The sequence below is a fragment of the Enterobacter cloacae complex sp. 302F9 genome (genome assembly GCF_050030335.1).
GTDB classification, from domain to species: Bacteria; Pseudomonadota; Gammaproteobacteria; order Enterobacterales; family Enterobacteriaceae; genus Enterobacter; species Enterobacter hormaechei_C.
Genome location: NZ_JBLGUC010000001.1, coordinates 3315484 through 3429777 on the forward strand (window position 1 = coordinate 3315484; position 114294 = coordinate 3429777).

Sequence of the window (114294 nt, forward strand, 5' to 3'; positions counted from 1 at the left end):
TAATGGACGCATTCTGGCGAAGGTCGAATCTCGTAACCCAAGTTTCAGCGTTAAATGCCGTATCGGTGCGAATATGATTTGGGATGCTGAAAAGCGTGGCGTGCTGAAACCTGGCGTTGAGCTGGTTGAACCCACCAGCGGCAATACCGGTATCGCTCTGGCCTATGTTGCGGCGGCGCGTGGCTACAAGCTGACGCTGACTATGCCTGAAACCATGAGCATTGAGCGTCGTAAGCTGCTGAAAGCGCTGGGTGCGAACCTGGTCCTGACCGAAGGCGCAAAAGGCATGAAGGGCGCGATTCAGAAGGCCGAAGAAATTGTTGCCAGCGATCCGGCAAAATATCTGCTGCTCCAGCAGTTCAGCAACCCGGCCAACCCGGAAATTCATGAGAAAACCACCGGCCCGGAAATCTGGGAAGATACCGACGGTCAGGTTGATGTGTTTATCTCCGGCGTAGGCACCGGCGGTACGCTGACCGGTGTGTCTCGCTATATTAAAGGCACGAAAGGTAAAAAAGATCTGATTACCGTTGCCGTTGAGCCAACCGACTCACCGGTTATCGCTCAGGCGCTGGCAGGCGAAGAGATCAAACCTGGCCCTCACAAAATCCAGGGTATCGGCGCTGGCTTTATTCCAGGCAACCTGGATCTGAAGCTGATCGATAAAGTGGTCGCCATTACCAATGAAGAAGCCATCTCCACGGCGCGTCGCCTGATGGATGAGGAAGGCATTCTGGCGGGTATCTCTTCCGGTGCGGCGGTTGCGGCAGCCCTCAAACTGCTGGAAGATGAAACCTTTACCAATAAGAACATTGTGGTTATCCTACCGTCTTCGGGTGAGCGTTACTTAAGCACAGCACTGTTTGCCGATCTCTTCACTGAGAAAGAACTGCAACAGTGATGCCAGCATGTTAAAAACGCGTAAAAAAGCACCTTTTCAGGTGCTTTTTTGTGGCCTGCTTCAAAGTTTTACCCCTCCTGGCATTGCTTCACCCCGTTGGGTCTGGTATTTAAACCAGCAATTATTTTGATGCGCGAAATTAATCGGTGAACGAAATAGCGCTGCTGAATCGATTTTATGATTTGGTTCAAGTCTTGCTTTCACTGCATAATGTTTAATGACGATTGAAACGTCAGCGCTAACTATACAGGCTAAAGTTAAGTCGCCAGGCTAGACTTTAGTTCCACAACACTAAACCTATAAGTTGGGGAAATACAATGTTCCAGCAAGAAGTTACCATTACCGCTCCGAACGGTCTGCACACCCGCCCTGCTGCTCAGTTTGTTAAAGAAGCGAAAGGCTTCACTTCTGAAATCACTGTGACTTCCAACGGCAAAAGCGCTAGCGCAAAAAGCCTGTTCAAGCTGCAAACTCTGGGCCTGACTCAGGGTACCGTTGTTACCATCTCCGCTGAAGGTGAAGACGAGCAGAAAGCAGTTGAGCATCTGGTTAAGCTGATGGCTGAACTCGAGTAAGTTTACCGGGTTCTTTTCAATATCAGTCACAAGTAAGGTAGGGTTATGATTTCAGGCATTTTAGCATCCCCGGGTATCGCTTTCGGCAAAGCATTGCTGCTGAAAGAAGACGAAATCGTCATTGACCGGAAAAAAATTTCTGCCGACAAGGTTGATCAGGAAGTTGAACGTTTTCTGAGCGGTCGTGCCAAGGCATCTGCGCAACTGGAAGCGATTAAAACTAAAGCTGGCGAAACTTTCGGTGAAGAAAAAGAAGCCATCTTCGAAGGGCACATTATGCTGCTCGAAGATGAGGAGCTGGAGCAGGAAATCATAGCCCTGATTAAAGATAAAGGCATGACGGCCGACGCGGCTGCGCATGAAGTTATCGAAGGTCAGGCATCTGCCCTGGAAGAGCTGGACGATGAATACCTGAAAGAACGTGCGGCTGACGTACGTGACATCGGTAAGCGCCTGCTGCGCAACATCCTGGGTCTGGCCATCATCGATCTGAGCGCGATTCAGGACGAAGTCATCCTGGTTGCCGCTGACCTGACCCCGTCTGAAACCGCACAGCTGAACCTGAACAAGGTGCTGGGTTTCATTACTGATGCAGGTGGACGTACCTCCCACACCTCAATCATGGCGCGTTCTCTGGAGCTGCCAGCCATTGTGGGTACCGGTAGCGTTACCTCCCAGGTGAAAAACGACGACTATCTGATTCTGGATGCCGTAAACAATGTGGTTTACGTCAACCCAACTAACGATGTGATCGAGCAGCTGCGTTCCGTTCAGGAGCAGGTTGCTACCGAGAAAGCGGAACTCGCTAAACTGAAAGATCTGCCAGCTATCACGCTGGACGGCCATCAGGTTGAAGTGTGCGCTAACATCGGTACCGTACGTGACGTTGACGGCGCTGAGCGCAACGGCGCGGAAGGTGTAGGTCTGTATCGTACTGAATTCCTGTTCATGGATCGCGACGCTCTGCCAACGGAAGAAGAGCAGTTTGCAGCGTACAAAGCGGTTGCGGAAGCGTGCGGCTCGCAGGCTGTAATCGTCCGTACCATGGACATCGGTGGCGACAAAGAGCTGCCGTACATGAACTTCCCGAAAGAAGAGAACCCGTTCCTGGGCTGGCGTGCCGTGCGTATCGCCATGGATCGCAAAGAGATCCTGCGTGACCAGGTTCGCGCTATTCTGCGTGCCTCCGCTTTCGGTAAACTGCGCATCATGTTCCCGATGATCATCTCTGTTGAAGAAGTGCGTGCACTGAAGAAAGAGATCGAAATCTACAAACAGGAACTGCGCGACGAAGGTAAAGCATTTGACGAATCCATTGAGATCGGCGTGATGGTGGAAACACCGGCAGCCGCGACCATTGCGCGTCATTTAGCCAAAGAAGTTGATTTCTTTAGTATCGGTACCAATGATTTAACGCAGTACACCCTGGCAGTTGACCGTGGTAATGATATGATTTCACATCTCTACCAGCCAATGTCACCGTCCGTACTGAATTTGATCAAGCAAGTTATTGATGCTTCTCATGCAGAAGGTAAATGGACTGGCATGTGTGGTGAGCTTGCAGGCGACGAACGTGCTACACTTCTGTTGCTGGGTATGGGTCTGGACGAATTCTCTATGAGCGCCATTTCCATCCCGCGCATTAAGAAGATTATCCGTAACACGAACTTCGAAGATGCGAAGGTGTTAGCAGAGCAGGCTCTTGCTCAACCGACAACGGACGAGTTAATGACGCTGGTTAACAAGTTCATTGAAGAAAAAACAATCTGCTAATCCACGAGATGCGGCCCAATTTACTGCTTAGGAGAAGATCATGGGTTTGTTCGATAAACTGAAATCTCTGGTTTCTGATGACAAGAAAGACTCCGGAACTATTGAGATTGTTGCTCCGCTCTCCGGCGAGATCGTCAACATCGAAGACGTGCCGGATGTAGTGTTTGCTGAGAAAATCGTTGGTGATGGCATTGCTATCAAACCAACTGGCAACAAAATGGTTGCTCCAGTTGACGGCACCATCGGTAAAATTTTTGAAACCAACCATGCGTTCTCTATCGAATCCGATAGCGGTATCGAACTGTTCGTTCACTTCGGTATCGACACCGTTGAACTGAAAGGCGAAGGCTTCAAACGTATCGCAGAAGAAGGCCAGCGTGTTAAAGTTGGCGACCCGGTAATTGAATTCGATCTGCCGCTGCTGGAAGAAAAAGCGAAGTCTACCCTGACTCCGGTTGTTATCTCCAACATGGACGAAATCAAAGAACTGATCAAACTGTCTGGCAGCGTCACCGTGGGTGAAACCCCGGTTATCCGCATCAAGAAGTAATTCTTGCCGCACAGAAAAATGGCGCCTTCGGGCGCCATTTTTGTTTATGCCGGCAGGATAAGCTCGTCATAGCCTTTCGACTGCGTATAGATCATAACGTCAGTCACCCGATCACCCGCCATGCGAATGGCATCGGCAACGGTTTTCCCTCCCACAATGCCGCTGACCAGCTCCGAACAGAACAGATCGCCCGTTCCTTTCAGATCCGTCTCTACGCGCGGGTGCGCGCTTACGGTAACACCTTCTTCGCTCACCAGCACAACGTGGATATTCTGCGGATCGTCAGACACTGGCGCACTGGTGATCGCTACCCATTTCAGCGAGTCGGACAGCAGCCCCTGCGCGGCGGCAATGGCGCTCTCCGGCGTACGGCACGGTTTGCCGCTCAGCACTTCCAGTTCATACACGTTGGGCGTAATGCCCTGGGCCAGCGGGAGCAGATGCTCACGGTAGGCTTCAGGAATATCCGGCTTCACGTACATCCCGCTATCGATATCCCCAATTACCGGGTCGACCAGCACCAGCAGATCGGGATGTTGCACTTTGATTGCCTTCAGCCACTGCGCCAGCAGCGCGATCTGGCTGGCGCTGCCCATATAGCCGGTGGTGACCGCTTTAAGCTCGCGCAGGATCTCGCGCTCTTCCAGCGCCTTAAGGTAGCCGCTGAACCACTCGTCCGGGATCACCCCGCCGTAGAAGGTGTCGTAGTGCGGCGTATTGCTGAACAGCACCGTTGGCACGGCGGTAACGTTCAGCCGGTGGGTGCGAATATTCGGCACCGCGATGCTGTTTCCCACGCTGCCGTACACCACCTGCGACTGTACGGCGACAATATCGGTTTGCTGCGCCCGGGTGTTATCCCGGAATAAAATCATCTCCATGACGCTTAAATCCCCGCCCCCTGCGAATAACTCTCTTCACCAAAGACGCCGGTAGACAGGTAACGGTCGCCGCGATCGCAAATAATCGCTACGACCACCGCTCCCGGCGTGGACTCGGCCACCCGGATCGCGCCCGCTACGGCACCGCCAGAGCTGACGCCGCAGAAGATACCTTCACGCACGGCCAGCTCACGCATGGTATTTTCCGCCTCGCGCTGATGAATATCCAGCACCTGGTCCACAAGCTGCGCATTAAAGATGCCCGGCATATACTCCGCCGGCCAGCGGCGGATGCCCGGAATACTGCTCCCCTCTTCCGGTTGCAGGCCGACAATCGTCACCGGCTTCTCCTGTTCGCGCAGAAAGCGTGACACACCGGTGATCGTGCCCGTGGTCCCCATGCTGGAGACAAAGTGGGTGATGCGCTCGTCGGTTTGCTGCCAGATTTCCGGGCCAGTGGTGGTGTAGTGCGCGTACGGGTTGTCCGGGTTGTTGAACTGGTCGAGCAGCTTGCCTTCCCCGCGCTCCGCCATCGCTAACGCTAAATCTCGCGCCCCTTCCATCCCCTGCTCTTTGCTCACCAGAATCAGCTCCGCTCCATAGGCGCGCATGGCGGCGCGGCGCTCCTGGCTCATGTTGTCCGGCATCAGCAGCTTCATGCGGTAGCCTTTCAGGGCGGCAATCATCGCCAGCGCGATACCGGTGTTACCGCTGGTGGCTTCGATCAGCACGTCACCGGGCTTAATTTCACCGCGCTTTTCAGCCTGGACAATCATCGACAGCGCCGCCCGGTCTTTTACCGACCCCGCCGGGTTATTGCCTTCGAGTTTGACCCAGATTTCGCTGCCGTTATCAGGCCCCATGCGCTGAAGTTTGACCAGAGGGGTGTTGCCGATGGTGTGTTCGAGTGTATTCACGATTTTTACTCAATAAAAAAGCCGGGTGGCGCTTAGCTTACCCGGCCTACAAGACGCAGTGATAACTGTAGGCCCGGTCAGCGCAGCGCCACCGGGCGATAAACATACTAATAACCTATCAGGCTGACTCCGCCAGAGCAATATCCTCGCGCGTCTCAATGCGCTCGTTGCCATGATAAATGCGCGCGTGTTGCAGCCCGACAAACAGGCGCTCCCCCCGGTACGGCGGCACGTCGTCACGCATAACCACGGTCAACGGCTCGGTGTACCAGCCCAGGGGCTGTACCACTAATTGGGTGTAGTGCCCTTTAGGGCTAGCTTCCAGCACCTGCACCGGAAGCGGTGAATCCAGGCTGGTTCGGCGGCTGACGTCCACTTCCCACGGACGCAGGAACAGATCCACCGGCCCCTGATGCGCGGAGGTATACCCCAGCGGCCAGCGGTGCGCGCCAACGTGGAACTGACCGCCGCGAATGGTGCCCTGAAGGCGGTTTACTTCCCCCATAAACTCCAGCACAAAGCGGGTCGCCGGTTCACGCCAGAGCTGCTCTGGCTCGTCAACCTGCTCAATGTTGCCCTGACTCATTACCACCACGCGATCGGCCACTTCCATCGCCTCTTCCTGATCGTGGGTCACGAAAACGCTGGTGAACTGGAGTTCCTCATGCAGCTGACGCAGCCAGCGGCGCAGCTCTTTTCGCACCTGTGCATCCAGCGCGCCAAACGGTTCGTCCAGCAGCAGGATTTGCGGTTCAACGGCTAACGCACGCGCCAGCGCCACGCGCTGCTTCTGCCCGCCGGAAAGTTGAGCCGGGAAGCGGTCCGCCAGATGCGCAAGCTGCACCATCTCCAGCAGTTTGGTCACTTTCGCTTTGATGGCGGCGGCATCTGGACGTTCACGACGCGGCAGCACGGTCAGGCCAAACGCGATGTTGTCGAATACCGTCATGTGGCGGAACAGCGCATAATGCTGAAATACAAAGCCCACTTTACGGTCGCGGGCGTGCAGGCGGCTAACGTCCGTACCGTGGAAGCGAATATGTCCGCTGGTCTGGTGTTCAAGCCCGGCGATAATACGCAGCAGCGTGGTTTTACCGGAGCCAGACGGCCCCAGCAGCGCCACCATTTGTCCGGAAGGGATATCCAGCGAGATATCATTCAGCACCTGGGTGCGACCAAAAGACTTCTTAATATTGGCAATCTCAATGCTCATGATTTCCCTCCTGATGCTGACGTTTTTCCTGATTCTCTAAACGCCACTGCACCACACTCTTCAAAAACAGGGTCAAAATCGCCATCAGCGTCAGCAACGCTGCGGCAGTAAAGGAACCGACGGTGTTGTAGTCCTGTTCCAGTAATTCAATCTGTAACGGCAGCGACAGGGTTTCGCCGCGAATCGAGCCGGATACCACCGACACCGCGCCAAACTCACCGATCGCACGGGCGTTGGTCAGCACCACGCCGTAAAGCAGTGCCCAGCGGATATTCGGCAGCGTGACGCGGCGGAACATCTGCCAGCCGGAAGCGCCGAGCAGCACCGCGGCTTCATCTTCATGGCTGCCCTGGCTGAGCATCACCGGCACCAGCTCGCGCACCACGAACGGACAGGTGACAAAGACGGTCACCAGCACCATCCCCGGCCAGGCGAACATGATTTGCAGGTCGTGTTCATCCAGCCAGCCGCCCAGCGGGCCATTGGAGCCGTAGAAGAGCAGATAAACCAGACCCGCCACCACCGGAGACACCGCAAACGGGATATCCAGCAGGGTCAGCAGCAGCTGACGCCCCGGGAAGTTAAAGCGCGTTACCAGCCAGGCCAGCAATACGCCAAACACCAGATTCACCGGGACGGTGATCAGGGCAATCATCACCGTCAGCCAGATGGCGTGGAGCATGTCCGGATCGGCCAGGTTTTGCAGCGCGGGCATAATCCCTTTGCTGAAGGCCTGCACGAAGATGTACACCATCGGCACGACGAGAATGAATGCGGAGACCAGCACGCCGGTACCAATCAGAAACCATTTGCCCCAGTTGATGCGGGGCGCGTCATAGCGCTTCAATTGCGTAACTTCCGCCATCAGTGACCTACCACACGTCGACCAAAGCGACTTTGCAGAGTGTTAATCGAGAACAGCAGCAGCAGCGACGCGGCAAGGATCACCGAGGCAATCGCGCTCGCGGCCGGATAATCAAACTCCTGCAAACGGACAAAAATCATCAGCGAGGTCACTTCGGTTTTCCACGCGATGTTCCCGGCGATAAAAATGACCGCGCCAAATTCACCGAGGCTGCGGGTAAAGGAGAGCGATACCCCCGCCAGCAAGGCCGGAGAAAGTTCCGGCAGCACAACCTTACGGAAACTCTGCCAGCGCGTGGCGCCCAGGGTTTCCGCGGCCTCTTCGTATTCGGGGCCTAACTCTTCCAGCACCGGCTGTACGGTACGCACCACAAACGGGATGCTGGTGAAGGCCATCGCCACCGCGATACCGATCCAGGTATAGGTTACTTTGATATCAAACTTCGCCAGCCATTCGCCGTAAAAGCCGTTCACGGAGAACAGCGACGCCAGCGTCAAACCGGCCACCGCCGTCGGCAGGGCAAACGGCAGATCCATCAGGGCGTCGAGCAGCGTGCGGCCCGGGAAGCGATAGCGGGTTAAGATCCACGCCATCAGCAGGCCAAACACGCCGTTAAAAATCGAGGCCACGAACGCAGACAGCAGCGTGACCTTGTAGGCCGCCACCACCTGCGGGTTGGTGACCACTTCCCAGTACTGGGACCAGCTCATCTCAGCGAGCTGCATCACCAGAGCGCTGAGCGGTAACAATAAAATCAGACAGACGAACAGCAGGCTGGTCCCGAGGCTTAAGGTAAAACCCGGCAGCACACGTCTTGTTGATCCTGCAAACATTACTTACGCCCCGCCGCCAGCAATTTGTCTAACTCACCGCCGCTGGCAAAATGCGTTTTCATCACCTCAGGCCAGGCGCCGAAATGATCTTCCACGCGGAACAGCTCGGTCTGCGGGAATTTGTCTTTCAGCTTGTCCATCACGTCCGGATTATTAACGCGGTAGTAATAGTCAGTAATCACCGTCTGCGCCTGCGGGCTGTACAGATAGTTGAGATAGGCTTTTGCCGCTTTCTCAGTGCCGTTGGCTTTGACGTTTTTATCCACCCAGGCCACCGGGAACTCGGCCAGAATGTTGGTTTTCGGGATAACCACTTCGAAGCCCTGCGCTTCGTACTGTTTACGAATATTGTTTACTTCGGATTCAAAGCTGATCAGCACGTCGCCCAGCCCGCGCTCGGCGAAGGTGGTGGTTGCGCCCCGGCCGCCGGTATCAAACACTTCGACGTTTTTCAGGAACTGGGTCATAAACTGTTCGGTTTTCGCTTTATCGTTACCGTCAGCTTTGTCCGCCGCGCCCCACGCCGCCAGATAGGTATAACGCGCGTTGCCGGAGGTTTTCGGATTCGGGAAAATCAGCTTGACGTCAGAACGCACCAAATCATTCCAGTCGTGAATGTTTTTCGGGTTGCCCTTGCGCACCAGGAAGCCCATGGTGGAGTAGAACGGTGAGCTGTTGTTCGGCAGGCGGCTCTGCCAGTCCGCCGGGATCAGCTTGCCTTTGTCGTGCAGGATCTGCACGTCCGTGACCTGGTTGTAAGTCACCACATCCGCTTTCAGCCCCTGCAAAATGGCCAGCGCCTGCTTGGATGAACCGGCGTGAGACTGCTTGATGGTCAGCTTGTCGCCGTTGTTCTCTTTCGCCCACTGCTGTTCAAATGCGGGATTAAGGGCGGCAAACAGCTCGCGCGAAACATCATAAGAACTGTTCAGCAACTCGGTTGCCTGCGCCTGCGCCACCAGCAGTAAACCTGCCAGTGCCAGCGATCCTTTTTTCAGTACAGTAACGGCCATTGCGCACCCTTATAAATGTGATGACTATCTTATAGTCATAATATTTATAACGGAGTCTAAAGGAGTAACGGTTTTATATACCGTTTGGTGATTTAGAAGCAGAAAAGGGAATAAGGGTGCGGTAGAAATTGCCGGGTGGCGCTAACGCTTACCCGGCCTGCGAATGGAGAGCGATTTACAGCGCCAGCAGGCGCTCAACGGACGGCGCGAAGTAGTAGCCGCCGGTCACCGGACGGGTGAAGCGCAGCATGGCGTCACGCTTGCCGTCGGTTTCGCCAAACATGCTCAGCAGCTGCTGTTCGATGTTGTAAAGGCGCGCACAGTAAGCGCAGAAGTACAGGCCGTGCGTACCGCTCGCGGTGCCGTACGGCAGGCTCTGGCGAACAATCTTCAGCCCCTTACCGTCTTCTTTAAGATCAACGCGGGACAGGTGGGACGTGACCGGACGCGCATCGCCGTCAATCTCTTCATTGGCGTCTTTGGTGCGGCCAATCATCATCTCCTGGTCATGCACGCTCATGCGGTTGAGCTGCCTGAGGTTATGCTCCCAGCGCTGGACGAACACGTAGCTGCCGCCCGCGTCCACGCCATCCTTGATTACAGCCACCTCGCGACGCGTCTCTTCCCCGGCCGGGTTTTCGGTGCCGTCGACGAAGCCGCTCAAATCGCGCTCTTCCACCCAGCGGAAACCGTGGATCTCTTCCTGCACGTCGATGCTGTCACCAAAGGCCTCAATCGCTGCCTGAGCGACGGAGAAATTCACGTCATGGCGCAGGGAGAGGATATGGATCAGGACGTCATACTGGGTGGCGGGCGCAAGACCTTTGCCATAAGGAATAAAGTCTTTCAGCTCTTCTGCGCCTTCGCCGCCGCTCAGCTGACGCCAGACGGTATTGCCAAAGGCAACCACCGCGCCCAGATGGGCTTCGGGGAATTTGGCCTGAAAGGTGGCCAGTTTATCAACGAAAATTTTGCTGGCCGCGCGCAGGGCATCCACGTCCCTTTTGACGTTGGCTTCAATCCAAATCGCCGCGCGGCAATGTTCTGGCAAAATGCCACTCTGAACCTGAGACATCGCTCCTCCTGAAAAAAAGATGCCACGACAGCGTGGCATTGATGGCGGCTATTATACCTGGATTTCAGCGAGGCGGCTTGCTCAGGCGCAAATTACTGCTTCCAGATAATTTTGCTCACTTTCCACTTTTTCAGGGTGTCGTCAGACGGCATTAACCCTTCCGGACCGTTCCAGGCGCCGCTGAATACATAGCTAATGTGCTGGCTGCCGTCGGCCTTACACTCGACCGCCACGCTGTCATCCGACGGCACACTGGCGCAGTGGCCAAACGCTTTCTGGTAGAGCTCGCCAAACGGCGTACCTACCTTCACGCCACCTGAGGTCGGGATCTCTTCATCCATCACCGCAATGCGGTTGACCGTACCTTTATCGCCGTTGATGACCATCGCCACCTTGTCGTCTTTCAATGCTTCGAAATAGCGCACGATGTTGCCGTTCTCGGTTTTCATCCCGCTGCGCAGGCGATAATCACTGCCGATGGCCTCCTGAATGGCATCCTGATCCAGCGCCGTCGAGGCGGTGATTTTGCCCACGCCCTGCTCGGTCACTTCCGTTGAAGAGCCAAACCAGTTCCACGGATAGGCCGCAGACCAGTTGATGGATGAGAGCGTGGAACAGCCGGTTAACGCCAGCGGGAGAGCGCATAAAAGTAAACGCAGCGATTTCATTGAGACGTCCTTACGTAGTAAATCAACGCTTGTTGGAGTGCAGTATCGGCAAAAAGTGCCGTTTTAATCTGACTCTTGCGTAAAACAGGCGCGTAAACGGGGATTCGTGACCAGCCACAGCAGCGCGACAATATCCGCCACCACCAGCGCAATCCCGATACCGGAAAGCGGCTCGCCGTACAGCCAGAGTACGGGTTGCCAGGCCAGAAGCACAACCTGCGCCAGAATCAACAGCCAGCGAAGCGCGCGCCAGATGCGCGGGAGGAACTGCCGCCGACCGCTGCACAGGAACGCCAGCACCGCCGGTACACCGGGCAGTAACCCCAGCCAGAACGCATCGTGATCGGGATAAAAGAGATTCAGTAGCGTATCGCCCTGCCCGCGTGACGCGCCAGCCATCACGAACAGCACCCAGGTGCGGGCCTGCAACAGCAGAACGCACCAGAATAAAAAAGGCAGACGCAGACGACCGTGAACATCATAGTCGCCAGGGTGGAACTCAGTACTCTTCATCTTCGATCAGGCGCTTACCCAGCGTCAGTACATCCGCGTGCTCGTAGCCCAGACGTTCATACATGCCCAGCACCACGTCGTTATCTTCCCGCACCATAATCTGGATTTTCGGGCAGCCACGGGCGATCAGTTTCTTTTCCAGACGGTTAAGCAGCGCGTTGGCGATGCCGCGCGCGCGATATTCCGGGTGCACGCCCAGATAGTAGGCCGACCCGCGGTGGCCGTCGTACCCGCCCATTACCGTCCCGACCACCTCGCCGTTGACCTCAGCGACCAGAAACAGACTGACGTCGTGGTTCACCTTCCGTTCGATGTCCATTTCCGGATCGTTCCACGGACGCAGCAGATCGCAGCGCTCCCAAAGGGTGATCACCTCTTCGAAATCTTCCTGGCGAAAAACGCGTATCTCCATGGTATTAACCGCCTTTTCGGGTTTAAAAACAGTGATTATGGCGTGAACAGGGCATTTAGCCAATAACCGGGGAAAAACTCGCCAAAATTTGGCATAATGTCACTTTGTCACGTATTGAAATGAAAAGTAAAACAATTCTCAATAAGGAATGTCGTCACGCAAAACGCGATACGATATAACACCAGGACCCCAATTTTTACAATTCAGGCCGCATGAGCACATTCAAACCATTAAAAGCACTCACATCGCGTCGTCAGGTTCTCAAAGCGGGGCTGGCGGCCTTAACGTTAACAGGCATCGCAAAGCAGGCTCAGGCAAAAGAAGAGAGCTCGCTTAAAACCAGTAACGGACACAGCAAGCCGAAAACCAAAAAAGCCGGCACAAAGCGTCTGGTCATGCTCGATCCGGGCCACGGCGGGATCGACACCGGCGCCATTGGCCGAAACGGGTCGAAAGAAAAACACGTCGTGCTGGCAATTGCAAAAAATGTGCGCGCAATTTTACGCAGCAACGGCATTGACGCCCGCCTGACGCGCACGGGCGACACGTTTATCCCGCTGTACGATCGCGTGGAAATTGCCCATAAGCACGGCGCCGACCTGTTTATGTCCATTCACGCGGATGGCTTCACAAACCCTTCCGCCGCAGGCGCATCGGTGTTCGCCCTCTCCAACCGTGGCGCCAGTAGCGCCATGGCGAAATACCTCTCCGATCGCGAAAACCGGGCGGATGAAGTGGCCGGGAAAAAAGCCACCGACAAAGACCATCTGTTGCAGCAGGTTCTGTTTGATCTCGTGCAGACCGATACCATCAAAAACAGCCTGACGCTCGGCTCGCATATCCTTAAACGGATTAAGCCCGTGCACCGTCTGCACAGTAAAAGCACCGAGCAGGCCGCGTTTGTGGTGCTGAAGTCCCCGTCCATTCCGTCCGTGCTGGTTGAAACCTCGTTCATTACCAACCCGGAAGAGGAGCGTTTACTCGGCACCACGGCGTTTCGTCAGAAGATCGCGAACGCTATCGCCTCCGGGGTCATCAGTTATTTCAACTGGTTCGATAATCAAAAAGCGCACTCCAGGAAACGTTGATGAAACCGAATGCACAGCTGGTCAAAACTTTCCTGATGCAGTTACAGGACGCGATTTGCCAGAAACTGGCCGCCGCAGACGGCGGTGAATTCCAGGAAGACACCTGGCAGCGCGAAGCGGGCGGCGGCGGGCGCAGCCGCGTGCTGCGTAACGGTGGCATTTTTGAACAGGCCGGGGTCAACTTCTCCCACGTCCACGGTGATGCAATGCCGGCGTCCGCCACGGCGCATCGGCATGAACTGGCGGGCCGCAGCTTCGAGGCGATGGGCGTCTCGCTGGTGGTGCATCCGCATAACCCGTTTGTGCCAACCAGCCACGCCAACGTGCGCTTTTTCATCGCGGAAAAACCGGGGGCCGATCCGGTCTGGTGGTTTGGCGGCGGTTTCGACTTAACGCCTTACTATGGCTTCGAAGAGGACGCCGTGCACTGGCACACCACCGCGCGCGACCTCTGCCTGCCGTTTGGCGAAGACGTTTACCCGAAATACAAAAAGTGGTGCGATGATTATTTCTATCTGAAGCATCGCGACGAGCAACGCGGCATCGGCGGGCTGTTCTTTGACGATCTCAACACGCCGGATTTTGATACCGCGTTCAGCTTTATGCGCGCAGTGGGTGAAGGCTTTACCGATGCCTATCTACCGATTGTCGAACGCCGCAAAAACACCGACTACGGCGTTCGCGAGCGTGAGTTCCAGCTGTACCGCCGCGGGCGTTACGTGGAGTTTAACCTGGTATGGGATCGCGGGACGCTGTTTGGCCTGCAAACCGGTGGGCGCACGGAGTCCATTCTGATGTCGATGCCGCCGCTGGTGCGCTGGGAATACAGCTTTGAACCCAAAGAAGGCAGTCCGGAGGCTGCCTTGCGTGATTTTATTCGGGTTCGGGACTGGGTGTAACCCCCTCACCCCTGCCCTCTCCCAAAGGGAGAGGGAGTATAAATTCCCTCTCCCTTTGGGAGAGGGTTAGGGTGAGGGTAAAAATTACAGCGGCTGCGTCTGTGCCTCAACCACCGCCAGCGCCACCATGTTGACGATACGACGCACGGAGGCAATCGGCGTTAACACATGTACCGGTTTTGACACCCCCATCAGCACTGGCCCTACGGTCACCCCTTCAGAACTCGACACGCGCAGCAGGTTATAGCTGATACGCGCCGCTTCTACGTTCGGCATAATCAGCACGTTCGCGGAGCCTTTCAGCGGGCTGTCCGGCATACGTTCATTACGAATGCTCTCCACCAGCGCGGCGTCGCCGTGCATCTCGCCGTCGATCATCAGTTCCGGCGCACGCTCGCGCACCAGGTCCAGCGTCTGGCGCATTTTGCACGCCGCCGCGGATTTGGATGACCCGAAGTTAGAATGCGACAGCAGCGCCACTTTCGGCTCGATACCAAAGCGGCGCACGGTTTCCGCCGCCATCACGGTGATTTCCGCCAGTTCGTCCGGGGAAGGATCGTCGTTGACGTAGGTATCGGCGATAAAGGTGTTACCGCTTGGCAGCAGCAGCGCGTTCATTGCGCCGGCAGTATGAACACCCTCGCGATAGCCGAAGATCTCCTGCACCACGCTGAAATGCTCATGGTACTCGCCGATGGTCCCGCAGATCAGCGCATCCGCCTCACCGCGGTGAACCATGATCGCGCCGATCACCGTGGTGTTGCTGATCACCGCCCGCTGCGCCTGCTCCTGGGTGATCCCCCGACGCTTCATAATCGAATAGTATTCGTTCCAGTACTCTTTGAAGCGCGGATCGGATTCGTTATTGACGATCTCAAAGTCGACGCCCGGCTTAATTTGCAGGCCCAGCTTCTGAATACGCATCTCGATCACGCTCGGACGACCAATCAGGATCGGTTTCGCCAGCCCTAAGGTGATCAGCTCCTGCGTGGCGTGCAGCACGCGCGCCTCTTCCCCTTCCGCCAGCACCACGCGCTTCGCGTCAGCGCGCGCCTGGGAGAAGATCGGCTTCATAAACAGGTTGGTTTTGTAGACGAACTCGGTGAGTTTATCGACGTAGGCATCGAAATCTTCAATCGGCCGCGTCGCCACGCCAGAGTCCATCGCCGCTTTGGCCACCGCTGGCGCGATCTTCACGATCAGACGCGGGTCAAATGGTTTAGGGATAATGTAGTCCGGGCCGAAGCTCAGATCCTGATCGCCGTAGGCGGAGGCCACCACTTCGCTCTGCTCGGCGTGCGCCAGCTCTGCGATAGCATGAACGGCGGCAAGCTTCATCTCTTCGTTGATTGCCGTAGCGCCAACGTCCAGCGCACCGCGGAAGATGAACGGGAAGCAGAGCACGTTGTTCACCTGGTTCGGGTAGTCCGAACGTCCGGTACAGATGATCGCGTCTTCACGCACTGCCTTCGCCAGCGGCGGCAGAATTTCCGGCTCCGGGTTCGCCAGGGCCAGGATCATTGGCGCGCGCGCCATCTTCTGCACCATTTCCTGGGTCAGTACTTTCGGGCCTGAACAGCCGAGGAAAATGTCGGCACCTTCAATGACGTCTTCTAGCGTGCGCTTGCCGTCGTCTTCCACCGCATAGGCCGCCTTGGTTTCCGCCATGTTTGGCTCGCGGTCTTTGTAAATCACGCCTTTGGAGTCGCAGACCACGATGTTGTGTTTCTGCATGCCCAGCGCCACCAGCAGGTTCATACAGGCGATGGCCGCGGCGCCAGCGCCGGAGACCACCATGCGCACGTCGGAGAGGTTTTTCTCGACCACGCGCAGGCCGTTCAGAATGGCGGCGGTACTGATAATCGCCGTGCCGTGCTGGTCGTCATGGAACACGGGAATGTTCATACGCTCGCGCAGCTTCTGCTCGATATAGAAACATTCCGGCGCTTTGATGTCTTCCAGGTTGATGCCGCCGAAGGTCGGCTCCAGCGCCGCCACCACGTTGATGAATTTATCCGGGTCCAGTTCGTCCACTTCGATATCAAAGACGTCGATACCGGCAAATTTCTTAAACAGAACGCCCTTCCCTTCCATCACCGGCTTACCGGCCAGCGCGCCAATGTTCCCTAACCCCAGTACCGCCGTACCGTTAGAGATAACGGCCACCAGGTTGCCACGGGCGGTGTATTTGTACGCTGCCAGCGGATCTTTTTCGATTTCAAGGCACGGGGCAGCTACGCCTGGCGAGTAGGCCAGCGCCAGATCGCGCTGGGTCGCCAGCGGTTTGGTCGGGGATACCTGGATTTTACCCGGAACAGGAAACTCGTGAAAATCGAGAGCGCTTTGTTTTAACTGATCATCCATCTTGTTATTCCTTTCACGTTTCGGTCAAAAAGGGTGATGTTGACGTTCCTATGCACACCCTGGTGTGCCGCATAGTATCGCCGCAGGCAGGCTCCTAAACTTTGAAGGCTGCCAAACTCTCACCATTGCAGAATAAAAATTGTTATCAATTTATAACAGCCATGTTACCCGTCTCAGACAGCAATGCCTCCCCCGTCTGCTATGCTTTTTTGTTAAGTCCATCATGATTTTCTCAGAAGTGTGACCTGACGCACTCGACTAACTCTTTTATTTCCAAGGAGTAATTATGAACCAGCTAGACGGCATCAAACAATTTACCACCGTGGTTGCAGACAGCGGCGACATCGAATCGATTCGTCACTACCAGCCGGAAGACGCGACCACCAACCCCTCGCTGCTGCTCAAGGCGGCCGGTCTTGCGCACTTTAGTCATCTGATTGATGACGCCCTTGCCTACGGCAAACAGCGCGGTAAAACGCAGGAGCAGCAGGTCGCCGAAGCCAGTGACAAGCTGGCGGTCAATATCGGTGCGGAAATTCTTAAAAGCATACCGGGACGCGTCTCCACCGAAGTGGATGCCCGCCTCTCATTCGACCAGGAAAAGAGCATTAGCAAGGCTCGCCGCCTGGTGGAACTCTACCAGGAGCAGGGGATCGATAAATCACGCATCCTGATCAAGCTTGCCTCCACCTGGGAAGGCATCCGCACGGCGGAAGTGCTGGAGAAAGAGGGGATCAACTGTAACCTGACGCTGCTGTTCTCCTTCGCCCAGGCGCGTGCCTGCGCCGAAGCGGGCGTGTTCCTGATTTCACCGTTTGTCGGACGTATCTACGACTGGTATCAGGCGAAACAGCCGATGGATCCGTATGTGGTGGACGAAGATCCCGGCGTGAAATCGGTGCGTAATATCTACGATTATTACAAGCAGCACCGCTACGAGACCATCGTGATGGGGGCCAGCTTCCGCCGCACCGAGCAGATCCTCGCGCTCGCGGGCTGCGACCGGCTGACCATCTCCCCAGACCTGCTGAAGAAGCTTCAGGAGAGTGAAGAGACGGTGATCCGCAAGCTGGTGCCAACCTCTACCGTTCTGCCAAAACCAAAACCCATGACCGAAGCGGAATTCCGCTGGGAGCACAATCAGGATCCAATGGCCGTGGAAAAACTGGCAGACGGCATCCGTCAGTTCGCCGTCGACCAGCGCAAACTCGAAGATCTTCTCGCCGCCAAACTTTAACCTTGCCACGGAGTGAACTATGTCCCGTAAAGAGCTCGCCAACGCCATTCGCGCCCTTAGCATGGATGCCGTACAAAAAGCCACTTCCGGCCACCCTGGCGCCCCCATGGGTATGGCTGATATCGCCGAAGTGCTGTGGAACGACTTCCTGAAGCACAACCCTACCGATCCGACCTGGTACGACCGCGACCGTTTTATTCTTTCCAACGGGCACGCCTCGATGCTGCTCTACAGCCTGCTGCACCTTTCCGGCTACGATCTGCCGCTTGAGGAATTAAAAAACTTCCGCCAGCTGCACTCCAAAACGCCGGGCCACCCGGAGATCGGCTATACGCCGGGCGTTGAAACCACTACCGGCCCGCTGGGCCAGGGGCTGGCGAATGCGGTTGGCCTGGCGATTGCCGAACGTACGCTGGCCGCGCAGTTCAACCAGCCCGACCACGAGATTGTCGATCACTATACCTATGTCTTTATGGGCGACGGCTGTCTGATGGAGGGGATCTCTCACGAGGTCTGTTCTCTGGCGGGCACCCTGGGGCTGGGCAAGCTGATTGGCTTCTACGATCACAACGGTATCTCCATTGACGGGGAAACCGAGGGCTGGTTTACCGACGATACGGCGAAACGCTTTGAAGCCTATCACTGGCACGTGGTGCACGAGATCGACGGTCACGATCCAGAGGCGGTGAAAAAAGCGATTCAGGAAGCGCAGAGCGTGAAGGACAAACCGTCCCTGATCATCTGCCGCACCACCATCGGCTTCGGCTCGCCGAACAAAGCGGGCAAAGAGGAGGCGCACGGCGCGGCGCTGGGTGAAGAGGAAGTGGCGCTGACCCGCCAGAAACTGGGCTGGAAACACCCGGCCTTTGAGATCCCAAAAGAGATCTACAAGGCCTGGGATGCTCGCGAAACAGGTGAAAAAGCGCAGCAGGCCTGGAACGAGAAGTTTGCCGCCTACAAAAAAGCGTATCCGGAGCTGGCGGCTGAGTTTACCCGCCGCATGAGCGGCGGCCTGCCGGAAGACTGGGAAGAGAAAACTCATGCGCTGATTGAGAACCTGCAATCCAACCCGGCGAAAATTGCCACCCGTAAGGCATCACAAAACACCCTGAACGCGATTGGCCCAATCCTGCCCGAACTGCTGGGCGGCTCGGCGGATCTGGCGCCAAGTAACCTTACCATCTGGTCCGGCTCTAAATCCCTGAAGGAGGACATTGCCGGGAACTACATCCACTACGGCGTGCGCGAGTTTGGGATGACCGCCATTGCCAACGGCATCGCCCACCATGGCGGCTTCGTGCCGTACACCGCCACCTTCCTGATGTTTGTCGAATATGCCCGTAACGCGGCGCGTATGGCGGCCCTGATGAAGGCGCGGCAAATCATGGTGTACACCCACGACTCTATCGGGCTGGGTGAAGATGGGCCGACGCACCAGGCGGTAGAGCAGCTGGCGAGCCTGCGCTTAACGCCAAACTTCAGCACCTGGCGTCCTTGCGATCAGGTGGAAGCGGCAGTGGGCTGGAAGCTGGCCGTAGAGCGTCATAACGGACCCACGGCGCTGATCCTGTCGCGCCAGAACCTGGCGCAGATCGAGCGCACGCCGGAGCAGGTGAAAAATATCGCCCGCGGCGGGTACATCCTGAAAGACAGCGGCGGCAAGCCAGACGTGATCCTGATCGCCTCCGGTTCCGAGGTGGAAATCACTATAAAAGCGGCGGAGAAACTGACCGCCGAGGGTCACGCGGTGCGCGTGGTTTCCCTCCCTTCAACGGATATCTTTGATGCTCAGGATGAGGCGTACCGCGAATCGGTGCTGCCTTCAAACGTCGCGGCGCGCGTGGCGGTTGAAGCTGGCATTGCCGACTACTGGTACAAATACGTGGGCCTGAAAGGGGCAATTGTCGGGATGCATGGTTACGGTGAATCCGCCCCGGCCGACAAGCTGTTCCCATATTTCGGCTTTACCGTTGAGAACGTGGTGGAGAAGGCGCTAAGCGTGCTGTAGTGCTTTTGCCGGGTGACGCTGTCGTTTACCCGGCCTGCGGTTCGAGGCTTTGTAGGCCGGGTAAGGCGTAGCCGCCACCCGGCTTTTTCACACCACTCTTACCCCTGCCGCCATCACCCGCTCCGGCGTTAATAACACACTTTCTCGGGCGTCATCGGTTTCCGCGCAGAGCAACATGCATTCAGATGTTTCACCGCGCATTTTAGCCTTTGCCAGGTTACACAACACCACCACCGTTTTGCCCATCAGCTCCTCTTCCCGGTAATACGGCACCAGGCTGGTGACGGTTTGCAACGTTCTGCCTCCCACCTCTATCTGCGCAATATAGAGCTTGTCCGCATTGGCGTGACGTTTAACGTCAACAATCTTTCCCACGCGGATCTCGAGCTTTGCAAAATTATCGTACGCTACCGTTTCCACTTTTGCCTCCTTGGTAAAATTTTACTAAATACTAGCACGATAACTGGCGAGGGCAACAGGGATGTTATTTACTAAAAATTAATGCATGTCCGAACGCATCCTTTACAATAAGCTATCTCGTGGGGAATAAGGACAAACATGGCAACGCTGAAAGACATCGCGACGGAAGCTGGCGTCTCGCTGGCAACGGTATCCCGGGTTTTAAACGATGACCCGACGCTGAATGTGAAAGAAGAGACGAAACACCGCATTCTGGAGATTGCCGAGAAGCTGGAATACAAAAGCACGACCTCCCGTAAAATGCAGTCTGTCGCTGCCGGTCAGCAACATATTCTGGCGCTCTACAGCTACCAGCAGGAACTGGAGATCAACGACCCTTACTATCTTGCCATTCGCCACGGCATTGAGACGCAGTGCGAAAAACTGGGGGTCGAACTGAGTAACTGCTACGCTAATGCCACCCTGCCGGAGCTGAAAAAGCTCACCGGGGTGTTGATTGTAGGCAAACCCTCCCCTGCGCTTCGACGTGCGGCAATGTCGTTGACCGACAACGTCTGTTTTATCGACTTTCACGAGCCAGGCAGCGAGTACGATTCTGTCGATATTGACCTTTCGCGCATCAGCAAGCAGATCGTGGATTTCTTTATTGCTCAGGGAGTTAAGCGGATTGGCTTTATCGGCGGCGAAGATGAGCCAGGCAAGGCTGATATTCGGGAAGCCGCCTTCGTGGAGTACGGGCTCCTGAAAGGGGTGGTATCGGAACAGGACATCTGGCGCGGCGGTTTTTCCAGCTCGTCCGGTTATGAACTGGCAAAAATCATGCTGGCACAACAGTGCTGGCCTTCCGCCTTGTTCGTGGCCTCCGATTCCATCGCCATCGGGGTGTTACGCGCCATCCACGAAAAAGGGCTGGCGATCCCGGAAGATATTTCACTGATCAGCGTGAACGACATTCCAACCGCCCGCTTTACCTTCCCGCCTCTTTCCACCGTGCGCATTCACTCTGAAATGATGGGCAGCCAGGGCGTTAATCTGCTGCTGGAAAAGGCCCGCGATGGCCGCGCGCTACCGCTTCAGGTCTTTGTCCCGAGCGTACTGAAGCTGCGCGGCACCACCCGCTGATTTCCACCTGTTAACTCTCCCGCCGGGCACGCCCGGCTTTTTTAATTTCGTGATCGAGTTAAAGCAAATCGGTTTTACTGATTTTATTTAGTAATATATTTACTAAAATCTCCAGCAATGATGTTTTACCCCTACAGGGAGATCACATGAATCGCTGGGAAAATATTCAACTCACGCATGAAAACCGGCTCCCGCCGCGTGCGTACTTCTTCTCTTATGACACCGTTTCCCGGGCGCGCACGTTTGCGCGTGAAGCCAGCAGCCACTTTCTGTCGCTAAGCGGAAAGTGGAACTTTCGCTTCTTCACGAACCCGCTGCTTGTCCCGGAAAACTTTACCTCAGAATACATGGCCAACTGGGGCGATATTACCGTGCCGGGCATGTGGCAGATGGAAGGTCACGGCCAGTTGCAGTACACCGACGAAGGCTTTCCTTTCCCGGTGGACGTACCATGGGTGCCGTCAGACAACCCGACCGGGGCATACCAGCGCTGGTTTACGCTTTCTGAAAGCTGGCAAGAGAAACAGACCCTTATCAAGTTTGACGGCGTCGAAACCTATTTCGAAGTCTACGTGAATGGCCGCTATATAGGCTTTAGCAAAGGCAGCCGACTGTCTGCCGAGTTTGATATCAGCGATGCGGTACACAGCGGGCAAAACCTGTTGTGCGTGCGGGTTATGCAGTGGGCAGATTCCACCTACATTGAGGATCAGGACATGTGGTGGACGGCGGGGATATTCCGCGACGTCTACCTGCTGGGAAAATCACTCACGCATGTCCGCGATTTCACGGTTAAAACCACCTTTGACGAGGCATACCGGGACGCCACCCTCTTCTGTCAGCTTGAGCTGGAAAACCTTGCTGCACGCCCTGGCTGTGTTCAACTGGATTATACCCTGTACGACGGCGGGACAATGCTGCACCAGGGAACAACCGACAACCTGACCGTCAGCGAGCGTGCGGAAACCGCCTTCAGCATTGAGGTGAGGCATCCCCGCCAGTGGTCCGCTGAATCGCCGGATCTTTATCATCTGGTCATGACTTTAAAAGATAACCATGGCCAGACGCTGGAAATCATCCCGCAGCGCATCGGGTTTCGGGATATCAAGGTGAAAGACGGCCTGTTCTACGTTAACAACCGTTATCTGAAGCTGCACGGCGTCAATCGTCATGACAACGATCATCTGAGGGGCCGCGCGGTGGGGATGGATCGCGTGGAGCGCGACCTGATCCTGATGAAGCAGCACAATATCAACTCGGTACGTACCGCCCACTACCCGAACGACCCGCGCTTTTACGAGCTTTGCGACCTGTACGGCCTGTTTGTGATGGCTGAAACGGATGTGGAATCTCACGGCTTCGCCAACGTCGGCGACCTGAGCCGCATTACGGACGATCCGGTGTGGGAGCCGGTCTACGTTGAGCGTATCGAACGCCATATTCACGCGCAGAAAAATCATCCGTCGATCATCATCTGGTCGCTCGGAAATGAGTCCGGCTACGGCTGTAACATCCGCGCGATGGCCCGTGCGGCAAAAGCGCTGGATGATACTCGCCTGCTTCACTACGAAGAAGATCGCGACGCCGAGGTGGTGGACATTATCTCCACCATGTATACCCGCGTACCGCTGATGAATCTGTTTGGCGAATACCCGCACGCCAAACCGCGCATTATCTGCGAATACGCCCATGCGATGGGCAACGGTCCCGGCGGGTTGACCGAGTATCAGAACGTGTTCGATCGCCACGACTGCATTCAGGGGCATTATGTCTGGGAGTGGTGCGACCACGGTATTCAGAAAACAGACGCCAGCGGCAACATCTGGTACGCCTATGGCGGCGACTTCGGTGATTACCCCAATAATTACAACTTCTGCCTCGACGGGCTGATCTACTCCGATCAAACGCCCGGGCCAGGTTTGCGTGAGTACAAGCAGGTGATCGCCCCGGTCAAACTGCGCTGGCAAAACGGTGAGCTGCACGTTGATAACCGCTTATGGTTCACCAGCCTGGATGATTACACCCTGCTCACGGAGGTGCGTGCGGAAGGTGAAACGCTGCACAGCGAGCCACTGAACATCACCGGGTTGGCCCCCAACAGCTCCCGCAGCGTCAGCCTGCACGTGCCGGAACTGGACGAGCGCGAAGCATTTCTGACTGTACGTATTATCAAAAACAGTCCCACGCGCTACAGCGAGGTCGGGCACGAGATCGCGGTGTATCAGTTCCCGTTAAAAGGCCGCACGGCACGCCCGACACCGTTTATCAACACCAGTGCCACTCCGCTGCGTCTGGAGGAAGATCGCCTGAGCTGCACCGTGACCGGGCATAACTTCCGCGCGAGCTTCTCTAAAGTATCGGGAAAACTCAGCGCCTGGCAGGTGAACGGTGAGGAATACCTTACCCGTGAGCCGAAGATTAACTTCTTCAAGCCCATGATTGATAACCATAAGCAGGAGTATGAAGGGCTGTGGCAGCCGTATCATTTCCAGATCATGCAGGAGCACCTGCGCGGTTTCGAGGTTGAGCAGCATGACGATGCGATCATCGTCACCACCCGTACCCTGATTGCCCCGCCAGTGTTTGATTTTGGCATGCGCTGTACCTATCGCTGGCGCATCGCCGCCGACGGGCAGATCAACGTTGAGCTATGCGGTGAGCGCTACGGCGAGTACCCACACATTATTCCGTGCATCGGCTTTACGCTTGGCATCAACGGCGGTTTCGATCAGGTGAGCTACTACGGGCGAGGGCCGGGTGAAAACTATCCGGACAGCCAGCAGGCCAGCACCATCGACCTGTGGCACACCACGGTTGATAAGATGTTTGAAAATTATCCGTTCCCGCAAAACAACGGCAACCGTCAGCAGGTGCGCTGGGCCTCCCTCGCGGATCGTCATGGCAGCGGCGTGCTGGTCGTACCGCAACAGCCTCTCCACTTCAGCGCCTGGCACTACACGGCTGAGAACATTCACGCCGCACAGCACTGCAACGAACTGCGCCGCTGCGATGACATTACGCTTAATCTTGACCACCAGGTGCTGGGCTTAGGCTCCAATTCCTGGGGAAGTGAGGTACTGGAGAGCTGGCGCGTCTGGTTCAGTCCGTTCCGCTACGGCTTCACATTGCTCCCGCTCAATGGCGGCCGCATCGCCTCGATGGCGCTGGCACGCCAGCAATTCGGCACCGGTTTCTTCTCCATGGATTTGCACAGCGAGGCAGACAAATGATCGTTCTTGAGAGCCTGGAACAGTTTCAACAGCATTACCGTACGGGTCGCAAATGGCAGCGCTGCTCAGAAGCCATTAACAATATCGATAATATCTCGCCCGGCGTAGCCCATTCGATTGGCGATTCGCTGGCCTACCGTGTGACCAATGATGCCAGCACCGACGCGCTGTTTGTCGGGCATCGCCGCTATTTCGAGGTGCATTACTACCTTCAGGGCGCGCAGAAAATTGAATATGCCGCCAAAGATGCGCTTCAGACAGTGGAGTGTTACCGCGATGAGACCGATCGAGAATACCTGAAAGGCGTGGGTACCACCGAACAGGTGCGCGAGGGGCAGATCGTAATTTGTGAGAACCATGAGGCGTATCGCTTTATCAGCGAGGAGCCGGTCAAAAAAGTCATTCTCAATGTGACCATCGAAGACGGTTATTTCCATAACAAATAAAAAAACGAGCGGTGCCAATGAAGCACCGCTAGCCTCTTACCCGGAGAAACGTTATGTCTGAAACCACCAAACGCAATACCATCGGCAAATTCGGCCTGCTGTCGCTGACCTTTGCCGCCGTGTTTAGTTTTAACAACGTGATCAATAATAATATCGAACTCGGACTTGCCTCCGCGCCGATGTTCTTTTTAGCAACCCTGTTCTATTTTATCCCGTTCTGCTTAATTATCGCTGAGTTTGTCTCGTTGAATAAAAACTCAGAAGCTGGAGTTTATGCCTGGGTAAAAAGTTCACTCGGCGGGCGCTGGGCATTTATTACCGCTTATACATACTGGTTCGTGAATTTATTCTTCTTCACCTCGTTATTACCGCGCGTCATTGCCTATGCCTCTTATGCCTTTCTTGGCTATGAGTACATTCTCACACCATTTGCCACAACGGTGCTAAGTATGGTGCTGTTCGCCTTCTCAACGTGGGTCTCCACCAACGGGGCGAAGATGCTGGGGCCAATTACGTCTGTAACCTCCACGCTGATGCTGCTGCTGACGCTCTCTTACATTCTGCTGGCGGGCGCGGCGCTAATGGGTGGGGTGCAGCCCGCTGATCCGATTACCGTCGACGCGATGATCCCGCATTTTAACTGGGCATTCCTCGGCATTACCACCTGGATATTTATGGCTGCCGGGGGCGCGGAATCCGTCGCGGTGTACGTAAACGATGTGAAAGGCGGTTCGAAATCTTTCGTTAAAGTGATCATCCTGGCGGGGATCTTTATCGGCGTGCTGTACTCCATCTCCTCGGTACTGATCAACGTCTTTATCAGCAGCAAAGCGTTGAAGTTTACCGGGGGTTCGGTGCAGGTGTTCCACGGTCTGGCGGTGTGGTTTGGCCTGCCGGAAGTGTTGATGAACCGTTTCGTCGGTCTGGTTTCCTTTACCGCCATGTTCGGCTCCCTGCTGATGTGGACGGCGACGCCGGTCAAAATCTTTTTCTCGGAGATCCCGACCGGCATTTTTGGTCCGAAAACCGTGGCGCTGAACGAAAACGGCGTACCGGCGCGGGCGGCCTGGATCCAGTATTTGATTGTGATCCCACTGATGATTATCCCGACCATGGGCTCCAGTACCGCGCAGGAGCTGATGAACACCGTCATCAATATGACCGCAGCAGCCTCAATGTTACCGCCGCTGTTTATTATGCTGGCCTACCTCAACCTGCGTCGTAAGCTCGATCACCTGCCGCGCGATTTCAGGATGGGTTCACGAACCACGGGTATAACCATAGTGTCGATGCTGATTGTTATTTTCGCCATTGGTTTTGTGGCATCCACTTTCCCTACCGGTGCCAATATTCTGACGATTATTTTCTATAACGTCGGTGGCATTGTTTTATTCCTCGGATTTGCCTGGTGGAAATACAGCAAATACGTAAACGGATTATCAAAAGAACAACAAAAAATTGAAGCATCACCTGCCTCGAATATTAACTGAAATAAAAGGCATGGATTTTATCTCATTGGGATGAGTTTATGAAAATTAAACAAAAAACATTTTGGGCACTCGCTGCCCTCTCTTTCTGCTGCCCTGCTATTGCCGCAGAAGATGCCCGGCCCGCTGAACATGACGATACCAAAACACCGGCAATAACCTCCCCGTCATTTCGTTTTTATGGCGAGATGGGCGTCGGTGGGTATATGGATTTAGAAGGTCAGGATAAACATAAATACAGCGACGGCACTTATATTGAGGGCGGTCTGGAGATAAAACAGGGGAACTGGTTCGGCCTGATTTACGGCGAAGGCTGGACCGTACAGGCGGATCATCAGGGCAACGCTTGGGTGCCCGATCACAGCTGGGGCGGGTTTGAAGGTGGGATTAACCGCTTCTACGGCGGTTACAAAACCGATAACAGCACCGAGATCATGCTCAGCCTGCGCCAGGACTCGTCTCTCGATGACCTGCAATGGTGGGGCGATTTTACGCCGGATCTGGGTTATGTGATCCCCAACACCCGCGACATCTTGTACGCACTAAAGGTGCAAAACCTCTCCGGCAACCTGCGCTACAGCGTCACCGCCACGCCAGCGGGTCACCATGACGAAAGCAAGGCCTGGCTACACTTCGGCAAATACGATCGTTATGACGACAAATATACCTATCCGGCAATGGCGAATGGCTATATTCAGTACGACATCCTGAAAGATGTCACCTGGATGAACGGTCTTGAAATTACCGACGGTACAGGCCAGCTCTTTTTAACAGGCGTTTTGACACCCAACCTGGCGGCACGCGCGTGGCATCATACCGGACGGGCAGATGGACAGAACGTCTCCGGCACTGAGAGCGGATTTATGGTCAGCGCCATGGTGGAAGCCCTGAAAGGCGTTTATCTCTCCACTGCTTACAGCTACGCGAAACATCGTCCGGACGATGCGGCTGAAAAAACTACCTCGTTTATGCAGTTCGGGATTTGGTACGAGTACGGCGGCGGGCGTTTTGCCACCGCTGCCGACAGCCGCTTCTATATGAAAAATGCCTCCGGCGACCCGAGCGATCAGGTCTTCCTGATGCAATACTTCTACTGGTAAAAAGGATCTACCACCATGAAATACGTCCTCACGCCGCTGGCCTGCGCGCTGGCGCTCAGTTTTTCGGCTCACGCCGCCACCGCAACTGACTTCAAAAACGTCATCAACCGTACCGGCGCGCCGCTCTTCATGCAGGATTTCGACAACGACGACCACCAGCGGTTTAATCCCTTTTTTGATATGGGTGCCTGGCATGGGCATTTGCTGCCGGACGGGCCGCAGACCCAGGGCGGATTTCCCGGCGTAGCGCTGCTCACCGAAGAGTACATCAACTTTATGGCGACGAATTTTGATCGCCTGTCCGTTTACCAGAACGGTAAAAAAGTGGATTTCACCCTTGAAGCCTACAGCCTCCCTGGCGCGTTGGTGCAGAAACTGAGCGCCAGGGATGTTCAGATCGTGATGACGCTGCGCTTTGCTTCTGCGCGTACTTCGCTGCTTGAAACCCGTATTACCAGCAAAACGCCGCTGGAGCTGGTGTGGGACGGCGAGCTGCTGGAAAAACTGGAGGCCAAAGAGGGCAAGCCGCGTTCGGATAAAACCATCGACAGCGCATATCCTGATTATCAGCGTAAAATTGTAGCCACGCGCGACGGCCTGAAGGTGACCTTCGGCAAGGTACGCTCCACCTGGGATCTGCTCACCTCCGGCAGTTCCGAATATCAGTTACACCGCTCTCTTCCTGCCGAGACCACCGTTGACGGACATCGCTTTACCAGCCGGGCACAGATTTCCGGCAGCACCACGCTGTACACTACCTACTCCCATCTGCTGAACGCCGATGACGTCGCGCGTGAACAGCCGCAGATCCGCGACATTCTGGCGCGTCCGGCCTACTTTATGGCCGCCTCGCAAGCGCGCTGGGAGAGGTATTTACAACAAGGGTTAACCAACCCGCACGCGACTCCAGAACAAACGCGCGTGGCGGTGAAAGCCATCGAGACGTTGAACGGTAACTGGCGTTCGCCAGGCGGCGCGGTGCGTTTTAACACGGTGACGCCCTCCGTAACCGGACGCTGGTTCTCCGGCAACCAGACCTGGCCGTGGGACACCTGGAAACAGGCATTTGCCATGGCGCATTTCAACCCGGAGATCGCCAAAGAGAACATCCGCGCGGTCTTCTCCTGGCAGATCAAACCCGACGATCCGGTGCGCCCGCAGGATACCGGATTTGTGCCGGATTTAATCGCCTGGAACCTGAGCCCGGAACGAGGCGGCGACGGCGGTAACTGGAACGAGCGTAACACCAAGCCGAGCCTGGCGGCATGGTCGGTGATGGAGGTGTATAACACCACGCAGGATAAAGCCTGGCTTGCCGAGATGTATCCAAAACTGGTTGCCTATCACGACTGGTGGCTGCGTAACCGCGATCATAACGGCAACGGCGTGCCGGAGTACGGTGCGACGCGTGATAAGGCCCATAACACCGCTACCGGCGAGATGCTGTTCACGGTGAAAAAAGGTGATAAAGAAGAGTCGCTTTCCGGCCTGAATAACTACGCACGGATAATTGATAACGGCCAGTACGACAGCCTGGAGATCCCCGCGCAGGTGGCCGCCTCGTGGGAGTCCGGGCGCGATGATGCCGCCGTATTCGGATTTATCGATAAAGCGCAGCTGGATAAGTACGTTGAAAACGGCGGGAAACGCAGCGACTGGACGGTTAAATTTGCCGAAAACAGGAGTAAAAAAGGCGATCTGTTAGGGTATTCCTTATTACAGGAGTCCGTTGACCAGGCAAGCTATATGTACAGCGACAATCACTATCTGGCGCAGATGGCGAGCCTGCTGGGTAAAGAGCAGGAGGCCAGCCACTATCGCCAGCTGGCAGATAAGCTCGCAACCTATATCAACACCTGCATGTTCGATGCGAAAAGCGGGTTTTACTATGACCTTCGTATCGAGGATAAGCCGCTGGCGAACGGCTGTGCGGGCAAACCTATCGTCGAGCGTGGTAAAGGGCCGGAAGGCTGGTCTCCGCTGTTTAACGGTGCCGCGACGCAGGAACATGCGGATGCCGTGGTCAAGGTGATGCTGGATCCGAAGGAGTTCAATACCTGGGTACCGCTCGGCACCGCCGCGCTGACAAACCCGGCGTTCGGCGCAGACATATACTGGCGCGGCCGGATCTGGGTCGATCAGTTCTGGTTTGGACTAAAAGGCATGGAACGTTACGGCTATCGTGAGCAGGCGCAAACCCTCGCCGAAACCTTCTTTAAGCATGCGAAAGGGTTAACCTCGGACGGCCCGATTCAGGAGAACTATAACCCCCTGACCGGAGCACAGCAGGGCGCACCTAACTTCTCCTGGAGCGCGGCGCATTTGTATATGCTGTATAACGACTTTTTCCGTAAGAGCGATCGGTGATGCCCTCGTGCCCGGTGGCGGCTACGCCTTACCGGGCCTACGGTTCTAAAAAGTAGGCCGGGTAAGCGACAGCGCCACCCGGCAAAACCCTACCTTGTGATCCACAGCGTGGGCCAGGCATCTGGTCCATTCCAGTTATCACAGCTTGGCTCTTCCGCGTAGCGTACCAGGCGGAAGCGCTGGCCGTTAAAACGCCAGCGGGTCTGGATCCCACAGTCGCCAATCCCGCGTCCCAGCGCCAGCGTGGTCAGCTCGCGCGTTTTTTCGTCGAAGCTGGCATTCATCAGCTCCATGTCGCTACTCTGGCTGGAAGGGGTAAACGGCAGGCGCAATCTCACGCTCCTGGCCGAAAATGGTTTTTTACGCGACACCAGCCACGCCAGGTCGACGGTGTTGTACGCCCCCGCCTCACAGCTGATGATCATCAGCGCTTTGTCATCGGTCAGCGCGGTCACGCGCACTTCACGCCGGTTCGGATCGAGAGAGCACTGGCTGTGGTTCATGCGCCAGGTACCGTAATCCAGCAGATCGTTGAGTTCGTTATGCGTCAGCGGCGTTGGCGTGGGGTTCACCACCGCCACCTTTTTTAATGCCGGCGCAGGCGGCACGCTCAGCGGTGGACTATCCCCTTTTTTAATCCACGCCGTTTCACTTCCGACGCGTTTTTGCTGGGCATCGATAAACAGCAGCGCCGCTTTCAGACCGGCCAGAGAAATTGTCTGCTTCCCCCCGCGCAGGGTCAGCGCCTGCCCTTCCTGAATGGTTTTCAGAAACGTGGTGATGGTGGCCGTATCGTCTGTTTTAAGATGCCAGGGGGCTAACTGCCAGTGTTGCGACGTGAGTTTAAGCGGCACATTGTCGAGCAGCAGGCGCGGGGCGATGTCAGGCTCTTTCACCGGTGGCGCCGAAAGCCCGCCGAGATCGATGCGCAGGCTGGCGTCCGTTTTTGCCCCCGCACTGCGGCTCAGCGTCATGACCAGACCGCGATGCTCGCCGGTATTGCGCGCTACGCAGAAGTTCTGGTTATTGCAGGTCACCTGCCAGTCTGAAAAAGACTGCTGCGCAGGCGCAGCCCACACCAAAGGCGCGGGAAGCACGCAAATGAAGAAGAGAAGATAAACGCAGTAGCGCATGAACGGCACAGCCCCGGAAACGAATAGGTCAATCTGGGGCGTATCTTCGTGCCCTGGGCGGGCTGGCTCAATCGGATTTATCGGATAGATTTATCTGAAATACAACTTATCGCGCTTCCGCCGCCGCATTCATCAGCCCGCTGGTTTGCAGATACTGCAACAGGATCACCGCTTTACCGTCGCGGATCTCGCCGCGTTTCACCATGTCGACAGCCTGAGCGAAAGGCATTTCCAGCACTTCAATGTCTTCATCGTCCACGCCGCCGCCCCGGTGCGTGCGCTGAGCATCGGTATATTCCGCAATGAAGAAGTGAACCAGCTCGGTAACCCCGCCAGGGGACATAAACAGCTCAAAGACTTTCTGCACCGCACCCACTTCAAAACCCGTCTCCTCAATGGCTTCTTTGCGGATACACACTTCCGGCTCATCGTCATCAAGCAGACCTGCACAGGTTTCAATCAGACGTCCGTCCGCGTTGCCATTGACCCATGTCGCGATGCGAAACTGGCGGATCAGCACCACGCTTTGCTTTTCACGGTTATACAGCACGATGGTTGCACCATTGCCCCGGTCGTAGACTTCGCGTTTATGGCGAATGACGTCCCCGTTCTTACGGGTGAGATCGTAAGTGATGTTACGCAGGACAAAGTAATTTTCAGAAAGGATTTTGTCTTTAATAACGGTAATGTTCAGGGACATACGGGCTCCACGGCAAAATGAGTCTGTTTATACTACGCCGTGAAGCCCGCTTTGTCGCCCGTCTGCATTAATGCATGTTGCGCGGCGGCACGCCAAGCCAGTCCATGATCCCCTGCGCGGCATGACGCCCTTCCGCCATCGCGGTGACCACCAGATCCGCACCGCGTACCGCATCACCGCCAGCAAAAATCTGCGGATTCGAGGTCTGGTAGCGATAACGGCTCTCCACGGAGGCCCTGATGCGCCCCCAGTCGTCGGTGTCGACGCCCTGCGCCTGAAGCCACGGCATGGCGTGCGGATTAAAACCAAACGCCATGATCACCGCATCCGCTGGCATGACAAACTCACTGCCCGCCACCGGGACTGGACGACGCCGCCCCTGCGCATCCGGCTCGCCCAGCCTGGTGCGCAGCATCCGGATACCGTTAACCTTCCCGTCGGTATCCAGCGTGAGCTCAACCGGCTGGACATTAAATTCAAACGCTGCGCCCTCTTCTTTCGCGTTTTTAACCTCTTTCTTTGAGCCCGGCATGTTGGCCTCGTCCCGCCGATAGGCGCAGGTGACTTTCGCCGCGCCATGCCGCAGCGCGGTGCGCACGCAGTCCATCGCCGTATCGCCCCCGCCGAGCACCACCACGTTTAAACCCTGTGTGTCGATAAACGGTTCGTCTGCGGCAGGATCAAGGCCCATCACGTTCCGCGTGTTTGCCACTAAAAACGGCAGCGCGTCGTACACGCCCGGCGCGTCTTCGTGAGGGATACCCGCTTTCATGGAACGATAGGTCCCTACGCCGATGAACAGGGCATCGTAGTCGTTTTGCAGTTGGGCCATCGACACGTCTTTTCCCACCTCGCAGTTCAGCTCGAAGCGGATGCCCATCGCGCTGAATATCTCTCTGCGCCGCGCTAACAGGGATTTATCCAGCTTGAAGGCCGGAATACCAAAGGTCAGCAATCCGCCGATTTCCGGATGGCGGTCGTAGACCGTCACACCGACGCCGCTGCGCACCAGTACGTCGGCGCAGGCCAGCCCTACCGGACCGGCACCGATGATGGCGACGCGCTTACCGACCGGCTTAACGTGGCTGACGTCCGGCGTCCAGCCCATCGCCAGCGCCCGATCCGAGATATACCGTTCGATATTCCCGATGGTTACTGCACCTGACGCATCCCGCAGGGTGCAGGCGCCTTCACATAATCGATCCTGTGGGCAGACGCGGCCGGTAATTTCCGGTAAACAGTTAGTCTGGTGAGAAAGCTCAGCCGCACCGACGATATCCCCCGCCCTGATCCGCTCAATCCACTGCGGAATGTGGTTATGCAGCGGGCAGGTCCACTCGCAAATGCTGTGCTCGCCACATTTCAGGCACCGGGATGCCTCGCGCTGCGCCTGTTCCGGGCGAAACGGCAGGTAGATCTCGTTAAAATGGCCCGTGCGCGCGTCGGGGCTGAGCTTATCCGGCTCACCGCGCGCCGGGGTGTTTTGCATCTGTTGCCATTTGGTTTGCGAAGGGACTGACTGAACCGCCTCGCTGTGCCACGGCAGTGCGTCCAGCCTTGCGCTGCGCTGTCGGCGCTGCTTAACCAGCTTATCCAGCACGGCTGGGGTGGCGAGCGTAAGCACCTCCGCCGGACAGTTTTCAACGCAGGCCGGGCCTTGCGGCCTTTCCAGACAGAGGTCGCATTTGTGTGCCGAGGCCTTTACGCTGTCGTTTTCCAGGGGGGCGATCAGCATGTCCATCGTGCCAAACGGACAGGCCACCACGCAGGCTTTACAGCCAATGCATTTTTGTTGATTGACCTGTACGCTGTCGCTGTGTTGCGTGATGGCTCCGTTCGGGCAGCTTTGCGCGCAGGGCGCGTTTTCACAGTGGTGGCAGGTCACGGGGCTTTTTCGCAATCCTGAGGTAAGGACCGTAATGCGGGGATGAAAATGGCGCTCACTCAGCGCGTGCTGCTCCCCGTTGTGCGCCATCACACAGGCAACTTCGCAGGCGCGACAACCGATACACTGTTGAGCGTTGGCCATAATAAAACGATTCATAACAACACCTGTTTTTGGTTCAATAACCTTATTTTTTCTATTGTTATCGTATTTACCCACAGCGGCATGGCGACGCAATGTTCAAATGCCCAGGAAGGCGAACTATTTCCAGTGAACCTGTGGCAGATCAATTTAATTCAGGAAGCTGATGAGTGACCGTTAAACGCCCCGTATCGGGAAGCCTGGCTCGGGCTTTCTTTTCGATGATTGTCTTGTCCGTTCTGATCAGCGCCATTGCGCTGGTTACACTCGCCAGCAGCCAGCGCGACGCCGAGGCGATTAATATCGCCGGTTCGCTGCGTATGCAGAGCTACCGCCTGGGCTACGAAATGCAGCGCGCCGGCCCATCGCTGGCAGAGCACCGCGCGGTCTGGCAAAAAACGCTGAGCGCGCCTGCGTTGCAGAAGCTAAACCGCTGGTATGTGCCAGAGGACGTCAAACAGCGTTACCAGCAGTTGCACCTTGGCTGGCAGGAGATGGACACGCGCATCGCCAGCGGCGATACCGGGTGGTATCAGAACCACATTGAGGATTTCGTGGGCCGGATAGATTCCTTTGTGCTGGCGCTACAGCACTACACCGAACATAAAATTCAGCTGGTGATTTTCATGTCGCTGACGGGTGGCCTGGGCATCCTGCTGCTGGCGGTGGTGACCCTGCGGCGCATCCGCCGTCAGGTTGTGCTGCCGCTGAATAATCTGGTGGCGGCGAGCGAGCGTATCGAACAGGGGCAATTCGACACTCCCGCGCCGGATACTACGCTTCCCAACGAGCTGGGCCAGCTTTCCCGCGCCTTCAACCATATGTCGGCGGAATTACACACCCTGTACCGTTCACTTGAGCGCTCCGTTGCTGAAAAAACCCGCCACCTGAATGAAGCGCATCAGCAGCTCGAAATGCTGTTCAAATGCTCACAGGCGTTGAATACCGGGCAGATAGACAGCCACTGCTTCCGGCATATTTTGCAGATTGTGCATGACTATACGCAGATGAATTACCTGCAATTGCGCACCAGTGACGACTGGCAGCTTTACGAAGGACAGGAGTCCCCGGGCGAGAAAATGCACAATTTACCGGTGTTAATGCAGGACACCCTGTACGGCGAACTGCGCTGGCAAAGCGCGACCGGGGATGTTCCGCTGCCGCTCATGGAAAGCGTGGCGACGATGCTGGGCCGGGGGCTCTATTTCAATCAGGCGCAGAAACATTATCAGCAGCTGCTGCTGATGGAGGAGCGCGCCACCATCGCGCGCGAGCTGCATGATTCGCTGGCGCAGGTGCTCTCCTATTTGCGTATTCAGCTTACGCTGCTGAAGCATGCCGTGCCGGGCGACAATGCCCCGGCGCAGGCTATCATCACGGACTTCTCCCGCGAGCTGAATAACGCCTGGCATCAGCTACGCGAGCTGCTCACCACCTTCCGCCTGACGCTCAATCACGCCAATCTTCCTGCCGCGCTACAGGAGTCTCTCGACGGGTTGCAAAGCCAGACCCGCGCGAAGCTGGTGCTCGACTGCCGTCTCTCATCGCTGGCGCTGGACGCACAAAAACAGGTGCACCTCTTACAGATTGTGCGTGAGGCAGTGCTGAATGCGATTAAACATGCCGACGCGAGCGAGATTGTGGTCAGCTGCGTCACCACCGCGGACGGCACTCACACGGTCACGATCCGCGACAACGGCATTGGTATCGGCGACGCCAGCGAACCGCCGGGGCATTACGGGCTGAATATCATGCGCGAACGCGCGGGACGGCTCGGCGGGACATTACACTTTTCTCAGCCGCCACAGGGCGGGACACAGGTCAGCGTAACGTTCCAGACGCCTGCGGCCCAGGCTGAAAAATAGCGAGAAAGAAGGCGCGCTGAAAAAAGCGCATGATAATTTACATTATCTCCTTTATTTCTCCACGTTTGACCTGGGCCTTACCGCTAAAGTTAGGCGGGCAATAAACAATAATGACGTGCAGCAAAACGAGGTCACACTTTAATGGCGAATTTTTTCATCGATCGCCCCATTTTTGCCTGGGTGCTTGCAATCCTGTTGTGTCTGACGGGTGTCCTGGCGATTACGTCCCTTCCTGTTGAGCAATACCCTGACCTCGCGCCCCCCAACGTGCGTATCACGGCGAACTACCCTGGCGCCTCGGCACAGACGCTGGAAAATACCGTCACCCAGGTTATCGAGCAGAACATGACGGGTCTCGATAACCTGATGTACATGTCCTCACAGAGCAGCGCCACGGGCCAGGCGACGGTAACCCTGAGCTTTACGGCGGGCACGGATCCGGATGAAGCGGTGCAGCAGGTGCAAAACCAGCTGCAATCGGCCCTGCGTAAACTGCCTCAGGCGGTGCAGAACCAGGGGGTGACCGTGCGTAAAACCGGTGACACCAATATTTTGACCATCGCGTTTGTTTCAACCGATGGCTCGATGGATAAGCAGGACATCGCGGACTACGTCGCCAGTAATATTCAGGACCCGCTCAGCCGTATCAACGGCGTGGGTGATATCGACGCCTACGGCTCGCAGTACTCCATGCGTATCTGGCTGGATCCCAACAAGCTGAACAGCGTGCAGATGACCGCCAAAGATGTCACCGACGCTATCGAATCGCAGAACGCCCAGATTGCCGTGGGGCAGCTCGGCGGTACCCCGTCCGTGGATAACCAGGCGCTTAACGCCACCATCAACTCCCAGTCGCTGCTCCAGACACCTGAACAGTTCCGCAATATCACGCTACGCGTGAATCAGGACGGTTCGGAAGTGCGTCTGGGGGATGTCGCCACCGTGGAAATGGGGGCGGAAAAATATGACTACCTGAGCCGCTTCAACGGCAATGCCGCGTCCGGGCTGGGGGTGAAACTGGCCTCCGGCGCCAACGAAATGGCGACCGCGCAGCGGGTGCTAGAGCGTCTGGATGAGCTGTCGCATTTCTTCCCGCACGGACTGGAGTACAAAGTCGCCTACGAAACCACCTCGTTCGTAAAAGCCTCCATCGAAGATGTGGTGAAAACCCTGCTCGAAGCTATCGCGCTGGTGTTCCTCGTGATGTACCTGTTCCTGCAAAACTTCCGCGCTACGCTGATCCCCACGATTGCGGTGCCGGTGGTGCTGCTGGGTACCTTTGCGGTGCTGTATGCCTTCGGTTACAGCATCAACACCCTGACCATGTTCGCCATGGTGCTGGCCATCGGTCTGCTGGTGGATGATGCCATCGTGGTGGTGGAAAACGTTGAGCGCATCATGAGCGAGGAAGGGCTTTCGCCCCGCGAGGCCACGCGCAAATCGATGGGACAGATTCAGGGCGCGCTGGTCGGTATCGCCATGGTGCTGTCGGCGGTATTTATCCCGATGGCGTTTTTTGGCGGCACCACGGGCGCGATTTATCGCCAGTTCTCGATCACCATCGTCTCTGCAATGGTGCTCTCCGTACTGGTGGCGATGATCCTTACCCCTGCCCTGTGCGCGACGCTGCTGAAACCGCTGCATAAGGGCGAACACCACGGTCAAAAAGGCTTCTTCGGCTGGTTTAACCGCATGTTTAACCGCAATGCGGCGCGCTATGAAGCGGGCGTGGGTCAAGTACTGCACCGCAGCGTGCGCTGGATGGTGGTTTATGTCCTGCTGCTCGGCGGCATGGTCTTTCTGTTCCTGCGGCTGCCAACCTCGTTCCTGCCGCTGGAAGATCGCGGCATGTTTATCACCTCCGTACAGTTACCCAGCGGCTCGACCCAGCAGCAGACCCTGAAAGTGGTGCAGAAGGTTGAGAACTACTTCCATACTCAGGAGAAAGACAACGTGGTCTCCGTCTTCTCCACCGTCGGCTCTGGCCCTGGCGGTAACGGGCAGAACGTGGCGCGTATGTTTGTGCGCCTGAAAGACTGGGACCAGCGCGACAGCGATACCGGCTCCTCCTTTGCCATCATTGAACGTGCAACCAAAGCGTTCAACAAAATCAAGGAAGCGCGCGTTTTCGCCAGCAGCCCGCCCGCCATCAGCGGCCTGGGCAGCTCAGCCGGGTTTGATATGGAGCTTCAGGATCACGCGGGTGCCGGGCATGACGCGTTGATGGCTGCTCGCGACAAGCTGCTGGAGCTGGCCGGGAAAGATCCGCAGCTTACCCGCGTTCGTCATAACGGTCTGGATGACAGCCCTCAGCTACAGGTGGATATTGACCAGCGTAAAGCGCAGGCGCTGGGCGTCTCCATCGACGACATTAACGACACCCTGCAAACGGCATGGGGCTCAAGCTACGTGAATGACTTTATGGATCGCGGCCGCGTGAAGAAGGTCTACGTTCAGTCTGCCGCCAAATACCGCATGCTGCCGGACGATATCAACCGCTGGTATGTGCGCAATAACACCGGCGGCATGGTGCCGTTCTCGGCGTTTGCGACGTCACGCTGGGAGACCGGTTCACCGCGTCTGGAGCGTTACAACGGCTATTCGGCGCTGGAGATTGTCGGTGAAGCCGCGCCGGGCGTCAGTACCGGTACCGCATTGGATATAATGGAAAAACTGGTTCAGCAGTTGCCGACCGGCTTTGGCCTGGAGTGGACGGCGATGTCCTACCAGGAACGGCTTTCCGGCGCTCAGGCGCCTGCCTTGTATGCCCTTTCGCTGCTGGTGGTGTTCCTCTGTCTGGCGGCGCTGTATGAAAGCTGGTCAGTGCCGTTCTCGGTGATGCTGGTGGTGCCTCTCGGGGTCATCGGAGCGCTGCTGGCAACCTGGATGCGCGGCCTGGAAAATGATGTCTATTTCCAGGTCGGACTCCTCACCGTAATCGGATTGTCGGCGAAAAACGCCATTCTGATCGTCGAATTTGCCAATGAGATGAATGCCAAAGGTCACGAACTGATGGCCGCCACGCTGCACGCCTGTCGTCAGCGCCTGCGCCCGATCCTGATGACTTCTCTGGCGTTTGTGTTTGGCGTCCTGCCGATGGCCACCAGCTCCGGCGCAGGCTCCAGCAGCCAGCACGCGGTGGGAACGGGCGTTATGGGGGGAATGATTTCGGCGACGATTCTGGCTATCTATTTCGTACCGCTGTTCTTTGTGCTGGTACGCCGTCGTTTCCCGCTGAAGGATAAGCCGGAATAACACGTTGAAATAAAAAAGGCGGCTTTACAGGCCGCCTTTTTATTGTGTGATTCTTTCACACTATGGTTATTTTAGTTAATTAAGTGCTCTTGCATTTCTTACCGGAAATTCATTTACGAAGCATGCCTTCGATAAAATCTTTCCAGTTCCCCAGTTCACGTTCAATCATAACAACCTCTCTTATTATTATGCGCATTCTACGAAAACGTATCATCATTGTGAAGCCACTTTAACCGATTGCTGTGATTGAGCCCCGCTGTGCTGGTAGGTTTAGGATCACTATGAGCGTTGTCGGGTAAATTTTATGTGACCTACAGCAATATTTTGAAATAGTCGGAAAAATGACAGCATTTTTAATTTCCCCCTGAGTTTATTGGCAATTTAAACAGGGTGGACAACTATGCTTAAAAGATGAAAGACTATTCAGCTTACAGCTGTTCGTTGAATTATGGAGAATTGTAAATCCCGAAAAATTCCGAATGTGTTATATTCCACTTAAGGATATATCTTCGAAAATATTGAACATTTAATCCACAAAAGAACAAAAGGATTCACTATGGTTGTGATGTACGGCATTAAGAATTGCGACACGATTAAAAAAGCCCGCCGCTGGCTGGAAGCACACAACATCGACTATCGCTTCCACGATTACCGTGCCGACGGGCTTGACCCCGCGTTTCTCCATTCCGCCATCAACGAACTGGGGTGGGAAGCGCTACTGAATACCCGCGGGACCACCTGGCGAAAACTGGATGAATCTCTCCGGACCACGATCAACGACGCCGACAGCGCAGCCAAACTGATGCTTGAAATGCCGGCAATCATCAAACGCCCATTGCTCTGCAAGCCAGGTGAGCCTATGCTGCTGGGTTTCAGTGAAACCCTTTATTCAGATTTATTCGTTGAGGTGTAGTCTATGTCATGCCCGGTCATTGAGCTGACTCAGCAGCTTATTCGCCGTCCTTCCCTTAGCCCGGACGACGCAGGTTGTCAGGCATTAATGATTGAGCGCCTGCGTGCCATCGGTTTTACCGTGGAGCACATGGATTTTGGCGATACGCAGAACTTCTGGGCATGGCGCGGTCAGGGAGAGACGCTGGCGTTTGCCGGACATACTGACGTAGTTCCCGCAGGCGACGCAGACCGCTGGATCAACCCGCCTTTTGAGCCGACCATCCGCGACGGCATGCTTTTCGGACGCGGCGCTGCGGACATGAAAGGTTCTCTGGCTGCGATGGTCGTGGCGGCAGAGCGTTTCGTCGCCCAGCATCCGAACCATAAAAACCGTCTTGCGTTTTTGATTACCTCCGATGAAGAAGCCAGCGCCCACAACGGCACCGTGAAGGTCGTTGAGGCGCTGATGGCGCGCAATGAACGTCTGGACTACTGTCTGGTGGGCGAACCGTCCAGCACCGAAGTGGTGGGTGATGTGGTGAAAAATGGCCGCCGTGGATCCCTGACCTGTAATTTGACTATTCATGGCGTGCAGGGCCACGTTGCCTATCCGCACCTGGCGGATAACCCGGTACACCGCGCCGCGCCGATGCTGAACGAACTGGTGGGCATTGAATGGGATAAAGGCAACGAATTTTTCCCGCCAACCAGCATGCAGATAGCCAACATCAAGGCTGGCACCGGCAGCAACAACGTCATTCCCGGCGATCTCTTCGTCCAGTTTAACTTCCGCTTCAGCACCGAACTGACCGACGAGATGATCAAAGCGCGCGTGATTGCGCTGCTCGAGAAATATCAGCTGCGCTATACCCTCGACTGGTGGCTGTCTGGCCAGCCGTTCCTGACCCAGCGCGGTAAACTGGTGGATGCAGTCGTTAACGCCATTGCGCACTATAATGAAATTAAGCCACAGCTGCTGACAACGGGCGGCACGTCTGACGGACGCTTTATCGCCCGCATGGGCGCACAGGTTGTCGAACTGGGTCCGGTTAACGCGACGATTCACAAAATCAATGAATGCGTGAACGCTGCCGATTTACAACTGCTGGCCCGCATGTATCAACGTATTATGGAGCAGCTCGTCGCCTGACGGGTGCTTAAAGAGGATTAGCGAATGGACTGGCTTTCAAAGTACTGGTGGATTCTGGTGTTGGTATTTCTGGTAGGCGTGCTACTTAACGTGATTAAAGATCTCAAGCGCGTTGACCATAAAAAGTTCCTTGCCAACAAACCGGATCTTCCGCCGCACCGTGATTTTAACGACAAGTGGGACGATGAAGACGACTGGCCGAAGAAGGACCAGAAGAAGTAATCGCTCTGTTTCCCCTCTCCCTAAAGAGAGGGGGACACCTCACATAAACTCGACGATATCATCGTCATTCGGCTTACCGCCGCTGAGCGCTTCATCAAAGTAGTGCTTCGGTACGGTATAACGCAGATGATCGAGCGCGAACTGCATGCTGCGATCGTCAATGGCATGCCCCAGATCGTCTACGATATCCAGCGTCACATCTCCGCCCTCGCGCATCAGCGTCTCCTGGGCAGCCACCGCATGCGAAAGCTCAATTACCCGGTCTTCCCCCCCATGAATGAGATGGATCGTGGTCTGCGTGGTCGCGCTTTGCGGTAACGTCGCAAAACGCCCGTTAAAGGCAATCACGCGGGACACCAGTCCGGGCTGCGCTTTTACGCTTTCCAGCGACATGATTGAGCCCTGAGAGAAGCCAATCAGCGCCGTTGCGTCGGCGCCTACGCCGCTCTGCTGCTGCCAGTAACACACGGTATCGATAAAGGCTGGCATAGCGGCATCAATACGCGCCTGACGATTCTCCTCCGTCACGCCCTCGACGGAAAACCACTGCCGCCCGTCCGGACCGCACGGCTCCACGCCGCCGATGCTGACGATCAGCGCGTGTGGGAAAACGGGTGCAAACCAGCTGCCAATCTGTCCCATATTGACGGCATTGTCGCCCACGCCATGAAACAGAAGCAGGAGCTGTTTAGCAGGTGTACCCGGGCTTTGCACAACAAAATGGTCATGTTTCATGGCGATCTCCTTAATTGATAAGCAGGATTTTACGCCTCTGCGGGGTAATGACCATGCCACTTTACTGAAGAACTCATTGAAAAAATTGCCATTGCAAAATGTCGGCTTTCAGCTGCTGGCTACGGGAGTAATCAAGCCTTTCAAGCGCGTGAGCGGTTTCCTCGCGTAGCTTCGCCAGCAACGCTTTGCGCCCGAAATCGTGCGTATTCCCTTCCATTTTCCCCCGCAGCGCCGGAAGTGGCATGTCCACGGCTAACAACAACCGCGTCAGCGCCGCAACCGAAGTTGAAAACGCCCGGTGAGCAAAGGCAAACCCCGCCAGCTCCAGCCAGTCGTCACTATTAAGGGTAGCTTCCCATGCATCCGTCACCGGGATCTTTTCGCCATTCCAGGCCGACAGGACGCGCATATCACGACATAACCGCTGATGCGCCTGTTCGCAGAGCTGATGCCCCGCCTCGCTCAGCGGCAGCAACGCCATCGCCGTATAGCACCCGCTGCTGGCTTCCCGGTGGCTGCCCATTCGCACCAGCACAAACCCGCACTGCCGCCAGAAACGCCACAGCTCGTCGGTATAGCCAAAGCTGACCGAGAGATAATCTTCTCCGCTGGCACTGCGGATCAGCCGCTGGCCGATGCCTTCCCGCTGGCGATGGGGATGAACCGCAATGCGGCTGACGCGTCGGCCTTTCAGCGTCGCCGCGAGCGGCGAGCCGCCGTGCGCTGCCAGCGACTGCGCCACCAGATTTCCACGCGGCCGACGAAAGCCCGCCCAGACTGCGCGGCTAAGTTCAGGGGGTAATCCCCCCTCCTCCACCAGCCAGAGCGCGCCCGCGATCTCCGCGCCCGCCTGAGCAACAGCAAAGTGCTGGCCGGGGGCGTCCATCATCCGGCGTAAATCGAGGGGTGACGTCCGGTAGTGCGCGGCGCAAAGCAGTTCATACACGCCTGCCCCGCGCGTCGGATCGCTCTCCCACATCCCGGGCTCCAGCGACGTTAAACGTACCTCGCCTTCCGGTTTGCGATCGATAAGCGCATCGTCGAACAGCAGCGCGTTCGCCAATATCCGCTCAAGGGGGCATCCGGCAGCCCAGCGAACTGGCGTGGATAAGGTATAACGCCGCAGCCCGCTGAACCGGGCGCAGAACTTCAGCAGGAATCCCCTGCCCGTGCCTTCATAACCCTGCACCGTGGTGGTCAGCAACACGCGGGGAAAGCGCGACGCCAGCTTCTCCAGCAGCGGGCCGGGAATGGCGGCCGCCTCATCGACAATCAGCCAGTCAGCTTCCGTGGTGGAGGCCAGCAGCGCATCCGGGGCCATAAAGTGGAAATGTTCCCCTGCGAAACGCGCGATGACATCCGTCGCCCCTTTTGCCGGTGCCGTCACGACTGCACTCCCCTGAATGCCGCTCAGCAACATGCCCGCCAGGGCGGACTTCCCGCGTCCGCGCGGCGCCGTCACGGCGGCCACGCCAGCAGGCATGGTCAGAAGAGCGTCGAGGATCTCAGCCTGCTCGCGCTGCGGTTCACCGTTAGCGGGCTGCCAGGCGGGTAAATCTGGCGCAACGGGAAGGCACAGAGGACGATGTTGATGCCAGACGATGGCATCTGAATCGGCGGCAAGCGTCCGGCAAAAGTGGTGAACAAAGTGCGGGGTGGCGATCGGCTCGGCACTGTCGCTCCAGCGCAGAGAATCCGCGTCGGGCCTGTTAGCCCAGACGGAGAACGGCGGCACCAGCAGCACCAGAAGGCTTCCGGCGCGCAGGGTCCCGCTGAGGGCGGCGAAGGCCGAGACGTCAAACCCGCGACGCGCGTCAAAAACGGCGTGCAGGTATTCACGTCCCAGCAGGCCGCTGATGGCCTTAGAGGGGTTTTCTTCCAGCCACAGCCAGTCTCCTGGTAACGTATCGCGCAGAATGGTCGCCTGGCTCAACGTCCACGCTTCATCGCCGCTAAGCACCACCAGCCGGCGGTGCCCGGTACGCTGAAGCTGGTTGACCAGCTGTTCAAACCCCAACATCACATAGCTTTGCCGAAGGTATTACACTGCGACGGGTTGCCGCTGTCGAAGCCACGCTTAAACCAGCTGTAGCGCTGCTCCGAGGTGCCATGGGTAAAGCTGTCCGGCACAACGCGCCCCTGGCTCTGCTGCTGCAAGCGATCGTCACCAATCGCCTGTGCGGCATTCAGGGCCTCTTCCAGATCGCCTGTTTCCAGCACGCCCTGCTGCTGCATGCTGTGTCCCCAGACGCCAGCGAAGCAGTCGGCCTGAAGCTCCATGCGTACGGACAGACGATTCACCTCCGCCTGAGAAGCATTCTGCTGCATCTGACGCACTTTAGGCTCAATGCCGAGGAGCTTCTGCACGTGGTGGCCGACTTCATGCGCGATCACGTAGCCCTGGGCAAAATCGCCGTCGGCGCCCAGCTTGCTTTTCATGTCGTCATAGAAGGAGAGATCGATATAGACGGTGCTGTCCGCCGGGCAGTAGAACGGCCCCATAACGGACTGCCCGGTGCCGCAGCCGGTGCGGGTTGCGCCCCGGTACATCACCAGTTTTGGCGGCTGATAAGTCCGCCCCATTTTCTCGAACTGCTGACCCCAGGTATCTTCGGTCGTCGCGAGAATAACGGAAGTAAATTTCGCCGCTTCATCTTCATTCGGGCTGATGGAGCGCTGAGAATACTGCTGCTGTTGCCCGGTTTCACCGGTCATCAAACCGGTCAGGTCGACGCCGTAGTAGCCCGCCACCAGCACAACGACCAGCAGAATAATGCCGCCCTTGCCGCTGGGTAACCGGAAACCTGGCCCGCCCATAGACGGACCACCGCCACCACTGCTGCGTCTGTCTTCTACGTTGTCACTTTCACGACGCCCTTGCCAGCGCATAAACACCTCGAACTATTCCATTTATAATAGCTATGATCGTAGGCGGTTAATGAAAGGATTACCATATTAACAAGGATAAGACGCCAAAGGATGCCAACATCCTTTGGCAAATGCGCAGTTTAGTCGAGCTTAACGCCTAAACGGTGAGCAACCGCTTCGTACGCTTCGACCACGCCACCCAGACTCTGGCGGAAACGGTCTTTGTCCATTTTATCCAGCGTCTCTTTGTCCCACAGGCGGCTGCCGTCCGGCGAGAATTCGTCGCCCAGCACCACTTCGCCCTTGTACAGACCGAACTCCAGCTTGAAGTCGACCAGGATCAGGCCCGCGTCATCAAACAGCTTTTTCAGCACGTCATTGGCTTTGTAGGTCAGTTCCTGCATGCGCGCCAGGTTCTCTTTGCTTACCCAGCCGAAGGTTTCGCAGTAGGATTCGTTGACCATCGGGTCGTGCATGGCGTCGTTTTTCAGGAACAGATCGAACAGCGGTGGATTCAGTTCGATACCCTCTTCAATGCCCAGACGCTTCACCAGTGAGCCTGCGGCACGGTTACGGATCACGCACTCAACCGGCACCATATCCAGTTTTTTTACCAGACATTCCGTATCGGACAGCAACGCTTCCATCTGAGTCGGGATACCGGCTTCGGCCAGTTTGGTCATAATGAAGTGGTTGAACTTGTTGTTCACCATGCCCTTACGATCGAACTGCTCAATGCGTGCGCCGTCTCCTGCTGACGTATCATTGCGGAATTCGAGCACCAACAGATCCGGGTTTTCCGTGCTGTATACGGTTTTCGCTTTGCCACGATACAACTCAGCTTGCTTCTGCATCTTCATTACTCCTGGTGTGATGATTTGTATTCAAAACTGGCCATATTATGCCACGCACACGTTTGCGTAGCACGAAAATAAAAAGGGCTGGATTAACCAGCCCTCACTATTATTTGCTGAATGCGGCCTGGAAGGCAGCGACCAGCGCATCGTTCTGCGCCTGGGTCAGCGTGTGTCCTTTCGGATCGATAAATTGCAGGCTGCTGCGGTTATCGAGGTCGCCAACCTGGATTTTGTAGTCACCGGAAGGCAGCTGTGGATCGCTTGCCCCCAGCTCCTGCCAGGCGCTATCAGACAGCGGCTTATAGGTCGCTGTGATGCTGCCCGTTGAACGGGTGCTGTCGGTCACCTTCATGCCCACTTTTTCAAGCGTTGCTGGCAGGCGCTGCCAGGTCTGATTAAACGGCGCACGCACCACCAGCATTGGCAGGCCGGTATCGTCTGCACCGCTCTGCACATCAAACGTTGAACCGTTACGGTTCTGCGCGGCGTTTGCGGCATCGGTAGCGTTTTTATCCAGACCTGCGGCAATCACGTTCAGCATTTCAGTGCTGTAGCGCTGCATGGCGGCCGGATCGGCAACCGGTTTACCTGCCTGCTCAAGATTCAACAGCTTAACGGTAACCGCCTGCTGATAACCCTGCGGCTTAACGGAGACTTGATAACGACCACGATACTGCTGGTCTTCATCGAGACGGTTCCACTCAATCCAGTCGGTGGTTAAAGTCTGGCTGGCGTCGTCGCGTTTATCAATCGTATAGTTTTTCGACTGAATAACGCTCACAACCTGCGGCCACAGCGTGGTACCGCGTGCGCTTTCCACCAGCAGAGAGGCCGTATCACCGGTAAACTGCGTGCGCGCGCCACTCACCAGCGCCAGAGGCTGAGCCGGCGGACGAATATCAAGCGCTTTACCCACCAGGCCACTGCCGTTGGTAACCGGAATATTATAATCACCGTTCTGGATCGGCAGGATCATGCCGGCAGGCGCGTGAAGTTCAGCAAGCGGCGGCGCATCCAGATAGGATTCATCACCGCTCACCTGGCGCTTGTAGCGCGAGTCTGAACTACAGGCAGCGAGGAGCATAACAAGCGAAACACCCGCAACCTTCGCCAGGCGCGACTTCTGTACTGAATAAGCCATCAAATCTCCCTAAACTTTACAGCAAACCGGCATGCTTCAGCGCGCCAGCGACAATTTCACGACCGTGGTCGGTAATCGGTGTCATTGGCAGACGCAGCGTGTCGGTTGCTACAAGCCCCAACTCCTTACATGCCCATTTCACTGGGATCGGATTGGGTTCGACAAATAATTTATTGTGCAACGGCATCAGACGCTGATTAATCACGCGAGCTTCATCAAAGTGACCGGCTGCGGCCAGTTTGCACATGTCAGCCATATCACGCGCCGCCACGTTCGCCGTAACGGAAATCACGCCGTTACCACCGAGCTGCATAAAGTCCAGCGCGGTCGCATCATCACCGCTTAACAGGATAAAGTCGTCTGAAACCAGCTCTTTGATCTGATGAACGCGGCTTAAGTTCCCTGTCGCCTCTTTAATCCCGATAATATTTTTTACTTTCGAGAGACGGCCAACGGTTTCCGGCAGCATATCGCAACCGGTACGGGACGGCACATTATACAGAATTTGTGGCAAGTCAGTATGTTCAGCGATGGCTTTGAAATGCTGGAACAAACCTTCCTGAGTAGGACGGTTGTAATAAGGGGTCACCGTCAGGCAGCCGACAATGCCGCTGTCGTTAAAACGCTGAGTCAGGCTAATCGCTTCTGCCGTTGCGTTTGCGCCCGTCCCCGCGATGACCGGAATACGCCCGTCCGCCAGTTCCAGGGTCAGCATCACAACGTCGCCGTGCTCTTCGTGGCTCAGCGTAGCGGATTCACCGGTAGTCCCTACCGAAACGATCGCCGAGGTTCCATTGGCGACATGGTAATCAATGAGCTTCTTCATGCTTGACCGGCAGACATTACCTTTTTCATCCATCGGTGTAACAAGCGCGACAATACTTCCCGTGAACATGAGCCATCCTCTGTGCGAACAAGAGCCTCAATGTTACGTTTGGAACTGTAATAAAAGCAAGCGACCTGAGGCTCTCAGGCGGTTGTATGCATGTTTTTTTTATGCTTTCCTTAGGAAGACTTAACCACGCAAAGGAAGAACAGGTTTGACAACCTCATCACAACATTACCTGGTTATCACTGCGCTGGGTGCTGACAGGCCGGGTATCGTGAATACCATCACTCGCCACGTGAGCAGCTGCGGCTGCAACATCGAAGATAGCCGGCTGGCTATGCTTGGCGAAGAGTTCACGTTCATCATGCTGCTTTCCGGAACATGGAATGCCATTACCCTCATCGAATCTACCTTGCCGCTGAAAGGCGCAGAGCTGGATTTACTGATTGTGATGAAGCGCACCACCGCGCGCCCGCGTCCGGCTCTGCCTGCCACGGTCTGGGTACAGGTTGAAGTGCCTGATTCACCTCATCTGATTGAACGTTTCACGGCGCTGTTTGACAGCCATCAGATGAACATTGCCGAACTGGTTTCCCGCACGCAGCCGGGCGATGAAAACGCAATCCCGACGCTGTTTATTCAAATTACCGCACACAGCCCTGCCTCGCAGGATGCGTCAAATATCGAGCAAGCGTTCAAAGCCCTCTGTACAGAATTACATGCGCAAGGCAGTATAAGCGTCGTCGATTATTCGCAGCACGAACAGGATGGAGTTGAGTAATGAACCCACTGAAAGCCGGTGATATCGCACCGAAATTTAGCTTACCGGATCAAGACGGCGAGCAAGTAAATTTGACCGACTTCCAGGGACAGCGTGTTCTGGTCTATTTCTACCCGAAAGCCATGACCCCGGGCTGTACCGTACAGGCCTGCGGTCTACGCGACAACATGGATGAGTTGAAGAAGGTCGGTGTGGAAGTGCTGGGCATCAGCACCGATAAGCCAGAGAAGCTGTCACGTTTTGCGGAAAAAGAGCTGCTGAACTTCACGCTGCTTTCCGATGAAGACCACCAGGTTTGCGAGCAGTTTGGCGTCTGGGGTGAGAAGTCCTTTATGGGCAAAACGTACGACGGTATTCACCGTATCAGCTTCCTGATTGACGCTGACGGTAAAGTTGAGCACGTGTTTGATGATTTCAAAACCAGCAACCACCACGACGTGGTGTTGAAGTGGCTGAAAGAGAACGCGTGATCATTTTAGTGCCGGGTGGCGCTGCGCTTACCCGGCCTACAAGGTAAATGCAAAACGGTAGCATGCGCTACCGTTTTTAGTGTTTGCCCCCTCTCCCCGCGGGAGAGGGTTGGGGTGAGGGCATCAGCCCGCACTAAATCTACTTCTCTTCCACCGCTGGCACATCCGGCCAAGCGTGGACCACGGCTTTAATCAGCGTCGCCAGCGGAATGGCGAAGAATACCCCCCAGAATCCCCACAGCCCGCCGAAAATCACCACTGACAGGATAATGACCAGCGGATGCAGGTTAACTGCTTCTGAGAACAGCACCGGTACCAGCAGGTTCCCGTCCAGTCCCTGAATAATCAGGTATACGGCGAAACAGCTCCAGAACTCCGTACCCAGACCAAACTGGAACAGCGCCACACCGACTACCGGAATGGTCACCACAAACGCGCCGATATACGGGATCAGAACCGAGAATCCGACCAGCACCGCCAGCAGCAGCGAGTAGTTCAGTCCGAAGATCACGAAGCCAATCCAGGTCGCCACGCCCACCACAATCATCTCCAGCACTTTGCCGCGAATGTAGTTGGTGATCTGCTGGTTCATCTCCTGCCAGACCTGACCGGCGAGACCGCGATTGCGCGGCAGCACGCGGCGCACCGCGTTCAGCATCTGCTCTTTATCTTTGACCAGGAAGAACACCATTAGCGGCACGAGAACAAGGTAAACCGCCAGCGTCAGCAGGCCTACCAGCGAGGCCAGAGAGTATTTGACCACCGAGTCACCCATGGTCATGATGCGGGCGCGCATGTTTTCGGCCATCGCATCGATGATCCCGGCGTCCATCAGCGCAGGATAGCGGCGCGGCAGCGTGGCGGCAAAATCAGACAGTTTATTCAGCATGCCGGGCATATCGCGGATCAGGTAGATCCCCTGTTGCCAGGCGATGGGCATCACCACGAAGGACATCAGCAGCAGAATGCCGACAAACAGCACCAGAACAATGCTGGTCGCCCAGCGGCGGGAACAGCCGATATGTTCCAGACGTGCGGTGGGCCACTCCAGCAGATACGCCAGCACAATCGCCACCAGTAGCGGCGCCAGCAGGCCACTAAAGAAGAACAGGATACCGAATCCGGCAACCAGAATGACCAGCAAAGCAATGGCTTCCGGGTCGCTAAACCGACGCCGATACCACTGCATTAACATTTCGAGCATACAACCCTTCCCTGAATCGAATGGCGGGAGTGAGACGGTGAATTGTATCTAACTGTCACAAAAAAGACTTTCCTTTTTGTTTCACTGTCAGGTTTCGCAAAACCCTGATGAATGGGATTTTCTTCATCTCTTAACACGGCTACACTCGCAGAGCAGCGGAGATGAACGTTATGCGGGTTCATCGGTCAAATTAGCACATCCAACATACAGGACAGTGGTTATGTTCAGGCAGTTGAGAAAAACACTGGTTGCGACACTGATTGCCGCCGTGACGGTGGGTCAGGTGTTGCCCGCTTTCGCTGACTCGTCCGATTCATTGCCGGACATGGGCACCACGGCAGGAAGCACGCTCTCCATCGGGCAGGAGATGCAGATGGGTGATTATTACGTACGCCAGTTGCGCGGCAGTGCTCCGCTGATTAACGACCCTTTGCTGGTGCAATACATTAACGGCCTGGGGATGCGTCTGGTGGCGCACGCCGACTCGGTAAAAACGCCCTTCCACTTCTATTTAATCAATAACGACGAAATCAACGCCTTCGCCTTCTTTGGCGGGAACGTGGTACTGCATTCGGCGTTGTTCCGTTATTCCGATAACGAAAGCCAGCTGGCGTCCGTCATGGCGCACGAAATTTCGCACGTCACCCAGCGCCATCTGGCGCGTGCGATGGAAGATCAGAAGCGTAACGCCCCGCTAACCTGGGTGGGCGCGCTGGGCTCTATTCTGCTGGCGATGGCCAGCCCGCAGGCCGGGATGGCGGCGCTTACCGGGACGCTGGCGGGGACGCGTCAGGGGATGATCAGCTTTACCCAGCAGAATGAGCAGGAAGCAGACCGCATCGGCATTCAGGTTTTACAGCGTTCCGGCTTTGACCCGCAGGCCATGCCGAGCTTCCTGGAAAAACTGCTCGACCAGGCACGCTACTCGTCGCGCCCGCCTGAAATTCTGTTGACCCACCCGCTGCCGGAAAGCCGCCTCTCGGATGCGCGTAACCGAGCCAACCAGATGCGTCCGGTCGTGGTGCAGTCTTCGCAGGATTTCTACATGGCCAAAGTGAGAACGCTTGGCATGTACAACTCCGGACGTAATCAGCTCACCAGCGATCTGCTGGACGCGCTGGCGAAAGGCAACGTGCGCGAGAAAAACGCGGCGCAGTATGGTCAGGCGCTCCAGGCGATGGAGGCCAGCAAATACGATGAAGCGCGAAAAGCGCTACAGCCGCTGCTGGCGGCGGCGCCTGACAATCCGTGGTATCTCGACCTCGCCACCGATATCGATCTGGGGCAGAAAAAAGCGACCGATGCGATTAATCGCCTGAAAGGGGCGAAAGATCTTCGTAATAATCCAGTATTGCAGCTTAACCTGGCGAACGCCTACCTACAGGGCGGCCAGCCCGGCGAGGCGGTGACCATTCTGAACCGCTACACCTTTAACAATAAAGATGACCAGAACGGCTGGGAGCTGCTCGCCCAGGCCCAGGGGCAGCTGGGTAACCGCGATCAGGAGCTGGCCGCGCGTGCGGAAGGTCTGGCGCTGGCGGGTCGTCTCGATCAGGCCATTTCCCTGCTGAGCAGCGCCAGCTCGCAGGTGAAGCTTGGCAGCCTGCAACAGGCCCGCTACGATGCGCGAATCGACCAGCTGCGCGGCCTGCAACAACGCTTTAAGCCGTACGAGAAGATGTAATAAAGGAGAAGTCATGACAGACGCGGTAAAAATTTACCATAACCCTCGCTGCTCCAAGAGCCGAGACACCCTCAGCCTGCTGAAGTCTAACGGCATCGAACCGGAAGTGGTGCTGTACCTGGAGACGCCGCCGGACGCGCAGACTATCCGCCAGCTGCTGAAGATGCTGAACATGGGCAGCGCACGCGACCTGATGCGTCAGAAAGAAGATCTGTATAAGTCGCTCAATCTGAACGATACCAGTCTCACTGAAGATCGGCTGATTCAGGCGATGGTCGACAATCCAAAGCTGATTGAGCGCCCGATTGTAGTGGCAAATGGCAAGGCGCGTATCGGCCGTCCGCCGGAAGACGTGCTCGAGATCGTCTAATCGTTACGCCGCAGCGCTTCCAGAAACGCCTGCGGCGTACGCTCTCCCAGCTTTTTCTGCGCTTTTCCCCGGTTGTAAAACTCACACAGTTGGATCAACAGCTCTCCCATCGGTTCACTGTTCACCCGCGGAATGATTTCGCGTAACGGCACGGTGACCTGAAGAGCGAGATAATACTGTGAATGCACTTTTACGGTGACGTTATGCTCTGGCAAGTTCACTTCTAGCCCAAAAGTCTCAACAGATTGAATATCAGCCGGACAGGCAGCCAGCACCTCGTTCGTCCAGCGGGTCAGCAACTGCGGCGATACGCCAGCATAAAGCCGGGCGTAACACCAGCCGCTGACGGGTTCACGCGCCCAGAGCAGGTGTTGCTCGCCACCGTCGTCCATATGCAGCGACAGCGGCTGATGATGCAGGAGTAGCTTCTGCGGCATGATCCCGGCCTTCAGCGCCTTTTTGCCCTGCAACGACGCCCCCTTTTGTTTTAGCGAGGCTGGTTTGAGGTAGCGGTTCAGGGTCGCGCGGGAAACGGCGATCCCGAGTCCGTCATTCACCAGCAGCAGCAGTTCATCCAGCGGTGCCCCTGTGATATCCCGCAGGGCATTTATCAGTGCCGCCTGCTCTTGTCTCAGCGCTTTGTGTATCACTTTTGGCGTTGTGTGGTTATCCGAAACCTGGTCGCGGTTGCGCCAGCGCCTGACGGTGGTGACCGAGATCCCCAGCTCAACGGCAAGTTCCCTGTCGCTTTTATCTGACTGCTGAAGATAACGACGGATACGCGGTGTGGTGGTGGCGTTGGCATGCAGTTTGATTTCCATCGCGTCTCTCTCCGGAACTAATCTTATGAGATTTATATCAGAGCAGCGAATGCTTTGTGACCGATTTCACCTTTCGCTCGCCACGCTTCACTGATAATCCACAGACATAACATAAACAACACCTCTCAATCTTGTACGGAGTTCACAATGAACAATGTTCTGGGATTTCTTGAAGCAAAACTGATGCCGCTGGCGGCGAAAACGGCCCAGCAGCGTCATCTTGGGGCCATTCGCGGCGCCTACGTGTCATTCATGCCGTTTATTATCGTCGGCTCCATTCTGCTGGTGATCTCCTCCTTCCCGAATCAGGCCTATCAGCAGTTTATGTCTCAGGCCTTTGGTGAGAGCTGGAGTGCAATTATAGAGATCCCGTTTAACGCGGTGTTCTCAACCATGTCGCTGTTTATCAGCTTCCTGGTGGCCTACCGCCTGGCTGAGCATTATGGCGAGGACCGCATCTCCTGCGGCATCCTGGCGCTGGTCGCGTTTCTGATCCTGACGCCCTTTATCAAAGTGGCGGAAAACGGCGGCATTACCGTGATGCCGGTGGAGTGGATTGGCAGCAAAGGGCTGTTCGTGGCGATGATCGGTTCCCTGCTGTGGACGGAACTGTTCTGCTGGCTGAAGCGCAAAAAGCTGGTCATCAAAATGCCGGACGGCGTGCCTCCGGCGGTGCAGGAGTCATTCGCGGCCCTGATCCCGGCCCTGCTGGTAATGATTCTGGTGCTGCTTATCCGCATCATCTTTGAAAACACCCACTACCACACCATCCACCAGTTTATTTATGAAGTGGTTGCCACCCCGGTACGCCACTACGGCACCTCTTATTTCGGGGCGCTGATGACCGTATTCAGCATCACCATTCTGTGGTCAGTGGGCATTAACTCCGGTTCGATGATCAACGGGATTATTCGCCCGCTGTGGATGGAGAACCAGACCGACAACATCGCCGCGATCCAGGCGGGAACGACGCCGCCGCACATCATCACCGAACAGTTTTTTGACATGATCTGGATGGGTGGCGCGGGCGCCACGCTGTCGCTGGTGATTGCGATGCTGATTTTCGCCCGCAGCAAAAACATGCGCGAAGTAGCGCGCCTCGGTGCGGGCGCGTCGGTGTTTAACATCAACGAACCGATCCTGTTTGGCCTGCCGGTGATCATGAACCCGATCATGCTCATCCCGTTCAATCTGGTGCCGCTGGTGCTGGTCACCGTGCAGTATGCGGCGATGAAAATTGGTGCGGTCGCCGTCACCACCGGGGTGTTTATCCCCTGGACGCTGCCGCCGGTTATCAGCGGCTTTATCGTCACCGGGCACCTGAGCGGCAGCGTGATGCAGCTGATCAACCTGCTGATTGGCGCCATGCTGTACCTGCCTTTCATGCGTATCGTGGATAAACAGTACCGCGCCGCGGAGCTGACTACCGCTACGCAAACCGACACCACCCTTGCAAAACAGGAGTAAAGCATGTGGGGAATTATCGCAACCTGGCGAATGGCGCTTGAAGGCGTCACGGAATCTGCGTCTGCGCTGGCTGCGGGCAAACCTGTCGCTCCGGCGGTGGTGGATGCCGTCGCCGCCGTCGAGGACTTTCCGTTTTATAAATCCGTCGGCTACGGCGGGCTGCCGACCGAGAACGGCGAGGTGGAGCTGGACGCGGCCTATATGGACGGCGACACGCTGGCGTTCGGCGCCGTGGGCAATCTGGTGGATATCGCCAACCCGGTACGCGTGGCGCACGCGCTCAGCCGCCAGCGCTATAACAGCCTGCTGGTCGGCCAGGGCGCGCGCGAATGGGCGCTGAGCCAGGGCTTTGCCGACAAAACCATGCTCACGGATCGCGCCATGCAACACTACCGTAAGCGCTGCCGCGAAACGCTGGACAAGGGGTTAAGCCCCTACGACGGACATGACACCGTCGGTATCATCGGCCTCGATAAACAGGGATCGATGAGCGTCGCCACTTCCACCAGCGGCCTGTTTATGAAAAAACGCGGTCGCCTCGGTGACTCACCCATCATCGGCTCCGGCTTTTACTGCGACAGCGAAACCGGCGCGGCCACCGCCACGGGCGTCGGTGAAGATCTGATGAAGGGCTGTACCAGCTACGAAATCGTTCGCCGGATGGCGCAAGGGATGACGCCGCAGCAGGCGGCGGATTCGGTGGTGTTCGAACTGGAAGACAAGCTGATGTCGCGCTTCGGTCGCGCGGGCGATCTCTCCGTGGTGTGCATGAACAGCAAAGGAGAATTTGGCGCCGCAACCAACATCAAAACCTTCTCGTTTGTGGTGGCGACGGCTCGCCAGCCCCTCACCGTTTTCCGTACTGAACGCCTGCGGGAGAAAACGCACTATCACGCGGTAGATGAGGAGTGGATGCAGGCCTATGCCGCGCGGATCCGCGCACCGATTGAGGAGTCATGATGATCACATACCAGTTTATCAACGCGCTTTCAGACGCGAAGCCGCAAAGCCATTTGATTGCGCGCGCTGACAGTTCCCTGATACCGGAAAGCGCTCTTGTCGCTGAAATGCGCCAGCAGAGCACCGTCGCGGATGCGCGCTTTGGCTGCGCGCCGTTTGCCCGCATCACCCTGTTTCCGGATGCGCTCTGGCATGACGCCCTGACCGAAGGGTTGCTCACCGCCCTGCGACCGCTGCTTGCCGCCCCCGCCAGCGCCGAACTCGTGCTGGACGTGACGGATATTGACGATGTGGTGCTGGCGCAGGTACTGCGTTTTCTCTTTAATCAGGCGCACAGGCTCAGTGACCTGAAGCTGAAGAAGACGGACGAAGCGCTGCGTCTTACCTGCATCACTGCCCTTTGCCTGCCGGAACAGCAGGCGAAGCTGGAGACGACCTTCCGCCAGCAGCAGACCATTGCGCTCGGCATGGTTGCGGCGCGACGTCTGGCGGATATGCCGTCCGACCGCTGCACGCCGCAGTTTGTGGTGGAAGAGGCGCAAAAACTGTGTGCCGCCAGCCCTGCCCTGCGCTGCGAGGTGTTGGATGAAAAGCAAATTGTTAAGCAGGGGCTGGGGCTACTGCACGCCGTTGGCAAAGGGGCGACCTGCCCACCGCGTCTGCTCGCTATTCACTATAACGGCGTGTCTGATGGCCCGGTGCGCTGCTACGTGGGAAAAGGCATTACCTTCGACACCGGCGGCCTGTGGCTGAAGGAAGGCGCGGGCATGTACACCATGAAATATGACATGTGCGGCGCGGCTAACGTGCTCGGGCTGATGCTGACCGTTGCGGAGCTGAAATTACCCGTGCGCATCATGGGCGTGCTGGCGCTGGCGGAAAACGCCATCGGCCCCGACGCCATGCAGCCCGGCACGGTGGCGATGGCCTGCAACGGCACCACCGTTGAAATCAACAATACCGATGCCGAAGGCCGGCTGGTGCTGGCAGACGCTATCGCCTGGGCGAGTCAGCGCCATCCGCAGGCGCACTATATCATTGATATGGCGACCTTAACCGGAGCGGTGGTGAAAGCGCTGGGCTATGAATTGAGCGGATTAATGACGCAAGATGAACCGCTGCGCGCGGCGCTGACGCTGGCGGGTAAGCGCAGTGGTGACGAAGTGTGGTCCCTGCCGCTGGACGCCCGGCTGAAAAAACAGACCGACAGCGCCATCGCCGACCTGTGCAACACGCCGACCAACAATGCGGCAATCAGCGCCTCGGCGGCGTGGTTGCTGCATCACTTCTGCCCGCCGACCATTCCGTGGGCCCATCTGGACATCAGCGGTACGGCACTGTGGCGTGAAAGCGGACGAAGCGTGGCGTCGGGAAGGCCGATTCCGCTGCTGGTGGAGCACTTGTTGGGGGATCTTTAGCCGGGTGGCGGCTGCGCCTTACCCTGCCTACAAGGTATGACGGGTTTTCGTAGGCCCGGTAAGCGCAGCGCCACCGGGCAAAAAACTCAAAGCTTAAGAATATCTTTCACAAACGGAATGGTTAGCTTGCGCTGCGCGGTAATAGACGCGCGATCGAGCTGATCGAGCGTGTCAAACAGCGTGCGCATTTCCCTGTCCAGGCGTTTAAGCAGGAACCGACCCACGTCCTCCGGCAGCTCAAACCCACGCTGCTTAGCGCGCAGCTGAAGCGCCTGGAGTTTGTCTTCATCCGACAGCGGTTGCAGTTTGTAGATTTGCCCCCAGTCCAGACGAGACGCCAGATCCGGCAGCCCCAGATTGAGCTGGCGCGGCGGACGATCGCCGGTGATCAGCAGCCGGGTTTTGCCCGACTCCAGAATGCGGTTGTAGAGGTTAAAGATCGCCATTTCCCACGGTTCGTCCCCCGCCACGCATTCGATATTATCGATGCAGACCAGGGAAAGATGTTCCATGCCCTCCAGCACCTCAGGCACAAACCAGGTGCGTTTATCCAGCGGCACATAGCCTACCGCGTCACCGCGCGCCGAAAGCTCCGCACAGGCGGCATGCAGCAGGTGGCTGCGTCCCGCGCCTTCGCGTGACCAGATATAGATGTATCCGCTGTGTTCCTGGCGCAGCACGTTTTGCAGTGCAGCCAGTAAAGAGGGGTTATCACCCGGCCAGAAACTCGCGAAAGTTTCGTCGTCAGGGAGATAAAGTGGCAGAGAGAGCTGTGCCGGTCCGTTCAGAAATACCTCAACCAGAGATCTTACATAAAATCGGAATGGAGTTTAACACGGAACCTGCAAGGAGAGAACCGGGCGATCCTTCGCCCGGCATGACGATCAATGTGGCGCTTTTTCGCTTTCGTCTGCGTCCAGCACCACCTCTTCCGGGCGGATCACCGAGATCAGCTTGAAAATCAGGCTCAGGCCGACGCCGACGATGGTCGCCAGCGCCATACCCTTCAGCTCTGCCGCGCCGATGTGCACCTTCGCGCCGCTCACGCCGATAATCAGGATAACGGAGGTCAGGATCAGGTTCTGCGCCTTGCTGTAATCCACTTTGGATTCAATCAGCACGCGAATACCGGAGGCACCGATCACCCCGTACAGCAGCAGGGAAACGCCGCCCATCACCGGAACCGGGATAATCTGGATCGCCGCCGCCAGTTTACCAACGCAGGAGAGCAGAATGGCGATGATCGCCGCGCCGCCGATAACCCAGGTGCTGTAGACGCGGGTGATCGCCATTACGCCGATATTCTCACCGTAAGTCGTGTTTGGCGTGGAGCCGAAGAAACCAGAGATGATGGTGGAGAAACCGTTGGCAAACATGGAGCGATGCAGGCCCGGGTCGCGGATCAGGTCGCGCTTCACGATGTTCGCCGTCACCACCAGGTGGCCGACGTGCTCAGCAATCACCACCAGCGCGGCAGGCAGAATAGTGAAAATGGCGAACCATTCAAAGCGCGGGGTGTAGAAGGTTGGCAGCGCGAACCAGTGCGCCTCGGCAATCGGGGTGGTATCCACAACGCCCATCACGAAGGAGAGCGCGTAACCCGCCAGCACGCCGATCAGGATCGGGATAATCGCCATAAAGCCGCGGAAGAGGACGGAACCGAAAACCGTCACGCCCAGCGTCACCAGCGAAATAATAATGGTTGTAGAATCCGGTGACTGACCGTCCGCAGGCAGCAGCCCGGCCATGTTCGCCGCCACGCCCGCCAGCTCCAGGCCGATGACGGCAACGATGGCCCCCATTGCCGCAGGCGGGAACATCACGTCCAGCCAGCCGGTACCGGCTTTCTTCACGATGAAGGAGACCAGGCAGAACAGCACGCCGCACATGATAAAGCCGCCCAGCGCGACCTCATAACCCAGCGGCAGCAACAGCAGAACCGGGGAGATAAACGCGAAGCTCGACCCGAGATAGGCCGGGATTTTGCCTTTACAGATGAAGAGGTAAAGTAGCGTACCGATGCCGTTAAACAGCAGCACGGTAGCCGGGTTAATGTGAAACAGGATTGGCACCAGCACGGTTGCGCCAAACATGGCGAACAGGTGCTGCAAACTAAGCGGGATTGTCTGTAAAAGCGGCGGTCTTTCACTCACCCCGATAGCACGGCGCGTCATAGTGTTTTCCTCTGAGTGTCATTGTTGGTTTTTATTCAAAAAAAAGCCGACTATCAAAGTCGGCTTCTTTATCGTTATTCGATTATTTAGTACCAAAAATCTTATCGCCGGCATCGCCGAGCCCCGGGATGATGTACCCGTGCTCGTTCAGTCCCTGGTCGACAGACGCGGTATAGAGTTCAACGTCCGGGTGCGCTTTTTCCAGCGCCGCGATACCTTCCGGCGCCGCAACCAGCACCAGCACTTTGATGCTGCTGCATCCCGCTTTTTTCAGCAGGTCGATGGTGGCGATCATCGAACCGCCGGTCGCCAGCATCGGGTCAACCACCAGCGCCATACGCTCGTCGATGTTAGAGACCAGCTTCTGGAAGTACGGGACCGGCTCAAGCGTCTCTTCGTTACGGTAGATACCCACCACGCTGATACGCGCGCTTGGGACGTGCTCCAGTACGCCTTCCATCATGCCCAGACCCGCACGCAGGATTGGCACCACGGTAATTTTTTTACCTTTGATCTGCTCAACCTGTACCGGACCGTTCCAGCCTTCGATGGTCACTTTTTCCGTTTCCAGATCAGAGGTCGCTTCGTAGGTCAGCAGGCTACCCACTTCAGAAGCCAGTTCGCGAAAACGCTTCGTGCTGATGTCATGCTCACGCATCAGGCCCAACTTGTGTTTAACGAGTGGGTGTTTCACTTCCACAATCTTCATTCTCTTTCTCCTCTGAGGTGGCATCCGCAAAAAAATCGCGGGATTATACCGCTTTTTTCGGATTGCGCCATACCCATCTTGCTTGACGTATATCAATCAAAAACAAAAAAGCCGGAGGCTGGGCTCCGGCTTGGGGGCGGGATTATGCCGGGTGGCGCTAACGCTTACCCGGCCTACACATCCCGTAGGCCCGGTAAGCGCAGCGCCACCGGGCAATTATAGCTGCTCTCCGTTGCTGGCAATCACCTGCTTATACCAGTCGAACGATTTCTTCTTGCTGCGGTTCAGCGTGCCGTTACCTTCGTTATCTTTATCGACAAAGATAAAGCCGTAGCGTTTTTTCATCTCGCCGGTGCCGGCAGAGACCAGGTCGATACAGCCCCACGGGGTATAGCCCATCAGATCTACGCCATCCTCCACCACCGCTTTTTTCATCTCGCGGATATGCGCGGAAAGGTAGTCGATGCGGTACTGGTCGTTCACCGTGCCGTCGCTCTCCTGCACGTCGATCGCGCCAAAGCCGTTCTCAACGATAAACAGCGGCAGCTGGTAGTGATCCCAGAACCAGTTGAGGGAGTAGCGAAGCCCCACCGGGTCAATCTGCCAGCCCCAGTCCGATTTCTGCACGTACGGGTTAGAGACCAGGCTCTTGCTCTCGTCGTAGTCCAGCTGCGGGTTGTCCGCCGTCGCTTTGGTGGCGAAAGACATGTAGTAGCTGAACCCGATGTAATCCACGCAGCCCTGCGTCAGCGCCACTTTATCTTCTTCGGTGATATCCAGCGCGAAGCCGCGACGTTCAAAGTAGTTGAGCAGATGCTGCGGATACTTGCCGCGCACGTGAACGTCGGTGAACCAGTAGCGACGATGCATGGCGTTCATCGCCATCATCATATCGTCCGGGGCACAGGTCAGCGGATAGATGGGGCACATGGCAATCATGCAGCCGATTTGCAGTGACGGGTTGATCTCGCGCCCCGCCTTCACCGCCAGGGCACTGGCCACCAGCTCATAGTGCGCCGCCTGGAACATCACCGGCTCGCGATCTTCTCCCGGCGCATATTTCAGCCCGGAGTTGGTAAACGGCGCAAAGTCTTCGTGGAAGTTGGCCTGGTTATTGATCTCGTTAAAGGTCATCCAGTACTTCACTTTATGCTGGTAGCGCTCAAAAACGACCTTCGCGAAGCGAACAAAGAAGTCGATCAGCTTACGGTTGCGCCAGCCGCCGTATTCCGTCACCAGGTGGAAAGGCATCTCGAAGTGGGAAAGCGTGATCACCGGCTCGATGCCGTGCTTCAGGCACTCGTCAAAAAGATCGTCATAGAATTTGAGTCCCGCTTCGTTCGGCTCCAGCTCGTCGCCTTTCGGGAAGATACGCGTCCAGGCGATGGAGGTGCGGAAGCATTTGAACCCCATCTCGGCAAAGAGTTTGATGTCTTCTTTATAGCGGTGATAGAAGTCGATGGCTTCGTGGTTTGGGTAATTTTTCCCCTCCAGCACGCCGTTGGTGATTTCACGCGGTACCCCGTGGGCGCCTGCCGTCATGACATCGGCAACGCTCACGCCCTTGCCGCCCTCTTTCCAGCCGCCTTCAAGCTGGTGCGCCGCAACGGCCCCACCCCACAGAAAACCTGCTTTAAATCCTGACATTCGCTATCCCTCATTCTGCGTTATTTTCTGCAAAAACAGCTACAGAAACCGGTTTCAGTTTGATGATGTGCAAAGGGGATAGCCGTTGCAAGCAGATCGCCGAAACCGGTTTCATTTTCGTGAACAGAGTCAAGTTTGTTGCCCTGGACAGCCCGCACAGAAAAAAAGATCCCCGCGCCGAGAATAGGCTCGCAAACGTTTGCCTGGACTGTTAGAATTGCGCCGATTTTTCTTACTAGCTATGCAATTGCGTGGGGATTTAAGCCGTGACCAACAAAACTTCTCTCAGCTACAAAGATGCCGGTGTTGATATTGACGCAGGTAATGCGCTGGTTGACCGAATCAAAGGTGTGGTGAAAAAAACCCGCCGCCCGGAAGTGATGGGTGGCCTGGGTGGATTCGGCGCACTGTGCGCGCTGCCGCAAAAATATCGTGAACCTGTGCTGGTCTCGGGTACGGATGGTGTCGGTACAAAACTGCGCCTGGCGATGGATCTTAAGCGTCACGATACGATTGGTATCGATCTGGTGGCGATGTGCGTCAACGACCTGGTGGTACAGGGCGCCGAGCCGCTGTTCTTCCTCGATTACTACGCGACCGGCAAGCTGGACGTGGATACCGCAGCCAGCGTCATTAACGGTATCGCCGAAGGCTGCCTGCAATCCGGCTGTGCGCTGGTCGGCGGTGAAACCGCGGAAATGCCTGGCATGTATCACGGGGAAGATTATGACGTCGCAGGCTTCTGCGTCGGCGTGGTAGAAAAATCAGAAATTATCGACGGCAGCAAAGTGGCTGACGGCGATGTGCTGGTTGCGCTGGCCTCCAGCGGTCCGCACTCCAACGGCTACTCTCTGGTGCGTAAAATCCTCGAAGTGAGCGGTTGCGACCCGCTGACCACCGAGCTGGACGGCAAACCGCTGGCCGATCACCTGCTGGCCCCGACGCGCATCTACGTGAAAAACGTGCTGGAGCTGATTGAGAACGTTGACGTGCACGCCATCGCTCACCTCACTGGCGGCGGCTTCTGGGAAAACATTCCGCGCGTGCTGCCGGACAATACCCAGGCGGTGATCGACGCATCCTCATGGCAGTGGCCGTCCGTCTTCAACTGGCTGCAAACCGCAGGCAACGTGAGCTCTCACGAAATGTACCGCACCTTTAACTGCGGCGTGGGCATGGTTATCGCCCTGCCCGCCAGCGAAGCGGATAAAGCGGTTAAGCTGCTGACAGAAAAAGGTGAAAACGCGTGGAAAATCGGTACGATTAAAGCTTCCGATTCCGAACAGCGTGTGGTCATTGAATGAAAAACATCGTGGTGCTCATTTCCGGCAACGGAAGCAATTTGCAGGCAATCATAGACGCCTGCAAACAGAAGAAAATCAATGGCACCATTCGGGCAGTATTCAGCAACAAGGCCGATGCGTTCGGCCTTGAGCGCGCGCGGGAAGCGAACATTCCTGCGCACGCGCTGGAAGCCAGCCAGTTCGCCGGGCGTGAAGCCTTTGACCGTGAGCTGGTGCAGGAGATTGACGCCTACGCGCCTGACGTGGTGGTGCTGGCAGGCTACATGCGCATCCTGAGCCCGGCTTTTGTTGCACACTACGCCGGACGACTGCTCAATATCCACCCTTCCCTGCTGCCAAAATACCCCGGTCTGCACACCCATCGTCAGGTGCTGGAAAACGGCGATGAGGAGCATGGTACCTCCGTGCATTTCGTCACCGACGAGCTGGACGGCGGTCCGGTCATTTTGCAGGCAAAAGTACCGGTCTTTGACGGCGACAACGAAGACGACGTGACCGAACGTGTGCAGACGCAGGAACACGCCATTTATCCGCTGGTGGTAAGCTGGTTTGTCGATGGACGTCTGGAGATGCGCAACGGCGCAGCCTGGCTGGACGGCGTGAAGTTGCCCCCGCAGGGTTATGCGGCTGAAGAGTAGTCTGTTTGAATTGCCCGGCGGCGCTTCGCTTGCACGGGCCTACGGTCCCGTAGGTCGTGGTAAGCGCAGCGCCACCCGACACCCCCTCCCCCAACCCTCTAAATTCCCCAACAAAAAAATAACTGTCATACTTTTCTGGCACTGTTGGACATATCGTGGAAATGCTCGCCATAATAAGGACGAGACGGATTTACCACGTCCTGTGATTGAACTGGAGTGTGAGCTGTAATGGGTCAGGAAAAGTTATACATCGAGAAAGAGCTAAGCTGGTTAGCATTCAACGAACGTGTACTTCAGGAAGCGGCCGATAAAAGCAACCCGCTGATTGAACGTATGCGTTTTTTAGGCATCTATTCCAACAATCTGGATGAGTTCTACAAGGTTCGCTTCGCCGAACTGAAACGCCGAATCATCATCAGCGAAGAGCAGGGCTTGAACTCCCACTCCCGGCATCTGCTTGGAAAAATCCAGTCTCGCGTCATGAAAGCCGATCAGGAATTTGATGGCCTCTATAACGAGCTGCTGCTGGAAATGGCACGCAACCAAATCTTTCTGATCAACGAACGCCAGCTCTCCGCGAATCAGCAAAACTGGCTGCGCCACTATTTCAAACATTATCTGCGCCAGCATATCACCCCGATTCTGATCAACCGTGAAACCGATCTGGTGCAGTTCCTGAAAGATGATTACACCTATCTGGCGGTAGAAATCATTCGGGGTGAGACCATTAACTACGCGCTGCTGGAAATACCGTCTGATAAAGTCCCACGCTTTGTTAACCTGCCGCCGGAAACTCCGCGCCGACGGAAACCGATGATCCTGCTGGATAACATCCTGCGCTACTGCCTGGACGATATCTTCAAAGGCTTCTTCGATTACGACGCGCTCAACGCCTACTCGATGAAGATGACCCGTGACGCCGAGTACGATCTGGTGCATGAGATGGAGGCCAGCATGATGGAGCTGATGTCTTCCAGCCTCAAGCAGCGCCTGACGGCGGAACCGGTGCGGTTTGTCTATCAGCGCGATATGCCGGACGCGATGGTGGAGATGCTGCGCGATAAGCTGACCATCTCCCGCTACGACTCCATTATTCCCGGCGGGCGTTACCACAACTTTAAAGATTTCATTGGCTTCCCGAACGTCGGCAAAGCCAATCTGGTGAACAAACCGCTGCCGCGCCTGCGCCATATCTGGTTCGATAAGTTCCGCAACGGGTTCGACGCCATCCGCGAACGGGATGTGCTGCTCTACTATCCGTATCACACCTTTGAACACGTGCTGGAATTGCTGCGTCAGGCCTCGTTCGATCCAAACGTGCTGGCGATTAAAATCAACATTTATCGCGTGGCGAAAGATTCCCGCATCATCGATGCGATGATCCACGCGGCGCACAACGGCAAGAAAGTGACCGTGGTGGTTGAGCTTCAGGCTCGCTTCGACGAAGAGGCCAACATCCACTGGGCGCGCCGACTGACGGAAGCGGGCGTGCACGTCATCTTCTCCGCGCCGGGGCTGAAAATTCACGCCAAGCTGTTCCTGATCTCCCGTAAAGAGGGCGACGACGTGGTGCGCTACGCCCATATCGGTACCGGGAACTTTAACGAGAAAACCGCGCGAATTTACACCGACTATTCGCTGCTGACTGCCGATGCGCGCATCACTAACGAAGTGCGTCGGGTGTTCAACTTCATTGAGAACCCGTACCGCCCGGTGAGCTTCGATTATCTGCTGGTGTCACCGCAGAACTCACGGCGCCTGCTGTACGATATGATCGATAAAGAGATTGCCAATGCGCAGAACGGCTTGTCGTCCGGCATTACGCTGAAACTCAACAATCTGGTGGACAAAGGGCTGGTGGACCGCCTGTACGCGGCTTCCAGCTCCGGCGTTCCGGTAAATCTGCTCATTCGCGGCATGTGCTCGCTCATTCCGGAACTGGAAGGCATCAGCGACAATATCCGTGTGATCAGCATTGTGGACCGCTATCTTGAACACGATCGCGTCTATATTTTCGATAACGCCGGTGATAAGCGCGTATACCTCTCGTCCGCCGACTGGATGACGCGTAACATTGATTACCGTATTGAAGTGGCGGCACCGCTGCTGGATCCTCGCCTGAAGCAGCGTATCCTGGACATTATCGAGATCCTGTTCAGCGATACGGTGAAAGCACGTTATATCGACAAAGAACTCAGTAATCGCTATGTACCGCGCGGCAATCGCCGTAAAGTGCGGTCGCAGCTGGCGATTTACGATTACATCAAATCACTTGAGCAACCCGATTAACCTATGCCAATAAACGATAATACCCCACGCCCGCAGGAGTTCGCTGCGGTCGATCTTGGCTCAAACAGTTTCCATATGGTCATCGCCCGCGAGGTGGATGGCGCGATGCAGATCATCGGTCGTCTGAAGCAGCGTGTGCATCTGGCCGATGGACTCGACGCGCGTAACATGCTGAGCGAAGAGGCCATGGAGCGCGGGCTGAACTGTCTGTCGCTGTTCGCAGAACGTTTGCAAGGCTTTTCGCCGTCCAGCGTCTGCATCGTCGGGACGCATACGCTACGCCAGGCGCTGAACGCGCCGGAGTTTCTTAAGCGCGCGGAAAAGGTTATCCCCTACCCGATTGAGATCATCTCCGGTAACGAAGAAGCGCGCCTGATTTTTATGGGCGTGGAGCATACGCAGCCGGAAAAAGGCCGCAAGCTGGTGATTGATATCGGCGGTGGTTCCACGGAACTGGTGATTGGCGAAGACTTCGAGCCGCGTCTGGTGGAAAGCCGCCGTATGGGCTGCGTCAGCTTCGCGCAGATGTATTTCCCGGGCGGCGTCATCACCCGCGAAAACTTCCAGCGCGCGCGCATGGCCGCCGTACAAAAACTGGAAAATCTGGCCTGGCAATACCGTATTCAGGGCTGGAACGTGGCGCTGGGCGCATCGGGTTCGATTAAAGCGGCCCATGAAGTGCTGCTGGCAATGGGTGAAAAAGACGGCTTTATTACGCCTGAGCGCCTGGTGAAACTCACCGAAGAGGTGCTTAAGCATAAGAGCTTCGACGCCCTGAGTCTGCCGGGTCTGTCCGACGAACGTAAAGCCGTGTTCGTACCGGGGCTGGCGATCCTCTGCGGCGTGTTTGACGCGCTGGCGATCAAAGAGCTGCGCCTCTCTGACGGCGCCCTGCGTGAAGGCGTGCTGTATGAGATGGAAGGCCGTTTCCGTCATCAGGATATTCGCAGCCGCACCGCGCAGAGCCTGGCCAACCAGTACAACATTGACCGCGAACAGGCGAAACGGGTGCTCGAAACCACGGTTCAGATGTACGAGCAGTGGGAGGAGCAGAATCCGAAGCTGGCGCATCCGCAGCTGGCCGCGCTGTTGAAATGGGCCGCCATGTTGCACGAGGTGGGGCTGAACATTAACCACAGCGGAATGCATCGCCATTCAGCCTATATTCTGCAAAACAGCGATCTGCCTGGTTTCAACCAGGAGCAGCAAACCATGATGGCGACGCTGGTGCGCTATCACCGCAAAGCCATCAAGCTCGACGATCTGCCGCGCTTTACGTTATTTAAGAAAAAGCAGTTCCTGCCGCTCATTCAGCTGTTGCGCCTGGGCGTGTTGCTCAATAATCAGCGACAGGCAACCACCACGCCGCCGACGCTGAAGCTAAAAACGGATGACTATCACTGGACGCTGAGCTTCCCGCACGACTGGTTTAGCCAGAACGCGCTGGTGCTGCTGGATCTGGAAAAAGAGCAGCAGTACTGGGAAGCGGTCACCGGCTGGCTGTTGAAGATTGAAGAAGAGAGTTCTGAGGCGGCAGCGTAACGGCTCAGGCGGTCTCCTGAGAAGGCTGCGTGTTGAGCAACGTATCAAGCTCAGCCGGCAACCCAATCAAATAGCCCTGCACATAATCGATACCTAGCGCGTGCACCGCGCTACGTATCTCTTCCGTTTCCACATATTCCGCCACCACCAGCATTTTCTTCATCCGGGCCAGATGGCAAATGGAAGCCACAATCTGGTAATCCAGGCTGTTGCTGACAATATTGCGAATAAAACCGCCATCGATTTTGAGAATGTCTGCGTCCACGCTTTTTAACCGCGCATAGCTGGCGTAGCCCGTGCCAAAATCATCAATGGCGATCCGGATGCCCATTTTTTGTAATTTCCTGAGGGTCGATGCCGCCAGATCCGCATGACCAAAGGCGCTGCTTTCGGTCACTTCAAAGATCAGCTGCCACGCTTCAACGGCGTATTTGGCTAACAGGCGGCTCACTTCAAGCGGGAACTGCGCCCTGTAGGCGGTAGAAGGTGCGAGGTTGATCGCAAAGCGCTGGCCCGGCAAACGCTGGCGGTGCTGTGCCAGAAAACTCAACGTACGCTCCAGTACCCATAAATCAACACGCGACGATAAACCAAACTCCTGTGCAATGGGCAGGAACTGCTCGGGAAAGATCAGCGCCCCGTTATCATCACGCATTCGCAGCAGCACCTCGTGATAACAATCACCGCGCAGCCCGCGAACGGGCTGAACCAGCAGGGTAAAAGCGTCCTGCTCCAGCGCGGCCTGCAAACGACTCATCATCGCGACCTTATCTTTCAGGCTACGCTGCAAATGAACAGCCCCGCGCTGCTGAAGATTTTCCGGGTGGTTGGTAGAAAGGGAGAGATCGGCCACGATGCCCAGTTCCCCCAGCACCAGATAGAGATGATTGACGGGTGAGCGTACATAGCAATAGCTCACGCCGACCTGAGGCTGTACCGGCATACCATCCCAGATAAAAACAAACTGCTTGATATGCTCGTCCAGCGTTTCAATGCGCTGTTGATGCGACTCCGCCTCCAGACGCACCGCCATGTCATACCCGGTGAGGTGATAGACTCGCTCATTGGGCTGAAGGGTGCCGTTTATCCATTGCGCCAGCTGCTGTTTATACTGGATCCGCAGCATCACGCCGTAATTGCGTCCCAGCACCTCCAGCTCGGGCACGCGCAGTAAACAGAGCGCTGACCACGGATGACTGGCCAGCTCGCGCGACAGCGCCCGCAGGTTGGGCATATGCACCACCGGATCGAGAAAAGCCTGACTGCGGGAGCGAATATTGATGGCCCGCTGGCGTGTCGCCAGCATCGACATGTACGTCACAACGAAGGAAAAGACCAGATAGCTGGATGAGGTGATCGCCAGCTGAATGCCATACCCCTCTTGCACCGGAATGTAGTGATAAAAAAAGTGAATCGACACCAGCAGGACCGGCGTTTAGATGAGTGACATCAGCTTGTAGCCAAAGCGCATCGCACCCCAGAGCATCACCGGCATCAGCAGGGACAAGGTGTAGTTGGTACTGAAAATGGAACTGTTTGCATTCATGGGCAACAGCAGCATGACCAGCAACCCGCCCAGGGCTAAAAACCACACCACAAACTCAACGGCCGTCACCTTTTTGTCTATTTGCGCGCGGAGCTGGGACATCAGTCCCTTAATATAGCGCGGATGACGTATCAGGCGGATCAGCAGGTAGCTTAGCGGCACGCCCGTCAGCCCGCTTACCAGCAGCCCCTGATAGTTAATAAGGGTCCGAATATTGAGGGGATTCAGTCCTGCGAGGCTCTGGCGGCTCTCATAGACGCCGAGATAGACCGCAAACTGAAACAGCAGCAGAAATAGCGTTGCCGGGCAAAACACCTGCCAGAAAATACGCTGCCCCATCAGGCGTATGTCACCGTAAGCGGTCATATTGCGCCGGGGCGCAAACACGCGATAACCGCCCCAGCTGAGCACCAGAGGAACGATAAAATGCAGAATGCCGGCCATGGCTTCAAATAACCCAACGGAGGGGTAATAACGTAAAAACAGCGACACCACCACCCCGGGGAGGGCTTCCAGGCCAAAGAATAACATCAGCGTCAGCAAAAAGGAGAGCGGGAGATAATAGAGCGCAACGATACCGTCGCCCAACTGCGTTAAGGTATTAGCCACACTAAGCACCGGGAGTAACACGACGGGTAAAATAAGAGGAAGTGCCCACCAGCGGTCTTTATTTTGCTTCAGGATGTGGTGAATATTCATAGATGCTCGTTTACAACCCTTGCGCTCCAGAGGGTAAATGAAGACAGGCATCCAACCTGACGTACACGTTGCCTGGAAAATTCCTGGCAAGCACAGTGGAGGAGGGATTTTAAATATCAACGACGGGATGCGGTTGACCTAAATCAAATTAATTTATCTGAATAAACCTTTCTTACGTTTTTTTTGAATATTTTTCCTGTAATTATCAATGCGATAAATAAAATCGTTGTTTTTAATAACATAAATTAATGTAAGCATTGACGCTATTTTACATTTCGCCGAATTGACCCTGACTTGCGGCTGTGCCTTAATAGCCGTATCGCCCAAAAGGGTATACTCAGGAAAAGAAAGTGAGTCAGGCTACGCGTATGCGAAAACGACATCGATTTAACACCCGGATGACCCGCATCATACTGCTTATCAGTTTCCTGTTTTTCTTTGGCCGCTTTGTTTATTCCTCCATTGGAGCCTGGTATCACCATCAGGACAAAATTCAGTCGCAGCAATCAGGTCTTGTGGTGGATTCGCCCGAGCGCTAAAGCGTGTTCGCTCCCGGAAGACAAACTGTATCGCACTGTATCCCGAGCGCTACGCTGACAAACCGGTACAAAACGCCCGCAAAAGCAAACATCCCCGATACATAAAAATGGTCTTCTGTCTCCCTCGCCATAATAAACTGATGAGGAGAGACACAGATGATTCGTCGATATTTCCTGCTTCCTGTATTTGCGCTGACGTCCTTTGCTGGCGCAATGGCCGCACCGTTGGATGGCCTGAGCGCCGCTGATGTCAACGGTCCAGCCGCCGTCGCCCCGCCTGAACACCCCCAGCCGCCAGCAAAACTGATTGTCGATCCGCCGCTGGCGGGACCGCTAAGTAAAGGTGCGGTCTTTATTCAGTACCGTGTCGAAAACCTGCGCATTGAACCTGTATTTGGACCCGACGCGCTGAAAGTCACTCCGCGTATCGGCCATATTCACGTTGTGGTGGATGACGCCCCCTGGCACTGGGCTGATACCAGCGGCGAGCCGGTGATCCTGGTCGGGCTGCCCGCAGGAAAGCACAAGGTGACGATCGTCGTTGCCGACCCGACGCATAAACCCATCGACCATAAAACCGTTGAATTCACCGTGCCGCCACACGCCGCGGTTCATCACTTTTAAGGAGCCTGTTATGAAAGCATTGTCTGTATTAACAGCGATGGTGCTGGCGGTTTCCACCAGCGCGCTGGCAGAGACGAAAGCCAGCGTGGTGCTGGTGCACGGGGCGTTTGCCGACGGCAGCAGCTGGAATAAGGTGATTACCCGGCTGCAAAAACACCATACCGAGGTCATTGCGGTACAACTTCCGCTCACGTCTCTGAAAGATGATGTCGCCGCCACGCAGCGTGCTATCGCCCGGGCTCATGGGGATGTGGTGCTGGTCGGTCACTCCTGGGGCGGGACGGTAATCAGCGAGGCGGGAAACAATGCCCGCGTGAAGTCACTGGTTTACGTTGCCGCTTTTGCGCCGGATTCCGGCCAGTCGACGGCAGCTCTGGCAAATAGCTTCCCTGCTCCGCCAGGGAGCGCCAGCCTCGCTAAAACCACAGAGGGGTATTTATATCTGCCGACAAAAGCGGTCAGCGAGAATTTTGCCCCTGACGTAAAGGACGTTGAGCGCAGCGTGATTGCCGCGACGCAGGGCCCCATTAAGGCCGATGCGTTTGGGGAGAAAATCGCGCATGCCGCCTGGCATGACAAACCGAGCTGGTATGTGGTCAGCAAAAATGACCGGATGATCAATCCTGAGCTAGAGCGCGCAATGGCGAAGAAAATCAACGCCAACACCACGGAGGTAGCGGCAAGCCATGTATCGATGGTCAGCCAGCCGGACGTCATTACCCGTACGATTGAACAGGCGTTATCGGGTCAACAGTGATAAAAAAGCCCGCATGATGAACGGTCCGACTTCGGGCCACGCCATCCTGCGGGCTTTATGCACTTCCGGCTCCTGCAACGGGGTTATGTGCGGTTTTGTCACAAACGCGCCTTCCCCCTCGCTGAACCATCAGAAGCTGTACGTCACCTTCAAACTTCCCACAGGAGACGTTTTTCGCTGAACAATGGGGCTATCGCCAGCCTCTCCCGTCAGCTGCGTAACGCCAGCTGCGGCAAGCAGGCTCCAGCGGGAGGTAAGCTTATGGGTCCAGTCCAGGTTCAGCGAATACGCATATATTCCCGATCCGGCATCGTGTCGGGCAAAACCCGATGCGGCCGACTGGGCGGCATTCACCCCGTAGTAGGTTTGCACATACTTACTGGATCCCCAGCTACCGGTCAGCGCCAGCGTTAACACATTTTTCGGAGATGTATAGAGCGGGCTGGCAATGCCGAAATGCACAGCTTCACCATTGTCTCTCTCAGAAACCGGGACCTCTGCCTGCAACTGCACGGTCAGCCAGTCAGTCACCCTGTATCCCAGCCCTGGCACAACGATAGCTGAACCTTTAATGTCACCCATTCCTCGCAGGTCGTCGCTGCCGGAGGCGATCGAATCGCTGCTTACGTCGCGATCCTTACGTCCAGCGCGATAGCTCAGCGCTGCGTTGTAGTCCAGGTTACCAAAGCTGTTGCCGTAGCCGATCCCCCGCGTGGTGCTGACAAAAAAACCATTGGCCATCGCGTAATCAACCACCTGAGCCGCAGAGACCCGGCTCTTGTCCGAACCGGAATAGCGTGGCGCAACATCCACGCCGCCTCCTAGGGTTAACACGTTGCCCTGAGGCTGATCTGCCGCCAGGGTCGGGGTAGCCAGTAACGCCAGGACGGCCCCCGGCAAGATGCTTTTCATGCTGCGACCGATGCGTGAACGGGGGAAACTATTACGCAGTGTGATGTTTCTCATTAAAGAAGCCCTTTGGATTCAGATGATTGCGATACAAGCGGTGTTAAACGCCAGAGCGCTCATTCTGAATACTTACCCTAAGGTTCTTATGAGCCGTAAATGAAGAAATGCTGAAGCACGTGAAGGTTCTGTAAACCCTGTAGAATTCCTGTTACCGTTTTTTCTTCAGTTGTTCTTCATGCACTGTTGATACAGTTACCAATGTGAAAATTCTACTAATTGAAGACGACCTGGATCTCGGCAATGGCGTGCGTATCGCCCTTGCAGATCAAGGATTTGATGTCATATGGGTACGCCGCAAAGAGGATGCGCTGCATCAGCTTGGGATCTGCGTGCCGGAACTTATTTTGCTCGACCTGGGGCTGCCCGATGGCGATGGCATGAGCCTGATGACGCGCCTGCGTCAACAGCTTAAGGGCGTCCCCGTCATCATCCTGACGGCGCGAGGCACGCTACAGGACCGCCTGTGCGGGCTGGATGCAGGTGCAGACGATTATCTGGTCAAACCTTTTGTTCTCGCCGAACTGCTGGCGCGCGTGAGAGCCCTTGCGCGGCGCAGTTACGGTTTTGAAAATGAGGCAATAGAAATTCGCGGTTTGTCGCTTCATATTCCGACGCGTCGCGTAACGGTGAGCGCACGCCACGTTGAGCTGACGGCAAGCGAATATGCGCTGCTTGAAACGTTACTGCTACGCGCCGATCGCGTGCTTACGCGACGGTATCTGGAAGAAAGGATATTTGGCACGAAAGAAAACCTCAGCAACGCGCTTGACGTGCATATGGGTAACCTGCGGCGAAAAATTGGCGATGGCTTTGTGCGAACGGTAAGAGGCGTTGGGTATGTCATCGATACCGTACCCGTTCAGAAGGCGGCAGGTTGATGCGTAATTTTTGGCACCACCTCCGGCTTCCCACGCTGGTCAGGCGAATGCTGGTCGCCCAGATGCTGCTGCTTACGTTGCTCTGGTGTCTCTTTTTAACCTTCATTTTGCTGGAAGACCTGCGTAGCCCTCCCATACTGACGGGCAGTGAGACTTATGAAACCGTTTTTTCCCTGGTGGAGAGTATGGACGATCGTCCGCAGGCGCGTGATGCTGTGCTGGCAGCGTTCAGCAAGGCTCTGCGGGAGGGCTATGGCGGCGGCGAAGATCCGGAGCTGTCCATCAACCTCATTGTTCGCAAGAATAACGAGATTATTTTTTCTTCGGATGGTGCGCCGACGGGGGTAAAAAATAGCCGTCTGGGGGTCATGCAGCATGTCCAGAGTGAGGACCATACATGGACGAGCCGTACCCTCAAATCCGCGCACTCCGACGTGGAAGTCACCCTTTTTACCCCTGCCGGTAGCTGGAATTTCTTTATCTATCTGAACTCGCGCGGCTACTACGTCATGCCGCTGATGATATGCATCCCTTTTCTTCTGTTCCCCGCGTGGCTGTCCATCCGCATCGCGATGCGCCCCTGGAACAAGGTGGTGAATGAAATTTCATTGCGCACGCCGGACGATCTCTCGCCTTTAAAAGCCGTCCCCAGACACAGGGAGCTTCGCCAGACGGTCGACGCGATTAATGACTTTCTGGCCAGGGTGCGGGAAAGCGCCGAAAGGGAAAGAATGTTTATTGCCGATGCCGCACACGAACTGCGTACGCCTCTGGCCGCGATGCGGATCAACGTCGAGGCGTTGCAGTCCTGGGTCATCAGCGAAAGCCAGCAGGAGCTGCTTGCGGGCATTGTTCGCAGCAATAGCCGTGCTGCGCGTCTCGTCAATCAGCTTCTGCTGATGATGCACAGCGAAGCGCACATCAGCACGGTGATGTCGCCTGTGCCGCTGACGACGCTTATTCAGGAGCGAATGGCTGCCCTGGAACCGCTGGCGTCCGGGCGCAGAATTGAGTTTGAATTCATCGCCGATGATGAAATCCATATCACAGGCATTCGGGAACGTCTGGTATCGCTGATCGACAATTTAATTGAGAATGCCGTGAAGTACAGCCCTGAGGGTGGACGCATTGAGGTACAACTGCAATCGCGTGACAAGTCCGCTCAGCTGCGCGTCTTAGACGCGGGTCCCGGCATTCCGGTTGAATTGCGGGAGCGCGTGTTCGACAGATTTTTCCGCGATCCTAATCAGACCCAAAGCGGGAGTGGACTGGGGCTTGCTATCGTTAAAGCCGTTACGCAGCAACACAACGGCAGGGTCAATCTGAGTACGTCAGCCGAAGGCGGTCTTATGGTGACCGTTGATTTCCCGAATCCGGCGTTCGCATGAACGTAAACGCGGCGCTACACGTCCTGACATGTGTCAGCGCAGCGTTACTTCACGTATGCCGCAGATTGCTTCAATAAAATTACCGTATTTGTTATATTGTTACTTACTGATTATTCACCTCTGCGGTGCCAAAAAGAACAAGATTCACCGCAACCCAGGACAGAAAAATGTTAGATTACCGCTTCCCGACAGCTTTGCAGATGGTTCTCAGCGTAGCGATGGCGGAGCAATCGGGTGAACGTTCGACGAGTGCAATCCTGGCTTACGGCCTGGAAGCGAATCCGAGCTTTATCCGCAAATTAATGGTTCCTCTCGCCCGCGACGGCATTATCGTCTCCACGCTTGGCCGCAACGGCTCTATTCACCTTGGCCGCCCGGCGGAAGAGATTACCCTGCGTGATATCTACCTTTCCGTCACTGAAGATAAAAAGCTGTGGGCGTCCCGTCCTGACGTCCCGGCCCGCTGCGTGGTCAGCGCCAACGCCTGCTGGTACTTCAAATCAATCGCTGATGAAGCGGAGCAGGCTTCGTTAGCGGTTTTAGCGCGCCATACCGTCGCCAGCGCGCTGGAAGAGGTGAAAAAAGCCGATACCAGCGGGTGCGATCCGGTGCCGGAACTCTGCACACAGCATAAAAAAGCGCCCTAATCCTGACAGACTGCGAAAAAAAAGCCGCCTTCATTGTGAAGGCGGCTTTTTGCTATCTGCTACGTCCTACGCAGGCAACACCTCTCTTTCCGCTTTACCGCGCGTCACGAACTTACGCAGCGTCACGTAAAAGACCGGCGTCAGGAACAGACCAAACAGCGTCACACCCAGCATCCCGGCGAACACGGTGATCCCGGTGACGCCGCGCACTTCTGCCCCTGCCCCGTGACCAAGGATCAGTGGAATGGTCCCGGCAATAAAGGCGATAGAGGTCATTACAATCGGGCGTAGACGCAGGCGGCACGCTTCCAGCGCGGCCTCCATAATGCCTTTGCCCTGAATTTCCAGCTCGCGGGCAAACTCCACGATAAGAATCGCGTTTTTACAGGCCAGCCCCATCAGTACCACCAGCCCTACCTGCACGAAGACGTTGTTATCGCCCCCGGTCAGCCAGACGCCGAACAGCGCGGAGAGCATCGTCATCGGCACGATGAGGATCACCGCCAGCGGCAGCGTCCAGCTTTCATACAGCGCCGCCAGCACCAGGAACGCCAGCAGCACCGCGACCGGGAAGACGATCAGCGCCGTGTTGCCCTGGGTGGCCTGCTGGAAGCTCAGGTCCGTCCATTCAATATTCATCCCGTTCGGCAGGATCTGCTTAGACATACCGTCCAGTTGCGTCATCGCCTGCGCGGAAGAGAGCACGCGCGGGTCGGCATCGCCAATCAGATCCGCCGCCGGGTAGCCGTTGTAGCGGATCACCGGGTCCGGACCGTAGGTGGTCGTGATTTTCACCATACTGCCAATCGGCACCATTTCACCCTGGCTATTACGGGTGCGTAAATTCGCGATATCTTCCACGCTGTCGCGGAACTGCCCGTCGGCCTGTGCCATTACGCGCCAGGTGCGACCGAACTGGTTGAAGTCATTCACATAAGACGAGCCCAGATAGGTTTGCAGCGTCCCGAAGAGATCGGTGAGCGACACGCCCTGCGCTTTCGCCTTATCACGGTCAACCTGTACATCCAGCTGCGGAACGTTTGCCTGGTAGGTTGAGATAGGGAAATGCATCCCCGGCGTCTGCATAATCGCCCCGGACATGGTGTTCACCGCGTTTTGCAGCGCGCCATAGCCCAGACCAGCACGATCCTGAATGTACAGCGAATAGCCCGATCCCTGGCCCAGACCTAAAATCGGCGGCGGCAGAATCGAGAAGCCAAAGCCCTGCTGGATTTGCGCGATTTTCGCGTTGATCTCCGCGTTTATTTCCGCCGCAGTATGTTTACGCTGGTCGAACGGCTTCAGGCCAAAGAAGACCGTCCCGGTGTTCGGCGTATTGGTGAACTGGAGCGCATTCAGGCCAGGAAACGCGACCGCATAATCCACGCCTTCGGTATTCATCCCGATTTCGCTCATTTTGCGGATCACCGCATCGGTGCGCGCCAGCGACGAGCCTTCCGGCATTTTCACGCCGCCGATCAGGTACAGCTTATCCTGCGTCGGAATAAACCCGCCGGGAACGGCTTTAAACATCACGCCCGCAGCGCAAAGCAGCAGCAAATAAACCACGAACACTGCCCCGCGTCGGCCGAGCGTTTTGCCCACCAGCCCCTGATAGCCAGTCGAGCTGCGGTGGAAAAAGCGGTTAAACGGACGGAAAATCCAGCCGAACAGACGATCGATAAGCCGGGTCGGGAAATCTTTCGGGGCGCCATGCGGCTTCAACAGCAGCGCGGCCAGCGCTGGCGAGAGCGTCAGCGAGTTGATCGCGGAAATCACCGTGGAAATGGCTATCGTTACCGCAAACTGCTTGTAGAACTGACCGGTCACGCCGGAGAGGAACGCCATCGGAACGAATACCGCACACAGCACCAGCGCAATGGCAATAATCGGTCCGGACACTTCACGCATCGCCTGATGCGCTGCCGCAAGTGGGGCGAGCCCCTCTTCGATATTTCGTTCGACGTTTTCCACCACCACGATGGCATCGTCCACCACGATACCAATCGCCAGCACCAGCCCGAACAGGCTCAGGGTATTCAGCGAAAAGCCCAGCAGGTAGAGAATACTGAACGTGCCCACTACCGATACCGGCACCGCAATCAGCGGGATTATCGACGCGCGCCAGGTTTGCAGGAACAGGATCACCACCAGCACGACCAGCACCACCGCTTCCAGCAGCGTTTGCACCACAGCGCGGATCGAGTCGCGTACAAACACCGTCGGGTCGTAAGGCGCCGCCCATTTCATATCGTCCGGGAATCGTGTGGACAGTTCGTCCATTTTGGCGCGTACCGCGTTAGACAGATCGATGGCGTTTGCCCCCGGCGACTGGAAGATACCAATCCCGACCGCGTCTTTATTGTTCAACTGGGAGCGCAGCGCGTAGCTGCCGGACCCCATCTCGACACGCGCCACGTCGCGCAGTCGGACGACCGTACCATCCTGCGTGGTTTTCAGGACAATGTTGCCGAACTCGTCTTCGGTATGCAGGCGGCCCTGGGCGTTAATGGAGATCAGGAAATCGCTCTCTTTCGGCAGCGGCTCGGCGCCAAGCTGCCCGGCGGACACCTGCACGTTCTGCTCCTGCATCGCCGTGACCACGTCCGAAGCGGTCAGCCCGCGGGCCGCGACCTTGTTCGGGTCCAGCCAGACGCGCATCGCGTATTCACCCGAGCCGAAAATCTGAATCTGCCCCACACCGGGCAGACGCGCCAGCTCGTCCTTCACCTTCAGCGTGGCGTAGTTACGCATATACAGTGAATCGTACTTACCGCCAGGCGAAAACAGATGCACCACCAGCGTCAGCGTTGGCGACTGTTTCTGAGTCGTGATGCCCAGACGCCGCACGTCTTCCGGCAGACGCGCTTCGGCCTGCGCGACGCGGTTTTGCACCTGAACCTGCGCCTGATCCGGGTCGGTGCCCGGACGGAAGGTGACGGTAGTCACCAGCACGCCGTCGGAACCCGCGACGGATTTCATGTACATCATGTTCTCAACGCCGTTGATCGCCTCTTCCAGCGGGGTTGCCACGGTCTCGGCAATCACTTTCGGGTTGGCGCCCGGGTACTCGGCGCGCACCTGCACGCTTGGCGGCACGACGTCAGGGTATTCGCTCACCGGCAGCAGCGGGATGGCGATTAATCCTGTGATAAAAATCAGAATCGACAGTACGGCGGCAAAAATCGGCCTGTCGATGAAAAAACGGGAAAAGTCCATGGATTGGATTCTCAGGTAAGGGATCAGTTGAGGGCGGCGCTGGCGGTCATGGCAACGGTTTTCGCGTTAACCGGCATACCCGGCATAAACACTTTTTGTAAACCATCGACGATGACTTTATCCCCGGGATTCAGCCCCTGCTGTACGATACGTAAACCGTCGGCCAGACGCCCGGGCGTAATGTCGCGGCGCTGCGCTTTCCCGTCTTTATCCACGATATAGACATATTTACGATCCTGATCGGTCAGCACCGCCTTATCGTCAACAAGCGTGGCTTTAAATTCCGCACTGCCCGGCAGACGCACGCGGGCAAAGAGTCCAGGCGTGAACTGACGCTGTGAGTTATCCAGCAGCGCGCGCATGCGGATCGTTCCGGTACCCGGCGTGAGCTGGTTATCCAGGAAATCCACTTTGCCCTGATGGGGATAGCCCTCCTCGCCCGTCAGGCCAATCTCCACCGGCAGCGCCGCATGATCGCCGGACACCCGCTGCCCGCTGCGGGCCAGGTTCTGATAGTGAAGGTAGGTTGACTCGTCCACGTCGAAGTAGACATAAACCGTTTTCTGCGAGACCAGGGTGGTGAGCACGCTGGCGCTGTCGCCCGCCGTCACCAGGTTACCGCTGGTGATCAGCGCCCGGCTGGCGCGACCGTCGATAGGCGCGGTCACTTTGGTGAAGTCGAGGTTAAGTTGCGCAGCATCTACCGCCGCCTGCGCGGCGCGAATATCGGCCTGCGCCTGGGTAGCGGCGGAACGGCGCTGCTCCCACTCTTCGCGGGACACCACGTTGGTATTGACTAATTTATCGGTACGGTTAGCCTCGCTTCGCGCCAGACTGGCCTGCGTTTTGGCCCTCGCCAGGTTCGCCTGCGCCTGTTCCAGCGCGGCGCGATAGGTTCGGTCATCAATCGTGAACAGCACCTCGCCCTTTTTCACCTCCTGGCCGTCGGTGTAATTCACTTTCTCAATGTAGCCGGAGACGCGCGGACGCAGCTGAACGCTTTCCACCGCTTCAATGCGACCGTTAAAGCTGTCCCACTGGCTAATGGATTTCACCACCACGTCAGCAGCGCTGACAACGGGCGCTTGCGGCGCGGCATTTTGCGCGACGCTGTCATCGCACCCGACGAGAAGCGCGGAGAGTAAAACCACCCCCATCGCGCTCAGATGAAAGTTACCCCAGGTTTTTTGCAGGCTCATTATTTTTATTCCGGTTATTGTAGCTGCCGGGCAAGACGCAGCGGGAGGCGCCGCGCCACTTCCTTTGTCCGGTAGCTGGCTGAAGGCCATTTGTGTCGTTCATCGCCACAAAACTGTAACAGTTGCGAATACACTATCGCGGCGATTGTAGGAAGGCGCTTAATTAAGTGCAAGAATAATTGTTGCACTTTATGTGCTATTTGCGGCGAAGATAAATCACGCGTTTTGAGAAGGGATTTAAATGCAACAATAAAACTTGCAATTAATGTAAAAACGGGTCACCTTTAAGTGCAACAAACAAAGATGCTTTTTAATGCGTGGCGTAGGGGGAAGCAAAATGAACACGGGTGCATTCATTCACGATTTACTCGACTGGATCGACAACAACCTCGATAGCCGTCTGGACATTGAAACCGTCTCCAGGCGAGCCGGCTATTCGAAATGGCACCTCCAGCGGCTTTTCAAAGAACATACCGGCTCCCCTCTCGCCGAATATATTCGCGCGCAAAAGCTGCAAAAATCGGTTGAGCGCCTGGCCCACAGCGATGAACCGATTCTGAACGTGGCGATCGCGCTGGGCTTTGACTCTCAGCAGTCCTTCAACCGCAGCTTTAAGCGTCAGTATGGTCAGGCACCCGGCGCATGGCGACGCAGTATCGGCTGCCGTGAATCGCGGCAGATGAGCCAGTAGTTCACCGCCGGGCCGGATATCGGCCAAAAAGAAAAACCCTCTGTAATCAGAGGGTTTTATCAGTCTTACCTGCTTATAACTTCGCAGGAAAGGTTATGGGCTTACTCCCACTCGATTGTTTACGGCACGCATAACCAATTGACTGGTAATAAGTTTTTGAAAACCAATCTCCACCGTACCGTTTTATATACCGTCACCGGAAATCAGTACCCTGAAAAATGGCAAGTCACCGGGTCAGCGAATCGTACTGCTTTTCACAGACTCGTCCGGCTTCTGCGGCCCGGTCAGCGTACTCCGCCAGTTGTCGGTTTCGCTCGAGAGATTTGCTGAGCACGTCGGCAAGCAAAACTCCGGTGTCTGCGGCTGACGTCCCAGCGCCGACAGTGGCGTTATACTGCCTGAGCTGCTCCCGGATGGCAACGAGCTGTTGCTGCAACCGGCCAGCGCGAGCGGAAGCATCAAGAGCATCATTGCGCGCCTGGTCGATCCTCTGCTGCGCTTCACGTTCATTGGTCGCTTTCTCCTGTTCTTTCAGCAAACGCAATTTTGCGTCGGCCTCTTTCTGGTCTGCCTTGGCCTGCGCATACCCGGCATCGTACTGGCGGTCACCGTGTTCATTCCAGGCAACCCTGCCGCCGACCACCAGAGCAGCAAGCATCGCCACGATAAGCAACTGTTTCCAGTACGCTTTGATGAATGCCCAGATCATACCGCCAGCACCTTACTGGCAGTGATGTACCGCGCGCGCCGGTCATCGATGCCGTTCTGCCCGCCATTGATGATCTGCGTGACGCGCACCAGGTCGCCGGTGTACTTCATGCAGCCTTTGGTGGCGAAGAACCACGCCGCGCTGCGGGCCGCGTATTCGTCCTGCGCCAGCAATTCCGGCTTCTGCACCAGATCCACCTTCAGGCCGTTGCCGCAGTCCCGGTAGTTGTTCAGACCAGTGATCTGGATAAGCCCGCGACCGCGGTAGAACCAGCCGTCGGTCGGCCCGTTGTTCCCCATGCGTTTGCTGTACACCAGATTGGCGATCGCACGCTGGCGCTCCAGTGGTAACGACGGTTCACCAGCACGGCGGCCCAGAGCGTTGGCCTGTCCCTGGGTGAGTCGCCCGGTGCGGACGAATCCCGCCAGCCCGGTAACGCTGTAGTTGAAGTTCTCCTGCAGCCGGGCGAATCCGCCAGACTCATGCCCCACCTGCGCGATAAACATCGCCTGGTGCAGAGGATGCTCGATGCCAAACTCTTTCATGGCTATAGTAATATGCGGGAACCAGCGAGCGGCCAGCACCTCACTGATACCAGCTGCACGCTGGAATTGTTTAATGTCCATGCTGGGACCTCGTTATCTTGAAAATTTGTACCACGTTCCCTTTTGTCTTGATGAGCGCAGCCAGGAACACGGCTTTGATGATGACTTCTGACCAGTCGGCGCTGACGTAGTACCCGTAGAAAGTCCGGATAGGCACGCTGGCGGCCACGACGATCAGCAGATAGGCGAGCCATCCACCCCACCAGCGATGGCGTGAACCGTCACGGCGGAACAGCAGGACTCGGATTGCAATGCCGCCGCAGATAGCGGCGTTCAGGATGAGAAGCAGTTCAGGACTGGTCATCGTCTTTTCTCCCCGGGATCAGGTCGCGCGGATTTTCAGAACGGTGATACAGCCAAATGCCAATGCGGACAGCGACGATAGCCGACACGAATGCCCCCGCAGAAAACACAATCCCCTTTTCAAAGGAGTCCTGTGTAATCGTGGGGATCATGCTGGCAATACCGATAAGAATGGATGCTGTCGCTTTGTAGAAGAGAAGTCCGCAGAAGAAGCTGAGGAACGCCAGAAGTAACCGTCGCTTTATGGGATACTCCACTGCCGAGGTAACAAAAATTACCGCACCAGCAAGCGCCCCTAAAGCAACCTCAGGCGGCACACCCGCGACCACAGACATAAGCGCGCTCAGGCTAAGCCCCTGATTCAGCGTTTCCGTGGTTAACGTGTGCGACATAGTGACCACCGTTTAATGTGCATAAGAACCCCCTTAGTTGGTGAGTTCATCATACACAATAAACCATATGTGGATTAAAAAACCTCAGATTACTCCTACCAAAATTACCTTAAAGGTGATTTAATGTCCCAGCTACATCATGAGTGGCAATTGAAAAGATAAATAAAATAGGAATGAAAGTGGGAAAAATATACTCGATACAGTATTTGCGTGGCATTGCTGCACTTCTTGTTGTGTTCTTGCACATAAGAACCATTCTCCCTGATTTTTTGAAGCCATTCGTTCTAAACGGTGGAATTGGTGTCGACATCTTCTTTATTATAAGTGGTTTCATCATATACTTTGCAACCCATAAGGAGGTTGAAGCAACTCCGAGAGTATATTTAACGAAGAGAGCATTCAGAATCTGGCCTTTATTTATCGTTGTTTGGTTTATAACATCAATATTTGCTTTTCAGGAGCAGCCTTTTTATAAGGTAATTAAGGCAGTATTCTTTATTCATAATGACTATGCACAAGGTGCGCCAGGTTTCGGGTTTAATATGATAGGGCCGGCCTGGACGCTTACATTTGAGATTGTTTTTTACGCAATATTTATGGTTGCTTGTGCAATTAGTCATAAATACCGTGGAATTATATGCATACTTTTGTTGATTACTATCCCATCGGCACTGCAATTATATTTTAATGGCTCCATAAGTTTCAGTGCTTATACTACTGCGAATGTTGAAAGTGGTCATTTTGCGTATGGTATAATCAGGGTTCTAGGTTGCAATATATATAGCGAGTTCGGTGTTGGAGTATTGCTATCAATGATAGTTAGCAAAATAAATAACATCAAAAACAGCTTCCCTGCCACTATTATATCGACTCTAATATTTATTGCATGCATTTATTTAATACTGAATATAAAGGTAAGTGAGGCCGAGAGGTTCATTCTGGCTTTAATTACATTCCTATCGGCTCTTATGTTTGGATTTGGGTTTGTTAAGGAGATCAGGGCGTTATCATTTCTTGGGGATATCTCATACTCAATATACCTTTGTCATTGGATGGTAATAAGATTGTTTATGGAGTTTTTCCCAAGTCAATGGACAATGGAAGGATGGGGGGTAAAGGTTCCAGTCATTTTACTCACAACGCTTATAATTTCATGGTTGATGAATAAATTTATAGAAAAGCCATGCATTAGTTTTGCAAGACGTCTATTGTCAAATTCTTATAAAGTAAGCCCCGCATAACGGGGCTTGCCTACTTAGGCACCAATATTTCCTAATGTCTTCCATGTGCCTGGAGTTCCTGTAGAAACACATATCCACCCCTCCGTGCCTGATGCGACAGGGAGGGTAGACCTTATTATATCTCCCCTTTTCCAATTCCCAGAGGTTGGTATTGCAGAATCCTCCCCTACAAATCTTGTTCCAATGTATGTTCCTGCCGGCACTCCTGTGCTTAGCGTCGTTCCTGATGATGCATAGTTATCATAGTTTCTAAACATGTTATAAGCTGATGCTACTGCACTAGTAGCCACACTCATTCCGGCTGTAGAAAACACACCAAAGTCCGATCCTGATACGGAGCAACCTGAGTTATTTGTCGTAGGGAAGTAAACCCCAGCCGTAACGATAGTAATGGGTGAAACTTCAAACTTACAAGCCCTAAACGTTATAGATCTAAGAATATCAGAATTTGAGCAGGTGGCATCATATGGTTCAACACCATCATTAGCCATATTTGCCCCTGTAAACCTGCACCCATCAAATGAAATATTCCTACAATCTCCTGATAAATATACATGACAACGCTGTGAGTTGGCTAAATTCATATCACGAAAACCAAGACCTCTGGCATTAACTAACTGTATAGACCTCATAAAACCAGAAACGGAACCATTAAATGTCGTCTCTTCTTCTTCTAAACTGAAGAATACACCTAGACCCACTCCTAAAGATGATGTTAATGGAGTAGTTTGTAATACAGTTATATTTGATGACCCTGAGGGTATTCGTGTTGTTTTTATAAGGCGCCCTATCGCTCCACCTCCAGCATTTCTGACTATAGATCCACACATCACAACAGCTTCCGCCGAGCCCCCCCTGACGTTGATAGATGTTGACCCAACGGCAGAAGAACTGTCAGTAGTAAAATTACCAGATATGAATGATTGAGCCAAAATGCCATAGTCATCAGATGAGTACCCATACGAACGATCTCTATTTACGTCTAAAGTAAATGCTGTTTTCTGCGAACCTCGATCTCGATGAAATGCCTTTACTGCTGTAGGACATGAGACCTCAATATTACAGTTCCTATTGTAGTCAGTCTGCAAAGGCCAAACAGAGGATCTACCACCGCCGATTATCGTCCCATGAAGAGTAACATTTGAACAATATTGCACTTGAATTAATGCTAGAGAGAAAACCACATCAGAAGCTTTAATAGTGCAATTAACAGTTACATCGAATTTTGCATTGTAGTCATTTCCATAATACTTAACTTGGTTTGTTCGGGTGTTTTGCGGATTTCCTGAAACCCTAATACAAGAAATTCCTGTATTTGTAGGGTTTGGTGAATCTGCATATGCATCCATGTAAATACCTGTACATGGTTTATCTTTATCTCTACTTACAGCAACCTCGTTAAAAACATCACCTGGGGTGATATCAAGAAGTCTATCCATGGACGTTCCATAGATATCACCAATAACGTCATAGCAGGCAGAAAGTATCATCCCGGTAGTTGGGAAAAGTCCTGAAGGGTCTTTTTCACATCTGAAATTATTAAATCTGAGACCATGCGGATGAAATGAATACGTTACATTGGCGCTATCACCATTTGCGCCGACATCACCACCCCAGTGCGCAATAATAGCAGCACCAATAGGACCAATCGCTTTGCAGTTGGTAAGAGTCACATCCCATACGTCACCAAGAATTTCCATCCCTTGATTGGTAAATGGTGTTTGTACTGCTGACATTACAACGCTATCAAGTTTTACCCCACTTACTGGTGTTGAGCCATCAGCGGGCTGTTCGTAATTACCAATTCTGATACAGTTTCCATAATTACCATTTAGAGCCCATGCTGTTTGCTTTTTCTTGACCTCAATATTTGTCATTTCCAGGCCAGACTTTGCAATGACGACATTGTCAAGCGAGTCTATTTCACCATAAAAAATTGAGCCTTCATCGCCTAGATATCTCCCGCCTATAGCAGCATTGAGAATTTTATAAACACCAGATGTTACGATTACATTTTTACCAGTAGCCACGCTCCAGGCATCAGCCAGCAAAAGAGCGGCAGTATCGTTAGCTGCACCATCACCAACGGCGCCAAATGACTTTAGTGTCCTGCTGACCGAGTTCGTCAGGATGTCGCTGCCATAGCCAATCAGGTTTGTACCCGTAGGCTTTGCCAGTTCAATAAGGACATCTGATGCAGAACCAGATGGAGGCAACGTTACAATTGGATCCCCGGCGTTATCGAAGGCAACGATTTTGTTCGCCCTGGTTGCGGCTCCAGGAAGTGATGGAATGTTTTCAGGAGTACGAAGCGTGCGGCTCAGATTGCTACTGGCAAGCGTATCGACGTAGTTTTTGGTTGCCGCATCCTGCGGGTCTCGCGGGTCGCGCAGATTGCGGATGTAGTTGTTCAGCGCGTCATACCAGTTGGCGATGCTTGACGGTTTGCGCAGGGCCAGACGATATGCGCTATATGCCTGCTGGATCAGCATCGTCAGTTTATCGAATGCATCTTCATGCACCTCAGCGAAGAACTTCCCCTGGTTGCGCAGGTCGGTTTCCTGTGTTGGCTCCAGCTCACGGGCAATAGAGATCTGCCAGCCATTCGCCAGCGGCGTGGTGAGAACCACGTTACCACCGTTGTAACCACCGGCATTCGTCACCGTGTAGTCCGTGTCCAGCACCAGAACTGTGATGTTTTCGTCAAGGTCGACAACCGAAACGGCCAGATCCGTTTTCTTGAAGATGCGGAAGGTGTACGGGAAGGATGTCGTAACGCCGTTCCCGGTGTAATCGTTATGGTCAACTACGGTTGATACCGTCATGGCCTGTCTCCTGTAAAGCAGCGCCCGGCGCGCGTGCATCATCAGGACAGTTTATTACCTGGCAAACCTTATATGAATTGAATGAATAACAATCAGGAAAGTTATTACCTTTTGGGTAAATAGCAATTCGTGCTGGATAGTCTTAAGGACTTTTGCTACTGTACATATATGGGTCTTCCCTTGTTGTGGTGGCTGAAGGCATGATAATGGTGTATTTAATCGCCAGAGGTCACCGCCATGGATGAAAAGTCCCTCTACGCTCATATTCTCAACCTGTCCGATCCGTGGCAGGTAAAGTCCCTTTCTCTCGATGAAAATGCCGGTTCTGTTACTGTCACTATTGAGATCGCTGAAAACACCCGGCTAGCCTGTCCGACCTGCGGTAAATCCTGTTCTGTTCACGATCACCGTCATCGTAAATGGCGCCATCTTGATACCTGCCAGTTCACCACTATTGTTGAAGCCGATGTTCCACGAATTATGTGTCCGGAGCATGGCTGCCTGACGTTGCCTGTTCCGTGGGCTGGCCCCGGAAGCCGGTATACGTTGCTATTCGAATCGTTCGTTCTCTCATGGCTGAAAATCAGCACCGTTGATGCTGTCAGGAAGCAACTTAAGCTCAGTTGGAATGCGGTTGACGGCATTATGACCCGGGCAGTTAAGCGAGGTCTTGCCCGGATAAAAAAGCCATTATCCGCCCGTCATATGAATGTGGATGAGGTCGCCTTTAAAAAAGGACATCGTTACATAACGGTGATCTCCGATCGCGATGGTCGGGCGCTGGCCTTAACGGATGATCGCGGCACAGAGAGTCTTGCCGGCTATCTTCGCACGCTCACTGATGGGCAGTTGCTGGCTATCAAAACGCTCTCAATGGACATGAACGCGGGCTATATAAGAGCAGCGCGTATCCACTTACCCAGTGCGGTTGAGAAAATCGCCTTTGACCGCTTCCATGTGGCGAAGCAACTGGGCGAGGTAGTTGATAAAACCCGTCAGAATGAACATCCGCACCTCCCTGTTGAAAGCCGACACCAGGCAAAAGGAACCCGCTTCCTGTGGCAGTACAGCGATAAGTGGATGACCGAATCCCGGCAGGAAAAGCTGATGTGGCTGCGTGCACAGATGAAGCTGACGAGCCAGTGCTGGGCGCTGAAAGAGCTGGCAAAGGATATCTGGAACAGGCCATGGAGCGAGGAAAGACGGAGTGACTGGCAGAGATGGTTGGCGCTGGCGGCTAACAGTGACGTTCCCATGATGAAAAATGCCGCGAAAACGATAGGAAAAAGGCTGTACGGGATCCTGAATGCGATGCGACACAGTGTCTCAAACGGAAATGCGGAGGCACTTAACAGCAAGATCAGGCTGCTGAGGATAAAAGCCAGGGGATACCGAAACCGGGAGCGCTTTAAACTGGGGGTGATGTTCCACTACGGAAAGCTGAATATGGCGTTCTGAGCCTTCCCACCATGATCGGGGAAGACCCACATATATACAGTGAATGCATGGAGATTATCAGATGCAACGTCAGTATCATCACCCGCTGGAAAAAGGATTTGCCGAACGAATACACACGCCGGGAGGCGTCCGCTCCCTTGTTGAAGATTCTCACCTGATGACTTTGCTGCGCCAGCTTGGTGAGGATGGTTTTAACGTTGATGGTCCGATGGCTGAGCTGACTGCTCTGGTTAACTATGTCACCAGCTCGCAGATGTCCATGAAGGATCTGCAAATGCATCTCGATTACTGCGTGGAAAAACTGAAGCAGGAAACGACATAAAGCAAAGGCCGCATGCGCGGCCTCGTGACATGTCACAGTAAAGGAAGTTTAAAGATTATTGCGGCAATGATGACGAAGGTCGAGAAGTAAACGACCTTCGCCGACCACTCTCCTAACCACTTTTTCCTGATGGCAATTACAATCACCCACAAATAGGCAGTACCGCATACAACTACGGCAGCAAACCAGAACAACATCAATCCAATACTGACTAAGATGTCCATCATTGGCCCACCGCCTTCCCGAGATCTGGAGCGCGCCGCGGCGCTGTTTCGCCAGGCTCCCACCAGCTCGTTGTGTTAAATTCCCGCTGCGCGCGGTCCCTTACCCGATCGTTGTACCCAGGGTTCGCCATCTCTTGAAGCTGTTGCAGGATAAGGTGATTGGTAATGGCTTTTGCATACCAGAGATTTGCGAAAGGGGTGATCATTCGTGCCGTCTTAAGCGCGTCGGCACCGAAAGAAGTTTCTTCCCCCTGTAATGCCTTCTGCGGGTTCGTGATCAGCAGCTTGGTTAACTGTTCAGCAAAGCTGAGAACCGGCCCGCCGATGGTGGCCGCGATACTTGAGCCATATTGCGTATGGTCCTGGAACAGGAAATCGCCGTAGATACCGAATGATCCGCCTTTCAGTAGAGCCTGTACCCATGTAGTTGGCTTTGTCATATCCAGTGGGTCATTGCCGGTCAACAGGCTATTCATCTGGTTTGCAAACATCCCGGCCAGTGTCGTGCCTGCAATGTATGAAGCGAGGAATTTAAGCGCCGGCACCGTGTCCAGATCATTAGCCCGGTTTACCAGCTGGCGGAACCCGGCGAATGGCGTGGTTTTGAAAAGCATGAAGCTCTTAATCAGCTGCCCGGCGTCGTCGCGGGCGTAAGTGTCAAGCCCGGTGGCGGTCGTTACAGCGCTGGTCATCTCGCCGTGTGTGATACCCAGCAATTTCTGAGCGGCTTCGGCGCGGGCATTGCGAACCATACGATTGATGGTCTGCTCTGATTCTGCATCAAATGCTTCTTTCATCCGCTTCAGACGTTCAGGAGGTAGATCTCCAAGCGCCGCCAGTGCTGCTTCGCTACCGGCGCGCACCTGTGCAATACGGTCCGACATGATGCCGGTGATCACGTCATCGGGAACGGCATAGATCGCATCAGGAGTCATACCCATGTGACCGGAGGTAGTCATTGGCTGTAGGTCTGCCGCTGCCATGATCGCCCAGTCTTCATTGCTCCAGCCTTTGTTAGCCAGGATGGTTTTATCTGACCCTTTAACGTCTTCCAGTGTCTTGAATTTGCGGGTCAGCTCACCAATATTTTTATACATCAGCAGCCCGAACGCCGCTTTGTTGGCGCGGTCCATGGCGATCAGCCCTGACCACTTCAGTGTCTTCTCTGCGAACCAGCCAGTTATGCCACGTGACAGATCAAAGCCGCCCATCTTCGAGACTACAGCAGCGTGCGAATCCACCAGCAGGCCCAGCTCAGCATTCGCCATTTTCGCGTCACCACTAAATAGGTTCTTAATAGTGTTGGCTGATAGGCGCATGCCGTCGCGGGTGAATCCGAGCGCCTGGGCATTAGCGCGCATAATTGCCTGGTCGCTGGTTGCGGTCAGTACGCTGGTACCGAGCATCGCGCTCGTCATCAGGTTACGTAGACCCCCAACAGCAGAAGTGAACACGCTCGATGTGGCCACACCGTTAAGCCCGGCCATAGAGTTAAACATCCGCTCGACCATCTTGCGTTCTTCGTTCATGTGCCCCACGGGCTTTCCACCAGTTACAGCACGCTGATACACTCGATCAAGCACCAGGGAAAAGTTGCGCGCAGCATCCGGGCCGAATGCTTTAACGACACCTAGATCGCGGGAAGAGGATTGCAGGTGCGACATCATTACGCCCGCCACCGGCTGCTGCGTATAACGCTCCATGTAGGCGAAGTGCGACTGCGCATCCTTGAACGCCATAACCCTGCTCTGGGAACCACGGTTCTTTATCCCGCCGGTGCCCATGAACGCGCCCGGGTCGATTTTGTTGGCGCCGTCGGTGGCCTTCGTTTCAAAGATCGCTTCCAGCGCCTGGCGATACTCGATGTCATTCATCGGGCTGCCGTCCGGATTAACGTAGTTGCTGCGATCCTGCGTGTTGTAAACGTCGTCCACCCATGCCTGGCGGGCAAACTCTATCGGCGGCTGACGGCCTGACAGTCGCGCTTTGGCCTGTTCTGCCACCGGTAATGATGCCAGCCATTCATCTCGCCCGGCGTTGCGAATAAAATCAGCGTCGTCCACATAGGGCAGATGCCAGTCGTCTCGCAGGCCGATATCAAACCCGTTGTCGTTCATTTCCTGCCGGGCCCGGCTGGTGACGTCATTCCATACCTGGGCGATTTTTTTCGCCTGAGGATTCCCGGTGTCCTCGCCATATAACTCTTTCAGGATCTGGAACTGTGCTGACTTCGCAGCCTGCTGGTCGAACAGGCTGCGGAATCGCTGCTCGCCGAGCGCTTTGCTCTGCTCGAAGAATTTGCGTACATCATCACCGGCTTTGAGCAGTTCAGCGCTGAGCTGGCGTGACCAGTCCTGATATGCTCCGGTTGCCAGTTCCTCTGCCGAGGTCACGGCAATATCCTTACCATCAGTTGTGCGCCGACCTGCGAAGATAAACTGCTGCAAATTGGCGGGTGTTTGCTGCTCTGGCGGGATATTGGCGTCGAGGGTGTCAGTCACACTGCTAATGGCGATCGCGTTCTGAGCGACGCGCTGGCGCTTCTTATAAACGTCATGCACAACGCGCTGGCGCACAAGATCAGCGGCCTCTATGTACGTCTGAGCATCAGGGATGCCAGTCTTGCCTTCCCTGGCATTTTTTTTATGCACCTGGCGCACGGCCTCTTTGATACTGTCCTCAATACCTTTCAGCTCGTCAGCCTTTGGCTGGCGGCCCAGTGTCTGCGCAATGGCTTCAACACATGCCTGTTTCATTATGGATTCCTCAGGAAGCACGCGGCGGCGACTGAATAAACTTTCGATTCGTTCTGCACGGTCTGGATTTGTTCATCAAATTCAGCCAGAACATCGGAGAGTTTCGCCGGTTGCCCGGTGTCGGGGTGCGTAATTGTCAGATCCGGATTAGTGGTCGCCATATCGCGCGCCGCCATCAGGTCGTAACTGTTGGATGAAATAGCCTGTCCAGTGTCGGGATCCACACTGACCTGTCCGCCTGCTTCATCTGCCGCAACAAAGGCGCTTTCTGCTCGCGGCGCCGGAGCTTCTCCAGCCAGATCTGACGGCGTTTCATACCTGACACCATTCTCTTCGAAAACCTGCTGCATTGCATGGTACTGCTCGTTTGCAGATTCCAGCATGCCAGGCCGGGCCGGACCATCCAGCCCGCGCGCCATCATCCCGACGTTAACAGGCTGGCCGTCATTAAGTTGCCGGTACGCTTCATCCATGGCTGCCACATGGCTGTTAATACTCTCATTGCTGGCGTGCAGAACGGGGGAGGATTCCAGGTCGTAATACAGGCCTTCATTCAGCGTGTGAGCTGCATCGATGTCGCTCGGCTTAATGGCAGGAATATCTGGCGCGGCAACAGGCTCTGTCACTGGCGACTGGGCATCAGATCGCAACGGTGCACCAGGTGCATCCGTTACTGGCGTAGCTTCGCCCATAGGTGATGGCTCTGCGGTTGCGTCAGGTATGCTCTGCACTTCCGCCGCCGGGATCGGTGCTTCAGCATCAGGCGGTGGCGGTACGTCAGCATTTCGCGCGGCAAGGTGATGGGCACCACCAAAGGCGCCACCCAGCACTGCATCCACCAGCATCGCCTGGCCGTCGAATACCCGGTACTGTTTCGCCATTTCGGTGTAGCCTTTCTCCTCCAGTGTTTCGCCGACGGAGTAACGGTTCAGGCCACCGAACCCAGTGTTGATTGCCACACCTGAGGCGATGCGCGTTGCCAGTGTGGTCCCAATGGCAGCAGGTAAGGCCATGCCCGCTGCGTTGAAAAGGCTCTGCTGAGTTGCCAGGTTGCGCGCCGTCGACTCGTCTACACCCTTCCCTTTGAAATCCTGATAGGACTGCTCATACGTCGAGCTGAATGCTGTAGCTGCGCCGACTGCCGGACCGCCGACAATGGTCGCACCAATGGCCGGCACGAACTGACCGAGTCCATAAAGAACCTCGGCAGCGGTGCCCTGGCTACCCGCATCCGGCTTCACATACCCGCGCGCATCCTGCAACTGCTTGCCGATCGTGTCGTATGTTTCATTCAGCGCTTTGTCGGCATCAGGAAACATCACGCGGAAAATATTAACCGTTGGCGCCACGTCTGCGGTGAATGCCGGATCGCTGATCAGGCGTTTACTGAATCCGACGGCAGACTGAGCCAGGCCGATCGTGCCTTCCGCCACACCGCGCACCGGTGCGGCAATAGAACCCTGAAAGAATGTCGGCTCATAGTCTTCTGGTCGTGCCGGATTGGCTGCTGCTTTATCGTCGGTCCACGCCTGACCTTCCGGAGACAGAGAAAATACATCAGACATTATTCGACCCTCACGACAATAGCTTCATTGGTTTTCGGATCCGTAGCCCAGCGCCCGCTGCCGCTTACCAGCCGATACTGGTTGTTGCCAATGTTGACTGGCGTGAAGTTTGATGCGGCGTTTACGTTGAGACCGGCATCTTTCAACGCCTGCTGTGCGGATGCGGTGTAGCGGTCCTTGAAGGTGGACTTATCCATGCCGAACGGCATTACCACATCGCCACCATTAAAGCCCTTGTACACGCCGCCTGTGGCGTATTGCGCCGCCTTTTCCACTACGTCGGAGTTGGCTGCATCAGTGCGCGTCATGGAGGCATCACCTGACTGATAAGCGATCCCGGCGTAAGCTGCCTTGAAAAGGTTGTAACTGAGCTGGCGCGCCTGCGCGTTATTGGCGAATGCATTCCCCACCTGATCGTCGAATGCGCGTTTCAGCTTATCTTCGCTCGGCAACTGCACCGGAGTTATACCAGCGTCTTTCATTGCCTTCGTTGGATTGAGCAACTGATCACCTGCAAGGATCACCTTCGATACGTCGTATTTATTCATGGTCGGCTTGTAGCCAATGAACTGACTGTATGCGATGGATGGTTTTTTGTTGTCGTACTGGTTGTCCGGAGTGCCCAGCAGCAGCGCGGAATATGCAGTTGCTGCGTTGTTAGGTGCAATGGCAGAGGCGACCTGGCGCATTGCCGGAGCTGACAGCGTTTCACCCATGCTCTGTAACAGGCTGATTGTCTGGTTTACGTCTTTGGTACCGCGCACCTGTTCGGACAGTGCAGCAGCCTCCTCACTGGACAGAATAGGCGCATTGATGCCCAGTGCGCGCAGGCTTTCCTGTGAAGAAAAACGGTTAGCCACCTCAGCTGTGATGTCGTTAGGGTTGTTGCTGACGATCGGCTTATAGGCGCCAATCTCCACCGCAGCATTGAACGGATTATTCTGGCGCTGGCTGATCACCTTCGTGGCCGCCGCCGATACCTGATCGAATAATTCAGCGCGGGATGCATATCCCTCGCCTGTTTCTTCGGTTCCTGGCTTCAGCTGATTGACGTAGGCTGTGATGCTGCTCGTCGGCATGTTGCGGAATGAGCCAATGTACTGACCGGCGATCTGCGTATTCCGAAACTCGGTATAGCGGAGATTGCCTTCACGCACCCCATAGGCAGCCAGGAAGTCAGTCTGAGTTGGAGCGTTCGGGAAATCTACGCCGCGCATGTATGCCGCGCTGGCATCGCGAACCCGGCTGTCGATACTGGCGCGATACTCCGCCTGCTGCTGCTTGCGGATTTGGTCAGCCTGTCGGAGGAAGGTCGCCTGCGCTTCAGGGGAGGCAGCATCGAATGCAGCATTGCCGGTGTACCGTTTGGTGCTGGTCGGCAGCTGAGACAGGCCAATAGCCGCGCTGACGCCGGTGGCTAGCTGCTGGTCACTGTATGGCTGGCTACCGTTCTCATGCTGGATTATTGCAGCGCACAGAGCCTTCAGCGTGTCAGGGTTTGATGCGTCAAGCTGCTGATCCGCAGTTACGCCGAGCTGAGCACATACTGCCTGAATGTAAGCATCGGTGTTGTTATTGTCAGACGGCGGTGCCCAGCGGTTGATAATGTCACTGACGGTATCGATACCCTGGCGCTGGTAAGACAGCAGGTTACGGCCCAGCGCGCGGATGCCATGCTCCGGAGTTTCGAATTTAGCAAATCGCCCATCATCACCGGTCTGGCCAACCCATGGATTTGTTTTGCTGTATTCGAGGTTTCCGGGGTTGTTATTGCGAATGCCGCGAGCGCTATCGCCTGAACCACCTTCAGATACCGCACGGCGTGATCCAACAGCCGTGTCGCTCAACTCGCCATTGCTCTGGATGAACTCGATAGAGTTGTTAGCCGACCACTGAGAGAGAGCCGTATCAGCGACCTTCTCTTTAAATTCGGTCTTTTTCGCCTGAATCTGCTCAGCGCTCCAGCCATGCGCGGCGCCATAGGTTTCGATCTGCTGAAAGGTCTGCTGGTTGTACAGCACGTAGTTGGCGTTATCGCCGTACGCAGATGCTGCCAGTTTCCCGTTGTTCGCCAGCGTCGCCTGGAACTGCCCCTCTTCGTAGGCGTTGAGCTGGTTGATCTCATGGCGTCCGGCCTGCGTCGTGAACTGAATGCGCTGCTGCTGCACCTGCTGCATGAAACCAGCGCGGGCCCCTTCAGGCAGGGTCATGGCGATCTGTTCTGCCTGAGAATCAAACTGCTGGGTGTACTCCTGCCCCTTGCCCAGCGCATTCTTTCCCTGAAGGTTCAGCAGGCCGGTATCAGGGTTCGTCAGCAGATCACTCGATACCTGACTCAGTTGCAGCGATGCATCCTGCGCCTGGGCGACATCCGCCCGCTGCTTGGCCTGCGCGAACATGTCGATCGCCTTTGGCGCGACCTGAGAAATGACGTCGCCGACATTCGGCTGTTCGAACGCCTGAAATCCTGGAGACTGGAATCCGCGGCTTTCAACCTGGCGCCCGCTGACTGTTGGTACTGTTGGCATTTCGATATCTCCTTATCGACCTGTTGGCGTGCCGACGGCGGCGCTGATAGGTGCAGCCTTCTGGGAGAATGGCGACCACGTCCCGCCAGCCATTTGATAGGCTCCGTAAGCCTGTAGCGGCGTTGTGAGCAGAGTAGTCATCGCCCCCATATTCCCCTGCTTACGGGCGGATACTGCCTGGGCGTCATAGTTGGCCGACTGCACCTGATAGCCGTAAGCCTCGCGCTGGGCATTGTTCACCGTAGTCAGCGCATCCAGCGTGCCAAACTGCGCGGTATCGCCGAAGATATCCAGTGCGCCTCCGGTGGAAAGGTCAGCACCGGTAGCGCCCATCGTAGCCGCCTGCGTCCCGGCGGCCTGACGATTACGGCGGCGGACTTCATCGGCCTGAGCATTACCACGGTTAACCGCGTCCTGCGCCTGCGCCTCCGCCACATCAGCATTTTGCTCGGCTACAGCAGAGGTATATTTCCCGGTCTGGTACTGGTTGTAAGCTGACAGCGCGCCTGCCGCGATAGTCGCACCGGCTAAGATTGTGGTGGGTTCACACATTATTTTCTCTCCATGTGGAAGCGGTGAAACAGAAGACCGTGAGCGCCGTATGGCTGTGGTTCTTCAATGGTGAATCCAAGCCAGTGCAGCCAGATACGCGCGGTGTGGTTGCGGGCATCAACATAGTTTTCAAGATACGGATAAACAGCCAGCATTGCATTGACCACTTTCCCGCAGCGGCGCAGGAATGTACGCTGGTATTTCTCCAGCGCATCGGTGCCCACCAGCCAGGGGATACCGTTACCGCCGATCATCGATGCCGGTGCCACACCGAAGATGGTCACCACTTCACCATTAATCAGCCCGGCGCAGGCGAAGGTTGACGTGCGTAGCCCAGTTTCCAGAACGCGGCGCGGGCTCCATCCATTTGTCGCCAGGAATTCATCAACGTCAGCCTGGCGTACATGCGGGAGCATGGCTTCGATATGCTCTGCGGTGGCAGGTACGATCTGAGCTTTAATCATCAGAAATCTCCGAGCGTCATGCGTGGCAGAACCGCCAGGACTGAAAGCGGCAGCGGGTCGAGCTGGCGCACCTTAACGCGCCCGTTCTTATCCCAGTTGCTGTCGAGCTTCACTTCCACTTTGCCGGTGGCGTCATCAACTGGGTCGTCGTAGAACTCAAATTCTCGCTGCGGATACTCGTACCACTCACCACCTGGTGTGGTTGCCCAGATTCCTCGGCTGGCGTTGACTACCATCGTGACAGTGGGGATCACCTGCTTTTTATCCAGCAACGTTTCCTGCCCGTTGATATTGATGTCCAGCGTTTCGAATTCAGCGGTGATAGGCAGCCCGATATGCACCACCGCGCCAGGTGACTCCAGCGTGACAGCGCCACCAGTTACGGTTTTCTGTGGCTCAACGCTGGCGTCTGAGAGGATGTTGACTGTCTGGCCTTCGAGGTGTGACAGACCGCTGAAAGTCTGGCGGGCCATCTGCCAGTTAGTTGTGGCCACAGTGCGCAGTACCGCGGGAACGTTACGGTTGAATCGCACAACCACGGCGGTATTACTCGTTACGGAGAGAATGTCACCACGCAATTCTTTCGCCACCACCTCGCCGGTATCAGGATCCGTTTCTGAGTATGGGAACTGGATCTGAGCGCCAACGTCAGTTCCCACGAAATACGCCCCGCCGCTTATCGTCACCGGGTAGTCAACCTGATAGCTCCAGTCACCACTGCCGCCGCTGATGGTCATAGTACGTGTTGAGGTATTGCGTCCGTCATAGCTCAGTCCGCAATCGACAAAGAAAGCATCTTCATCACTGGTAAACAGGCGGCTGGACAGGCGCTCTATGTAACGTTTCGTCTGGCCGTTGATGGTGCGGTTAACCACGAAGTAAACAGCGTCCTCGCTTCCTTCGCTGATGGAGCAGGTGCTTTCGTACTTTCCAGTGCTGGACTGCGGTGCCCAGGAAAATACCTGCTGATCGCGCAGATAGGTCAGCACCAGCAGTTTCCCGTCGTCGCGGATGCAGAACGCGCTGCTGTACGGCACGATGCAGAATGACCAGTCGACAATGCTGCGCTTCTGGAACAGGTGGTTTGCCAGTATGGTCAGGTCAGTACCCTGGTATCCGTCGACGTCGAAGGAATAGGCCAGATCGCGCACCACGCTCCCCTTTTCCTGGATGAACAGTGCGATGTTTGCCACCGCGATCGGCGGCACATTGCTGGAACCGTTGTTTCCCTGCGAACTGAATGAAAACGCCGACGGCGTGAGGACCTTATTCTGGTCTCCGGATATCGTATATTCCCCGCCGGATGTCAGCGCGACCAGGTTGCCGACGTCGATAAGATGGCGGATCTCATTCACCTGTCGCCCGGCGTAGGTGTAGATGATGCGATCGTCATCCTGAATAGGGTTATTCTTGCCGAAGTCCTTATAGTCGCCGGTCCGGCTCGCCCAGATCGTTTGTGGGTACGCGGTGGACGCGGCGAAGTACAGGCGCTGCTGATAGTAAACAACCGTGCTCGGGTAGCCGTTGACACTGTTCCATGCGTACCGTGCCCACTTGTAGCTGCCATTCGCCGATCCGACAACCTGGGACGGGATGTAGCTAACCACCGTAGCAGTGGCGGTCAGGCCGTCGCTGGATACCGCAGTGATGCGCGCAATGCCGAAACCGCTGTGCAGGTATTCCCACTGGATTCCGGTATCACTATCACCGGTTCCGCCCCACCCATCCCACGACATCCCTTCTGTGTGAGACGGGCGCAGGGTCCCGGTCTTGCCGGAAGTATTGGCACGGTAGTAGTTGCTGTCGGCGCGGCGCACATCGTTGATAGCGGTGGTCTTGCTGGTCTCCCATACGGGAACGGAATCAACCGCCGGCTGTTCGAGATAAAACAGCTTACCGACTTGCTCAGCGCCAAAGATGGCAGAGCTGGCCGTCAGCGTAATGGTCCCGGTACTGGCGCTGGCGTATACCTTCACTGACTCGTCAACGTTGATATCTTCGAACGGTCCGTTTTTTGTGGTGACATCAACGATCTGCCAGTTGTCGTGCGCGTAACGGCGCAGCTCCTTCGGCGGGTAGGCCGGGTGAACCAGCGTAAGCACGTCGGCGCTCTGCGTGAATTTAATGCGGAACAGGTCGGCCTCTGCATACGGAATAGCCAGTTCGTAGATCACATTGCTGCTGTTCAGCACATACGCACCATCTTTGATAACGCGCATATAGTTGTGCCCGAACTCCAGCGCATAAGTCTGGACGGTTGAGAACTGGAAAGGGATAAGGCGGCATTTTCGCGTCGGATATTTGGCTTCGCCGACGAAGCGCGTTCCCGGGCGATTCTCCACCCCGCCATACTGGCGGACAATAAAGTTGTCGCACTTGCGCAGCGCCACCTGATACTTCGACATATCGATGCGCCCGTACAGCGATGGGCCAATCTCGCCACCGGCAAAGCTCGGCTGGATCCAACTGAAAGCCATTATGACAACCTCGCTGCGGTGAACTCATCAACTGGCGGCTGCGGCTCCTGGGATTCGTTCTGGCTGTGCGAGCCAGCGCTCAGGATGACGCTGCGGTACATAGTCAGTGCGTTGTTACCGAGATCTGCGCTGCCGGTCAGCGGCATATTGATTGCGGCGGCCAAACGCCAGGACAGCGCTTCCATGAAGATTGCATCGAACATGTTCACGTCGGTGACGCGCGCGATGTACTTCAGCCATGCCTGAGGCTGATCGGTGTAGATCAGCTTTCCGGTGCCGTCGGAATCAGCTCCAACCTCATAGTTGATTCGCATGGCGGCCGTCGGATTACGGATTCCGGGCACCATAATTTCGGTGATACGCAGGCAGTCAGTCGGATACTGGTAGGAATAAGCCCAGTCCGGCGGCGGATTGTTGGTATCGGCCAGCGCCAGGCGTTTGGTGGCAAAGTTCCAGTCGAAGTCCGCCAGCGCAGCATCGCGGCAGGAATCGAAATGCAGGGAGCACTGCCCGGCTTCTTTGCTGGCCTCGGTCAGGCTGTTAATGCTGCGGCTGTTCCCGATATTGCTCAGCGCGCGGTTGCAGATCTCGATAACGGAGGCCATTAATCATCCTCCCCGCCGTAGAGAGTCTGGGCGGCAGTTTTTGGCTTCTCACCTGACACAGGCGAGATCGCCATGTCTGTGATTTGCAGGCTGGCATCGTGCCGGACACCCTCACCATCTTCGCGAGTCGACATGCTTTTGATGATAGCTTTGGCGGAGATCATCACTTCAGTACCGACAGGCTGCGGAGTTGCACCGAGTTTCTTTAGTGTTTCATTGTCAAGGTTGATGCATAGACCCCATGGATAATCGTCACGGGTTTTTGTTTCACCAGATTCATCCTGGTAACTGTCGGTGCCGGTTTTAAGGTTTACCAGTTCCATAGCGGACTCCTGCAATAAAGGGGCCGAAGCCCCTTGTTTTATTAGCGAGGCTTAGACGCCCAGTTTTTGCCGTTCTTCAGCGATACGTTCTTTGATCGTTTCAACATTCATGTTGCCAGGTTTCTTGTTGAAAAGTTCTTCGTACTGCTGGCGGAGCGCGGCTTCATCTTCACTGAAGGTGTTGGCATCGTTACTGCCGGTCTCTTCAGTGCCCTCATCTTCAACCTTTGATTCAGGCTGAGAATCAACGGGCACGATTCCACGCTTCTGGTCTGCCTTTTTCTTTGCCGCCTTCGCCGCTGCGTTAATCGGCTCCAGCGCCGATCCTGGCTCACCGTCATATTCAATCTCTGAGCCTTCAGGCCAGAGGTTGTTATGAATATGGGATAAGCGCAGGACGCGGTATTTTGCTTTTTCCATTGCCATCACCTTAGCCAGTCACTTTGGAACGGATCGGGTAATAAGGAGTGTTGTTGTCAACATCCAGATTAATGCCCGAGGTGAACGCGCCAGCAGTCAGCGGACCTGTGCCGACAGAATAGTTGACGCGCAGATAGCGCTGGACGCCCGCCGGAACTTTGGTAGAGAACAGGCGTTTACCAACTGTCAGGGCAGAAAGCGCCAGAGCACCGCTGTCGTAGATAGTGGTCCAGGTAGAGTTGTCCGGGCTGGTCTGCAACTGAACGTTGAGGGTCGCGGCACCACCAGCGGTTGCCGTGGTGTCAACGGTTGCCCAGAACTCCAGCGGATAACCAACGCCGATATCGCGACGGGTTCCGTCGATAGGGCCGAGGTCAATCACGTCCGTAGAAGCAGCGGAAGCTGTAACCGCCTGCTTCTCGGAGAACATCAACAGTTTGTCGAGGATCATTTTCTTTCTCCATTTATGGGCCGGTTAAGGCCCATCAGTTAATGACAGGCGTTAAACAACGCGCGCTTCTGTTTCGAGAATCGCATCGGTTTCACGGATTGGGATGCCACGGAACGTGGTCCAGAATTCGCCTTCAGTCTCTTTTACGGACAGAGCCAGAGAGGCTTTATCCAGAGATTGCAGATCCAGCGCCTGGGCAACGGTACGGTTCATGTAGAACACCGCGCGGCCCATTTTCAGGTTAGGGACGCGGTGCAGCGCTTTAACCATCAGGCTGACGATATTTGCAGCTGAACCTGGTACTGACAGATCGCTCACATCGATGTTGGCGATGCGCACAACGTAGCGCCAGTCACGGAGAGCCAGGCCGTTATCCCATTTATAATGGGTGCGGTAACCCTGGTATTTGCCGCCATTGGCATCGGTAAGAGTCTGCTCGCCGAGGTTCTGAGTCTGCAAACCAGCCTTCTGCCCTTTAGGGAAGATGCCGTGCACAGTGTTTTCACCCCAGACCACCAGCCAGATAGAGGTGTTATCTGTACCGGTGCCGCCAGCATCAATAATGTTCTGGCCGTTGCCCGCGGATTTGCTGGAGTAGCGTGATGACAGGCCCATGAACTGCTGCGGATTCACACTGGTGTCGCCGTAGAACAGGGTCTGAGCCATCTGTTGGTTCATGCCTTCAAGGAATGCACGATCTTCAGACAGGCGGAATTCAGCAGTGTTACCGTTAAGATCTGCCAGTGACTTATCTACTTCCGCATAAGCCTCCAGCATGCCGACAGTGTCAGTGACCTGTACGGTAGTTGATTTGGTCGGTTGCACACCGTAGTTCAGTAAACGCCAGGTAGGCTGCGGTAGCCCCGAGCGAACGGTGGTACGGTGACCAGTTGGAAGGTTACCCTCTACGAACATCATATCCGTCAGGATTTCGTTGGTCTGGGAAAGAAGCTCGACAATCTTATCGACCTTTCCGTTTGGATCAGTACGCTTAGCCCAGTCAGCCAGCGTCAGCGCATTTACGCCTTTAACAGCCATGGTTATATCCTCTCTTATTAGCCATAAAGCACTTCGGCCGCACTACGCTGGCCTTGATTACTGCCATCGACCATGCCGTCTTCCGACATGGCTTTACCGATTTTCACGAACGTTTTAACCAGGTCTGGATGGTTACCAAGCCCGGTAGCGTTCAGATATTCTTTCAGTTCCGGCGTGCCGAACTGGTCGAGTGCACGCTGCGCAGCGCTGAGGTTTGCGGTCAGTTTGTCACCGCCGATCTCCTTGTCTGCCTTCACGGTCTCTGCCCAGCCTTCTGTCTGCTTCTGCCAGGCTTCTGCCTGACGCTGCTGCACACCGGCCAGAATTTTTGGATATGCGTCCACCAGCTTCTGCGCCTGCTCGTTGGTCAGGTTCAGATCACGGGCTACTGGCTCGAAGTCCTTCAGCGCTTCGGAATCCAGCTCAACGCCTTCTCCAGCCTTGAACTCGTATTTCTCCGGTGCGCCTTCTGCCTTCTGCTCTTTGTCATCAGGCTTGACTGCTGGCTTATCACCATCAGCGGGTTTGTTTTCCTGAGGATTGTCACCTTCAGTGCCGGGCTGTGGCTTATCGCCTTCTGGTTTTGCCGGGTCAGCAGCAGGTGCAGGAGCATCAGCAGCTGGTGCGGATGGCTCAGACGATGCCGGCGCAGCGCCACCATCAGCAGGCTGCTCATTGCAAAGACGGCGATGCAGCAAACGTTCAAATAAATTCATGGTTACTCCTGTTCACTGGCCTCTGCGGCCATCTTCAGATACTGATCGGGGCAGTGCGTCATGACGCGCTGAAACAGAACCAGAGCCAGGTTGCGCTGCCCTTCGTTGAATGCTGTGATGTTCGGGTCAACGTTGAAGCAGGTACCGAACACCTGACCTTTCTCCAGCAGCCCCCACACGACGCGGCGACCCTGCTCGCTATCCATGACGAACTTGATGTCGTCCTTCTCGCGCTGCTCCAGATCGTGTTTCTTACGCTCGTTCTGAATGCGCATTTCTTCTTCATCGAAATCCGTCATTGCTGCGCCGCTCCCACTGCGTTAGTGATTGCTGTCAGTGCGCTTGGATCTGCGGTTTGCGTATCGCTGAGCGTCTTCGCGCCCTGCGCTACGGCCTGACCCATTGCCAGCGCCTGAGCTGCCTGCTGCTGTTTGGCGCGGTCTTCTCGAATCTGCTGCACCTGCTCCTGCGGAACGATGACTGTTGGCGATACGCCGGACATTTCGGAGAACGCGTCGATAGCCTGATCCGCGTCGAGCTTGTCGAGCGCTTCCGTTTTACCGACTGATGCCAGTTGAGCGATAAAGCCCACGGTCTGCGACAGGCTGGTGAGGCCAATAGATTTCTGCGCCTGCGCCATAACGGAGATGTACTCAATGCGCAGCGGCATTCCCTGCATAACGTCAGGCGGTGGCGGCAGCATGTTCTTGCGCGCCATGATGGAGAAAACGCGGTCAATTAGCGGGTTTAGCGCTTCGTCGTTCAGACGTTCCAGCACCGGGCCGAGCATCAGCAGCTTCTCTTCCTTCATCTCGATCACCGCTTCCACCGGCATTGAGCGGGTGTTGATGTTTTGCAGCATCATGAAGAGGTCGACAAAGTAGGCGCTGTTGATGGTCTGGCGGGTGTCCTGAATGTCAGCCAGCAGGTCGGCGGTATTCGGGTTTACCAGGTACGCAGGCTTGAAGCCGTCCTGCCCGCTCAGCACGTCGAGATACGTCACATCGCCAGGTAGCAGGGAAACGCGCTGATTCTTCAGCGACGTCGGAGCGACCATCGGCGGGTTAGTGGCTTTGTCGATGAGCTGAGCTTTACGTTTCTGCTCAACCTGAAGCGCTTTGACCTGCCCGAGCGCCAGCATGCCGGGGCAGGAAGACGCGTATACGTCCTCGCCGTTAACTTCCCAGCGCGGCGCCAGAATCGGGAATTCATCGAAACCAGATTCACGCAGCAATTTGTCGGAGTCGCCGCCTGTCTCGAAATAGACAGAGCGATACGGCTTGTTCTTGCTGTCCATCTTCCCGCTGTCGCGGTTGATGTTTGGTGTGATGCAGTGGTTTACCTCGATCCAGTTTTCATACGATCCGCTTTCCCACTGGCTCTTCACGGACGCGCTGACATTGTCCAGGCCAAACTCTTGCACGAGCTGGCGCACGGTCATTGAGAACTGACGGAAGGAGGTGTCGACGCTGCCGCGCGGGCTGTTAGCCAGGTAGTAGCTGCCAATCGGGAATGGCATTGTGCGGATCACGTCCTGGTCATCTTCCAGCACAGCCATGGCGGCAGTGCCGAAAGTGCCCAGGCTGGCGTACATGACAGGCAGAGACTGATACAGGTTCGACTTGTTGAACACTTCGTTCATGCGGCGCTGCACGACTTCCAGCCAGACCTTCACCGGGCCGTAATCCATCATGTCAGGGTCAGGCGTTGCCAGTTTGAACCACGGACGGGCCGGGCTGGTGATACCTGACATCATGCCGCTGGCGAGAATGCGCTGAGCGAGTGAACCGGTAGGGTCAACAATTTTGGTGTTGCGGCGATCGTCACGGTTAACGTCAGACGTCAGGAAGCGGGAACCGCGCGGATTGATAAAGTCGCTCAGGTCGCGCCAGTGCGGCTCGAACGATGTGCGCTCATTCTTCAGCTGTGCAAGCTGCTTCAGCAGCCGCTCTTTTTCGGTTTCCACCATCTCTGCGCGCTCCGTTACTGACCGAGCAGCGTTTTACCGCTGGTATTGGCGGCGGAAGTGTCGCCCTGGGCACCGGTGAGCATGGTCGAGTTACGACCAGCGGCAGCACGGCGTCGGCGTTCTTCGTCATCGCGCGCACTGACCACAGCGGCGTCCTGCTCCTGAGGCGCGGCCTGAACTTCTGGTGCCGCTGGCACTGATGGCTTGCTGCCGATACACATAGCGATAACCTCACACACGATTAAATTATTACCAATTTAACCATATACGGATTATTTTACGTAGTGTATTGACATAATGGACTGCAATTATTACCCTTCAGGTAACACAACATGAAAGCGCACTTTGATATCGGTTCTGTGAGGTCTTGTCGCTAAATCAAACTGGTTAGTGCGCTTCCAGGTGTGAGCAGTACGGTATATGGCACATGTGCCGCAGCGGTCCGGAGGGGTTCCTTGGTTTCCTTACCCCCGAGCGGGTAGCCGGAATGTGCAAGTCAGTGTTATCGGTATGCACGACATGACGACTCACCATCGTGGCGATACGGTGTGACGCCTCGGAAGAGACGAGGCCATAACAGGTAAGAGCATTGAGATTGATCGTCGTTCCTGGGCCCAAGGTCTGCTCGAAGTCAGTGCTCTTTCCGTTGTGGTGAAAGTTGCTATTAGCACGCGACAAACGCTATCGCCGGCGCACCGGCCACCACAACCCAATCACGCCTTAGGACCGTGATACGGCAGTACCAGGCAATGCGTGTAGCTTTGGCGGTGGCAGTTGCTCCCACTTCTGACCGCCGCCCTTTTTACAGCAGAGCGCCATTCCGATGACGTTGCGCTGTAAACCCGTAACTGCCAAGGAAGGCACTCCGTTGATTATTCGCCCGGTTCGTCCGGGCATTTTTTTAAGGTGAAAATCATGGTATCAACTGCATCTCCAGCACCATCCTGCATGGCTATCGAGCAGGAAATTCAGGCCAAAGGCTTAACCGCGCCGCGCGTTACGCGAGACGACATGATCGCAAACATTGCTCACACTGAAATCGTTAAACACGTTTCTGTTACCGGGCAGGTTCTTCGCTGGGCGATCATTACGACAAAGAATGGCTTCGCGGTAACCGGAAAGCCATCATGTGCAGTCTCAGCTGAAAACGACAATGAGGCGATCGGTAAACAGATTGCTCTGACGAACGCAGAGAACGAGCTGTGGCCGCTAATGGGTTACGCTTTGAAAGAGAAGTTGAGCCAACAGTGAAAGACGAATTCGACGGCTTTTAATGCCGTGACATGTCACAATCAGCCCGCCGATGCGCGGGCTTTGTTTTATCGGTTATTGCCAAAGGACAATTTTGTCCTTTGCCCAGGCGCAATTATGCGCCCATTGATTTTATTAGCTACTTCCACGGGTCATATTCTGTGACAGCCTTACCCTGCTGGCTCTCCTGTCCGTAGTTAAACTGCTTTTTGGTTACCGGCGCAGCGTAAGTCAGGACGTATGCATCTGCGTCGTTCGGGGATCTGCCAAGCAACTCTTTCACCTCTTCCTTGTCCTGCAAAATCTTCCTGCTGTCCTTAAGCCTCACCTTGTACTCTGGCGCGCTCAGTTCATCGGCAAGGTTCTGGCTGTCAAGTTGGGCGCCAAGCTTCAGCGCGTCACGGGCGGATTTGTACATCTCCCCACGCTTATTTCCCATCTCAGGATCTGCGGTTCCGCTGCCGAACTGTATCAGCGTCCAGTTGCGCCCCCAGTTATCCCCTACTGATTTAAGCCCGGTTCCGTAGCCGTAATCGATAAACACCGCGTCGGCCTGATACTGGTCCTCAAAGTCAGCGATGATCTTCGCAAACAGTACATCGTCTGTTGTGCGCTGCCACTCGCCGAGTTTTTTGCAGTGCAGCCCCTGCCTGAGGTAGATCACTGCCGGGTCTTTACCCTGGTGAGACGGGTCAACGCCGAGAACTACCGCGGCGTGCTGCACCTGTGCAGGAGTAATCACTCTGCCGACAGCTGGCTGAGTCAGGCCAGATGGAATGAACTGGTTTTCAGACGCGTCAGGGAAGATCCCCCGCACACGGACTTTCACGAAGTCGCTGTCCTCGCCGTAGTCATCCACCCATTTCTGGAGTTGCTGTTTGTTCGTGCCTTCCACGGTGCGTGAATCAATCTGCGCGCACTTCCAGCGGTGCTTGTACTTGCGGAAGCATTCGCGGAAACGCCCGGTGTTACGCGTCGGGTTCCCGAACGCCACCCAGATGATTTCAGTGTCTTCGTCCGTCAGCGCACCTTCGGCAACCTCCCAGACCAGATCTGCAATGTTTGAGGCTTCGTCGAATACCACGATGATGCGCTTCCGCTCGTTGTGCAGCCCGGCGAACGCCTCGGTGTTGTGTTCAGACCACGGGATTGCGTCAGCGCGCCAGCGTTTGTCGTGACCAGGATCGTTGCTGTACATCGCCGTGGCGGTGCAGGTGAACCACTCTTTTGTGATAGCCAGGTTCGACCATTTGATGATTTCCGGCCAGGTCTTGGTGCGCAGCTGGTTGTCGGTGTTGGCGGTAACCACCACTTTGCAGTCCTCGCAGGTGGACATGCCCCAGTTGATGAGCATCGAGATGAAAGCGGATTTGCCGATACCGTGGCCGGATGCGCGGGCCAGCATCAGCGGCTGGTGACGCGTCGCGGGGTTCTGGAGGTGATCGCGTATCTCGCGGAATGCGTCAGCCTGCCAATTTCTCGGCCCGGTGGCGTGTGCCAGTTCTGTGCCTTCCTCGCCCCATGGGAACGCATAAAGCGCATAGCCCAGAGGGTCATACGTGAACGAAGCAATATCCTCAACGAGCTGCTCTTCCGGTGACATGGCTGCGGCTGTCATTCTTCACCACCAGCCTGCTCTTTGACGCGGCGGCGCGCGGCTGCCATGCGGTCTGCAATGGTGACGGTGCCGGAAACCTCCAGGCGCTCTTTGAACGCGTTGACGTCGACGTGCTTACCAATCAACTCGAGGTTCTTCACTTTGTCCGGCCATTTTATTTTTTTGAGGATGGTCTCTATCGAATCCTCGTTCATGTTCATGATGGTCGAGGACAGGTCGAACCCGCTGAGCGTGGTACGCCAGATTTTCGGCCACTCGCGGATAGACTTCAGGCTGCCGTCATCGTTCAGGATATCCAGCACATCCATCTGGTCGATCTCTACCAGGCGCATGAGGACGTAGTCAGCGCTGACGCGGTTTCGCTTGTTGCGCTCCTCCATCAATTCAGCGATTCGTTTCTGGATTCTTTCGTCTCGCATCATCACGCTGGCTTTGACTGCCGCCGTATTAGGCGAAAATCCTGCGTCTATCGCTGCCTGAGACTGGTTTTCGGGTGTCTTAATGTAGGACTGGCAGTAAGCCTCCTGCATCGCTGTAAGAGGCTTATATTGCGTTGATTTGCGTTTGTGGGTTTTTGGTGTCGCGGGCATCATTACCACCTGAGTAATTTTATTACCATGCAGGTAATACTATCACGCCCGCGCAGATGTTACATGACTGGTGTCGGATCGTCTTCCTGGCTGCCGGCACGGTTGAGAAAATGGGTAACCACACCCAGCACTGTCGTATCGTCCAGCGCATCGCCTTCGATGGACTCACCATCAGGAACGATAAGCGCCCGCCCCTGCACGATGGCGAACTCCGTGCGGCCGCAATAGGAAATCAGCACGGTATCACCCGGATGTGGTTTATTTGCGACGTTGATGATTGCGTACCCAGCCGACGTCTCAACGGTTCGACAGTTGCCGTCGTAGCCGCACATGCTGGTGATGGTAAGGCGGGATTCTGCGTAGTCTTTTGCCGGAGATGGAAAGCCCATAATGGAACCTCACATAAAAATACTGTACATTTAAACAGTATAATCATGTGAGGATTTAGTCAACATGCCGTGACCTGTCACACTGCAAGTTTCGTTTCGTGCCAGCCCTGGGTAACCCAGCACGCCGAATCACCGGCACACGGGCAGGACTTCACAGGCAGGTTGTCGCCACACTTGCCGCACCGGTTAGCACTGATAGCTTTGATGCGGCCGCGCACCCGCGCATCGTCCTGACGGATCAGCAGAGCAATGTACTCGCTCAGTTCGTATGGGTCACGGCCTGGTCGGCGCCCGGCGCAGTTCCTCGCCAGCATCTCCATTTCCTGCTCGTCGAGCACCAGCTCCAGCTTGCGCTCACCGGCTTCCGCCTGGCGGGCACGCTGTGCTGCTTTACGTTCTGCTGCGGTCTTAGCCATTATCCACCACCGTAATTTTAGGAGCCTGCAATAGTGGCCAGAATGCAGAGCAGATGAAAGTATTGATGGCTCGATAAATAAAATTGTTATTCCGCTGTAGCTGCCAGTGGTAAGGCATACAAGCGATAATTCCGCCAATATACACAGCAATAATGCTATCCATTATCATTCTCCATTCTCGCTTCAACTGTGCCATCAAGAAACTTGAGGAGCATGCGATACGCTGCGAGTTGATATTCCTCGTTCAGGGTTAACCCTAATGCGTATTCAGCGTTGCCGCGTGACTCCAGGCGCTTAATCTTTTCGGCCAGTGATTCCTGGGTTACCGTGACCATTTCAGCACCTCCCCGTTTTCTATTTCGATTACCGCTGTTTGGTCCACGCCACCGGCAAGGTCAATTCCGATAAATGCCGCTGACTGAGCAGGAACCATCACCGGCATCGGCACGCGGATGACCAGCCTGCGGAGTTCGGCTATCTCGTCGGCCTGCTCCATGACTCTGGCGTACAGGTCCGATGCTTCGCCTTTCCACCAGGCCACATCGGCTTTAAGGCGGCGCAGGCGCCGCTGTTTAAGTTTGCTCACCATGGCAGCCACCCATAAATCACTGCCATACATAGCAGAACCAACATCACGATGTAGAATGGGTTAGGCATCATCCACCACCTGAGCGCAGAAACCTGCGCCACCACATGGAATGAAAATCCAATAGAACAATTCATCATCAAACATAAACAGAATGGTAATCACGGCTTCACCTCCTGCTGCGGTGCTGCTGCCCACTGCTTACATGCCTCAATCTGCTCTTCTGTGAAGTATGAAAATGCTCCCTCATCACTCCATCCGACACTACGAAAGTTGTCAGGTAACGGCCCTTTTTTCTTACGCTCACAACAATAAAACTCAACAGAGTCGGCTATCGGAACAGGCCTGGAAAACTTCCATGTAAACCCCGCCTTCGTCATTAACTCTTTTGGCTCCCCATTGAAGTAGCTAATGATTATTCTCTTGAATTTTGGCATCTAATTACTCCTGCTGCGGTGCTGCTGGCAGTGGCATCCAGTGGGTTACATTGCAAGATATGACGTTATCAATCGGCTCATCACTTACGCTCCAGGAAATATCTTGCAGCCATACCTGTCCGTTGTAGGTGGCATGTATCGGTTCATCATTGACTGGGAAGCACAGAACTTTAACGCCAACCTCAGGCATCCGCTCACTGCAAGCCACCCAACCATCCGGAATCACCGGAGACTCGCCGCAGCGCGACTCGGCATTTTTGGGTGAAGAATCCAGTGCTGGCGCGGTCTGGATGGCGCAGCGCGACTCGACGTTTTCGGCACCCTGAAGCATGGCGGCGCGGCAGGCGTTCCAGCCGAACTTATAGGCCACATTTATCGAATCGCATGGTTCGTGATTTTCCATTTTTGCTATAGCCTGACGTGTGCTGATAGCATCAGGCACATATACCGGCGCTGGCGGGGCGACACTCAGCAGCACGTAACCAGGCATCCACTGACCAAGATCAGCAACGTGCGTAACGGTGACGCTGATGAAATCACCCGTGAAGGCTTCTTGATTCGGATCCCACTCACAAAGGTCGAGAATGTCGCCTGCCTGATACTCACGGTCATTCCAACGCAGTTCTGCGCGCTTAAGCCCGTCCCGGACAGCTGAGAAGTATTCAGGCCAAATCTTGAGATTGTGCGTCACAGGTTCTCTGGTAATAGTGCTCATGGCTACTTAACCTCAATCTCAACGTTTCGCAACTTAAGCTCTGCCGGCAGGTCTGATTTGCCAGTTAATGCCAGAGCAAGGTTTTCTGGAGTCATCAGAGCGGTGATTGTTTTCCCCATCGCCAGACGAATGATTAGCCTGATTTCTTTATCATCAGCAGCACCAGGCCGAACTATTGATATCTGCGCTTGCATGCTCACTCTCCTTTACCGGCTGCGGCGGGTGCGTCGATGCCAGCAGCAGACAAAGCGATTCGGAACGCTTCCTTCAAATCTGCAATCTGCTTGTCTTTGGCTTCCAGCTCATCCAGCAGCGCCAGAACTGTGGCGGGGTTGGCTGCGGCGATGAAGCGCTTATTGGATCGATTATCTGGTCCTGAGCATGATGCAATGTAGTAATTAGCGTTCAGACCGGCATCAGCAATTACCCCATGGTAGTCATCAGTACACCACTCTCCCGGCGTTGCGTTTTCTGCTGCCGTACGCAGCGACTGTTTGTCGATGATGCTCATTGGTCTGCTCCTTCGATAACATCTTCCCCACAGTGCATCTGCCCATTACGGTAGCTTGGATGCTGAACGGTGTAGATCAAGTAAGCACTGCCAAATGTGGTCCATTTTCCCTCGATATGACGCACTTTCCCGCTTTGCTTTCTGCCCTGACGGTCGGTGTAATTAACAATATCGCCGACGTTGAATTTTGGCTGTAATGCTTTTGCTTTGCTCATGACTGCACTCCTTTGCGAAGCTGGGCGGCGAACTCGCGGGCATCATCACCGCTGATATCTGCATGCATCTCTTTGGCGAACATCTCCACCCCCTGCGCCATTACATCAGCCAGGATAACTTCGGTTGCTGGGGTTTTAACGTCGACCAGCATTCGAACGCTTTCGACATTCTCCGGATCGGTTGATTGCTGCCATCTGATAGTTGCGTCAATCGCAGCTTTAATCCCCGCATTCTCCGCCGCCAGCGCATTACTACGAGCCAGTTGCACATCCAACTGCGTTGCCAGATCGCTAATCAGTTGTGCCACGTCTCGCACATCGACGGCGCCGCATGATGCCTTCAGCTCTGCGGACTGATCATGTGCGCGCTTTACCAGTTCACTCACATTGCATTCCATCTTTACCCCCGCTTACCCGTATAAGTTATTGATTACGTTGATATCAAAAAGGATCGTTATTTAACGCCGATCCCGAACCTTGCGATTAACAGCGCATCCGCGATGGCCTGGCCTTTCGCTTTGGCATCCAGCGCCCTGAGTTCCGGGTAAAGCTGAATCGCCCTGCTGCGCGCTGCGTCCTTGTCGCTGCCGATAAGCCCGACTGACTTCTTCCAGGCCTGAGGCGTTATCAGCGTGTACGGAATGCTGAGCCCCTGGAGGATCCCCTCCGCTACACCAGCTGCATGCCCGAACGTGAACATGCTTGCCGTTCCCTGTCCTGGCATTGCACCGACCTGCTCGAGATATGCATGAGTGATTCCGTACTGCCGAACCCATGCAGCTACCGCTGCGCCGTTCACCCTGGACTTTGTGCCGACCTTGATGGTTGGCATTGCCAGATGGTCGATGTAGCCGCCCTGTTCAGTGACGAGAACCAGTGCCCCGCTGCATCCCGGGTCAATCCCTAAAATTGCTGTCATGCCTTACCTCTCAGGTAATTTAAATCCACATTAGAGTTAAAATAAATAGCTATGCGCATATTTTGTTACCTGCAAGGTAATTATGCTGGCGTAAAAAAATGCGCTGCCGCGCCGTTGCTGCTATGAGGGCTGGTATCCCCTGAATCCCTGCGGTATGGCTTTGTCCGGCTCCGGAACGTCGTTGATATCCCTTCGCTGCTGCTGGGCGACTGGCCTTGCCCTGGACTGCTGCACGCTTCTCGCCAGCTTCTGTTGCCACTGGTCGTGGTGGAATGCCTTGCCCTCCGCTTTCCAGTACGTGATGAAGTCTGCCAGCTCGAACGGTGTTATCTCCGTCTTCAGAGCTATGCCCCACAGCGCAGCGCGCTGGATGAACTGTGGATCTGGCTTCCAGTTGTCATGCATCTGGAATTTTCCAAACTCACCCATTCCGCCAGGCGCAATGTAGCCATTCAGCATCGCGTTGTTCGCATCCGGATCTGGTTCACCGCCACCAGCAGAGTTATCCACAGGTGAATTTTGCTCGTCCCCTATGTGGGGTTTATCTTTTATATCTTCTCTTCTCTTCTCTTCTCTGGTCCGCTTTTTGTCCGCTTCTGATGCGGACGCTTTGCGGACATTTCTCTTCCTGTCTGCGTCCTGTGCTCGACGCTTGGCAGACTGCCCGTTATGGGCTTCAAAGCGCGGCATTACTAGGCTTTCGCCATTTTCTTCGAGCCATCCGACAGCCATCATTGCCCGAGAAAAACCAGGGAAGCCGATCAGGTCGTCTAGAGTGTCCGCACTGTATCCGTCAAGCAAACCGTCAACGGAGTGGACATCGAAAAGACACCATGCGGAATGTAGTCCGCCAACTATCCGCAATCTGTCCGCTTTCAATGCGGACGCCATGCGGACAACTTTTGGGTGCGTGTGCAGGTCGGCACGCATCTTGATCCAGTCACCGGCCATAGCTAACCCCCATATAAGCCCGGATGAATTCAGCGGCAGCCTGTGCGTTTATGGCGTTACCGTAGCCTTTGAGTCGGCCGATGCGGTTGCTGCTTGCCACTCTTGCCACCCCGGGCTCGACTCGTCCCAGGCGCGCGGCAGCCCCATCAACCAGCGGGAATGTGCCGGGTTCAACTGGCCGCCATTTGCCATCTCGACATAAGAGCCAGTCCGCATCTCGCCAAAAACCGTTAACCTCAAGGGGCCGCATGTGTACGCCTGCCTCGGTAGCTGGTCCAGCCTGTCCTTCCCTTCCCGCTGCGCTGTCATTCCTGCCGAGTCCTTCCAGTCGCGTGAAGTTGGTGTCACCCATGCCGCCAGCACTGCAAAGTCCTGTAGATTTGGCTGGCGACCAGCATCCTTCCTCGCCATTACCTTTTTCCAGTCCTGGTAACAATTTTTGATGTTGCTCGCCAGCGGACTCGGCCACCCAATAAGCTCGTTCTCTGATGTGCGGCGCACCGACGCCCGCTGCCGCAAACGGCACAAGCCCGAAGGCGTATCCCATTCCTTCCAGGTCAGCTTGTACAAGGTCGAACCATGCATTTGCGTTACCAGCTGCAACCTGTTCGCCAAAGACATGCTCAGGTCTGCGCTCGCTGATGAGGTGGAAGAAGTGGGGCCAAAGGTGCCGCTCGTCAGCAAACCCATCTCCTTTGCCTGCCGCGCTGAAAGGCTGGCACGGACAGGAACCGGTCCAGACTGGTTTATCGTCAGGCCATCCTGCGAGGCGCAGGGAATGAGACCAGACGCCAATTCCGGCGAAGAAGTGGCATTGCGTGAAGCCTCGCAGGTCGTCAGGTGTGACATCTTCAATACTCCTTTCATCAACTTCGCCCGGTGCGATATGACCGCCGGCGATCAGGTTACGCAGCCACTGCGCTGCAAATGGGTCGATTTCGTTGTAATACGCTGCGGGTTTCATGCTTCACCCCGTGCGGATTTGAGAGCGGATGAGAACTCGCTGCGGTGACGGTTTGCGCTCTGAAGTGCGCACTCAACACAGGTGCCATTCAGTACGTAGCGCTCCGCCTTATGGCCATTCCGGCAGGCTTTGCCGGTGTAGAATCTGTTCAGGCCAGCCTTAGCGGCCTCCATTCTGGTGACGATTTTCACGAAAACGGCCCCTCGTTTGGTTATTGTTATCGGTAATTTTGTGCGATGGCCGAAAAAAGATCAACCATATTCGGATCATTATTACCTGAGAGGACTGAATAGATATGAAAAGACCGCCAGAAGGCGGCCTGATGGGGGTTTGATAGAGGTTTTATTCGTAGAAGAAGATAGCCAGTTCCGGCTTCGTTCTGACCCACCCGCGTTGTTTGCATGCCTTAAACAGCCCATTCATCAATGTCTTACCGGGCATTTTTCGGCGCCCAGTCAGATGCGTCTGGATGTAGTGGCTGGTCGTTCCGGCCTCGTCAGCAAAGGCATTTCGCTCATCAGGA

Annotated in this window: 109 protein-coding genes and 2 pseudogenes (2 of these 111 cut by a window edge); 41 read left to right on the top strand and 70 right to left on the bottom strand. The window is 55.6% G+C overall.

Annotated features, from left to right (window positions below; all coding sequences use genetic code 11):
- From cysK to crr, 4 genes are all read left to right on the top strand, one after another.
- On the top strand, positions 1-901 hold the 3' portion of the coding sequence (cysK, locus tag ACQG0T_RS16010) for a cysteine synthase A (RefSeq protein WP_006811453.1). Its footprint begins 71 nt before the window's first position; 901 of the gene's 972 nt are visible here — the last part of the coding sequence; its start codon lies off the left edge, out of view; it ends in the stop codon at positions 899-901.
- 317 nt (positions 902-1218) lie between these two features.
- Positions 1219-1476, top strand: coding sequence for a phosphocarrier protein Hpr (gene ptsH / locus ACQG0T_RS16015; RefSeq protein ID WP_000487600.1), 258 nt, complete (start codon positions 1219-1221; stop codon positions 1474-1476).
- A gap of 45 nt (positions 1477-1521) precedes the next feature.
- Positions 1522-3249, top strand: coding sequence for a phosphoenolpyruvate-protein phosphotransferase PtsI (gene ptsI / locus ACQG0T_RS16020; RefSeq protein WP_006811455.1), 1728 nt, complete (start codon positions 1522-1524; stop codon positions 3247-3249).
- Between the two features lie 40 nt (positions 3250-3289).
- The gene (gene crr / locus ACQG0T_RS16025; protein WP_003861316.1) at positions 3290-3799 is read left to right on the top strand and encodes a PTS glucose transporter subunit IIA; all 510 of its coding nucleotides are present in this window, start codon (positions 3290-3292) and stop codon (positions 3797-3799) included.
- Positions 3800-3843: 44 nt separating this feature from the next.
- On the opposite strand, the gene pdxK is transcribed toward crr, so the two are convergent.
- From pdxK to ACQG0T_RS16075, 10 genes are all read right to left on the bottom strand, one after another.
- On the bottom strand, positions 3844-4680 hold the full coding sequence (pdxK, locus tag ACQG0T_RS16030) for a pyridoxine/pyridoxal/pyridoxamine kinase (RefSeq protein WP_015572224.1): 837 nt from the start codon (positions 4678-4680) through the stop codon (positions 3844-3846).
- A 5-nt stretch (positions 4681-4685) separates the two neighbouring features.
- Entirely contained in the window at positions 4686-5597 is a 912-nt protein-coding gene (gene cysM, locus ACQG0T_RS16035; RefSeq protein WP_023295110.1) for a cysteine synthase CysM, read from the bottom strand.
- 118 nt (positions 5598-5715) lie between these two features.
- Positions 5716-6810, bottom strand: a complete 1095-nt coding sequence (gene cysA, locus ACQG0T_RS16040; protein ID WP_017692966.1) for a sulfate/thiosulfate ABC transporter ATP-binding protein CysA — start codon at positions 6808-6810, stop codon at positions 5716-5718.
- Positions 6800-7675: a sulfate/thiosulfate ABC transporter permease CysW gene (cysW, locus tag ACQG0T_RS16045; protein ID WP_003861305.1), complete on the bottom strand. Its 876-nt coding sequence runs from the start codon at positions 7673-7675 to the stop codon at positions 6800-6802. Before cysW ends, cysA begins: the two co-directional genes overlap by 11 nt.
- A complete protein-coding gene (gene cysT, locus ACQG0T_RS16050) occupies positions 7675-8508 on the bottom strand; it encodes a sulfate/thiosulfate ABC transporter permease CysT (RefSeq protein ID WP_271040375.1) in 834 nt (277 codons plus the stop codon). The genes cysW and cysT overlap by 1 nt, the downstream gene beginning before the upstream one ends.
- Positions 8508-9521, bottom strand: coding sequence for a sulfate ABC transporter substrate-binding protein (locus ACQG0T_RS16055; protein WP_023295111.1), 1014 nt, complete (start codon positions 9519-9521; stop codon positions 8508-8510). Before ACQG0T_RS16055 ends, cysT begins: the two co-directional genes overlap by 1 nt.
- A 175-nt stretch (positions 9522-9696) precedes the next feature.
- Positions 9697-10596 carry a Dyp-type peroxidase gene (locus tag ACQG0T_RS16060; RefSeq protein ID WP_271040376.1) on the bottom strand — a complete coding sequence of 300 codons (900 nt, stop codon included), beginning with the start codon at positions 10594-10596 and terminating at the stop codon, positions 9697-9699.
- 92 nt (positions 10597-10688) lie between these two features.
- Positions 10689-11264, bottom strand: a complete 576-nt coding sequence (locus tag ACQG0T_RS16065) for an RpoE-regulated lipoprotein (RefSeq protein ID WP_032102764.1) — start codon at positions 11262-11264, stop codon at positions 10689-10691.
- Between the two features lie 63 nt (positions 11265-11327).
- Entirely contained in the window at positions 11328-11777 is a 450-nt protein-coding gene (locus ACQG0T_RS16070; RefSeq protein WP_271040377.1) for a DUF2919 domain-containing protein, read from the bottom strand.
- Complete coding sequence (locus tag ACQG0T_RS16075; protein WP_003861292.1) at positions 11764-12189, bottom strand: GNAT family acetyltransferase; 426 nt, start codon at positions 12187-12189, stop codon at positions 11764-11766. Before ACQG0T_RS16075 ends, ACQG0T_RS16070 begins: the two co-directional genes overlap by 14 nt.
- A gap of 212 nt (positions 12190-12401) precedes the next feature.
- Between ACQG0T_RS16075 and amiA the strand changes: the two genes are divergently transcribed.
- Together amiA and hemF are read left to right on the top strand one after the other, a co-directional pair.
- A complete protein-coding gene (gene amiA / locus ACQG0T_RS16080; RefSeq protein WP_271040378.1) occupies positions 12402-13277 on the top strand; it encodes an N-acetylmuramoyl-L-alanine amidase AmiA in 876 nt (291 codons plus the stop codon).
- Entirely contained in the window at positions 13277-14176 is a 900-nt protein-coding gene (hemF, locus tag ACQG0T_RS16085; protein ID WP_271040379.1) for an oxygen-dependent coproporphyrinogen oxidase, read from the top strand. The genes amiA and hemF overlap by 1 nt, the downstream gene beginning before the upstream one ends.
- 84 nt (positions 14177-14260) lie before the next feature.
- Here hemF and maeB read toward each other — a convergent pair whose 3' ends face one another.
- On the bottom strand, positions 14261-16540 hold the full coding sequence (gene maeB, locus ACQG0T_RS16090) for an NADP-dependent oxaloacetate-decarboxylating malate dehydrogenase (RefSeq protein WP_023295115.1): 2280 nt from the start codon (positions 16538-16540) through the stop codon (positions 14261-14263).
- Positions 16541-16826: 286 nt separating this feature from the next.
- Between maeB and tal the strand changes: the two genes are divergently transcribed.
- The gene (gene tal / locus ACQG0T_RS16095; protein ID WP_271040380.1) at positions 16827-17777 is read left to right on the top strand and encodes a transaldolase; all 951 of its coding nucleotides are present in this window, start codon (positions 16827-16829) and stop codon (positions 17775-17777) included.
- A 19-nt stretch (positions 17778-17796) separates the two neighbouring features.
- Complete coding sequence (gene tkt, locus ACQG0T_RS16100; protein WP_271040381.1) at positions 17797-19785, top strand: transketolase; 1989 nt, start codon at positions 17797-17799, stop codon at positions 19783-19785.
- Between the two features lie 87 nt (positions 19786-19872).
- Here the strand turns inward: tkt and ACQG0T_RS16105 are convergent, their stop codons facing one another.
- On the bottom strand, positions 19873-20205 hold the full coding sequence (locus tag ACQG0T_RS16105; RefSeq protein ID WP_271040382.1) for a tRNA-binding protein: 333 nt from the start codon (positions 20203-20205) through the stop codon (positions 19873-19875).
- Positions 20206-20343: 138 nt separating this feature from the next.
- Between ACQG0T_RS16105 and ebgR the strand changes: the two genes are divergently transcribed.
- The 6 genes from ebgR (at position 20344) to ygjK (ending at position 29957) form a co-directional block, all read left to right on the top strand.
- Entirely contained in the window at positions 20344-21327 is a 984-nt protein-coding gene (gene ebgR / locus ACQG0T_RS16110) for a transcriptional regulator EbgR (protein WP_015572215.1), read from the top strand.
- A gap of 146 nt (positions 21328-21473) precedes the next feature.
- Positions 21474-24557 carry a beta-galactosidase subunit alpha gene (ebgA, locus tag ACQG0T_RS16115; RefSeq protein WP_032102770.1) on the top strand — a complete coding sequence of 1028 codons (3084 nt, stop codon included), beginning with the start codon at positions 21474-21476 and terminating at the stop codon, positions 24555-24557.
- Positions 24554-25003, top strand: a complete 450-nt coding sequence (locus ACQG0T_RS16120) for a beta-galactosidase subunit beta (protein WP_015572213.1) — start codon at positions 24554-24556, stop codon at positions 25001-25003. The genes ebgA and ACQG0T_RS16120 overlap by 4 nt, the downstream gene beginning before the upstream one ends.
- 53 nt (positions 25004-25056) lie before the next feature.
- Complete coding sequence (locus ACQG0T_RS16125) at positions 25057-26493, top strand: amino acid permease (RefSeq protein ID WP_015572212.1); 1437 nt, start codon at positions 25057-25059, stop codon at positions 26491-26493.
- A 38-nt stretch (positions 26494-26531) separates the two neighbouring features.
- A complete protein-coding gene (gene ygjJ / locus ACQG0T_RS16130; RefSeq protein ID WP_032102771.1) occupies positions 26532-27590 on the top strand; it encodes a protein YgjJ in 1059 nt (352 codons plus the stop codon).
- A gap of 15 nt (positions 27591-27605) precedes the next feature.
- Positions 27606-29957, top strand: coding sequence for an alpha-glucosidase (gene ygjK / locus ACQG0T_RS16135; protein ID WP_032102773.1), 2352 nt, complete (start codon positions 27606-27608; stop codon positions 29955-29957).
- Between the two features lie 89 nt (positions 29958-30046).
- On the opposite strand, the gene ACQG0T_RS16140 is transcribed toward ygjK, so the two are convergent.
- The 3 genes from ACQG0T_RS16140 to aegA form a co-directional block, all read right to left on the bottom strand.
- Complete coding sequence (locus tag ACQG0T_RS16140; protein WP_023295117.1) at positions 30047-31090, bottom strand: DUF1176 domain-containing protein; 1044 nt, start codon at positions 31088-31090, stop codon at positions 30047-30049.
- 106 nt (positions 31091-31196) lie between these two features.
- Positions 31197-31790, bottom strand: coding sequence for a GDP-mannose pyrophosphatase NudK (gene nudK, locus ACQG0T_RS16145; protein WP_015572208.1), 594 nt, complete (start codon positions 31788-31790; stop codon positions 31197-31199).
- Between the two features lie 67 nt (positions 31791-31857).
- Positions 31858-33834, bottom strand: a complete 1977-nt coding sequence (aegA, locus tag ACQG0T_RS16150; RefSeq protein WP_426723823.1) for an oxidoreductase FeS-binding subunit — start codon at positions 33832-33834, stop codon at positions 31858-31860.
- Positions 33835-33986: 152 nt separating this feature from the next.
- Here aegA and narQ point away from each other — a divergent pair, with 152 nt between their 5' ends.
- Positions 33987-35681, top strand: a complete 1695-nt coding sequence (narQ, locus tag ACQG0T_RS16155) for a nitrate/nitrite two-component system sensor histidine kinase NarQ (RefSeq protein WP_047717128.1) — start codon at positions 33987-33989, stop codon at positions 35679-35681.
- Between the two features lie 141 nt (positions 35682-35822).
- Positions 35823-38936 carry a multidrug efflux RND transporter permease AcrD gene (acrD, locus tag ACQG0T_RS16160; protein ID WP_271040384.1) on the top strand — a complete coding sequence of 1038 codons (3114 nt, stop codon included), beginning with the start codon at positions 35823-35825 and terminating at the stop codon, positions 38934-38936.
- 109 nt (positions 38937-39045) lie between these two features.
- Here acrD and ypfM read toward each other — a convergent pair whose 3' ends face one another.
- Complete coding sequence (ypfM, locus tag ACQG0T_RS16165; RefSeq protein WP_015572204.1) at positions 39046-39105, bottom strand: protein YpfM; 60 nt, start codon at positions 39103-39105, stop codon at positions 39046-39048.
- A gap of 387 nt (positions 39106-39492) precedes the next feature.
- Here ypfM and ACQG0T_RS16170 point away from each other — a divergent pair, with 387 nt between their 5' ends.
- Genes ACQG0T_RS16170 through ACQG0T_RS16180 form a run of 3 tightly spaced genes read left to right on the top strand, consistent with a single transcriptional unit; the run spans position 39493 to position 41202 of the window.
- The gene (locus ACQG0T_RS16170) at positions 39493-39849 is read left to right on the top strand and encodes an ArsC family reductase (protein WP_271040385.1); all 357 of its coding nucleotides are present in this window, start codon (positions 39493-39495) and stop codon (positions 39847-39849) included.
- A gap of 3 nt (positions 39850-39852) precedes the next feature.
- A complete protein-coding gene (dapE, locus tag ACQG0T_RS16175; RefSeq protein WP_017383496.1) occupies positions 39853-40980 on the top strand; it encodes a succinyl-diaminopimelate desuccinylase in 1128 nt (375 codons plus the stop codon).
- 24 nt (positions 40981-41004) lie between these two features.
- Positions 41005-41202 (top strand): YpfN family protein, encoded by a 198-nt coding sequence (locus ACQG0T_RS16180; RefSeq protein WP_000383991.1) that lies wholly within the window; start codon positions 41005-41007, stop codon positions 41200-41202.
- A 39-nt stretch (positions 41203-41241) separates the two neighbouring features.
- Here the strand turns inward: ACQG0T_RS16180 and ypfH are convergent, their stop codons facing one another.
- The 6 genes from ypfH to dapA form a co-directional block, all read right to left on the bottom strand.
- Positions 41242-41937: an esterase gene (ypfH, locus tag ACQG0T_RS16185; protein WP_426723824.1), complete on the bottom strand. Its 696-nt coding sequence runs from the start codon at positions 41935-41937 to the stop codon at positions 41242-41244.
- 73 nt (positions 41938-42010) lie between these two features.
- Positions 42011-43957 carry a tRNA(Met) cytidine acetyltransferase TmcA gene (locus ACQG0T_RS16190; protein ID WP_032102778.1) on the bottom strand — a complete coding sequence of 649 codons (1947 nt, stop codon included), beginning with the start codon at positions 43955-43957 and terminating at the stop codon, positions 42011-42013.
- Complete coding sequence (ypfJ, locus tag ACQG0T_RS16195; protein WP_001303362.1) at positions 43957-44826, bottom strand: KPN_02809 family neutral zinc metallopeptidase; 870 nt, start codon at positions 44824-44826, stop codon at positions 43957-43959. The genes ACQG0T_RS16190 and ypfJ overlap by 1 nt, the downstream gene beginning before the upstream one ends.
- 119 nt (positions 44827-44945) lie before the next feature.
- Entirely contained in the window at positions 44946-45659 is a 714-nt protein-coding gene (gene purC / locus ACQG0T_RS16200; protein ID WP_001171626.1) for a phosphoribosylaminoimidazolesuccinocarboxamide synthase, read from the bottom strand.
- Positions 45660-45768: 109 nt separating this feature from the next.
- The gene (gene bamC, locus ACQG0T_RS16205; protein WP_006811481.1) at positions 45769-46803 is read right to left on the bottom strand and encodes an outer membrane protein assembly factor BamC; all 1035 of its coding nucleotides are present in this window, start codon (positions 46801-46803) and stop codon (positions 45769-45771) included.
- Between the two features lie 16 nt (positions 46804-46819).
- Positions 46820-47698 (bottom strand): 4-hydroxy-tetrahydrodipicolinate synthase, encoded by an 879-nt coding sequence (gene dapA, locus ACQG0T_RS16210; protein WP_003860542.1) that lies wholly within the window; start codon positions 47696-47698, stop codon positions 46820-46822.
- A 145-nt stretch (positions 47699-47843) separates the two neighbouring features.
- Here dapA and ACQG0T_RS16215 point away from each other — a divergent pair, with 145 nt between their 5' ends.
- A complete protein-coding gene (locus ACQG0T_RS16215; protein ID WP_000213743.1) occupies positions 47844-48413 on the top strand; it encodes a glycine cleavage system transcriptional repressor in 570 nt (189 codons plus the stop codon).
- Positions 48413-48883, top strand: coding sequence for a thioredoxin-dependent thiol peroxidase (gene bcp / locus ACQG0T_RS16220; RefSeq protein ID WP_015572198.1), 471 nt, complete (start codon positions 48413-48415; stop codon positions 48881-48883). Before ACQG0T_RS16215 ends, bcp begins: the two co-directional genes overlap by 1 nt.
- Positions 48884-49022: 139 nt before the next feature.
- Here the strand turns inward: bcp and ACQG0T_RS16225 are convergent, their stop codons facing one another.
- A complete protein-coding gene (locus tag ACQG0T_RS16225; protein WP_003860546.1) occupies positions 49023-50087 on the bottom strand; it encodes an AI-2E family transporter in 1065 nt (354 codons plus the stop codon).
- A gap of 220 nt (positions 50088-50307) precedes the next feature.
- Here ACQG0T_RS16225 and bepA point away from each other — a divergent pair, with 220 nt between their 5' ends.
- Positions 50308-51771: a beta-barrel assembly-enhancing protease gene (gene bepA, locus ACQG0T_RS16230; RefSeq protein WP_015572197.1), complete on the top strand. Its 1464-nt coding sequence runs from the start codon at positions 50308-50310 to the stop codon at positions 51769-51771.
- A 13-nt stretch (positions 51772-51784) separates the two neighbouring features.
- On the top strand, positions 51785-52141 hold the full coding sequence (arsC, locus tag ACQG0T_RS16235; RefSeq protein ID WP_017383503.1) for an arsenate reductase (glutaredoxin): 357 nt from the start codon (positions 51785-51787) through the stop codon (positions 52139-52141).
- Here the strand turns inward: arsC and ACQG0T_RS16240 are convergent.
- The gene (locus ACQG0T_RS16240; protein ID WP_017383504.1) at positions 52138-52962 is read right to left on the bottom strand and encodes a homeodomain-like domain protein; all 825 of its coding nucleotides are present in this window, start codon (positions 52960-52962) and stop codon (positions 52138-52140) included. The two genes, arsC and ACQG0T_RS16240, sit on opposite strands and share 4 nt — an antisense overlap.
- A 147-nt stretch (positions 52963-53109) precedes the next feature.
- Between ACQG0T_RS16240 and celB the strand changes: the two genes are divergently transcribed.
- From celB to ACQG0T_RS16255, 3 genes are read left to right on the top strand one after another with little or no spacing between them, the layout of a single operon-like run.
- The gene (celB, locus tag ACQG0T_RS16245) at positions 53110-54429 is read left to right on the top strand and encodes a PTS cellobiose transporter subunit IIC (RefSeq protein WP_015572194.1); all 1320 of its coding nucleotides are present in this window, start codon (positions 53110-53112) and stop codon (positions 54427-54429) included.
- A gap of 3 nt (positions 54430-54432) precedes the next feature.
- Positions 54433-55389 carry a N(4)-(beta-N-acetylglucosaminyl)-L-asparaginase gene (locus tag ACQG0T_RS16250; protein WP_017383506.1) on the top strand — a complete coding sequence of 319 codons (957 nt, stop codon included), beginning with the start codon at positions 54433-54435 and terminating at the stop codon, positions 55387-55389.
- Entirely contained in the window at positions 55389-56807 is a 1419-nt protein-coding gene (locus tag ACQG0T_RS16255; protein WP_032673268.1) for a leucyl aminopeptidase family protein, read from the top strand. Before ACQG0T_RS16250 ends, ACQG0T_RS16255 begins: the two co-directional genes overlap by 1 nt.
- A gap of 86 nt (positions 56808-56893) precedes the next feature.
- Here ACQG0T_RS16255 and ACQG0T_RS16260 read toward each other — a convergent pair whose 3' ends face one another.
- From ACQG0T_RS16260 to ACQG0T_RS16275, 4 genes are all read right to left on the bottom strand, one after another.
- Positions 56894-57595 (bottom strand): DnaA inactivator Hda, encoded by a 702-nt coding sequence (locus ACQG0T_RS16260; RefSeq protein ID WP_166792068.1) that lies wholly within the window; start codon positions 57593-57595, stop codon positions 56894-56896.
- A gap of 96 nt (positions 57596-57691) precedes the next feature.
- A complete protein-coding gene (gene uraA, locus ACQG0T_RS16265) occupies positions 57692-58981 on the bottom strand; it encodes a uracil permease (protein ID WP_032673269.1) in 1290 nt (429 codons plus the stop codon).
- A gap of 82 nt (positions 58982-59063) precedes the next feature.
- Complete coding sequence (upp, locus tag ACQG0T_RS16270; RefSeq protein WP_003860560.1) at positions 59064-59690, bottom strand: uracil phosphoribosyltransferase; 627 nt, start codon at positions 59688-59690, stop codon at positions 59064-59066.
- A 216-nt stretch (positions 59691-59906) separates the two neighbouring features.
- The gene (locus ACQG0T_RS16275; protein ID WP_023295128.1) at positions 59907-61337 is read right to left on the bottom strand and encodes a 6-phospho-beta-glucosidase; all 1431 of its coding nucleotides are present in this window, start codon (positions 61335-61337) and stop codon (positions 59907-59909) included.
- Positions 61338-61603: 266 nt separating this feature from the next.
- Here ACQG0T_RS16275 and purM point away from each other — a divergent pair, with 266 nt between their 5' ends.
- The 4 genes from purM to ppx all read left to right on the top strand — a co-directional run bounded on the left by purM (position 61604) and on the right by ppx (position 67110).
- The gene (gene purM / locus ACQG0T_RS16280; protein ID WP_017383509.1) at positions 61604-62641 is read left to right on the top strand and encodes a phosphoribosylformylglycinamidine cyclo-ligase; all 1038 of its coding nucleotides are present in this window, start codon (positions 61604-61606) and stop codon (positions 62639-62641) included.
- Positions 62638-63279: a phosphoribosylglycinamide formyltransferase gene (purN, locus tag ACQG0T_RS16285; RefSeq protein WP_006811493.1), complete on the top strand. Its 642-nt coding sequence runs from the start codon at positions 62638-62640 to the stop codon at positions 63277-63279. The genes purM and purN overlap by 4 nt, the downstream gene beginning before the upstream one ends.
- Positions 63280-63507: 228 nt before the next feature.
- Positions 63508-65568: a polyphosphate kinase 1 gene (gene ppk1 / locus ACQG0T_RS16290; RefSeq protein ID WP_023295129.1), complete on the top strand. Its 2061-nt coding sequence runs from the start codon at positions 63508-63510 to the stop codon at positions 65566-65568.
- Positions 65569-65571: 3 nt separating this feature from the next.
- Positions 65572-67110: an exopolyphosphatase gene (ppx, locus tag ACQG0T_RS16295; RefSeq protein ID WP_003860570.1), complete on the top strand. Its 1539-nt coding sequence runs from the start codon at positions 65572-65574 to the stop codon at positions 67108-67110.
- 4 nt (positions 67111-67114) lie between these two features.
- Here ppx and ACQG0T_RS16300 read toward each other — a convergent pair.
- A pseudogene (locus ACQG0T_RS16300) lies at positions 67115-69355 on the bottom strand (EAL domain-containing protein).
- 368 nt (positions 69356-69723) lie between these two features.
- Between ACQG0T_RS16300 and ACQG0T_RS16305 the strand changes: the two are divergent.
- The 3 genes from ACQG0T_RS16305 to ACQG0T_RS16315 all read left to right on the top strand — a co-directional run bounded on the left by ACQG0T_RS16305 (position 69724) and on the right by ACQG0T_RS16315 (position 71275).
- On the top strand, positions 69724-69894 hold the full coding sequence (locus tag ACQG0T_RS16305) for a YfgG family protein (protein ID WP_017383512.1): 171 nt from the start codon (positions 69724-69726) through the stop codon (positions 69892-69894).
- A gap of 156 nt (positions 69895-70050) precedes the next feature.
- On the top strand, positions 70051-70518 hold the full coding sequence (locus ACQG0T_RS16310; RefSeq protein ID WP_015572184.1) for a DUF6130 family protein: 468 nt from the start codon (positions 70051-70053) through the stop codon (positions 70516-70518).
- Positions 70519-70528: 10 nt separating this feature from the next.
- Positions 70529-71275 carry an alpha/beta fold hydrolase gene (locus tag ACQG0T_RS16315; RefSeq protein WP_032102789.1) on the top strand — a complete coding sequence of 249 codons (747 nt, stop codon included), beginning with the start codon at positions 70529-70531 and terminating at the stop codon, positions 71273-71275.
- 129 nt (positions 71276-71404) lie between these two features.
- On the opposite strand, the gene ACQG0T_RS16320 is transcribed toward ACQG0T_RS16315, so the two are convergent.
- Positions 71405-72241: a MipA/OmpV family protein gene (locus tag ACQG0T_RS16320; RefSeq protein WP_032102791.1), complete on the bottom strand. Its 837-nt coding sequence runs from the start codon at positions 72239-72241 to the stop codon at positions 71405-71407.
- Positions 72242-72444: 203 nt separating this feature from the next.
- Between ACQG0T_RS16320 and ACQG0T_RS16325 the strand changes: the two genes are divergently transcribed.
- The 3 genes from ACQG0T_RS16325 to ACQG0T_RS16335 all read left to right on the top strand — a co-directional run bounded on the left by ACQG0T_RS16325 (position 72445) and on the right by ACQG0T_RS16335 (position 75157).
- A complete protein-coding gene (locus ACQG0T_RS16325; RefSeq protein ID WP_032102792.1) occupies positions 72445-73122 on the top strand; it encodes a response regulator in 678 nt (225 codons plus the stop codon).
- A complete protein-coding gene (locus ACQG0T_RS16330) occupies positions 73122-74510 on the top strand; it encodes a sensor histidine kinase (protein ID WP_032102794.1) in 1389 nt (462 codons plus the stop codon). Before ACQG0T_RS16325 ends, ACQG0T_RS16330 begins: the two co-directional genes overlap by 1 nt.
- A gap of 167 nt (positions 74511-74677) precedes the next feature.
- Positions 74678-75157, top strand: coding sequence for an RrF2 family transcriptional regulator (locus ACQG0T_RS16335; protein WP_003860591.1), 480 nt, complete (start codon positions 74678-74680; stop codon positions 75155-75157).
- Positions 75158-75223: 66 nt separating this feature from the next.
- Here ACQG0T_RS16335 and oqxB read toward each other — a convergent pair whose 3' ends face one another.
- Positions 75224-78376, bottom strand: coding sequence for a multidrug efflux RND transporter permease subunit OqxB (oqxB, locus tag ACQG0T_RS16340; protein WP_017692935.1), 3153 nt, complete (start codon positions 78374-78376; stop codon positions 75224-75226).
- Between the two features lie 23 nt (positions 78377-78399).
- Positions 78400-79575 carry an efflux RND transporter periplasmic adaptor subunit gene (locus tag ACQG0T_RS16345; RefSeq protein WP_023295135.1) on the bottom strand — a complete coding sequence of 392 codons (1176 nt, stop codon included), beginning with the start codon at positions 79573-79575 and terminating at the stop codon, positions 78400-78402.
- A 337-nt stretch (positions 79576-79912) separates the two neighbouring features.
- On the opposite strand from ACQG0T_RS16345, the gene ACQG0T_RS16350 reads away from it, so the two are divergent.
- A complete protein-coding gene (locus ACQG0T_RS16350) occupies positions 79913-80266 on the top strand; it encodes a helix-turn-helix domain-containing protein (protein ID WP_015572178.1) in 354 nt (117 codons plus the stop codon).
- A 226-nt stretch (positions 80267-80492) separates the two neighbouring features.
- Here ACQG0T_RS16350 and ACQG0T_RS16355 read toward each other — a convergent pair whose 3' ends face one another.
- From ACQG0T_RS16355 to ACQG0T_RS16370, 4 genes are read right to left on the bottom strand one after another with little or no spacing between them, the layout of a single operon-like run.
- Entirely contained in the window at positions 80493-80975 is a 483-nt protein-coding gene (locus ACQG0T_RS16355) for a DUF2514 domain-containing protein (RefSeq protein WP_221693933.1), read from the bottom strand.
- On the bottom strand, positions 80972-81601 hold the full coding sequence (locus ACQG0T_RS16360; protein WP_221693934.1) for a glycoside hydrolase family 19 protein: 630 nt from the start codon (positions 81599-81601) through the stop codon (positions 80972-80974). Before ACQG0T_RS16360 ends, ACQG0T_RS16355 begins: the two co-directional genes overlap by 4 nt.
- The gene (locus ACQG0T_RS16365; RefSeq protein WP_024203029.1) at positions 81591-81884 is read right to left on the bottom strand and encodes a phage holin family protein; all 294 of its coding nucleotides are present in this window, start codon (positions 81882-81884) and stop codon (positions 81591-81593) included. Before ACQG0T_RS16365 ends, ACQG0T_RS16360 begins: the two co-directional genes overlap by 11 nt.
- Positions 81871-82275 carry a putative holin gene (locus tag ACQG0T_RS16370; RefSeq protein ID WP_058670544.1) on the bottom strand — a complete coding sequence of 135 codons (405 nt, stop codon included), beginning with the start codon at positions 82273-82275 and terminating at the stop codon, positions 81871-81873. Before ACQG0T_RS16370 ends, ACQG0T_RS16365 begins: the two co-directional genes overlap by 14 nt.
- 143 nt (positions 82276-82418) lie before the next feature.
- Between ACQG0T_RS16370 and ACQG0T_RS16375 the strand changes: the two genes are divergently transcribed.
- On the top strand, positions 82419-83516 hold the full coding sequence (locus tag ACQG0T_RS16375) for an acyltransferase family protein (RefSeq protein ID WP_426723825.1): 1098 nt from the start codon (positions 82419-82421) through the stop codon (positions 83514-83516).
- A 14-nt stretch (positions 83517-83530) separates the two neighbouring features.
- Here the strand turns inward: ACQG0T_RS16375 and ACQG0T_RS16380 are convergent, their stop codons facing one another.
- The gene (locus ACQG0T_RS16380) at positions 83531-86341 is read right to left on the bottom strand and encodes a hypothetical protein (protein WP_426723826.1); all 2811 of its coding nucleotides are present in this window, start codon (positions 86339-86341) and stop codon (positions 83531-83533) included.
- A gap of 237 nt (positions 86342-86578) precedes the next feature.
- Between ACQG0T_RS16380 and ACQG0T_RS16385 the strand changes: the two genes are divergently transcribed.
- A complete protein-coding gene (locus ACQG0T_RS16385) occupies positions 86579-87799 on the top strand; it encodes an ISL3-like element ISKox3 family transposase (protein ID WP_000343760.1) in 1221 nt (406 codons plus the stop codon).
- Positions 87800-87860: 61 nt separating this feature from the next.
- Complete coding sequence (locus ACQG0T_RS16390) at positions 87861-88121, top strand: hypothetical protein (protein WP_032671830.1); 261 nt, start codon at positions 87861-87863, stop codon at positions 88119-88121.
- Positions 88122-88153: 32 nt separating this feature from the next.
- On the opposite strand, the gene ACQG0T_RS16395 is transcribed toward ACQG0T_RS16390, so the two are convergent.
- The 16 genes from ACQG0T_RS16395 to ACQG0T_RS16470 are packed head-to-tail and all read right to left on the bottom strand — an operon-like array spanning position 88154 to position 104430.
- Complete coding sequence (locus ACQG0T_RS16395; protein ID WP_059585505.1) at positions 88154-88348, bottom strand: hypothetical protein; 195 nt, start codon at positions 88346-88348, stop codon at positions 88154-88156.
- The gene (locus tag ACQG0T_RS16400; RefSeq protein ID WP_426723827.1) at positions 88345-91101 is read right to left on the bottom strand and encodes a hypothetical protein; all 2757 of its coding nucleotides are present in this window, start codon (positions 91099-91101) and stop codon (positions 88345-88347) included. Before ACQG0T_RS16400 ends, ACQG0T_RS16395 begins: the two co-directional genes overlap by 4 nt.
- Positions 91101-92666, bottom strand: coding sequence for a hypothetical protein (locus tag ACQG0T_RS16405; RefSeq protein ID WP_426723828.1), 1566 nt, complete (start codon positions 92664-92666; stop codon positions 91101-91103). The genes ACQG0T_RS16400 and ACQG0T_RS16405 overlap by 1 nt, the downstream gene beginning before the upstream one ends.
- Positions 92666-95194 (bottom strand): hypothetical protein, encoded by a 2529-nt coding sequence (locus ACQG0T_RS16410; RefSeq protein WP_426723829.1) that lies wholly within the window; start codon positions 95192-95194, stop codon positions 92666-92668. The genes ACQG0T_RS16405 and ACQG0T_RS16410 overlap by 1 nt, the downstream gene beginning before the upstream one ends.
- Positions 95195-95206: 12 nt before the next feature.
- Positions 95207-95746 (bottom strand): hypothetical protein, encoded by a 540-nt coding sequence (locus ACQG0T_RS16415; RefSeq protein ID WP_426723830.1) that lies wholly within the window; start codon positions 95744-95746, stop codon positions 95207-95209.
- Complete coding sequence (locus ACQG0T_RS16420) at positions 95746-96210, bottom strand: hypothetical protein (protein ID WP_060578624.1); 465 nt, start codon at positions 96208-96210, stop codon at positions 95746-95748. Before ACQG0T_RS16420 ends, ACQG0T_RS16415 begins: the two co-directional genes overlap by 1 nt.
- Complete coding sequence (locus ACQG0T_RS16425) at positions 96210-98687, bottom strand: hypothetical protein (protein WP_426723831.1); 2478 nt, start codon at positions 98685-98687, stop codon at positions 96210-96212. Before ACQG0T_RS16425 ends, ACQG0T_RS16420 begins: the two co-directional genes overlap by 1 nt.
- Positions 98687-99292 carry a hypothetical protein gene (locus ACQG0T_RS16430; protein ID WP_032671838.1) on the bottom strand — a complete coding sequence of 202 codons (606 nt, stop codon included), beginning with the start codon at positions 99290-99292 and terminating at the stop codon, positions 98687-98689. Before ACQG0T_RS16430 ends, ACQG0T_RS16425 begins: the two co-directional genes overlap by 1 nt.
- Positions 99292-99615, bottom strand: coding sequence for a capsid staple protein (gene gp10, locus ACQG0T_RS16435; protein ID WP_058670554.1), 324 nt, complete (start codon positions 99613-99615; stop codon positions 99292-99294). The genes ACQG0T_RS16430 and gp10 overlap by 1 nt, the downstream gene beginning before the upstream one ends.
- Positions 99616-99666: 51 nt before the next feature.
- Positions 99667-100041 carry a hypothetical protein gene (locus ACQG0T_RS16440; RefSeq protein WP_426723832.1) on the bottom strand — a complete coding sequence of 125 codons (375 nt, stop codon included), beginning with the start codon at positions 100039-100041 and terminating at the stop codon, positions 99667-99669.
- 4 nt (positions 100042-100045) lie between these two features.
- Complete coding sequence (locus tag ACQG0T_RS16445; protein WP_045342888.1) at positions 100046-100486, bottom strand: Bbp16 family capsid cement protein; 441 nt, start codon at positions 100484-100486, stop codon at positions 100046-100048.
- A gap of 51 nt (positions 100487-100537) precedes the next feature.
- Positions 100538-101524, bottom strand: coding sequence for a major capsid protein (locus ACQG0T_RS16450; protein ID WP_045342886.1), 987 nt, complete (start codon positions 101522-101524; stop codon positions 100538-100540).
- Between the two features lie 17 nt (positions 101525-101541).
- The gene (locus tag ACQG0T_RS16455) at positions 101542-102240 is read right to left on the bottom strand and encodes a peptidase (RefSeq protein WP_426723833.1); all 699 of its coding nucleotides are present in this window, start codon (positions 102238-102240) and stop codon (positions 101542-101544) included.
- Between the two features lie 2 nt (positions 102241-102242).
- Positions 102243-102539, bottom strand: coding sequence for a hypothetical protein (locus ACQG0T_RS16460; RefSeq protein WP_047344967.1), 297 nt, complete (start codon positions 102537-102539; stop codon positions 102243-102245).
- Positions 102536-104209, bottom strand: a complete 1674-nt coding sequence (locus ACQG0T_RS16465) for a portal protein (protein ID WP_234600933.1) — start codon at positions 104207-104209, stop codon at positions 102536-102538. The genes ACQG0T_RS16460 and ACQG0T_RS16465 overlap by 4 nt, the downstream gene beginning before the upstream one ends.
- 14 nt (positions 104210-104223) lie before the next feature.
- On the bottom strand, positions 104224-104430 hold the full coding sequence (locus ACQG0T_RS16470) for a hypothetical protein (protein ID WP_032636549.1): 207 nt from the start codon (positions 104428-104430) through the stop codon (positions 104224-104226).
- 694 nt (positions 104431-105124) lie between these two features.
- Between ACQG0T_RS16470 and ACQG0T_RS16475 the strand changes: the two genes are divergently transcribed.
- Positions 105125-105460, top strand: a complete 336-nt coding sequence (locus tag ACQG0T_RS16475) for a Gp49 family protein (protein ID WP_233169738.1) — start codon at positions 105125-105127, stop codon at positions 105458-105460.
- A 139-nt stretch (positions 105461-105599) separates the two neighbouring features.
- Here the strand turns inward: ACQG0T_RS16475 and ACQG0T_RS16480 are convergent, their stop codons facing one another.
- The 17 genes and pseudogenes from ACQG0T_RS16480 to ACQG0T_RS16560 form a co-directional block, all read right to left on the bottom strand.
- Positions 105600-107078, bottom strand: a complete 1479-nt coding sequence (locus ACQG0T_RS16480) for a terminase (RefSeq protein WP_426723834.1) — start codon at positions 107076-107078, stop codon at positions 105600-105602.
- Positions 107075-107671: a terminase small subunit gene (locus ACQG0T_RS16485; protein ID WP_426723835.1), complete on the bottom strand. Its 597-nt coding sequence runs from the start codon at positions 107669-107671 to the stop codon at positions 107075-107077. Before ACQG0T_RS16485 ends, ACQG0T_RS16480 begins: the two co-directional genes overlap by 4 nt.
- Before the next feature lie 56 nt (positions 107672-107727).
- Positions 107728-108057: a hypothetical protein gene (locus ACQG0T_RS16490; protein ID WP_426723836.1), complete on the bottom strand. Its 330-nt coding sequence runs from the start codon at positions 108055-108057 to the stop codon at positions 107728-107730.
- 77 nt (positions 108058-108134) lie between these two features.
- Complete coding sequence (locus ACQG0T_RS16495) at positions 108135-108473, bottom strand: hypothetical protein (RefSeq protein ID WP_426723837.1); 339 nt, start codon at positions 108471-108473, stop codon at positions 108135-108137.
- Positions 108466-108636, bottom strand: coding sequence for a hypothetical protein (locus ACQG0T_RS16500; protein ID WP_153213694.1), 171 nt, complete (start codon positions 108634-108636; stop codon positions 108466-108468). The genes ACQG0T_RS16495 and ACQG0T_RS16500 overlap by 8 nt, the downstream gene beginning before the upstream one ends.
- Positions 108629-108808, bottom strand: coding sequence for a hypothetical protein (locus ACQG0T_RS16505; RefSeq protein ID WP_426723838.1), 180 nt, complete (start codon positions 108806-108808; stop codon positions 108629-108631). The genes ACQG0T_RS16500 and ACQG0T_RS16505 overlap by 8 nt, the downstream gene beginning before the upstream one ends.
- Positions 108796-109062, bottom strand: a complete 267-nt coding sequence (locus ACQG0T_RS16510) for a hypothetical protein (RefSeq protein ID WP_426723839.1) — start codon at positions 109060-109062, stop codon at positions 108796-108798. Before ACQG0T_RS16510 ends, ACQG0T_RS16505 begins: the two co-directional genes overlap by 13 nt.
- 158 nt (positions 109063-109220) lie before the next feature.
- Complete coding sequence (locus tag ACQG0T_RS16515; protein ID WP_426723840.1) at positions 109221-109496, bottom strand: hypothetical protein; 276 nt, start codon at positions 109494-109496, stop codon at positions 109221-109223.
- A gap of 4 nt (positions 109497-109500) precedes the next feature.
- Positions 109501-110211, bottom strand: a complete 711-nt coding sequence (locus ACQG0T_RS16520; RefSeq protein ID WP_426723841.1) for a DUF3850 domain-containing protein — start codon at positions 110209-110211, stop codon at positions 109501-109503.
- A gap of 2 nt (positions 110212-110213) precedes the next feature.
- Positions 110214-110405, bottom strand: coding sequence for a hypothetical protein (locus ACQG0T_RS16525; RefSeq protein ID WP_426723842.1), 192 nt, complete (start codon positions 110403-110405; stop codon positions 110214-110216).
- Positions 110406-110476: 71 nt separating this feature from the next.
- Positions 110477-110722, bottom strand: a pseudogene (locus tag ACQG0T_RS16530) (ead/Ea22-like family protein); the annotation flags it as partial.
- On the bottom strand, positions 110719-110937 hold the full coding sequence (locus ACQG0T_RS16535; RefSeq protein WP_426723843.1) for a hypothetical protein: 219 nt from the start codon (positions 110935-110937) through the stop codon (positions 110719-110721). The gene ACQG0T_RS16535 and the pseudogene ACQG0T_RS16530, both read right to left, overlap by 4 nt.
- Positions 110934-111245, bottom strand: a complete 312-nt coding sequence (locus ACQG0T_RS16540) for a hypothetical protein (protein ID WP_426723844.1) — start codon at positions 111243-111245, stop codon at positions 110934-110936. The genes ACQG0T_RS16535 and ACQG0T_RS16540 overlap by 4 nt, the downstream gene beginning before the upstream one ends.
- A 146-nt stretch (positions 111246-111391) precedes the next feature.
- Positions 111392-111856, bottom strand: coding sequence for a crossover junction endodeoxyribonuclease RuvC (locus tag ACQG0T_RS16545; protein WP_426723845.1), 465 nt, complete (start codon positions 111854-111856; stop codon positions 111392-111394).
- A gap of 120 nt (positions 111857-111976) precedes the next feature.
- On the bottom strand, positions 111977-112807 hold the full coding sequence (locus tag ACQG0T_RS16550; protein ID WP_426723846.1) for a DnaT-like ssDNA-binding domain-containing protein: 831 nt from the start codon (positions 112805-112807) through the stop codon (positions 111977-111979).
- A complete protein-coding gene (locus tag ACQG0T_RS16555) occupies positions 112797-113771 on the bottom strand; it encodes a DNA cytosine methyltransferase (protein WP_426723847.1) in 975 nt (324 codons plus the stop codon). Before ACQG0T_RS16555 ends, ACQG0T_RS16550 begins: the two co-directional genes overlap by 11 nt.
- Before the next feature lie 342 nt (positions 113772-114113).
- Positions 114114-114294 carry the 3' portion of a hypothetical protein gene (locus ACQG0T_RS16560; RefSeq protein WP_032634928.1) on the bottom strand. It continues 50 nt past the right edge of the window, so only the last 181 of its 231 coding nucleotides appear in the window; its start codon lies off the right edge, out of view; it ends in the stop codon at positions 114114-114116.

Excerpts from the sequence above, each read along its gene's own strand:
- ptsH (WP_000487600.1), top strand. The coding sequence starts at position 1,219 with ATGTTCCAGCAAGAAGTTACCATTACCGCTCCGAACGGTCTGCACACC.
- ptsI (WP_006811455.1), top strand. The coding sequence starts at position 1,522 with ATGATTTCAGGCATTTTAGCATCCCCGGGTATCGCTTTCGGCAAAGCA.
- crr (WP_003861316.1), top strand. The coding sequence starts at position 3,290 with ATGGGTTTGTTCGATAAACTGAAATCTCTGGTTTCTGATGACAAGAAA.
- pdxK (WP_015572224.1), bottom strand. The coding sequence starts at position 4,680 with ATGGAGATGATTTTATTCCGGGATAACACCCGGGCGCAGCAAACCGAT.
- cysA (WP_017692966.1), bottom strand. The coding sequence starts at position 6,810 with ATGAGCATTGAGATTGCCAATATTAAGAAGTCTTTTGGTCGCACCCAG.
- cysW (WP_003861305.1), bottom strand. The coding sequence starts at position 7,675 with ATGGCGGAAGTTACGCAATTGAAGCGCTATGACGCGCCCCGCATCAAC.
- cysT (WP_271040375.1), bottom strand. The coding sequence starts at position 8,508 with ATGTTTGCAGGATCAACAAGACGTGTGCTGCCGGGTTTTACCTTAAGC.
- ACQG0T_RS16055 (WP_023295111.1), bottom strand. The coding sequence starts at position 9,521 with ATGGCCGTTACTGTACTGAAAAAAGGATCGCTGGCACTGGCAGGTTTA.
- ACQG0T_RS16060 (WP_271040376.1), bottom strand. The coding sequence starts at position 10,596 with ATGTCTCAGGTTCAGAGTGGCATTTTGCCAGAACATTGCCGCGCGGCG.
- ACQG0T_RS16065 (WP_032102764.1), bottom strand. The coding sequence starts at position 11,264 with ATGAAATCGCTGCGTTTACTTTTATGCGCTCTCCCGCTGGCGTTAACC.
- ACQG0T_RS16070 (WP_271040377.1), bottom strand. The coding sequence starts at position 11,777 with ATGAAGAGTACTGAGTTCCACCCTGGCGACTATGATGTTCACGGTCGT.
- ACQG0T_RS16075 (WP_003861292.1), bottom strand. The coding sequence starts at position 12,189 with ATGGAGATACGCGTTTTTCGCCAGGAAGATTTCGAAGAGGTGATCACC.
- amiA (WP_271040378.1), top strand. The coding sequence starts at position 12,402 with ATGAGCACATTCAAACCATTAAAAGCACTCACATCGCGTCGTCAGGTT.
- hemF (WP_271040379.1), top strand. The coding sequence starts at position 13,277 with ATGAAACCGAATGCACAGCTGGTCAAAACTTTCCTGATGCAGTTACAG.
- maeB (WP_023295115.1), bottom strand. The coding sequence starts at position 16,540 with ATGGATGATCAGTTAAAACAAAGCGCTCTCGATTTTCACGAGTTTCCT.
- tal (WP_271040380.1), top strand. The coding sequence starts at position 16,827 with ATGAACCAGCTAGACGGCATCAAACAATTTACCACCGTGGTTGCAGAC.
- tkt (WP_271040381.1), top strand. The coding sequence starts at position 17,797 with ATGTCCCGTAAAGAGCTCGCCAACGCCATTCGCGCCCTTAGCATGGAT.
- ebgR (WP_015572215.1), top strand. The coding sequence starts at position 20,344 with ATGGCAACGCTGAAAGACATCGCGACGGAAGCTGGCGTCTCGCTGGCA.
- ebgA (WP_032102770.1), top strand. The coding sequence starts at position 21,474 with ATGAATCGCTGGGAAAATATTCAACTCACGCATGAAAACCGGCTCCCG.
- ACQG0T_RS16120 (WP_015572213.1), top strand. The coding sequence starts at position 24,554 with ATGATCGTTCTTGAGAGCCTGGAACAGTTTCAACAGCATTACCGTACG.
- ACQG0T_RS16125 (WP_015572212.1), top strand. The coding sequence starts at position 25,057 with ATGTCTGAAACCACCAAACGCAATACCATCGGCAAATTCGGCCTGCTG.
- ygjJ (WP_032102771.1), top strand. The coding sequence starts at position 26,532 with ATGAAAATTAAACAAAAAACATTTTGGGCACTCGCTGCCCTCTCTTTC.
- ygjK (WP_032102773.1), top strand. The coding sequence starts at position 27,606 with ATGAAATACGTCCTCACGCCGCTGGCCTGCGCGCTGGCGCTCAGTTTT.
- ACQG0T_RS16140 (WP_023295117.1), bottom strand. The coding sequence starts at position 31,090 with ATGCGCTACTGCGTTTATCTTCTCTTCTTCATTTGCGTGCTTCCCGCG.
- nudK (WP_015572208.1), bottom strand. The coding sequence starts at position 31,790 with ATGTCCCTGAACATTACCGTTATTAAAGACAAAATCCTTTCTGAAAAT.
- aegA (WP_426723823.1), bottom strand. The coding sequence starts at position 33,834 with ATGAATCGTTTTATTATGGCCAACGCTCAACAGTGTATCGGTTGTCGC.
- acrD (WP_271040384.1), top strand. The coding sequence starts at position 35,823 with ATGGCGAATTTTTTCATCGATCGCCCCATTTTTGCCTGGGTGCTTGCA.
- ACQG0T_RS16170 (WP_271040385.1), top strand. The coding sequence starts at position 39,493 with ATGGTTGTGATGTACGGCATTAAGAATTGCGACACGATTAAAAAAGCC.
- dapE (WP_017383496.1), top strand. The coding sequence starts at position 39,853 with ATGTCATGCCCGGTCATTGAGCTGACTCAGCAGCTTATTCGCCGTCCT.
- ACQG0T_RS16180 (WP_000383991.1), top strand. The coding sequence starts at position 41,005 with ATGGACTGGCTTTCAAAGTACTGGTGGATTCTGGTGTTGGTATTTCTG.
- ypfH (WP_426723824.1), bottom strand. The coding sequence starts at position 41,937 with ATGAAACATGACCATTTTGTTGTGCAAAGCCCGGGTACACCTGCTAAA.
- ACQG0T_RS16190 (WP_032102778.1), bottom strand. The coding sequence starts at position 43,957 with ATGTTGGGGTTTGAACAGCTGGTCAACCAGCTTCAGCGTACCGGGCAC.
- ypfJ (WP_001303362.1), bottom strand. The coding sequence starts at position 44,826 with ATGCGCTGGCAAGGGCGTCGTGAAAGTGACAACGTAGAAGACAGACGC.
- purC (WP_001171626.1), bottom strand. The coding sequence starts at position 45,659 with ATGCAGAAGCAAGCTGAGTTGTATCGTGGCAAAGCGAAAACCGTATAC.
- bamC (WP_006811481.1), bottom strand. The coding sequence starts at position 46,803 with ATGGCTTATTCAGTACAGAAGTCGCGCCTGGCGAAGGTTGCGGGTGTT.
- dapA (WP_003860542.1), bottom strand. The coding sequence starts at position 47,698 with ATGTTCACGGGAAGTATTGTCGCGCTTGTTACACCGATGGATGAAAAA.
- bcp (WP_015572198.1), top strand. The coding sequence starts at position 48,413 with ATGAACCCACTGAAAGCCGGTGATATCGCACCGAAATTTAGCTTACCG.
- ACQG0T_RS16225 (WP_003860546.1), bottom strand. The coding sequence starts at position 50,087 with ATGCTCGAAATGTTAATGCAGTGGTATCGGCGTCGGTTTAGCGACCCG.
- bepA (WP_015572197.1), top strand. The coding sequence starts at position 50,308 with ATGTTCAGGCAGTTGAGAAAAACACTGGTTGCGACACTGATTGCCGCC.
- arsC (WP_017383503.1), top strand. The coding sequence starts at position 51,785 with ATGACAGACGCGGTAAAAATTTACCATAACCCTCGCTGCTCCAAGAGC.
- ACQG0T_RS16240 (WP_017383504.1), bottom strand. The coding sequence starts at position 52,962 with ATGGAAATCAAACTGCATGCCAACGCCACCACCACACCGCGTATCCGT.
- celB (WP_015572194.1), top strand. The coding sequence starts at position 53,110 with ATGAACAATGTTCTGGGATTTCTTGAAGCAAAACTGATGCCGCTGGCG.
- ACQG0T_RS16250 (WP_017383506.1), top strand. The coding sequence starts at position 54,433 with ATGTGGGGAATTATCGCAACCTGGCGAATGGCGCTTGAAGGCGTCACG.
- ACQG0T_RS16255 (WP_032673268.1), top strand. The coding sequence starts at position 55,389 with ATGATCACATACCAGTTTATCAACGCGCTTTCAGACGCGAAGCCGCAA.
- uraA (WP_032673269.1), bottom strand. The coding sequence starts at position 58,981 with ATGACGCGCCGTGCTATCGGGGTGAGTGAAAGACCGCCGCTTTTACAG.
- upp (WP_003860560.1), bottom strand. The coding sequence starts at position 59,690 with ATGAAGATTGTGGAAGTGAAACACCCACTCGTTAAACACAAGTTGGGC.
- ACQG0T_RS16275 (WP_023295128.1), bottom strand. The coding sequence starts at position 61,337 with ATGTCAGGATTTAAAGCAGGTTTTCTGTGGGGTGGGGCCGTTGCGGCG.
- purN (WP_006811493.1), top strand. The coding sequence starts at position 62,638 with ATGAAAAACATCGTGGTGCTCATTTCCGGCAACGGAAGCAATTTGCAG.
- ppk1 (WP_023295129.1), top strand. The coding sequence starts at position 63,508 with ATGGGTCAGGAAAAGTTATACATCGAGAAAGAGCTAAGCTGGTTAGCA.
- ppx (WP_003860570.1), top strand. The coding sequence starts at position 65,572 with ATGCCAATAAACGATAATACCCCACGCCCGCAGGAGTTCGCTGCGGTC.
- ACQG0T_RS16305 (WP_017383512.1), top strand. The coding sequence starts at position 69,724 with ATGCGAAAACGACATCGATTTAACACCCGGATGACCCGCATCATACTG.
- ACQG0T_RS16310 (WP_015572184.1), top strand. The coding sequence starts at position 70,051 with ATGATTCGTCGATATTTCCTGCTTCCTGTATTTGCGCTGACGTCCTTT.
- ACQG0T_RS16315 (WP_032102789.1), top strand. The coding sequence starts at position 70,529 with ATGAAAGCATTGTCTGTATTAACAGCGATGGTGCTGGCGGTTTCCACC.
- ACQG0T_RS16320 (WP_032102791.1), bottom strand. The coding sequence starts at position 72,241 with ATGAGAAACATCACACTGCGTAATAGTTTCCCCCGTTCACGCATCGGT.
- ACQG0T_RS16330 (WP_032102794.1), top strand. The coding sequence starts at position 73,122 with ATGCGTAATTTTTGGCACCACCTCCGGCTTCCCACGCTGGTCAGGCGA.
- ACQG0T_RS16335 (WP_003860591.1), top strand. The coding sequence starts at position 74,678 with ATGTTAGATTACCGCTTCCCGACAGCTTTGCAGATGGTTCTCAGCGTA.
- oqxB (WP_017692935.1), bottom strand. The coding sequence starts at position 78,376 with ATGGACTTTTCCCGTTTTTTCATCGACAGGCCGATTTTTGCCGCCGTA.
- ACQG0T_RS16345 (WP_023295135.1), bottom strand. The coding sequence starts at position 79,575 with ATGAGCCTGCAAAAAACCTGGGGTAACTTTCATCTGAGCGCGATGGGG.
- ACQG0T_RS16350 (WP_015572178.1), top strand. The coding sequence starts at position 79,913 with ATGAACACGGGTGCATTCATTCACGATTTACTCGACTGGATCGACAAC.
- ACQG0T_RS16355 (WP_221693933.1), bottom strand. The coding sequence starts at position 80,975 with ATGATCTGGGCATTCATCAAAGCGTACTGGAAACAGTTGCTTATCGTG.
- ACQG0T_RS16360 (WP_221693934.1), bottom strand. The coding sequence starts at position 81,601 with ATGGACATTAAACAATTCCAGCGTGCAGCTGGTATCAGTGAGGTGCTG.
- ACQG0T_RS16365 (WP_024203029.1), bottom strand. The coding sequence starts at position 81,884 with ATGACCAGTCCTGAACTGCTTCTCATCCTGAACGCCGCTATCTGCGGC.
- ACQG0T_RS16370 (WP_058670544.1), bottom strand. The coding sequence starts at position 82,275 with ATGTCGCACACGTTAACCACGGAAACGCTGAATCAGGGGCTTAGCCTG.
- ACQG0T_RS16380 (WP_426723826.1), bottom strand. The coding sequence starts at position 86,341 with ATGACGGTATCAACCGTAGTTGACCATAACGATTACACCGGGAACGGC.
- ACQG0T_RS16385 (WP_000343760.1), top strand. The coding sequence starts at position 86,579 with ATGGATGAAAAGTCCCTCTACGCTCATATTCTCAACCTGTCCGATCCG.
- ACQG0T_RS16390 (WP_032671830.1), top strand. The coding sequence starts at position 87,861 with ATGCAACGTCAGTATCATCACCCGCTGGAAAAAGGATTTGCCGAACGA.
- ACQG0T_RS16395 (WP_059585505.1), bottom strand. The coding sequence starts at position 88,348 with ATGATGGACATCTTAGTCAGTATTGGATTGATGTTGTTCTGGTTTGCT.
- ACQG0T_RS16400 (WP_426723827.1), bottom strand. The coding sequence starts at position 91,101 with ATGAAACAGGCATGTGTTGAAGCCATTGCGCAGACACTGGGCCGCCAG.
- ACQG0T_RS16405 (WP_426723828.1), bottom strand. The coding sequence starts at position 92,666 with ATGTCTGATGTATTTTCTCTGTCTCCGGAAGGTCAGGCGTGGACCGAC.
- ACQG0T_RS16410 (WP_426723829.1), bottom strand. The coding sequence starts at position 95,194 with ATGCCAACAGTACCAACAGTCAGCGGGCGCCAGGTTGAAAGCCGCGGA.
- ACQG0T_RS16415 (WP_426723830.1), bottom strand. The coding sequence starts at position 95,746 with ATGTGTGAACCCACCACAATCTTAGCCGGTGCGACTATCGCGGCAGGC.
- ACQG0T_RS16420 (WP_060578624.1), bottom strand. The coding sequence starts at position 96,210 with ATGATTAAAGCTCAGATCGTACCTGCCACCGCAGAGCATATCGAAGCC.
- ACQG0T_RS16425 (WP_426723831.1), bottom strand. The coding sequence starts at position 98,687 with ATGGCTTTCAGTTGGATCCAGCCGAGCTTTGCCGGTGGCGAGATTGGC.
- ACQG0T_RS16430 (WP_032671838.1), bottom strand. The coding sequence starts at position 99,292 with ATGGCCTCCGTTATCGAGATCTGCAACCGCGCGCTGAGCAATATCGGG.
- gp10 (WP_058670554.1), bottom strand. The coding sequence starts at position 99,615 with ATGGAACTGGTAAACCTTAAAACCGGCACCGACAGTTACCAGGATGAA.
- ACQG0T_RS16440 (WP_426723832.1), bottom strand. The coding sequence starts at position 100,041 with ATGGCAATGGAAAAAGCAAAATACCGCGTCCTGCGCTTATCCCATATT.
- ACQG0T_RS16445 (WP_045342888.1), bottom strand. The coding sequence starts at position 100,486 with ATGATCCTCGACAAACTGTTGATGTTCTCCGAGAAGCAGGCGGTTACA.
- ACQG0T_RS16450 (WP_045342886.1), bottom strand. The coding sequence starts at position 101,524 with ATGGCTGTTAAAGGCGTAAATGCGCTGACGCTGGCTGACTGGGCTAAG.
- ACQG0T_RS16455 (WP_426723833.1), bottom strand. The coding sequence starts at position 102,240 with ATGAATTTATTTGAACGTTTGCTGCATCGCCGTCTTTGCAATGAGCAG.
- ACQG0T_RS16460 (WP_047344967.1), bottom strand. The coding sequence starts at position 102,539 with ATGACGGATTTCGATGAAGAAGAAATGCGCATTCAGAACGAGCGTAAG.
- ACQG0T_RS16465 (WP_234600933.1), bottom strand. The coding sequence starts at position 104,209 with ATGGTGGAAACCGAAAAAGAGCGGCTGCTGAAGCAGCTTGCACAGCTG.
- ACQG0T_RS16470 (WP_032636549.1), bottom strand. The coding sequence starts at position 104,430 with ATGTGTATCGGCAGCAAGCCATCAGTGCCAGCGGCACCAGAAGTTCAG.
- ACQG0T_RS16475 (WP_233169738.1), top strand. The coding sequence starts at position 105,125 with ATGGTATCAACTGCATCTCCAGCACCATCCTGCATGGCTATCGAGCAG.
- ACQG0T_RS16480 (WP_426723834.1), bottom strand. The coding sequence starts at position 107,078 with ATGACAGCCGCAGCCATGTCACCGGAAGAGCAGCTCGTTGAGGATATT.
- ACQG0T_RS16485 (WP_426723835.1), bottom strand. The coding sequence starts at position 107,671 with ATGATGCCCGCGACACCAAAAACCCACAAACGCAAATCAACGCAATAT.
- ACQG0T_RS16490 (WP_426723836.1), bottom strand. The coding sequence starts at position 108,057 with ATGGGCTTTCCATCTCCGGCAAAAGACTACGCAGAATCCCGCCTTACC.
- ACQG0T_RS16495 (WP_426723837.1), bottom strand. The coding sequence starts at position 108,473 with ATGGCTAAGACCGCAGCAGAACGTAAAGCAGCACAGCGTGCCCGCCAG.
- ACQG0T_RS16500 (WP_153213694.1), bottom strand. The coding sequence starts at position 108,636 with ATGGATAGCATTATTGCTGTGTATATTGGCGGAATTATCGCTTGTATG.
- ACQG0T_RS16505 (WP_426723838.1), bottom strand. The coding sequence starts at position 108,808 with ATGGTCACGGTAACCCAGGAATCACTGGCCGAAAAGATTAAGCGCCTG.
- ACQG0T_RS16510 (WP_426723839.1), bottom strand. The coding sequence starts at position 109,062 with ATGGTGAGCAAACTTAAACAGCGGCGCCTGCGCCGCCTTAAAGCCGAT.
- ACQG0T_RS16515 (WP_426723840.1), bottom strand. The coding sequence starts at position 109,496 with ATGCCAAAATTCAAGAGAATAATCATTAGCTACTTCAATGGGGAGCCA.
- ACQG0T_RS16520 (WP_426723841.1), bottom strand. The coding sequence starts at position 110,211 with ATGAGCACTATTACCAGAGAACCTGTGACGCACAATCTCAAGATTTGG.
- ACQG0T_RS16525 (WP_426723842.1), bottom strand. The coding sequence starts at position 110,405 with ATGCAAGCGCAGATATCAATAGTTCGGCCTGGTGCTGCTGATGATAAA.
- ACQG0T_RS16535 (WP_426723843.1), bottom strand. The coding sequence starts at position 110,937 with ATGAGCAAAGCAAAAGCATTACAGCCAAAATTCAACGTCGGCGATATT.
- ACQG0T_RS16545 (WP_426723845.1), bottom strand. The coding sequence starts at position 111,856 with ATGACAGCAATTTTAGGGATTGACCCGGGATGCAGCGGGGCACTGGTT.
- ACQG0T_RS16550 (WP_426723846.1), bottom strand. The coding sequence starts at position 112,807 with ATGGCCGGTGACTGGATCAAGATGCGTGCCGACCTGCACACGCACCCA.
- ACQG0T_RS16555 (WP_426723847.1), bottom strand. The coding sequence starts at position 113,771 with ATGAAACCCGCAGCGTATTACAACGAAATCGACCCATTTGCAGCGCAG.